General features: G+C 65.9%; 83 protein-coding genes, 1 pseudogene and 1 riboswitch. Of the genes and pseudogenes, 60 read left to right on the forward strand and 24 right to left on the reverse strand.

Annotation, left to right across the window (positions count from 1 at the left end):
• The 13 genes and pseudogenes from A9513_RS36260 to A9513_RS33380 form a co-directional block, all read left to right on the forward strand.
• A pseudogene (locus A9513_RS36260) lies at positions 1-467 on the forward strand (hypothetical protein); the annotation flags it as partial.
• A 226-nt stretch (positions 468-693) separates the two neighbouring features.
• Positions 694-2,700, forward strand: a complete 2,007-nt coding sequence (locus A9513_RS33320) for a type VI secretion system Vgr family protein (protein WP_065086580.1) — start codon at positions 694-696, stop codon at positions 2,698-2,700.
• Positions 2,701-2,712: 12 nt separating this feature from the next.
• Entirely contained in the window at positions 2,713-5,331 is a 2,619-nt protein-coding gene (locus tag A9513_RS33325) for a DUF2169 domain-containing protein (protein ID WP_024764705.1), read from the forward strand.
• On the forward strand, positions 5,328-6,440 hold the full coding sequence (locus A9513_RS33330; RefSeq protein ID WP_024764704.1) for a pentapeptide repeat-containing protein: 1,113 nt from the start codon (positions 5,328-5,330) through the stop codon (positions 6,438-6,440). Before A9513_RS33325 ends, A9513_RS33330 begins: the two co-directional genes overlap by 4 nt.
• A complete protein-coding gene (locus A9513_RS33335; RefSeq protein ID WP_081754018.1) occupies positions 6,437-7,063 on the forward strand; it encodes a DUF3540 domain-containing protein in 627 nt (208 codons plus the stop codon). Before A9513_RS33330 ends, A9513_RS33335 begins: the two co-directional genes overlap by 4 nt.
• A gap of 10 nt (positions 7,064-7,073) precedes the next feature.
• Positions 7,074-7,463, forward strand: coding sequence for a PAAR-like domain-containing protein (locus A9513_RS33340; protein WP_024764702.1), 390 nt, complete (start codon positions 7,074-7,076; stop codon positions 7,461-7,463).
• Positions 7,464-7,516: 53 nt separating this feature from the next.
• Complete coding sequence (tagH, locus tag A9513_RS35315; RefSeq protein WP_082032826.1) at positions 7,517-9,538, forward strand: type VI secretion system-associated FHA domain protein TagH; 2,022 nt, start codon at positions 7,517-7,519, stop codon at positions 9,536-9,538.
• A complete protein-coding gene (tssJ, locus tag A9513_RS33355) occupies positions 9,535-10,161 on the forward strand; it encodes a type VI secretion system lipoprotein TssJ (RefSeq protein WP_226045956.1) in 627 nt (208 codons plus the stop codon). The genes tagH and tssJ overlap by 4 nt, the downstream gene beginning before the upstream one ends.
• 14 nt (positions 10,162-10,175) lie before the next feature.
• The gene (tssK, locus tag A9513_RS33360) at positions 10,176-11,540 is read left to right on the forward strand and encodes a type VI secretion system baseplate subunit TssK (RefSeq protein WP_051445641.1); all 1,365 of its coding nucleotides are present in this window, start codon (positions 10,176-10,178) and stop codon (positions 11,538-11,540) included.
• A 52-nt stretch (positions 11,541-11,592) separates the two neighbouring features.
• Positions 11,593-12,858 (forward strand): type IVB secretion system protein IcmH/DotU, encoded by a 1,266-nt coding sequence (gene icmH, locus A9513_RS33365; RefSeq protein WP_065086581.1) that lies wholly within the window; start codon positions 11,593-11,595, stop codon positions 12,856-12,858.
• Positions 12,855-16,436, forward strand: coding sequence for a type VI secretion system membrane subunit TssM (gene tssM, locus A9513_RS33370; protein WP_065086582.1), 3,582 nt, complete (start codon positions 12,855-12,857; stop codon positions 16,434-16,436). The genes icmH and tssM overlap by 4 nt, the downstream gene beginning before the upstream one ends.
• Complete coding sequence (gene tagF / locus A9513_RS35320) at positions 16,433-17,053, forward strand: type VI secretion system-associated protein TagF (RefSeq protein ID WP_083196268.1); 621 nt, start codon at positions 16,433-16,435, stop codon at positions 17,051-17,053. Before tssM ends, tagF begins: the two co-directional genes overlap by 4 nt.
• A gap of 3 nt (positions 17,054-17,056) precedes the next feature.
• The gene (locus A9513_RS33380) at positions 17,057-18,211 is read left to right on the forward strand and encodes a serine/threonine-protein kinase (protein WP_065086584.1); all 1,155 of its coding nucleotides are present in this window, start codon (positions 17,057-17,059) and stop codon (positions 18,209-18,211) included.
• On the opposite strand, the gene A9513_RS33385 is transcribed toward A9513_RS33380, so the two are convergent.
• The 3 genes from A9513_RS33385 to A9513_RS33395 all read right to left on the reverse strand — a co-directional run bounded on the left by A9513_RS33385 (position 18,212) and on the right by A9513_RS33395 (position 20,038).
• Positions 18,212-18,802 (reverse strand): LON peptidase substrate-binding domain-containing protein, encoded by a 591-nt coding sequence (locus A9513_RS33385; protein ID WP_024764693.1) that lies wholly within the window; start codon positions 18,800-18,802, stop codon positions 18,212-18,214.
• A gap of 160 nt (positions 18,803-18,962) precedes the next feature.
• On the reverse strand, positions 18,963-19,676 hold the full coding sequence (locus A9513_RS33390; RefSeq protein WP_081754013.1) for an LrgB family protein: 714 nt from the start codon (positions 19,674-19,676) through the stop codon (positions 18,963-18,965).
• Positions 19,676-20,038 carry a CidA/LrgA family protein gene (locus A9513_RS33395; protein ID WP_024764691.1) on the reverse strand — a complete coding sequence of 121 codons (363 nt, stop codon included), beginning with the start codon at positions 20,036-20,038 and terminating at the stop codon, positions 19,676-19,678. Before A9513_RS33395 ends, A9513_RS33390 begins: the two co-directional genes overlap by 1 nt.
• A 168-nt stretch (positions 20,039-20,206) precedes the next feature.
• Here A9513_RS33395 and A9513_RS33400 point away from each other — a divergent pair, with 168 nt between their 5' ends.
• The 3 genes from A9513_RS33400 (at position 20,207) to A9513_RS33410 (ending at position 23,158) form a co-directional block, all read left to right on the forward strand.
• Complete coding sequence (locus tag A9513_RS33400) at positions 20,207-20,662, forward strand: MaoC family dehydratase (protein WP_017521697.1); 456 nt, start codon at positions 20,207-20,209, stop codon at positions 20,660-20,662.
• Positions 20,663-20,755: 93 nt separating this feature from the next.
• Complete coding sequence (locus A9513_RS33405; RefSeq protein ID WP_065086585.1) at positions 20,756-22,486, forward strand: C13 family peptidase; 1,731 nt, start codon at positions 20,756-20,758, stop codon at positions 22,484-22,486.
• A 30-nt stretch (positions 22,487-22,516) separates the two neighbouring features.
• On the forward strand, positions 22,517-23,158 hold the full coding sequence (locus A9513_RS33410) for an oxidoreductase (RefSeq protein WP_024764689.1): 642 nt from the start codon (positions 22,517-22,519) through the stop codon (positions 23,156-23,158).
• Positions 23,159-23,418: 260 nt separating this feature from the next.
• Here A9513_RS33410 and A9513_RS33415 read toward each other — a convergent pair whose 3' ends face one another.
• The 4 genes from A9513_RS33415 to A9513_RS33430 form a co-directional block, all read right to left on the reverse strand.
• Positions 23,419-23,706, reverse strand: coding sequence for a YceK/YidQ family lipoprotein (locus A9513_RS33415; protein ID WP_024764688.1), 288 nt, complete (start codon positions 23,704-23,706; stop codon positions 23,419-23,421).
• On the reverse strand, positions 23,696-24,325 hold the full coding sequence (ubiX, locus tag A9513_RS33420) for a flavin prenyltransferase UbiX (protein ID WP_024764687.1): 630 nt from the start codon (positions 24,323-24,325) through the stop codon (positions 23,696-23,698). The genes A9513_RS33415 and ubiX overlap by 11 nt, the downstream gene beginning before the upstream one ends.
• A gap of 2 nt (positions 24,326-24,327) precedes the next feature.
• Positions 24,328-25,680, reverse strand: coding sequence for a UDP-N-acetylmuramate:L-alanyl-gamma-D-glutamyl-meso-diaminopimelate ligase (gene mpl / locus A9513_RS33425; RefSeq protein WP_065086586.1), 1,353 nt, complete (start codon positions 25,678-25,680; stop codon positions 24,328-24,330).
• Between the two features lie 230 nt (positions 25,681-25,910).
• The gene (locus A9513_RS33430; protein ID WP_065086587.1) at positions 25,911-27,827 is read right to left on the reverse strand and encodes a sigma-54-dependent Fis family transcriptional regulator; all 1,917 of its coding nucleotides are present in this window, start codon (positions 27,825-27,827) and stop codon (positions 25,911-25,913) included.
• A gap of 323 nt (positions 27,828-28,150) precedes the next feature.
• Between A9513_RS33430 and A9513_RS33435 the strand changes: the two genes are divergently transcribed.
• Positions 28,151-29,671, forward strand: coding sequence for an aldehyde dehydrogenase family protein (locus A9513_RS33435; protein WP_065086588.1), 1,521 nt, complete (start codon positions 28,151-28,153; stop codon positions 29,669-29,671).
• 352 nt (positions 29,672-30,023) lie between these two features.
• On the opposite strand, the gene A9513_RS33440 is transcribed toward A9513_RS33435, so the two are convergent.
• Positions 30,024-31,076: an AraC family transcriptional regulator gene (locus tag A9513_RS33440; RefSeq protein WP_065086589.1), complete on the reverse strand. Its 1,053-nt coding sequence runs from the start codon at positions 31,074-31,076 to the stop codon at positions 30,024-30,026.
• A 360-nt stretch (positions 31,077-31,436) separates the two neighbouring features.
• Between A9513_RS33440 and eat the strand changes: the two genes are divergently transcribed.
• The 32 genes from eat (at position 31,437) to A9513_RS33600 (ending at position 62,066) form a co-directional block, all read left to right on the forward strand.
• A complete protein-coding gene (gene eat / locus A9513_RS33445) occupies positions 31,437-32,801 on the forward strand; it encodes an ethanolamine permease (protein WP_065086590.1) in 1,365 nt (454 codons plus the stop codon).
• 11 nt (positions 32,802-32,812) lie between these two features.
• A complete protein-coding gene (locus A9513_RS33450) occupies positions 32,813-34,207 on the forward strand; it encodes an ethanolamine ammonia-lyase subunit EutB (protein WP_065086591.1) in 1,395 nt (464 codons plus the stop codon).
• Between the two features lie 23 nt (positions 34,208-34,230).
• Positions 34,231-35,037, forward strand: a complete 807-nt coding sequence (eutC, locus tag A9513_RS33455) for an ethanolamine ammonia-lyase subunit EutC (protein ID WP_038803598.1) — start codon at positions 34,231-34,233, stop codon at positions 35,035-35,037.
• 171 nt (positions 35,038-35,208) lie between these two features.
• Positions 35,209-35,721, forward strand: coding sequence for a GspH/FimT family pseudopilin (locus A9513_RS33460; protein ID WP_065086592.1), 513 nt, complete (start codon positions 35,209-35,211; stop codon positions 35,719-35,721).
• Positions 35,718-36,311, forward strand: coding sequence for a type IV pilus modification protein PilV (gene pilV, locus A9513_RS33465; RefSeq protein WP_160297874.1), 594 nt, complete (start codon positions 35,718-35,720; stop codon positions 36,309-36,311). Before A9513_RS33460 ends, pilV begins: the two co-directional genes overlap by 4 nt.
• Positions 36,308-37,051 carry a PilW family protein gene (locus A9513_RS33470; RefSeq protein ID WP_065086593.1) on the forward strand — a complete coding sequence of 248 codons (744 nt, stop codon included), beginning with the start codon at positions 36,308-36,310 and terminating at the stop codon, positions 37,049-37,051. Before pilV ends, A9513_RS33470 begins: the two co-directional genes overlap by 4 nt.
• Positions 37,048-37,593 (forward strand): hypothetical protein, encoded by a 546-nt coding sequence (locus A9513_RS33475; protein ID WP_024764677.1) that lies wholly within the window; start codon positions 37,048-37,050, stop codon positions 37,591-37,593. Before A9513_RS33470 ends, A9513_RS33475 begins: the two co-directional genes overlap by 4 nt.
• Positions 37,580-40,663 (forward strand): pilus assembly protein, encoded by a 3,084-nt coding sequence (locus A9513_RS33480; RefSeq protein ID WP_065086594.1) that lies wholly within the window; start codon positions 37,580-37,582, stop codon positions 40,661-40,663. The genes A9513_RS33475 and A9513_RS33480 overlap by 14 nt, the downstream gene beginning before the upstream one ends.
• Positions 40,664-41,002, forward strand: coding sequence for a hypothetical protein (locus A9513_RS33485; protein ID WP_065086595.1), 339 nt, complete (start codon positions 40,664-40,666; stop codon positions 41,000-41,002).
• Positions 41,002-41,445 (forward strand): type IV pilin protein, encoded by a 444-nt coding sequence (locus tag A9513_RS33490; protein ID WP_304362958.1) that lies wholly within the window; start codon positions 41,002-41,004, stop codon positions 41,443-41,445. Before A9513_RS33485 ends, A9513_RS33490 begins: the two co-directional genes overlap by 1 nt.
• A gap of 122 nt (positions 41,446-41,567) precedes the next feature.
• Positions 41,568-42,032, forward strand: a complete 465-nt coding sequence (locus A9513_RS33495) for an N-acetyltransferase (RefSeq protein ID WP_024764674.1) — start codon at positions 41,568-41,570, stop codon at positions 42,030-42,032.
• A gap of 88 nt (positions 42,033-42,120) precedes the next feature.
• Positions 42,121-43,005, forward strand: a complete 885-nt coding sequence (locus A9513_RS33500; RefSeq protein ID WP_065086596.1) for an ABC transporter substrate-binding protein — start codon at positions 42,121-42,123, stop codon at positions 43,003-43,005.
• Between the two features lie 194 nt (positions 43,006-43,199).
• Entirely contained in the window at positions 43,200-43,859 is a 660-nt protein-coding gene (locus tag A9513_RS33505; protein ID WP_024764672.1) for a DedA family protein, read from the forward strand.
• Between the two features lie 7 nt (positions 43,860-43,866).
• Positions 43,867-44,685, forward strand: coding sequence for a zinc-dependent peptidase (locus tag A9513_RS33510; protein ID WP_054908336.1), 819 nt, complete (start codon positions 43,867-43,869; stop codon positions 44,683-44,685).
• 80 nt (positions 44,686-44,765) lie between these two features.
• On the forward strand, positions 44,766-45,296 hold the full coding sequence (ppa, locus tag A9513_RS33515; protein WP_017521720.1) for an inorganic diphosphatase: 531 nt from the start codon (positions 44,766-44,768) through the stop codon (positions 45,294-45,296).
• Between the two features lie 345 nt (positions 45,297-45,641).
• A complete protein-coding gene (locus A9513_RS33520) occupies positions 45,642-46,247 on the forward strand; it encodes an START domain-containing protein (protein WP_065086597.1) in 606 nt (201 codons plus the stop codon).
• Positions 46,248-46,373: 126 nt separating this feature from the next.
• A complete protein-coding gene (locus tag A9513_RS33525) occupies positions 46,374-46,619 on the forward strand; it encodes an exodeoxyribonuclease VII small subunit (protein WP_024764669.1) in 246 nt (81 codons plus the stop codon).
• Positions 46,616-47,503, forward strand: coding sequence for a (2E,6E)-farnesyl diphosphate synthase (gene ispA, locus A9513_RS33530; protein ID WP_024764668.1), 888 nt, complete (start codon positions 46,616-46,618; stop codon positions 47,501-47,503). Before A9513_RS33525 ends, ispA begins: the two co-directional genes overlap by 4 nt.
• Before the next feature lie 131 nt (positions 47,504-47,634).
• Complete coding sequence (locus A9513_RS33535; RefSeq protein ID WP_024764667.1) at positions 47,635-48,309, forward strand: GntR family transcriptional regulator; 675 nt, start codon at positions 47,635-47,637, stop codon at positions 48,307-48,309.
• A gap of 113 nt (positions 48,310-48,422) precedes the next feature.
• On the forward strand, positions 48,423-49,367 hold the full coding sequence (locus tag A9513_RS33540) for a 4-hydroxyproline epimerase (protein WP_024764666.1): 945 nt from the start codon (positions 48,423-48,425) through the stop codon (positions 49,365-49,367).
• Positions 49,364-50,476 (forward strand): FAD-binding oxidoreductase, encoded by a 1,113-nt coding sequence (locus A9513_RS33545; RefSeq protein WP_065086598.1) that lies wholly within the window; start codon positions 49,364-49,366, stop codon positions 50,474-50,476. The genes A9513_RS33540 and A9513_RS33545 overlap by 4 nt, the downstream gene beginning before the upstream one ends.
• Positions 50,469-50,705 carry a (2Fe-2S)-binding protein gene (locus A9513_RS33550; RefSeq protein WP_024764664.1) on the forward strand — a complete coding sequence of 79 codons (237 nt, stop codon included), beginning with the start codon at positions 50,469-50,471 and terminating at the stop codon, positions 50,703-50,705. Before A9513_RS33545 ends, A9513_RS33550 begins: the two co-directional genes overlap by 8 nt.
• Positions 50,702-51,949, forward strand: a complete 1,248-nt coding sequence (locus A9513_RS33555) for an FAD/NAD(P)-binding oxidoreductase (protein ID WP_065086599.1) — start codon at positions 50,702-50,704, stop codon at positions 51,947-51,949. The genes A9513_RS33550 and A9513_RS33555 overlap by 4 nt, the downstream gene beginning before the upstream one ends.
• Positions 51,950-52,134: 185 nt before the next feature.
• The gene (locus A9513_RS33560; protein WP_255302920.1) at positions 52,135-52,887 is read left to right on the forward strand and encodes an AraC family transcriptional regulator; all 753 of its coding nucleotides are present in this window, start codon (positions 52,135-52,137) and stop codon (positions 52,885-52,887) included.
• A 501-nt stretch (positions 52,888-53,388) separates the two neighbouring features.
• On the forward strand, positions 53,389-54,195 hold the full coding sequence (locus tag A9513_RS33565) for a transporter substrate-binding domain-containing protein (RefSeq protein ID WP_024764662.1): 807 nt from the start codon (positions 53,389-53,391) through the stop codon (positions 54,193-54,195).
• 70 nt (positions 54,196-54,265) lie between these two features.
• Entirely contained in the window at positions 54,266-55,984 is a 1,719-nt protein-coding gene (locus A9513_RS33570) for an aconitase X (RefSeq protein ID WP_065086601.1), read from the forward strand.
• Positions 55,984-56,649 carry an amino acid ABC transporter permease gene (locus A9513_RS33575; RefSeq protein WP_065086602.1) on the forward strand — a complete coding sequence of 222 codons (666 nt, stop codon included), beginning with the start codon at positions 55,984-55,986 and terminating at the stop codon, positions 56,647-56,649. The genes A9513_RS33570 and A9513_RS33575 overlap by 1 nt, the downstream gene beginning before the upstream one ends.
• A gap of 11 nt (positions 56,650-56,660) precedes the next feature.
• Complete coding sequence (locus tag A9513_RS33580; protein WP_065086603.1) at positions 56,661-57,311, forward strand: amino acid ABC transporter permease; 651 nt, start codon at positions 56,661-56,663, stop codon at positions 57,309-57,311.
• The gene (locus A9513_RS33585; protein WP_065086604.1) at positions 57,304-58,026 is read left to right on the forward strand and encodes an amino acid ABC transporter ATP-binding protein; all 723 of its coding nucleotides are present in this window, start codon (positions 57,304-57,306) and stop codon (positions 58,024-58,026) included. Before A9513_RS33580 ends, A9513_RS33585 begins: the two co-directional genes overlap by 8 nt.
• A gap of 170 nt (positions 58,027-58,196) precedes the next feature.
• Positions 58,197-59,228 (forward strand): proline racemase family protein, encoded by a 1,032-nt coding sequence (locus tag A9513_RS33590; RefSeq protein WP_065086605.1) that lies wholly within the window; start codon positions 58,197-58,199, stop codon positions 59,226-59,228.
• 114 nt (positions 59,229-59,342) lie between these two features.
• Positions 59,343-60,260: a dihydrodipicolinate synthase family protein gene (locus A9513_RS33595; RefSeq protein WP_024764657.1), complete on the forward strand. Its 918-nt coding sequence runs from the start codon at positions 59,343-59,345 to the stop codon at positions 60,258-60,260.
• Positions 60,261-60,488: 228 nt separating this feature from the next.
• Positions 60,489-62,066, forward strand: coding sequence for an aldehyde dehydrogenase (NADP(+)) (locus A9513_RS33600; RefSeq protein ID WP_065086606.1), 1,578 nt, complete (start codon positions 60,489-60,491; stop codon positions 62,064-62,066).
• Positions 62,067-62,168: 102 nt separating this feature from the next.
• Here A9513_RS33600 and A9513_RS33605 read toward each other — a convergent pair whose 3' ends face one another.
• Positions 62,169-63,173, reverse strand: a complete 1,005-nt coding sequence (locus A9513_RS33605) for an Ldh family oxidoreductase (protein ID WP_065086607.1) — start codon at positions 63,171-63,173, stop codon at positions 62,169-62,171.
• A gap of 244 nt (positions 63,174-63,417) precedes the next feature.
• On the opposite strand from A9513_RS33605, the gene dxs reads away from it, so the two are divergent.
• Positions 63,418-65,328, forward strand: coding sequence for a 1-deoxy-D-xylulose-5-phosphate synthase (dxs, locus tag A9513_RS33610; RefSeq protein ID WP_024764654.1), 1,911 nt, complete (start codon positions 63,418-63,420; stop codon positions 65,326-65,328).
• Positions 65,329-65,357: 29 nt separating this feature from the next.
• A riboswitch (cobalamin riboswitch) is annotated at positions 65,358-65,687 on the forward strand.
• A gap of 88 nt (positions 65,688-65,775) precedes the next feature.
• Positions 65,776-67,632, forward strand: coding sequence for a TonB-dependent receptor domain-containing protein (locus A9513_RS33615; RefSeq protein WP_065086608.1), 1,857 nt, complete (start codon positions 65,776-65,778; stop codon positions 67,630-67,632).
• Between the two features lie 257 nt (positions 67,633-67,889).
• On the opposite strand, the gene A9513_RS33620 is transcribed toward A9513_RS33615, so the two are convergent.
• Genes A9513_RS33620 through A9513_RS33635 form a run of 4 tightly spaced genes read right to left on the reverse strand, consistent with a single transcriptional unit; the run spans position 67,890 to position 71,536 of the window.
• Entirely contained in the window at positions 67,890-68,489 is a 600-nt protein-coding gene (locus A9513_RS33620) for an HAD family hydrolase (RefSeq protein WP_024764653.1), read from the reverse strand.
• 8 nt (positions 68,490-68,497) lie between these two features.
• The gene (tesB, locus tag A9513_RS33625) at positions 68,498-69,367 is read right to left on the reverse strand and encodes an acyl-CoA thioesterase II (RefSeq protein WP_037010855.1); all 870 of its coding nucleotides are present in this window, start codon (positions 69,365-69,367) and stop codon (positions 68,498-68,500) included.
• A 13-nt stretch (positions 69,368-69,380) separates the two neighbouring features.
• On the reverse strand, positions 69,381-70,997 hold the full coding sequence (locus tag A9513_RS33630; RefSeq protein WP_065086609.1) for a nitroreductase family protein: 1,617 nt from the start codon (positions 70,995-70,997) through the stop codon (positions 69,381-69,383).
• Entirely contained in the window at positions 70,994-71,536 is a 543-nt protein-coding gene (locus A9513_RS33635; protein ID WP_024764651.1) for a GNAT family N-acetyltransferase, read from the reverse strand. The genes A9513_RS33630 and A9513_RS33635 overlap by 4 nt, the downstream gene beginning before the upstream one ends.
• A 208-nt stretch (positions 71,537-71,744) precedes the next feature.
• Between A9513_RS33635 and A9513_RS33640 the strand changes: the two genes are divergently transcribed.
• A complete protein-coding gene (locus tag A9513_RS33640) occupies positions 71,745-72,950 on the forward strand; it encodes an MFS transporter (RefSeq protein WP_024764650.1) in 1,206 nt (401 codons plus the stop codon).
• Between the two features lie 65 nt (positions 72,951-73,015).
• Positions 73,016-73,939, forward strand: a complete 924-nt coding sequence (locus A9513_RS33645) for a histone deacetylase (RefSeq protein ID WP_037010858.1) — start codon at positions 73,016-73,018, stop codon at positions 73,937-73,939.
• Here A9513_RS33645 and A9513_RS33650 read toward each other — a convergent pair.
• A complete protein-coding gene (locus A9513_RS33650) occupies positions 73,924-74,424 on the reverse strand; it encodes a hypothetical protein (protein ID WP_051445639.1) in 501 nt (166 codons plus the stop codon). The genes A9513_RS33645 and A9513_RS33650 overlap by 16 nt on opposite strands.
• A gap of 335 nt (positions 74,425-74,759) precedes the next feature.
• On the opposite strand from A9513_RS33650, the gene A9513_RS33655 reads away from it, so the two are divergent.
• The 3 genes from A9513_RS33655 to A9513_RS33665 all read left to right on the forward strand — a co-directional run bounded on the left by A9513_RS33655 (position 74,760) and on the right by A9513_RS33665 (position 77,130).
• Positions 74,760-76,001, forward strand: coding sequence for a TIGR03862 family flavoprotein (locus tag A9513_RS33655; RefSeq protein WP_065086610.1), 1,242 nt, complete (start codon positions 74,760-74,762; stop codon positions 75,999-76,001).
• A gap of 60 nt (positions 76,002-76,061) precedes the next feature.
• Positions 76,062-76,667, forward strand: a complete 606-nt coding sequence (locus tag A9513_RS33660) for a GNAT family N-acetyltransferase (protein WP_065086611.1) — start codon at positions 76,062-76,064, stop codon at positions 76,665-76,667.
• A gap of 94 nt (positions 76,668-76,761) precedes the next feature.
• Positions 76,762-77,130 (forward strand): VOC family protein, encoded by a 369-nt coding sequence (locus tag A9513_RS33665; protein WP_065086612.1) that lies wholly within the window; start codon positions 76,762-76,764, stop codon positions 77,128-77,130.
• A gap of 115 nt (positions 77,131-77,245) precedes the next feature.
• Here A9513_RS33665 and A9513_RS33670 read toward each other — a convergent pair whose 3' ends face one another.
• The 9 genes from A9513_RS33670 to A9513_RS33710 all read right to left on the reverse strand — a co-directional run bounded on the left by A9513_RS33670 (position 77,246) and on the right by A9513_RS33710 (position 86,836).
• On the reverse strand, positions 77,246-78,718 hold the full coding sequence (locus tag A9513_RS33670) for an aldehyde dehydrogenase family protein (protein ID WP_065086613.1): 1,473 nt from the start codon (positions 78,716-78,718) through the stop codon (positions 77,246-77,248).
• Between the two features lie 25 nt (positions 78,719-78,743).
• Complete coding sequence (locus tag A9513_RS33675) at positions 78,744-79,562, reverse strand: ABC transporter permease (RefSeq protein ID WP_024764643.1); 819 nt, start codon at positions 79,560-79,562, stop codon at positions 78,744-78,746.
• Between the two features lies 1 nt (position 79,563).
• Complete coding sequence (locus A9513_RS33680; RefSeq protein ID WP_024764642.1) at positions 79,564-80,475, reverse strand: ABC transporter permease; 912 nt, start codon at positions 80,473-80,475, stop codon at positions 79,564-79,566.
• A gap of 95 nt (positions 80,476-80,570) precedes the next feature.
• A complete protein-coding gene (locus A9513_RS33685; protein WP_038803595.1) occupies positions 80,571-81,713 on the reverse strand; it encodes a PotD/PotF family extracellular solute-binding protein in 1,143 nt (380 codons plus the stop codon).
• Positions 81,714-81,763: 50 nt separating this feature from the next.
• A complete protein-coding gene (locus A9513_RS33690) occupies positions 81,764-82,879 on the reverse strand; it encodes an ABC transporter ATP-binding protein (RefSeq protein ID WP_065086614.1) in 1,116 nt (371 codons plus the stop codon).
• Between the two features lie 235 nt (positions 82,880-83,114).
• Positions 83,115-83,933, reverse strand: a complete 819-nt coding sequence (locus A9513_RS33695) for a LuxR C-terminal-related transcriptional regulator (RefSeq protein ID WP_024764640.1) — start codon at positions 83,931-83,933, stop codon at positions 83,115-83,117.
• Between the two features lie 169 nt (positions 83,934-84,102).
• Positions 84,103-85,485, reverse strand: a complete 1,383-nt coding sequence (locus A9513_RS33700; protein ID WP_065086615.1) for a DEAD/DEAH box helicase — start codon at positions 85,483-85,485, stop codon at positions 84,103-84,105.
• A 50-nt stretch (positions 85,486-85,535) separates the two neighbouring features.
• Positions 85,536-86,012 carry an NYN domain-containing protein gene (locus tag A9513_RS33705; RefSeq protein ID WP_024764639.1) on the reverse strand — a complete coding sequence of 159 codons (477 nt, stop codon included), beginning with the start codon at positions 86,010-86,012 and terminating at the stop codon, positions 85,536-85,538.
• Between the two features lie 80 nt (positions 86,013-86,092).
• Positions 86,093-86,836: a DUF2076 domain-containing protein gene (locus tag A9513_RS33710; protein WP_065086616.1), complete on the reverse strand. Its 744-nt coding sequence runs from the start codon at positions 86,834-86,836 to the stop codon at positions 86,093-86,095.
• Between the two features lie 159 nt (positions 86,837-86,995).
• Here A9513_RS33710 and A9513_RS33715 point away from each other — a divergent pair, with 159 nt between their 5' ends.
• Positions 86,996-87,646 carry a YciC family protein gene (locus A9513_RS33715; protein WP_038803593.1) on the forward strand — a complete coding sequence of 217 codons (651 nt, stop codon included), beginning with the start codon at positions 86,996-86,998 and terminating at the stop codon, positions 87,644-87,646.
• 88 nt (positions 87,647-87,734) lie between these two features.
• The gene (locus A9513_RS33720; protein WP_065086617.1) at positions 87,735-88,166 is read left to right on the forward strand and encodes a VOC family protein; all 432 of its coding nucleotides are present in this window, start codon (positions 87,735-87,737) and stop codon (positions 88,164-88,166) included.
• Between the two features lie 204 nt (positions 88,167-88,370).
• Here the strand turns inward: A9513_RS33720 and A9513_RS33725 are convergent, their stop codons facing one another.
• Positions 88,371-89,207 (reverse strand): SDR family oxidoreductase, encoded by an 837-nt coding sequence (locus tag A9513_RS33725; RefSeq protein ID WP_038803592.1) that lies wholly within the window; start codon positions 89,205-89,207, stop codon positions 88,371-88,373.
• 151 nt (positions 89,208-89,358) lie between these two features.
• Here A9513_RS33725 and A9513_RS33730 point away from each other — a divergent pair, with 151 nt between their 5' ends.
• Both A9513_RS33730 and A9513_RS33735 read left to right on the forward strand, forming a co-directional pair.
• Positions 89,359-90,441, forward strand: a complete 1,083-nt coding sequence (locus A9513_RS33730) for an endonuclease/exonuclease/phosphatase family protein (RefSeq protein ID WP_065086618.1) — start codon at positions 89,359-89,361, stop codon at positions 90,439-90,441.
• 104 nt (positions 90,442-90,545) lie between these two features.
• Positions 90,546-91,310 (forward strand): ABC transporter substrate-binding protein, encoded by a 765-nt coding sequence (locus A9513_RS33735; RefSeq protein WP_024764636.1) that lies wholly within the window; start codon positions 90,546-90,548, stop codon positions 91,308-91,310.
• The last annotated feature ends 214 nt before the right edge of the window (positions 91,311-91,524 follow it).

Consider the following 91,524-nt stretch of genomic DNA (forward strand, 5'->3'; position numbering starts at 1 on the left):
GCGGCGCCGAGCAGGTCAGGCTGCACGCCGAACGCAACCTCGACACCTCCGTGGAGAACGACGAGACCCATAAGGTCAACCGGAACCGCACCAAACACATATCAGGAAGCGAAACCAATACGGTCGACACCGACCAGAACAATACCGTCTTGGGCATCACCAATAACCAGAATGGCGTGGTGAACAGCATGACAGGCCTAAGCGTTTCTCTGACTGGCCTGGCATTCAGCGCAACCGGATCGCAAAACGCTGTTGTCGGCTCGTCGATCGCTCTCTACGGCTCATCAATCAACACCGCAGGCTCGTGGGTCGTCAGCGCGCCTTCTGCAATCACCACCACCGGGTCATCAATCGCTACCACAGGGTCATCGATCAGTACGGCCGGAGCATCAATCGCGACTACTGGAGCGTCGATTAGCACCGTCGGAGTTTCCATCTCTCACGTCGGCTATTCGGTGACCTGTTGAACCTCATGAAAAAGCTGCCCACACCACACCTGGCAAACCTCTCGGGTCGCGCTCAACAGCACAACTGTTGCTCCTTCCCGAGTCGGCTCGAACACCTCAGCCCGCAGATCTTGAACGCTACCGACCACTCCACCGACGTCGCCAACAACTTCCACCCTGGCCACCGAGCACCAGAGCCGTCATCCGCCATGGCCTCTATCGAACTGATCCCATCGGGGGTATCGACATGAATCGTATCGTCACGCTTCAAGGCACATTCAGCGACAGCGATGTGCGTTTCCGCTCTCTGCGCGGCAAGGAGTCGCTGTCCGCGCTCTATGAGTTCGAACTGGAAGTCCTGAGCGCCAACTACAGCCTGGACATCAAGCAGACCCTAGGCAAGCCGTTGAGCCTCTCCATCGCCCTGGACAAAGGCACCCCACGTCAACTCGCCGGACAGGTCAGCCGCATGGAGCTGATCGGGCGCGAAAGCAACACCTCTCGCGACTACGTCTATCGCCTCAGCGTACGTCCCTGGCTGTGGTTCCTGACCTGTACCTCGGACTGCAAGATCTTCCAGAAGAAGAGCGTGGTGGAGATCCTCGACGAGGTCTTCAGCGACTACGACTATCCCGTGGAGAAGCGCCTGACCTCGACCTACCGTCAGTGGGAGTATTGCGTCCAGTATCAGGAGACCGACTTCAACTTCGTCAGCCGCCTGATGGAACAAGAAGGCATCTACTACTTCTTCGAACACAACGAAGCCGGTGAAACCCTGGTGCTGGCCGACGACATCAGCACCCTGACACCAATGCCCGGATATGCCGAGCTGGCGTACCTGCCGCCCGATCGTCTGGTTAACACCAGCGAAGTCGGCGTCACCCACTGGCAGGTCAGCGAGGAGGTACGCCCGGGCAGCTACATGGTCGGCGACTACGACTTTTCCAAGCCCAAGGCCGACATGCGCCAGCTGCAGATCAATCCGCAGCAGCACAGCAACGACCAGTTCGAGATGTACGACTGGATGGGCGGCTTCATCGACCAGGCGCATGCCGAAAGCTACTCGCGCATTCGCCTCGAAGAGGCCCAGGCTCTGCGCGAGCAGACCCGCGCGCAGAGCCAACTGCCCGCCATCATGCCCGGCTTCACCTTTACCCTGGATGGCCACCCGCGCAACAGCGAAAACCGCGACTACCTGGTGGTGAGTGCCGACTACGACTTCCATGAAGCGGGTTATGCCTYCGGCAGCGAGGAGGCGCGCTACGACACCCGTTTCATCGTTCAGCCCACCACGCAACCCTACCGGGCGCCACGCCTCACACCCCTGCCGCTTACCCATGGCCCGCAGACTGCCAGGGTGGTAGGCCCGGCCGGCGAAGAAATCTGGACCGACCAGTACGGCCGGGTAAAGGTGCAGTTCCACTGGGACCGCTATGGCCAGAGCAACGAGAACAGCTCGTGCTGGGTGCGGGTGTCCAGCAGTTGGGCCGGCTCGAACTTCGGTGGCTTGCAGATCCCCCGTATCGGCCAGGAAGTCGTGGTGAACTTCATCAACGGCATGCCCGATCGTCCGCTGATCGTCGGCTGCGTCTACAACGCCGACCAGATGCCGCCCTTCAACCTGCCCGCGGCCAGCACCCAGAGCGGCATCGTCACCCGTTCCCTGCAGCAGGGCACGACGGAGAACGCCAGCATGCTGCGTTTCGACGACAAGCGCGGCGCCGAGCAGGTCAGGCTGCACGCCGAACGCAACCTCGACACCTCCGTGGAGAACGACGAGACCCATAAGGTCAACAAGCACCGCACCAAGCACGTCCAAGGCAACGAAGCCAGCACCATCGGCGGCCACCAGCATCGCGAGGTGCACGGCAACATCAACACCCGCTCCCACCAGTGCATCAACATGGAAGCGCTGAAGAAGCTGTGCATGGAAGCCTGCGAAGAGATGAACCAGACCAGCCCCAGCCTAAACGAGCTGCTCGGCCAACTATTCAGCATGGTCGGCGCGCACATAAGCCTGACCGGCGCAAGCATCGCACTGACCGGCGCGGAGCTCGAGTGCACCGGGCTCCACGCCGGAGCAACGCTGATGAGGCTGCACGGCACCGGCTGCCATATCGGCAATCACGGCGCCAAGATCCAAAACATCGGCGCCGGCATCAACACCTATGGCGCACTGATCAGCATTGCCGGCTTCGCGCTCAACAACTACTCGACCCAGGTGAAAACCTGCAAATACAAGGTGACTTGCTAAGGGGCCCACGTCATGAAACTGATCAAGCCACTGCGCATGAGCCTGCTGCATCAGGTCTATCGCCGAGATCGCCGCTATCACATGGGTATCGCCGCGCTGGCCCTGGTGCCTCTGCGGGGCCAGGCCTGCCTGCTCACCGAGATGGAACTGTGGAAGCTGGCAGAGGAGCAACTACCAGGTGTCACGCTTGACGCAGCGATTCCCAAAGCATGCCCGGAGTTCCTCGTCAGCGGCAATGCCTACGGACATTACTGTGCGTCGGGAAAGGCGGTGTGCGAGGTGGCAGTCAGTGTCGGCGGGCTCGAAAAGCGCCTTCGCGTCACTGGCAATCGGTACTGGAGCGGTAATGCTCCCACGGCAGCACAACCCTTCGAGGAGCTGTCACTCGACTGGGCGCAGACATACGGAGGTGCAGAGTTTGCTGAGAATCCGTTGGGCAAGGGTATCGCGCGCGCGGACGAAACCCAGCCTCTGCCCAATCTGGAGCCACTCGATCAGTGTCTGCGCACGCCTGACGAGCCGGGCGTGCCAATCAACCTGGGTATGGTCGACAGCAACTGGCCTCAGCGTTACCGGCTGGCCGACGACTACGACCAGCGCTGGCTGGAGGAGGACTACCCAGGATTCTCGCGAAACATCGACTGGCACTACTTCAACGGCGCGCAACCGGACCAATGGTTCGAAGGGCTCAACGAGTTCCCGGGCGGAGCACACTATCGGCTTCAGAACCTGCATCCAGAACATGCCGACCTGAGTGGTCATCTGCCGGCGGTGCGGGCTCGATGCTTCCTGCGTCGCAACATGCTGGACAACCGGAATACCGAGGAAGTGCCATTACGCCTGACCACCGTCTGGTTCATTCCCCACTGCGAACGGGCGATCCTGATCTTCAATGGAAGCGTTCCCTGTAGCAGCTTCGACGGCAATGATATCGCCTGCCTGCTACTGGCCGCCGATGATCTCGAAGCGCCGCGCGACATGGAGTATTTCCACGGAGTACTCGAACGACGCCTGGAGCCACAGTACAGCGTCGAAAACGCCCTGAACGATGCAGAGCTCATCCCTGCCCCACTGATTGGCTCGGGCCTCGAGGCATTCGCCCCGCAAAACTTACCCAGCAATGCGCTGATGGAGCGCCTGAACCTACGTGCCGCAGCCGAGCGCGAAAAGCTCATCGCCCACTTGGCAACGCTCCCAAAGACCGCCGCTACGCCAGTCGTGCAGCTACCCGAGCCCGTCGTACTGACGGCTACCGCACCTCCTGCGCCGGAGAACATCTCGACTTTCATCAAGGCCCACGAACAAATCCGCAAGGACGCCGAAACCAGGCTACAGACGGCGATAGACGACCTTCGTGTTCGAGAGGCCAAAGCAAAGGCACTCAACCCTCCGCAAATCGACGAAAGTGCCAAGCCCAACCCACGAAAACCCAGACAAGTGGTGGAGAAGCTACGTCAAGAGTTGCGCGATGAGCGCGCCAGCCAACGCATTCCAGCCGAACAGCGTCAGCAGATGGAGGCCGTCCTCGACAGCGGAGGCGCACAGCTGCAGAGCACTCTCACCCTCGCAGGCCATTTGCTGGACGCCCAGCCACAGCTCGACGCATTGACGTCGCAGAACCTGCGCCAGCTGATTCAAGACTACCTGCGACAAGGGTTGCCGCTGGCGGCGCTGGAGCTGGCCGGCGCCAATCTCGCCGGTATGGATCTACGCGGAGCCGACCTCTCCGGTGCGGACCTGGACTCGGCCAACCTGACCGCTTGCAACCTGGCGGCAGCCAATCTGCAAGGTACCTTGTTGACGCGAGCCAACCTGACGCATGCCAACCTCGAGGAGTGCAAGCTCGCCGATGCCAACCTGGGCCTGGCACAAGCCCGCCAAGCCTCGTTGCGCGGCGCGGACCTTAGCCGCGTTTGCCTGGAGCAGAGCAATCTGAGCGATTGCGATCTGAGCAAGACGACGCTGCGCGATGTGCGCTTGAAGGACGCCAAGCTCATCAACCTCAATCTTACCCAGGCCAAGGTCGAGAATCTTTTCCTGGAGGGGGCTGAGCTTGAGCAACTGTGCCTGCACCAGGCACAGATAGACAACCTGGCGTTCTATGGTTGTACGCTGCGCGATGTCGATTTCAGCCAGGCCCATATTCGAGGGCTGACGCTCATCGAGACCGATGCCAGCCACGGCATCAGTTTTCAGGCGGCGCAGATCAGGAAGTCCAGTTTCATCGGTGCCAGCAACCTTTCATTTGCGGATTTTTCGGCCTGCGAGATGGAGGAAGTCTGCCTGCGCAATACAAGGCTGGAAGGCGCCGACTTCACCTTCAGCCATTTGCGCCAGACCGATCTCAGCGATACCGACTTGCGTAGCAGCCGGCTGGACCATGCCGATCTGGATGGCAACCTGTTGATTCGCAGCGACCTTCGCGGCGCCAGCATACGCAACGCCAGTCTGGTATCGAGCATCCTCCAGGGCGCCTTGCTGGCAGAGGCCGATCTGTCCAACAGCAACCTGTTCCGCGCCGATTTTGGCGAAGTATTGCTGGACAGCACTACCCGGCTCGAGGGCTGCTATCAGGAGCGGATCAAATGGTTGCCCCGCCGCCTCCCGGACTTCGCTGAGGGGCAAGCATGAGCATCGCCGAATTCCGCCGGCGCCTGGAACACGGCGAAGAGCTTAGAAATCTGGACTGCAGCGGTCTACGCGAGGAGAACGCATCCTGGGCGGGACAAATGTTCGACAACGTCGCGCTGGAGAGTGCCTGGCTACCCGGTGCCAATCTGGCCGACTGTGTATTCATCAACTGCCAGTTGAGCCACGCCGAGCTGAGCGGCAGCGACCTCTCCCGCGCACACTTCATCGAGTGCTCGCTGAGCGCCGCCAGCCTTCGACGCACCCGTCTGGACGGTACCAGTTTTCTTAACTGCAACCTCAGCGAATGCCGCTTCGACGCTACTCACACGACCGAAAGCCGCTTTGTCGGAGGCACGCTGGAGAAAGCCAGCTTCGTCGCGGCCCAGATAGAGCAGACACTGTTCGACGCGCCACTGGCGCAAGCTGACTTCTCTGCGACCCAGATGCAGAGCACAGTCTTCCACGAGTTGGACCTCAAGCAGTTCAGGCTGGCCGGAGCACGCCTGCACAAGGCGGTATTCCTTGCCTGCGATCTACAGGGACAGGTACTGCGGAATCTGGACATCGAAGGTTGCCAGTTCGTCGACTGCCAGATGCAGAACATCGACTTGCAGAATGCCCAGTTGCGCCAATGCAACTTCAGCAACGCCACTCTGCAAGGTGCTCGACTGGATAGTGTCCAAGCTCCCCTGGCAATTTTCCTGCGAGCCGACCTGAGCGGGGCCTCGTGCACGCAAGCGGAGCTTTCCAGCTCACTGTGGGTGGAAGCGCAGCTCACCCAGGTCAATTTCGAAGACAGCAAACTCAATCAGGCAATTTTCCAACGCGCCCGAATCCACTCGAGCAGTTTCCGCCGTTGTCAATTGCATTACGCCGACTTCACCTACGCCAACCTGCAGAGCACCGATTTTCGCGACGCGCACTTTCAGCACAGCCAGTTCCACGCCGCCCAACTCGAGGACGTGCACTGGGGTAATCAGGCCGGAGTGTTGTTCGAGGATCCAGAACTCACCGCAGCCGAACGCTGGTCAGCCGAGAGCAAGCAGCAGAGCCGGGCTTTCCGTCAGGCATTACAACAGGTCCTTCCGGAGCAAGGAGACACACCATGAATACCTCGCGAACTCTTCTGAAAAAGCCGCTACCGCCTACTTACGAGCCTACCGGCCGGATCATCGAAACTGCCGGTGAACGTGGTTTTCTGGTCGCCCGTGGTCAATTACGGCAGATCTGTACCCAGGCATTCGGTTGCCTCGTGCGGCCCAACGCTGGTGATCGGGTGCTGCTCGCCGATGTCGACGGCGACACCTTCATCCTCAGCGTGCTCGAACGCCCTGGCACCGAGCGCCCCACATTGCGCCTGCCCTACGGCCTGGATATCGAAAGCGGCGCAAAAGTGCGCATCACCGGCACAGCAGTCGAGCTGGCACCGGAAACCCTGCGCCTGCGCGCTAGAGAACTGGATTGCCAGGCCGCCACCCTGACCTACAGCTGCGGTGAAGCCCGTGGTTTCATCGGCATCGGAAAGCTGGTCGGACGGACCCTCGAACTGCTCGCCGACAAGTGGGTACAGATCAGCAAGCAGAGTTTCCGCATCAGCGAACAGCTGGAATGCGTTCGCGCTGGCGAGTTGGACTGCGAAGCGACACAGAGCCTGCGCCTGCATGGCAAAAACACGCTGATCAGCGCCGACCAGTTGAGCAAGCTGGACGCACGTCAGATCCACATCGGATGAGGAGATCGCCATGTTCGCTAACTCTCAAGTAGGCGGTACCGATGTCGCCAGCCCGGACGTCTGCCTCACGCCACCACTGCCAGCAGCCATCGCCTACACCAACTCCGCAGCGGGCAATAGAGCGATTCCCAATGTTCAGAACGTACTGCTCTGCGGCGGCCCGGCGCACAACATGGGCACCGTCGTCCCCCAGACCAGCGGCGATGGTCCCGGTGTCGTCGGTGGTGTCGGCTCCGGCACCGTGATGTCGTCATCGCGCCATGTCACCGGCGCCAATACCGTCATCCTGCAAGGCATGCCGGTCACCCGAATGACCAGCACCTCCAAACAGAACTCCGGCAATGCCAGCGGTTCGCGCACCGAGCCAAGCCAGAGCAAGGTTGTGGTGCTTTCCGCGTGATCCCGCGACCCAGCAACTGCCATTGAGCCCGGCGCAGACGAAGTAACCGAACGATGAAACTCACCGTCACCGAATACGCCGGCGAGCCTCTAGCTCAGAGCCTATCGGCGCAGTTCCATGCCCCAGGCGGGATTGTCGGTCGCAGCACCGGGTGCCACCTCGTGTTGAGCGATCCCGACCGGCGCATTTCGCGTTTGCAGGCGGTAGTCAGTCATCGCCACGACTGCTGGTATCTGCGCAACACCAGCCCAACGACAGTGATCGAGGTCAATCAGCAACGCCTTGAGCTCAACCAGGAGTGCCAATTGCTGGGTGGCGAGCACCTGCGGATCGGCCCCTACCTACTACGCAGCGAGGCCAACAACGACATGCCGTTCCCTGATCGCCCCCATGCCGTGGAACCCACAAGTCTTAACCATCTCTTATCACCGCCCTCATCCGACGCGGCCAGTGAAACCAAAGAGCCTGACAGGACGAATCCATTTGCCGATCTGCTCGACACTGTCTCGTTACCGCCATCTCCTCAGGTAGATGTGTCGCCTTTCGATCTACGGAATCCAAGTGCTGCGAGCCTGGAGCGGCCGTGGGCCGCGCCGTCGCTCTTCGGTCAGATGCCAGAGCACGACAACTCTCTGCTCAGCACCCAGGCGTCGGTCTTTCCTGGCGAGCCACCTTCCGTCGTGCCGGATCCTCTTCGCGATTCTTCGCTCGATCCGTTGGCGCTGTTCGAACAGCCAGCACACCCCGTCGACTTGCTGGAGAACCTTGGGCCGTCCGTCCTCGCCAATTACGCGCAGACACCGACCGTGACATTCGAATCCCCGCGCGAGGTGTTCAACCAGGGCACGACCATGGACAGGGCCGATATCGGTCGGATCTCTCTGCGACTGGGCCAGGTTCCCGAGCCTAAGCCTATTAAACCGGACACCTCCCCCCCGCTGACAGAGCTCATAGATGCTCCGGCCAGCTACCCGCCAAGCGACGCGATAATGCCGGGATTCACCGACCTGCTGGACAACCCCGGAGCACTCCCTCTCGCCGAGCCACTGGAGCCCATCCCTTCTGCGCCGGTAAACGAGCTGCAGGTAAAGGCAATCACCCGCAGTGACATCGGCGAACTGTTCCATCGGGCTCAGACGGGACAGCTCTACACCTCCGGACCCGGCCGAGCCAGAGCGGCGACAATGCCGCCGGCATCACGCAGACCCCTCGACGAGCCAACAACCAGGACGCGCAGCACTCCTGCAGATCCGTCCGGGAGACTGCGGTTGCCCACGCATAGCGAACCCGCCCAGGCAGATCCGCAGGACGACGCCGGCAAGACCGAGTTCAGCGTGGTTGGCAGTAGGTCCCTGGTCGCACCGCAGCTGGCCCCACTCCAGGAGCCAAAGACTTCTCCAGACGACTCGTCCCCCGAAATGGCGCCGGCCCGGCAGGACGAGATGCAGTTGGAAGGTGCGCGCGCCATCGCAAGCTTCATGAAAGCTGCTGGCATAGAACAGGCCAAACCCTCGGCCATGCCACTGGAAGAGCGCATGGCGCAGCTGGGTCGACTGCTCAAACTGTTTACCGACGGCACCGTACGCCTGATGTCCTCCCGCACGCTGATCAAGCACGAAGTCCACGCAGAGCTCACTCGGGTCATGGAGTCGGCGAACAACCCATTCAAGATTCTGCCCTCGGGGCAAGCCGTACTGATTCAGATGTTCGGCCAGCACCTGCCCGGTTTCCTTCCACCTGAACAGGCAATCGATGAAGCGCTGGCCAATCTGCAGCACCACCAGTTGGGCGTTCTGGCGGGGACCCGCACAGCCTTGTTCGAGTTGATCAGTGAACTCAATCCAGAACGCAGCGAAATAAACAACGGTCCGCGCGGCCTGCTCGACCGGCTGCTTCCCTCTCGCATGGAGGCTCGCCGCTGGCGGCATTACCACGAACACTACCAGGCAGTGCTGGCCCAGTTGGAAAACGAAGATTTCTACCGCCTGTTTGGTGAAACCTTCCGCCGCGCCTATGAGGATGAGATTGATCGTTGCTCAACGGCCAACAGCCGCCAAACGGAGATATCGGTGTGAACCTCAGCCGTAGAGTCCTTTGCCCTGCAGTTTCCGGAAAAAGGCGATCCTCAAAGGGCCCCAAACTGTTTAGTTGCTGCTTGCTGGCCGGTTTGTCCACTGTCATCTCCGGCTGCTCGCTGTGGAGGAGTGACCAGCCCAGCCCTCCGTCTGCAGAGATGCTTAAGGACTTCCACTACACACTTTCGCTCAAGGCCGACGAGGACATCAATCGCGATGGATCCGGCCGGGCAATGCCCGTGCTGCTCAACATCTTCGAGCTGCGCAGCCCGGGAAACTTCGAGATGACCGACTACTTCGATCTGCGTAACAACGCTCAGATGCGCCTGGGCCAGGACCTGCTGCGTAGCGATCAACTGATGGTCTGGCCGGGTACCAGTGACCAGCGCAAGTACTCCAGCTCCTCGCCACCTGCATTGCTTGGAGTGGTCGCCGGATACCAGCAACTGGAGGGGCGCACATGGCGCGTCCTGATCCCCATTTCCTCCGCTGTGCCGGCCAAATCCGTCGAGAGCGACGACACGGCCACGGACAAGGCGCAATCGCCGGACCACGACATCAGTATTGACGTGGTGATCAGCCAGGACGGACTGCACGTCCTGACGCCCACCCAGCAGGAATGACTAAGGACAGACGCATGAGCAGATCCGATTCGTTATCCAGCGCTCAGGCTCATACCCTGGGCCCACTGTGGACCGAGGGCATGTACTTGCGCCCACAACACTTCCAGCAGTGGGAACGCTACATGGAGCACTATCTGGAGCGCCGTTGCCGCGGTCTCGGAGGAGCGTTCTGGGGCTTCCTCGAGCTGGAGCTGGATTCGCAGATGCTCGAGCTGGGCAAGGTGGCGCTCCATCGCGCCCGCGGGGTGATGCCCGACGGTACACCGTTCACCTTCAGCACCCCCGGCGACTGCCCGCAAGCGTTGGACTTCCCTCCTACCGCAAAGGGGGCCGAGGTAGTGCTCGGGTTGCCACTGCGACGCCCCGGCAGCGAAGAGGTGCTGTTCGAGGACATCGAAGGTTCGCCCGCTCGCTACTGCGCAGCGGAAGCCGAGATGGCTGACTCCAATGCGATTGCCCTGGGGCCGGCACAACTGCAACTGGCCCGCCCAAGATTTCGCCTGGCGCTGCGGGAGGATCTGAGCGACGCCTACCAGGCCATTGGCGTGGTGCGCGTAGCCGAGCGAGGTGCTGACCAGCGTCTGCGGCTGGATGAGAACTACATTCCACCGCTGCTGGATTGCATGGCACACAACACACTCAGCGGATTCGTCAAGGAAGTTCACAGCCTGCTTCAACAGCGCTCCCATGCTCTTGGCCAACGCCTCTCGCAGCCTGGGCGAGGCGGCGTGGGCGAAGTTGCCGACTTCATGCTGCTGGAGCTGGCGAACCGCTCCCTGGCCAGCACCTGGATGGCCCAACAGGAACTGCAACGTCACCCCGGCGAGCTATTCCACGACTGGCTGAAGCTGGCCTTCGACCTGGCCACGTTCACCGCTGCCAACCGCCAGCCGCCGCTATGGCCTCGCTATGTCCACGACGATCTTCAGCAGAGTTTCGAGCCGTTGATGAAGAACCTGCGCCAGGCCCTATCCACCGTACTGGAGCAAAGTGCCATCTCCATCGCCCTGCAGGATCGCGGACACGGTGTGCGGGTGGGTGCTATTCCCAGCCCGGACCTGCTGCGCGAGGCAGGCTTCATCCTCGCCGTACACGCCGAGCTGCCTGGTGAAGTGGTCCGCACGCGCTTCCCGGCGCAGGTCAAGCTCGGCACCGTGGATCGCATCCGCGACCTAGTGCAACTGCAATTGCCCGGCATCGGTGTTCACGCCCTGCCGTTGGTGCCCCGCCAGATTCCCTACAACGCCGGCTATCTCTACTTCGAGATCGAGAAGCGAGGCGAGATGTGGCAGCAGTTGCAGCGAACCGGCGTATTGGCCCTGCACCTCGCGGGGGAATTCCCCGGTCTTGAAATAGAACTCTGGGCCGTGCGCGGCTGATATCCAGGAGTAGTCCCATGCATTGCAATAGCACGGACAAGAGAGGCAGCGCATGGAGCTGAGCCTCTCGCGAAACCCATTCGGCAATCCAAACGAGCCCCGCATTACTGCCAGCCCCGAGCCACAGCATGGCAGCCAGGCCGCGCTGCAAGCCGAACTCAACCAGGGCACGGCAGGTAATGTCCTGCTCGCCGCCGCCAATCCGCTGCTCAACCTGGCGCCGCAGATCCGCACCCTGACGCAACACAAGGACCCCGATGCACTGCATCGGCATCTGGTAGAGGAAATTCGCCGTTTCGAACGCCAGGCGCAATTACTCAGGATTCCCAACGAGACGATCATCGCCGCGCGTTATTGCCTGTGCACGGTGCTCGACGAAGCGGCTGCGCTGACTCCCTGGGGAGGAGGTACCTGGGCCACCCGTAGCCTGCTGGTGACTTTCCACAATGAAGCCTGGGGCGGTGAAAAATTCTTCGTGCTGCTGTCGCGACTGGCAGCTTCGCCGCAACAGCACAGCAACCTGCTGGAGCTGCAGTACTACTGCCTGAGCCTGGGTTTTGAAGGCCAGTACCGCATCATGGAGAACGGCCGGAGTGCGCTCGAGCTACTCAAGCAACGGCTGCTGGCAATACTCAGCGGCAAAGGAGGAGCAGGCGACCTGCTATCGCCCCACTGGCGCAGTGAGGTGGAGAACACTGGCAGCCTTCGCCAATCTATTCCGTTCTGGGTCTACGCCTCGCTAGGCGTGTTACTTCTCGCACTGTTCTTCAGCGGCCTGCTGCTGGCACTACAGGGCCCGGTCGATCGCCTGGCGCTAGCCATCGGCGGAGTGCGTCTGGCGAAGCTGGACTTCAATATGCCCAGTGTCACTCCGCTGGCCGACTTTCTCGCTCCGGAAATTTCCCAGCACCTTTTGTCGGTGCGCGAGGAGAACGACCGCAGCGTCATCGTGATCCGAGGCAACGGCGTCTTTGCCTCGGGCGCCAGTCAGGTAAAACCCTCCTATCTGTCGGTGATCAAGCGCATCGGCATGGCCCTGCAGAGCCGCAAAGGGCGCGTGGAGGTGCTCGGTTACACCGACAACCAGCCGATCCGCATCAACCTCGGTCTCCGCTCCAACCTCGAACTTTCCGCCACTCGCGCCTCGGCTGTACGCGATCTGCTGAGCGAAGACCTCGGGGCGAACCGCGTCGGCTTCAAAGGCATGGGTGAAGACCATCCCCTCACCAGCAACGACACCGCCGAAGGCCGAGCGCTCAATCGTCGAGTCGAAATTGTTCTGTACAAGCCGGGAACATCCCAGGAGAGAACCCGATGAGCCGGTGGTTCCGTTGGTTGTGGAGCCCACTGACGTGGGCCCTGCTGGGGCTGATCGCCCTGTCCTTGCTGATCTGGCTGGTAGGTCCGGAAGTGGCTATCGGCCGTCATCGACCACTGTACAGCGAGACTTCGCGGATCGCCCTGATCAGCCTGCTGTTCGCGTTGTACCTCCTGCTCTTCGGATGGCGACGTCTCCGTACGGCGTACACCAATAGCCAACTGCTCGAACATCTGCGCAGACGCAACAAGAACGGCAGCCTCGCTGATGCACAGCTGGCGGAGCGCTTCGACGCCGCCATCGAAACCCTCAAGCAGGCACGCTTTGACAAGGGTGGCTTGAGCGGTTCGCTGCAGCGCCTGTCGCGTCAGTATCTCTACCAGTTGCCTTGGTACATTTTCGTCGGTGCACCCGGCTCCGGTAAAACCACCGCACTGCTCAACTCCGACCTTGAGTTTCCGCTTGCCGGCAGCCTCGGCAAGGCTGCCGTCGAAGGCGTCGGAGGCACCCGTCAATGCGACTGGTGGTTCACCAATGAAGCGGTGCTGATCGATACCGCCGGCCGCTACAGCACCCAGGACAGCGACCAGGCCGTCGACAGCGCCGAGTGGAACAGCTTCCTCGGCTTGCTGAAGAAGTACCGGCCACGGCAACCCATCAATGGTGTCATCCTCACCTTGTCGGTCGCCGACCTGCTCGACAGCAGTGCCCAGGAACAGGCGCGCCACGCCCGCGAGCTGCGCAAGCGCTTGCAGGAGTTGAACCGGCAACTGGGGATTACCTTCCCTGTCTACGTGCTGGTCACCAAGCTTGACCTGTTGGCAGGCTTCAACCAGTACTTCGCATCGCTCAGCCGCCAGGAGCGCAGCCAGGTCTGGGGCTTCACCCTGCCCTTGGCGGAGCAAAGCGGCAGAAACCCGGACCTCGCCGGCCAGCTGACCCGGGAGTACGGCCTGCTGTACCACCAGTTGCGCCTCGCCACACCGGCGCGACTGGCAGAAAGCCGTATCCTCGAAGACAACGCCAGGGCCTATTTGCTTCCGCAGGAGTTTGCTGTCCTCGAAGAACCCCTACGGCGCTTCCTGCTGGAAGTGTTCAACACCTCGAAGTTCGAATTCCCGGTCTTGCTGCGCGGCCTGTATTTCAGCAGCGGTACCCAGGAAGGCACGGTGTTCGACCGGGTGATGGGCGCGATCAAGCGCAATCTCGGTCTGCCGGACATCCCGCAAACCTCGCAAAGCACTGAAGGGGGGGGGCGTGGGTTCTTCCTCAAGGATCTGATGCAGAGCGTGATCTTTCGCGAGACCAGCCTGGCTGGCCGCAACCTGGTCTGGGATCGCCGTCGCCGCTGGCTCCGGAGTGGGGCTGGCTTAGCGTTGGTCCTGTTGCTGGCCCTGGGTGGTTGGGCGCTCTGGAACGCCTATGAGCTGAACCGCAACTACCTCGTCGAAGTCAGCGAAAAACTGCCGCAACTGCAGCTGAACGGCCAGACCATCCAGAGCGAGGCAGGAGATATTCTGCAGGTACTCCCCTGGCTCGACAGCCTGGACGTACTGCCAAGCAGCGCGCGCTTCGATGTTCTCGACCCGCCTTGGCGCTATCGCCTGGGGCTATACCAGGGGCGAACCGTTCAGCAGAGCGCCAATCTGCTCTACCAGCACGGCCTGCGCGATATGCTGTTGCCGCAGGTCGCCAACTATATCCAGCAGCGCCTGCGGCGTGACGCTCTGAACAACAACTACACCTATGAAGCGCTGAAGGCTTACCTGATGCTCTACGAGCCAACGCATTACGACGGTGCGTTCCTGCGCGACTGGCTGTACATCAACCTCAAACATGAATTGCCCGACGGCTTCACCGAAGCCGAAGGCGAGCGCCTTGAACATCACCTGCAAAGCCTGCTGGAGCACGGCCCAGTGCGCTCGCCCTACCCGATCGACGACGACCTGGTCGCGCGCACCCGACTGGAGCTGGCGCGCCTGCCCCTGGTGCAGCGCGCCTACCAGCGCGTGCGCTATCAGTTGCTGCTGGACGAACCCGCCAACGCCTTCACCATTGCCTCGGCAGCAGGACCAGAGGCGGTCCAGTCGTTGCGCCGCAAAAGCGGCTTGCCATTGACTGACGGCATTCCCACGCTGTTCACCTATGTCGGTTATCACCAGTTGTTCATGCCGAATGCCCTGACGCTGCTGGTACAGTTGCAGAGCGATGATGCCTGGGTGCTGAACCTGCCGCTGCAGGCGAACGAACTACTGCCTGGCAACCAGGCAGGCCTGTTCCGCCAGGTCCAGGTGCTCTACCTCAATGAGTACGTGCAGGTTTGGGACAGCTACCTGAACGATCTCACTCTGGTACCGCTCGGCTCGCTGATTCAGGCAGCACAAGTCTCGCGTGCACTGTCAGCAGCAGACTCACCGCTGGAGCGTTTCATCCGCGCGGCAGCGCAGGAAACCACCTTGCTGCGGCCGCTGGACAAGCACACCAAAACCCTCGTCGCGCGAGCTGACAGCAGCCTTGCCAGTACCCGCTCGCGCCTGCAACGACTGGTTGGCACACTCGACCCGGACGACAAGCCAAAGGCCCAGGCCAAACCGGAAGCCCCCGAGCACATCGTCGACGACCACTTCCTGCCTCTGCGCCTGATGACCCAGCAAACGGCGCCAGGACAAGTCGGACCGCTGCAGAACCTGCAGCAGTTACTCAATGAACTGTACGTCTACTTGACCGCGACCGAGTCAGCCTTGCGAACCGGCAATCCACCGCCAGCCTCCGACATCCTCAGCAAGCTGCAGGCTGACGCCGGACGTTCGCCGCTCAACATTGGCGAGATGCTCGGCTCCTTGTCCGAGGTCACCCAGAAGCAAACCAAAGCAGTCGAGCGCAACAAGCTGCAACGCGACATGGGTGGGTCGATAGGAGTGTTCTGTCGGCGCGCAGTGCAAGGGCGCTATCCCTTCCGAGCCAACGCAGCACAGGAGGTAGCGGTCGGCGACTTCTCCCGCCTGTTCGCTCCCAATGGTCTGTTCGACAGTTTCTTCCAGAGCAACCTCGCCAGCAAAGTGAACATGGCCACTTCGCCGTGGAGCTTCAACCCAGGGTTCTCCGGGCAGGCTGGCGACCTGCGCGCCTTCGAGCGCGCGAGCATGCTGCGCTCGGTATTTTTTGCCAGCGGCAACAATCTGTCGATCGACCTGCGCGTGCGCGTTCTAAGCATGGACCCGGAAATATCACGGCTGAGTTTCGATGCTGGCGGAAGGACCCTGGAATACATGCACGGCCCACAACTCCCGCTAAGCGTGAGTTGGCCAACCCCACAAGGAAACGACCACGTACAGCTCAGCATCGATACTCGCGATGGCCATAGCGCGAACCTGACCAGACAAGGTCTGTGGGCACTGCACCGGCTATTCGATGTGGCCCGCATAACCCCCGGCAGTTCGCCCGACGTATTCGTCGCACACTACACCCTCGACGGCCACGATCTGGCCCTGGAAGTACGCACCAGCAGTATTGACAATCCGTTCAAGCTTGCCGCCTTGCGTGACTTCCGTTGCCCGGGCCTGAGCGCCACTCTATGAACGATCTACGGCAGCCCCCTGGCTGGTATGGCAAGCTGCCCGGCACGGGAGACTTCGCTTCCCGTCGCCTGAGCCCGGAAGTGGTCCGCTGGTGGGCCAACTGGTTGCAACGCAGCCTGCAATCTCAGAACGAGCGCTACGCTGGCTGGCAACAACGCTACGTACGAGCACCGCTGTGGAACTTCATAGTCCCAGGCTCGACGGAGCTCCCCGGATTGCAGTTGGGCTGCATTGCCCCGAGTTGCGACCGGGTCGGGCGCTACTACCCGCTGTGTCTGCTGCTGCCAATAGACACCACGGGCATTATCGAGCCCGAGGTGCTGCGCAGCGCAACCCAGGAGCTGACCTATCTGGGCTACCGCATCCTCGAGGGCATTCGTCGAAGCTTCTCGCCGGAAGCCCTTGACCAGGTCCTGGCCGAGGCCTGCCCTCTCGATCCCCTGCCTTATCCTCCCTTCTGGCCCGAACTCGCCCTTTACGCGAACAGCGCCGAGACGAGCAGCTACTGGTGGACCAACCCTGCTTCCGGCGGCCCGATGCGTCGCCATGTCCACCATGGGCCGCTAAACAACCTGCTGTTCAATCACCTGTTCGACGGCCGTTACGGCGAAAGCTGATCCATGCATGCCTCAGGCTCGCGACTCCACGGGCAGGCCCTGCCAGTCGGCTATCGGCTGGACGGCTTCGACATCCTCGGGACTATCGGTCACGGTGGCTTCGGCAACGTCTATGCCGCTGTCGAACTCGCCTCGCGCCGGACGGTAGCGATCAAGGAATACCTGCCCCGCCAGCACGTAGTACGCGGCAGCCATGGGCAGCTCTGCCCGCAAACGGCGGCAGCCGGGGAGTGCTTCCGGATAGGTTTGCAGCTTTTCCTGGACGATGCGCGCGTTCTCGCTGACCTGCGGCACCCAGCACTGTTACCTGTCGAACGCGTGTGGCAACAAAACGGCACCGCCTACTTCAGCATGCCCTGCTACGCCGGAGTGACCCTGCAACAACTTGCCGAAGACCCCAAGCGTCAGCTGGACGCTACGTGGCTAGAACCTACCCTGGGTCGCCTACTGGGAGCCCTGGAGTCGCTCCACCGCCGGGGCTACCAGCACCGGGACATTTCCCCGGACAACATCATCCTCGATACCAAGGGTCTGCCAGTGCTGCTCGACTTTAGCGGCGCTCGGCAGCACAGGGAAAGGACCACCGGCCCTGGCGCACTACCGACCAAGCCTGGCTACTCCCCACTCGAGCAGTATGTCGGGGAGGGCCATGACCACGGAGCCTGGAGCGATCTGTATGCCCTGGGTGCAGTCATGTATTGCCTGATCGCCCGCAGGACACCTCCGTCGTCACTGGCGCGCAGTGTGCAGGACACATTGGTCCCTCTCAGTTCAATGGGGCTGGCGGCGTACTCGGCTCGCACTCTTGCCGCGATAGATCGGGTGCTGTCCCTGCACCGGCAGGATCGTCCGCAATCGGTGGCCGAGTTCGCCGCCGATCTGGCCTTGAAACGGCGGGGCGATATTTACCTGCCTGGCACTGCCAGCCAGCGCTCCGCAGGGTCCGTAGGCTCTTCCCCGTTGCAACTCGACATCGGACATGAGCGACACCTCTGGACGCTTCCAGCCGCCACATTGCTGGCGGCGCTTGCCCTCTTCTGCTGCCTGGGGCTGGCCCTCGACGCCACGAAGCCACACCGCTCGCTTGTCATTAAAAATCGCCTGGCCGATCAGGCGAAAGCACTTCCTGTTCTGCAGGCTGCACAAGAACTGAAATGACTACGCGACGAAATCGCCCTGGAGTTGTTCCAGCAATACCTGGATCCGCGCCAGGCGCACGGTGGGATCGTTCATCTCCAGCAGCACCTGCTTCTGGTCTCGCTCGAAGGGCAGCAGATAGGCGAGCTGGCAGGCCAGTTCCTGCTGGCCATTGACCTCGCCACCCATCTCCAGCGCCGACACCATGGGGTGCATGGACAGCGCTTCGAGCAGCGCGGCGAGATCGTCGTGTTCCTTGGTCAGCGGCTGGTTCGGCTGCTCGTCCAGCCACTCCACCTCAGCCACCGTCAGCTGGTCCGTCTGCACGTTGGCGGAGAGCACGCGGAAGCGCCGGCCCCCCTCAACACGGATGCCCAGCAAGCCGTTGGACTGCTGCTTCCAGTCCTTGATATGCGCTTCGCAGCCGACCAGGCTGTAGCGCTCCGGTGCATCGCCGACTTCCTCGCCCTCGACGATGGCCACCACGCCGAATCCGCCGTTCTGCTTCATGCAGCGGCCGATCATGTCCAGGTAGCGCGCCTCGAAGATCTGCAGGTCGAGGCGGCAGCCGGGGAACAGCACGGTATTGAGGGGGAAGAGCGGAAAACTCATGGGTACTCCCATTTTCGATCAGAGCCTGTTTACGATCGTGCGAGCTAGAGCCGTAGTAGGCGGCAAGCGCCTGAAGAGCGGAGTTTACTGCTGTAAATGAGCATCTGAGGGCGTTTGCCAACGCCCTACAGCCGACGCGCAGCAGATCGTCAACAGGCTCTCAGGCGATCAGCGCTACCGCCAACGGTAGCAGCACAGCGGTGGCCACGCCCATCAGGCTCATCGCCAGGGCGGCGAAGGCGCCGCATTCCTCGCCCTCCTGCAAGGCGCGGGAGGTGCCCACGGCATGGGCGGTCATGCCCAGCGCCATGCCTTGCGCAGCCGGATGGTGGACGCCGAAGCGGCGCAGCAGTTCCGGGCCGAGGATGGCGCCGAGCACGCCGGTAATCAGCACGAACACCGCCGCCAGCGCCGCCACGCCGCCGATCTGGCTGGCCACCAGCATGGCGATGGGCGAAGTCACCGACTTGGGCGCCAGGCTCATCAGCAATTCGTGGTCGACGCCGAACAGCCAGCCCAGGCCGATACCCAGCGCGGTGGCGAACAGGCCGCCGACCAGCAGGGTAATCAGCGTCGGCCAGAACAGTTGGCGGATGCGCTTGAGGTTGAGGAACAGCGGCACGGCGAGGGCGACGGTCGCGGGGCCGAGGAGGATGGTCAGCACCTTGGCACTGTTGCTGTACTCGCTGTAGTCGATGCCGCACGCCAGCAGCACCGCGATAACGATCAGCATCGACACCAGCACCGGCTGCAGGAATACCCAGCGTGTACGCTCATAGGCGGCCAGCGCCAACTGATAAGCGCCCAGGGTGACGCCAACGCAGAACAGCGGATGGTGGATAACGGAGTCCACCGCGCCTTGCCAGTCGAACATCAGGCGTTCTCCTTCTGCTTGCGCTGGCGGTCGATGAGCTTCTGCATCAGCCAGCCGGCGAACACGAAGGACACCAGCAGCGACAACGCCAGTGCGCCGGCGATCGCCCAGAAGTCCGCGGCGATCTGCTTCGCGTAGGCCATAACACCGACCGCCGCCGGCACCAGCAACAGCGGCAGGTAGCGCAGCAGCGAGGCAGCCGCCTCGTTGACCGGCTTGCTCACCTCGCCGTTCCACACCAGGAAGGCGAACAGCAGCACCAGCCCAATGATCGGGCCGGGGATCATGTGCAGGATGAGAGCATTCAGGCCCGTGCCGAGCAGTTGGAACAGCACCAGCCAGGTCAGGCCGCGTAGCAACATCAGAAAGATCTCCAGCGCAATATGCCGACATTATGCCCGCCCAGCGCCCGCTATGGCGCGGCATTCGCCCAAAGCATGAATGCTTGACCGCTCCTGGGCGCCATGCTGATCTACAGGCGGATTTCACGTAGGCCGTACTAGAAGAACAACGCATTCCCCGGAGGAAACATGGCATTCGTACCCGTAAGCGCACTGAAGGACTACATCGGCAAGGACCTGGGCCATTCGCAGTGGATCACCATCGATCAACAGCGCATCAACCAGTTCGCCGAGTGCACCGAGGACCACCAGTTCATCCACGTCGACCCGGAAAAGGCGAAGAAGACGCCCTTCGGCGGCACCATCGCCCACGGCTTCCTGTCGCTGTCGCTGATCCCGAAACTCTGCGAGGGCCTGCTGGTCCTGCCGGAAAACCCGAAGATGGTGGTCAACTACGGCCTGGACAGCGTGCGTTTCATCCAGCCGGTACCGGTGGATTCGCGCGTGCGCCTGCAGGTGACCATCACCGACATCACCGAGAAGAACCCCGGCCAGTGGTTGATCAAGGCGCGCTGCACCCTGGAGATCGAAGGCCTGCCCAAGCCGGCCTACATCGCCGAATCCCTGAGCCTGTGCTTCGTCTGACGGCCCGCTCGCAGCGATGAGAAAAAAGCCCGCGACCGCGGGCTTTTTTGCGTCACACTGCCAGTGCGCCCCTCCGCCGATGCGAGCCTCCCGATGCCACGCCACCTCCTTCCCCTGAGCCTCGTCCTGTTCCTCGCTGCCTGCGGCGAGGGCGAACCACTGACGCCACCGGACGCCCGCCTGCCCGACGGCGCGCGCTACCGCGGCGAGCTGGTGAACGGTCAACTGCAGGGGCCGGGGCGGCTCGATTACAGCAACGGCGCCTGGTACGAGGGCGGCTTCGACAAGGGCCTGCAGAGCGGCCAGGGCAAATGGAACGACGGCAACGGTACAAGCTACGAAGGTGAGTTCCGCAACGGAATATTCGAAGGGCGCGGCCGCCTGCAATATGCCGACGGCAGCGTCTACGAAGGCCAGTTCAAGCGCGGCGAGTTCGACGGCGAAGGCCGCCTTGCGCAGGGCGGCACTACCTATAGCGGCGGTTTCCGCAAGGGTCGCTACGAAGGCCTGGGCAGCCTCGAACAGCCCGACGGCACCCGCCACCAGGGCACCTTCGCCAAGGGCGAGGCCAACGGCGAAGGCGCCCGTCGGGATAGCCTGGGCAACCAGTACAGCGGCACTTTCAGGAACGGCGTGCTGGAGGGCAAGGGCATCTTCCGCGACGACGCGGGCGACCAGTACAGCGGCGAGTTCCGCAACGACCAGTTCGAGGGGACCGGGCGCTTCCAGAATGCCGACGGCGATGTCTGGTTCGGCCGCTTCAAGGCTGGCGCGCTGAGCGGGCCGGGCGAGTTCATCGGCACCGACGGCAGCCGCTACCAGGGCGAGTTCCGCTTCTGGCGCTTCGACGGCAAGGGCACGCTGACGCGCTCCGATGGCCAGGTCTACAGCGGCGGCTTCGCCCGCGGCGAATACTCGGGCGAAGGCACCCTCACCCGCAGCGACGGCAGTCTGCAGAAAGGCGTCTGGAATGCCGGGCAACTGCGCCAGGATGCCACCGGTAAGCGGCTGCCCAATCCACTGGAAGTCGGCTTGCTGGAACAGGGCGCGTTGCTGGAGAAGGAACTGGCCGCCATCCCGCCATCCACTCCGGCGATCGAGCTCTATGGCGTCAGCCTCGGCGGCGACGGCAAGCAGAGCGTGTTCCTGCGCGAGGCCGACTACGTCGCCAACCTGCTCGGCGAACGCTTCGGCGCGCGCGGCGTGGTGCGCCTGGTGAACCATCGCGACCACCTCGCCGACCGCCCCATGGCCACCCGAGAAACCCTGGCCCGCACGCTGCGCACCATCGCCGAACGCAGCGGCCCGGAAGACCTGGTGTTCATCTACCTGACCAGCCATGGCTCCCATGACCACCAGTTGGTGCTGGACATGCCGGAGCTCAAGCTCGACGACCTGCCGGCCAGCGAACTGGCCAGCCTGCTCGCCCCGCTCAAGGACCGCGACAAGGTGCTGGTGATTTCCGCCTGCTACAGCGGTGGCTTCATCCCCGCGCTCAAGGACGACAAGACCCTGATCATGACCGCCGCACGCAGCGACCGGGTGTCCTTCGGCTGCTCCGAGGAGGCCGACTTCACCTACTTCGGCGACGCGCTCTTTGCCAAGGCCCTCCGGCAGACCGACGACCTCAAGCAAGCCTTCACGCTGGCCAGCGCTACCGTGGCCAAGCGCGAGAAGGAGGAAGAGTTCGAACCATCGGAGCCGCAACTCTGGGCGCCGAAGGCGGTCATTACTCGCTGGCAGGCCCTGCGCGCGCAGCAGTCGCACGGAGAGCTGGCGCTCGGCAATACCGATGCGCAGGCAAAACGACAGGGTGGCAACTAAGCTGGAAAGTGTGTCAGAGGGGAAACACAGATGTACTCGAAACCGACGAATATCCTGCTAGCGGGCGCCACCGGCCTGACCGGTGAACATCTGCTCGACCGCATGCTCAACGAGCCCACGGTCAAGCGCGTCATCGCTCCGGCCCGAAGGAAGCTGGCGGAGCACCCACGCCTGGAAAACCCCATCGGCCCGCTGGCCGAGCTCATCCCGCACCTGGTCCAGCCGGTGGACACGGTGTTCTGCTGCCTGGGCACCACGCTCAAGGAAGCCGGCTCCGAGGAGGCCTTCCGCAGTGTCGACTTCGACCTGCCGCTGGCCCTGGGCGAGCGTGGCCTGGCACTCGGCGCGCGGCACTATATCGTGGTCAGCGCACTGGGCGCGGACAGCAAGTCGTCGATCTTCTACAGCCGGGTCAAGGGCGAGTTGGAGGATGCCCTGCGCCAGCAAGGCTGGCCGCAGCTGACCATCGCACGGCCATCGCTGCTACTGGGTCAGCGTGAGGAAATCCGCCTCGCCGAACTGCTCGCCGCGCCCTTCTCGCGCATCCTGCCGGGCAAGCTGCACGGCATCGAAGCCATCGCCCTGGCCCGCGCGCTCTGGCGCCTGGCGCTGGAAACCGGCAAGGGTAGCCGCGTCGTCGAATCGGACGAGTTGCGCAAGCTGGGCAAGTGACCTTCCTGGCCGGTAGGGCAATGGTCTTCTTCTGGAAAAACGATGCCCAGGCCTTCCCCTCACCCCAACCCTCTCCCAATGGGAGAGGGAGCAGTCCTCCGCGACAAGTAACGGCCACAGTTCTCCTGATGTTTCAGGGAGCGATGCGCTGCCCGGACAGCACCGATCAGTCCCCTCTCCCTTTTGGAGAGGGTTAGGGTGAGGGCCGGCCACCGCACCAAACCCCGTTCGCGAGCAAGCTCGCTCCTACAGGATCGGGCTCAGTTCCCGCCCCATACCTGCAGGCCAACCCCCAGTTCCGCGGCGATCGACAGAGGCAGCAGCAAGGTGTCGAGCAGCGCGCTGCCGGGCAGGTCGAGGCCGGGATAGGCCGGCGCGTCGGTGCCGAAATGATCCTTCGGGCAGCAGCCGCCATTCAGCGAATACCAGTCCAGCCGGGTGCCGGCGTAGATCAGCGGATCGCCGGGGCGGCTGTCGTTGAGGGTCTTCACGGTGGCGCAACCGCCCAGTTGCAGCAGCAGCAGGGCGGCGAGGAGCTTATTCGTCACTGACAAGATGGTGTTCGCCCCAGCGCGGCAGCATGTCCTGGGGGATGCCCAGTTGATTGAGGATGCGCGCGACGACGAAGTCGATCAGGTCGTCCACCGTCTGCGGCTGGTGATAGAAGCCCGGAGCGGCCGGCAGGATCACCGCGCCCATATTGGACAGCTTGAGCATGTTCTCCAGGTGGATGCTGGAGAACGGTGCCTCGCGCGGCACCAGGATCAGCTGGCGACGCTCCTTCAGTGCCACGTCGGCGGCGCGTTCGATCAGGTTGTTGCAGGCGCCGGTGGCGATGGCCGAGAGCGTCCCCGTCGAGCAGGGTACCACCACCATCGCGCTGGGCGCGCCGGAGCCGGAAGCCACTGGAGCCATCCAGTCTTCCTTGCCGTACACGCGGATCTGCCCAGGGGCGGCGCCGGTGTACTCGCTGAGAAAGGCCTGTATCGCCTGCGGCTTGCTCGGCAGGGTCACGTCGGTCTCGGTGGCCACCACCAGTTGCGCGGCCTTGGAGATGAGGAAGTGCACCTCGCGGTCTTCCTGCACCAGGCAGTCGAGCAGGCGCAGGCCGTACTGGGCACCGGAGGCGCCGGTCATGGCAAGAGTGACGCGTTCGGCTCCCCCCATGCTCAGCCCTCCAGCGCCTGGGCCAGCTTGCCGTGCAGGCCGCCGAAGCCGCCGTTGCTCATGACCACCACCTGGGTGCCCGGCGTGGCGATGGCCTTCACGCCCTCGATGATGGCCTCCAGCGAATCGCACACTTGCGTGGGCACGGTGGAGCCGGCCACGGTGGCGGCCAGGTCCCAGCCGAGGTTCGGCGGGGCGTACCAGAACACGTTGTCGGCCTGCACCACGGACTCCGGCAGGCCGTCGCGGTGGGCGCCGAGCTTCATGGAGTTGGAGCGCGGCTCGACCACGGCAATGACCTTGGCATCACCGACGCGCTTGCGCAGGCCATCGAGGGTGGTGGCGATGGCGGTCGGGTGGTGGGCGAAGTCGTCGTAGATAGTCACGCCGTTGACCTCGGCGACCTTCTCCATGCGCCGCTTGACGCTCTTGAAGGCCGACAGCGCAGCACAGCCCAGCTCCGGCACCACACCGACATGACGGGCCGCCGCGAGGCAGGCCAGCGCGTTGGCGACGTTATGCTGGCCAGTCAGTTCCCAGTCCACGGTGCCCTGGGGTTTGCCGTCGAACAGGACTTCGAAGTGCGAGCCGTCTTCGCTGAGCAGGCGCGCCTGCCACTGGCCGCCTTCGCCGGTGGTCTGCACCGGCGTCCAGCAACCCATGTCGATCACCCGCTTGAGCGCGGTTTCGGAGGTGGGATGGATCACCAGTCCTTCACCGGGAATGGTCCGCAACAGGTGGTGGAACTGCCGCTCGATGGCGGCGAGGTCGGGGAAGATGTCCGCGTGGTCGAATTCCAGGTTGTTCAGGATCGCCGTGCGCGGGTGGTAGTGGACGAACTTCGAGCGCTTGTCGAAGAAGGCGCTGTCGTACTCGTCGGCCTCGACCACGAAGAACGGCGTGCCGCCCAGGCGCGCGGAGACGCCGAAGTTCTGCGGCACACCGCCGATCAGGAAGCCCGGGCTCATGCCCGCATGTTCCAGCACCCAGGCCAGCATGCTGCTGGTGGTGGTCTTGCCGTGAGTGCCGGCGGCGGCCAGGACCCAGCGGCCCTGCAGCACGTGGTCGGCCAGCCACTGCGGGCCGGAGACGTAGGGCAGGCCCTTGTTCAGCACGTATTCCACGGCGGGGTTGCCGCGCGACAGCGCGTTGCCGACCACCACCAGGTCCGGAGCCGGCTCCAGGTGCGCGGGGTCGTAGCCCTGCATCAGCTCGATGCCCTGGGCTTGCAGCTGGGTGCTCATGGGCGGGTAGACGTTGGCGTCGGAACCGGTCACGCGGTGGCCCAGCTCCTTGGCCAGGACGGCCAGCGAGCCCATGAAGGTGCCGCAGATGCCGAGGATGTGGATATGCATGCAGACTCCTGCAATCAAGCCTTTCCAGGCGCTTCGAATGGGCGGCAGAGTAGCACAGCGCGCCCCCGCGCGGCCCGCCGCCGGGGCATCAGACGACGAGGTGGGGAGGCGGTTCCCGGTGAGCAGCGAAAGCCGTCACAGGCGAGGACCGCAGGATGGGTGGAGCGAAGCGATACCCATGCTGTTTCGGCCGCGCTGCCTTGATGGGTATCGCTGCGCTTCACGCCATCCTACGAAAGAGTTCTCCGGTTCAGGCCGTGGCGATTGAGCTTGCGGTACAGCGTGTTACGGCTGATGCCCAACTGCTGCGCGGCGCGGCTGACGTGCCAGCGCTGCGCTTCCAGCACTGCCAGCAGTGCGTCGCGCTCGGCGGCGCCGAGGGTGTCGCCGCCCTCCTCGCTCACCGGTACCACAACAGGAACGGGAGCCGAAGTACGTCGCAGGTCCGGCGGCAAGTCGGTCATATGGATGCGTCCGCCCTCGCACAGCGCACAGAGCGTGCGCAGCACGTTGCGCAGCTGGCGCACGTTGCCCGGCCAGGGGAAATCGAGCAGGTGCCGGCGCACGTCGTCGTCCAGTCGCACCGAGCGGCCCTTGCTCTCCTCGGCCAGCAGGTGATCGAGCAACGCACCACGGTCTTCGCGCTCGCGCAGCGGCGGCAATGCGACGACCAAACCATTGAGGCGATAGTAGAGGTCTTCACGGAACTGCCCGGCGGCCACCAGCGCTTCCAGGTCACGGTGGCTGGCGCTGATCAGGCGGATGTCGACGTCCAGCGGCTCGCCGCCGATGGGCACTACCTGGCGCTCCTCCAGCACGCGCAGCAGGCGCGTCTGCAACGCCAGCGGCATGTCACCGATCTCGTCGAGGAACAGCGTGCCGCCGTCGGCCTGCTGCAACTTGCCGCGCATGCCTTCCTTGCGCGCGCCGGTGAAGCTGCCGCCGCGGTAGCCGAACAGCTCGCTCTCGATCAGGGTCTCGGGGATCGCCGCGCAGTTCAGCGCGACGAAAGCCTTGCCGGCACGTTCGCCACCCAGGTGCACGGCGCGGGCGAAAGCTTCCTTGCCGGTGCCGGTCTCGCCCTGCAGTAACAGCGGCACGTCGTGGGCGTAGACCTTCAGCGCCCGGCGGAAATCATGGGCCAGTTGCGGATCGTCGATGCACAGCCCTTTCGCCAGCGGCGCACGCGGCAGCACCGGCGCGGCGGCGATGGGGCGCCGGCCGCGCAGCAGCGCATAGAGAGTGCGCCCGGCGTGGGTGCGCAACGGCCAACTGGCATTGGGCTGCGGGTCGGCGCGGCTGAACAGGTCGTCCAGCCGACAATCGAAGAAGTGTTCCAGCGAGCGGCCGATCAGGCTGTCCCGGCGGCTGCCGAGCAGGTTGATCGCGCTCTGGTTCGCCGCGCGGATTCGCCCGTCAGCGCCGAAAGCCAGCAGGCCTTCGCTGAACAGGCCGAGGCCGTCCGGCTGCAGGTGGAAGCGCAGCAGCCACTGGTCCTCGAAATGCCGCAGGAAGTAGCAGCTCTCGATGGCCTTGGCCGACAGGTTGACCAGCGCCATGGTGTGGAACTGGCTCTGCCGCGACACGTCGCGGCGCGCGGAGGACACGTCGAGCACCGCCAGCAGCTCGCCCTGCGGGTCGAACACCGGGCTGGCCGAGCAGGTCAGCCCGGTGTGGCGGCTGCGGAAATGTTCGTCCTGGTGAATGGTCAGCGCCTGACGCTCTACCAGGCAGGTCCCGATACCGTTGGTGCCCTCGCGCGCTTCGCTCCAGTCGGCGCCGAGCCACAGCCCGGCCTGCTCGAACGTGCGGCGCTCGGCGGCTTCGCTCACGCAATTGAGAATGACGCCACGGGAATCGGTGAGCAGCACCGCATGGCCGGCGCCGGAGAGCTGCTGGTGCAGGCTGTTCATCTCGCCGCTGGCGATTTCCAGCACCTGGCGATGGTGCTCGCGGACTTCGAGCATGCGCGCATGTTCCAGCACCGTCGGCGCCATGGGTTGCGCCGGGTCGAGGTGGTACTGCTCCAGGCAGCGCATCCAGGAGCGGGCGATCGATGGGTCCGCACCGGGCGCTCCGGCGCGGGCCTTGCCCTCGGCCACGGTCATGACCTGGCGGGCGTGGCGGCTCAAATCGTTGGCGCGCATTCTTGTTGTTCTCCGCTTGGGGGACGGGGAGGCAGCCCCGGATTCCAGCGACTGTTTGTCAGACAATTCGGCGGAACGCAGAACAGCATCCCCCACGCGTCAAACCAATGCAACGCCTGTCCGACCGTCAGGTCACGACTGTCACGAATACGGGACAAAGTGTCACCCTGCCGTGTGCCAGGGGCGTTACAGGGCGATTTCCGGCGCCCGGCTCGATTCGCCGCAACCCAAGCGGCGCGGGGCTTTCACTGGCATGGCCCGGCCCTTGCTCTACGCTTGATCAACGTCCTCCCCAACAAGCACAAGACCCAGGAGATCCGACCATGCGTTATGCCCATCCCGGTAGCGAAGGCGCCATCGTTTCGTTCAAGGCGCGCTACGGCAACTACATCGGCGGCGAATTCGTCCCGCCGGTGAAGGGTCAGTACTTCACCAACACCTCGCCGGTGAATGGCCAGCCCATCGCCGAATTCCCCCGCTCCACCGCCGAGGATATCGACAAGGCGCTGGACGCCGCCCATGCCGCCGCCGACGCCTGGGGCCGCACCTCGGTGCAGGACCGCTCGCTGGTGTTGCTGAAGATCGCCGACCGCATCGAACAGAACCTGGAACTGCTGGCTGTCACCGAGACCTGGGACAACGGCAAGCCGGTGCGCGAAACCCTGAACGCCGACATCCCGCTGGCCGCCGACCACTTCCGCTACTWCGCCGGCTGCATCCGCGCGCAGGAAGGCRGCGCCGCCGAGATCAACGASARCACCGTCGCSTACCACATCCAYGAACCGCTGGGCGTGGTCGGGCAGATCATCCCGTGGAACTTCCCGCTGCTGATGGCCGCGTGGAAGCTCGCCCCGGCGCTGGCCGCCGGCAACTGCATCGTGCTCAAGCCGGCCGAGCAGACCCCGCTGGGCATCTGCGTGCTGATGGAGCTGATCGGCGACCTGCTGCCCAAGGGCGTGCTCAACGTCGTCCAGGGCTTCGGCAAGGAGGCTGGTGAAGCGCTGGCCACCAGCAAGCGCATCGCCAAGATCGCCTTCACCGGCTCGACCCCGGTGGGCTCGCACATCCTCAAGTGCGCCGCCGAGAACATCATTCCGTCCACCGTGGAGTTGGGCGGCAAGAGCCCCAACATCTACTTCGAAGACATCATGCAGGCCGAGCCGACCTTCATCGAGAAGGCTGCCGAGGGCCTGGTGCTGGCCTTCTTCAACCAGGGCGAGGTGTGCACCTGCCCGTCCCGCGCACTGGTGCAGGAATCCATCTACCCGCAGTTCATGGACGTGGTGATGAAGAAAGTGAAGGCGATCAAGCGCGGCGACCCGCTGGACACCGACACCATGGTCGGCGCCCAGGCCTCGCAGCAGCAGTACGAGAAGATTCTCTCCTACCTCGACATCGCCCAGCAGGAAGGCGCACAGATCCTGGTCGGCGGCTCGGTCGAGAAGCTCGATGGCAACCTGTCCACCGGCTATTACATCCAGCCGACGCTGCTCAAGGGCAGCAACAAGATGCGCGTGTTCCAGGAAGAAATCTTCGGGCCGGTGGTGGGCGTCACCACCTTCAAGGACGAAGCCGAAGCACTGGCCATCGCCAACGACACCGAGTACGGCCTCGGCGCCGGCGTCTGGACCCGCGACATCAACCGCGCCTACCGCATGGGTCGTGGCATCAAGGCTGGCCGCGTATGGACCAACTGCTACCACCTGTACCCGGCGCACGCCGCCTTCGGTGGCTACAAGAAATCCGGCGTGGGCCGCGAGACCCACAAGATGATGCTCGACCACTACCAGCAGACCAAGAACCTGCTGGTCAGCTACGACATCAACCCGCTGGGCTTCTTCTGATTGCGCGCTGCTGATTGACCCCGCCCGGCTCGCCGGGCGGTCTCCCCCGAATCGATCTTTGCGCGGCTTTCGAGCCGCGCTTTTTTATTCCTGAGGGAAATCTGTGGCTGATCATCGCAGACGGTGCCCGCTCCAGAGCAGGATGCTGAACCTGCAAGAACAACGATCTCCTTCTGGTTAGTCCGAGTGAACACCTCCCCCTCACCCCAACCCTCTCCCTCAGGGAGAGGGGGCAGCTCGAGTCGACTGACGCTATGGTTTCATCCTGCTCCGAACGGTCCCCTCTCCCCCTGGGAGAGGGTTAGGGTGAGGGTAATCCCGAGCGCAGATTTCACCTCTAGAGCGGGGAATATCAGCCCACATCACTCCGCCACTGCCGAGGACTCACGCCGAACCAGCGGCGAAAGGCGCGGGAGAAGGCACTGGTCTCGGAATAACCCAGCAACGGAGCCAACTCGGAAATCGGTCGCTGCGGCTGACGAAGGTAATGCAGTGCCAATTCGCGGCGGGTGTTTTCCACCAGTTGGCTGAAGCTCAGCCCAGCCTCGCGCAGGCGGCGCTGCAGGCCGGCGCTGGTGAGTTCCAGTTGCTCGGCGATCAGTTCCAGCGAAGGCTCGCCATCGGCCAGCGCCAGGCGAATCTGCGTGCTGGCGTCCTCGACCAGGTTGGGCGCGCCACTTTGTTCGCCCAGACGACGAATCACGTCCTGCACCAGGAACAACAAGTTGGCATCGCGCTCGGGCATCTGCTGGCCGTAAAGATCGCGCTTGGGAATCAGCATCGAGTTGCAGCCGCGCTGGAACAGCACCGGCGCGTCGAACACCCGGCCATGTTCCTGCCAACCCTCCGGCCGCGCGTGCTCAAAGCTCACCGCACGGGGCGCCCACTCGGGGCCGAGCGCATGGCGCATCAGATTCAGCGCCATGCCCAGGGTCAGCTCGGCGTCCTGGCGGCGGTCGAGGATCGCGCCGTGGCGGACCTGGTAGTCGAAGCGGTAGCACTCACCGCAATCCACCAGGCGGATCAGGGTGTCGTGCTGGTGATAGGGAAAGGCGGCGGCGAAGTTCTTCAGCGCGTCTTCCAGCGTCTCGGAACACAGCCCGACGTAGCCCAGCAGGCCCAGTTCGCGCGGGCGGAACTGCTCGCCGTAGCGCAGCCCGAAGTTGTCACAGCCCGACTGTCGCGCGGCTTCTTCCAGCACCTGGCAATAGTTGGTCAGCGCCAGGCTCAGGGTGGGATGCAGCAGGCGTTCCGGGTCAATGCCGGCGCGGCCGAAGACACGGTCGATATCACCGCCCTGGTCGCCGATGAAACGACCCAGGCCGCTGGCGGCAGCAGACAGCACGCCGATATTGCTGGCCAGGGGCAGGCTAAGGCCGGACGGAGAAAACAGAGGCTGGCTCATGTCGGTTACCGATCTTGTTTTGAGACGCGCAAGGCACATGTCTCCCGGAAAGTAGGGAACGAATAAACAAAGCAATTCCCGTGCCTCGCCATGCATTACCGATCAGCCGGACACGGCGCCACGCCTGGCCTGCAGCTGCCACCGCAGAGGGCAGATGCGAGGAATTGGGCACCAGAAACGGGCACCGGGCGCCGTGTGGGGCAATGGGTAACAGCCAGTTGACCCTGCGCGGCGAAAGCCGATTCCAGCGGTCAAGTCTTGCGCGGCAGTGCGCCACTACCATCGAGGCTCAGGTATCCGTCCACGCCCCTGCGGCCCGCCATCTGCGGCCTACCCCTTGCGGAGAGAGGAACAACAACAATGAGCGCATCACAACTCAAACCAACGCTGGGCACCCTGCACCTCTGGGGGCTCGCCGTGGGCCTGGTGATCTCCGGCGAGTACTTCGGCTGGAGCTACGGCTGGGCCGCCGCCGGCACCCTGGGCTTCCTCGTCACCACGCTGATGGTCGCGGTGATGTACACCTGCTTCATCTTCAGCTACACCGAGCTGACCACCGCCATCCCCCACGCTGGCGGGCCGTTCGCCTACAGCCTGCGGGCGTTCGGCAAGACCGGCGGAATGATCGCCGGCATCGCCACCCTGATCGAATTCGTCTTCGCCCCGCCGGCCATCGCCATGGCCATCGGCGCCTACCTCAACGTGCAGTTCCCCGGCCTCGATCCGAAGTGGGCCGCGACCGGCGCCTACGTGATCTTCATGACCCTGAACATCCTCGGCGTGAGCATCGCCGCCACCTTCGAACTGGTGGTGACAGTGCTGGCAGTGGCCGAGCTGCTGGTGTTCATGGGCGTGGTGGCGCCGGGCTTCAGCTTCAGCAACTTCGTGCTCAACGGCTGGGCCGGCTCGGACGTGTTCGGCGCCCCGGCCATGGCCGGCATCTTCGCCGCCATCCCGTTCGCCATCTGGTTCTTCCTCGCCATCGAGGGCGCGGCCATGGCTGCCGAAGAGGCGAAAGACCCGAAACGCACCATCCCGCGCGCCTACATCGCCGGCATCCTGACCCTGGTGACGCTGGCCATCGGCGTGATGATCTTCGCCGGCGGCGTGGGCGACTGGCGCGCCCTATCGAACATCAACGACCCGCTGCCGCAGGCGATGAAGGCTGTGGTCGGCAACAACTCCACCTGGATGCACATGCTGGTGTGGATCGGCCTGTTCGGCCTGGTGGCGAGCTTCCACGGCATCATCCTCGGTTACTCGCGGCAGTTCTTCGCCCTGGCTCGCGCGGGCTTCCTGCCACGTAGTCTGGCCAAACTCTCGCGCTTCCAGACCCCGCACCGCGCCATCCTCGCTGGCGGTGTCGTGGGTATCGCAGCGATCTTCAGCGACAGCCTGATCAGCCTGCAGGGCATGACCCTGACCGCGGCGATGATCACCATGAGYGTGTTCGGCGCCATCGTCATGTACATCATGAGCATGYTCAGCCTGTTCAAGCTGCGCCGCAGCGAGCCGGACCTGGAGCGCAGCTTCCGCGCGCCGGGCTACCCGGTGGTCCCGGCCATCGCCCTGGTGCTGGCGCTGGTCTGCCTGGCCGCGATGCTATGGTTCAATAGCGTCATCGCCTCAGTGTTCCTGGTGCTGATGATCGGCGGCTGCTCCTGCTGCAGCATCGTCATCAGCCTCAACCGCGGCACCGAAGCATCCTTCGCCAGCCAGGGCTGAGAGAGGTCAGCATGTCCGGATTCGCCCACAGCATCGGTGGCCAGACCTGGCGCTTCGACAGCCTGCGCGAGGTGATGGCCAAGGCCAGCCCGGCGCGCTCCGGCGACCGCCTCGCCGGGGTCGCCGCCGGCAGCGACGCCGAGCGCGTGGCCGCGCAGATGGCGCTGGCCGATATCCCGCTCAAGTACTTCCTCGACGAGGCGCTGATCCCCTACGAGAGCGACGAGGTCACCCGGCTGATCATCGACAGCCATGATCGCGAAGCCTTCGCCCCGGTCAGCCACCTCACGGTCGGCGGCCTGCGCGACTGGCTGCTCGGCGATGCCGCCGACGAAACCAGCCTGCGCGCCCTGGCGCCGGGGCTGACGCCGGAAATGGCAGCCGCGGTATCGAAGATCATGCGCGTGCAGGATCTGGTACTGGTGGCGCAGAAAATCCGCGTGGTCACCCGTTTCCGCAACACCATGGGGCTGCGCGGGCGCATGTCGACGCGGCTGCAACCCAATCACCCCACGGATGACCCGGCGGGCATCGCCGCCAGCGTGCTCGACGGCCTGCTCTACGGCAACGGCGATGCCATGCTCGGCATCAACCCGGCCACCGACAGCCTGCAGTCGATCTGCACGCTGCTGGAGATGCTCGACGCGATCATCCAGCGCTACGAGATTCCCACCCAGTCCTGCGTGCTCACCCACGTCACCAGTTCCATCGAGGCGATCAACCGTGGCGCGCCGCTGGACCTGGTGTTCCAGTCCATCGCCGGTACCGAAGCGGCCAACGCCAGCTTCGGCGTGAGCCTGTCGATCCTCCAGGAAGGCTACGAGGCCGGGCTGTCGCAGAAGCGCGGCACCCTGGGCGACAACCTGATGTACTTCGAGACCGGCCAGGGCAGCGCGCTGTCGGCCAACGCCCACCACGGCGTCGACCAGCAGACCTGCGAGACCCGCGCCTACGCGGTGGCGCGGCACTTCAAGCCGTTCCTGGTGAACACCGTGGTCGGCTTCATCGGCCCGGAGTACCTGTACAACGGCAAGCAGATCATCCGCGCGGGCCTGGAAGACCACTTCTGCGCCAAGCTGCTCGGCGTGCCCATGGGCTGCGACATCTGCTACACCAACCACGCCGAGGCCGACCAGGACGACATGGATATGCTCCTGACCCTGCTGGGCGTGGCCGGGATCAACTTCATCATGGGCATCCCCGGTTCCGACGATGTGATGCTCAACTACCAGACCACCTCCTTCCACGACGCGCTCTACGCGCGCCAGACGCTGGGCCTGCGGCCGGCGCCGGAGTTCGAGGCGTGGCTTGCGCGCATGGAAATCCTCCGCCAGCAGGACGGCCGCGTGCACATGGCCAGCCAGCTTCCCGGCGCCTTCCGCCATGCGCTCGCGCAACTGTCCTGAGGACATCGCTTGAGGAGTCTTCGATGAGCGACAGCTTCACCCCCAACCCCTGGCAGGAGTTGCGCCGCCTGACTTCCGCGCGCATCGCCCTGGGCCGCGCCGGCACCAGCCTGCCGACCAGTGCGCAGCTGGATTTCCAGTTCGCCCATGCCCAGGCGCGCGACGCCGTGCACCTGCCGTTCGACCGCGACGGGCTCGCCGCGCAACTGTCTGAACGCGGTCGCGAGACGTTGCTGCTGCACAGCGCCGCCGCCGACCGCGACACCTATCTGCAACGCCCCGATCTCGGCCGCCGCCTGAACGAAGATTCGGCAGCGATCCTGCGCCGCCATGCCGAGCGCCATCCACAAGGCTACGACCTCGCCGTGGTGATCGCCGACGGGCTTTCCTCGCTGGCCGTGCAGCGCCACAGCCTACCCTTCCTCGAACGCATGGAAGAACAGGCGCGCAATGAAGGCTGGAGCCTGTCGCCGGTCGCCCTGGTACAACAGGGCCGGGTCGCCGTCGCCGATGAAGTGGCCGAGTTGCTGCGGGCGAAGATGGTGGTGATCCTGATCGGCGAGCGCCCCGGCCTGTCTTCACCGGACAGCCTCGGCCTGTACTTCACCTGGGCGCCGAAGGTCGGCCTGAACGACGCCTACCGCAACTGCATCTCCAACGTGCGCCTGGAGGGTTTGAGCTACGGCCTGGCCACGCACCGCCTGCTCTACCTGATGCGCGAGGCGTGCCGCCGGCAGCTGTCGGGAGTGAACCTGAAGGACGAGGCGCAGCTACCTGCGCTGGAAGGAGACGACGGGCCGTCACGGGGTAATTTCCTGCTCGGTGGCTGAGCAGGAAGGCCCTGCCGTGAACGCGACCACATGCCGCGCAGGTGATCGCCGTCTTTAAGAATCGTCTTAAATCGCCCCTCCCGCTCATCGCGATAAAAACCTCGCCATCAAGGACCGTGCACTGGCACGGAAGGCTGCGCCGCCCGGCGCACCCCAGTCGATGGCGAGAACATGGATTCACCCCGTAGCGCTACCTTCACCCGGCTTGCGAGCCAACGCGGCATCACCCTGGTCGAGACCCTGGTGACCATCGCGATCCTGGCGATCCTGCTGGGTATCGCAGTGCCCTCCTTCGACCTGCTGATCAACCGCAACCGCGCCCAGAGCGGCGGCAAGCAACTGATCGGCCTGCTGCAATATGCCCGCGCGCAGGCGCAGATCAGCCACCAGGAAATCAGTGTCACACCGCAGGCATCCGGTGACTGGGCTTCGATGCTGGTGGTGTCCCAGCGGCGTGGCGGCGACCTGGCTGGCAGCCAGGCCATCGAACTGCGCCGCACCCAGCTGGACGACTCGGCCAAGGTGCAGGTCCAGACCAGCACCAGCGCCGCAAGGGTAGTCTTCGACGGCAACGGTATCGCCGAATCCGGCCTCGACTACCCGCTGGTCTTCACCCTCGTGTCCGGCAGCTACAGCAGCCAGGTCTGCCTGCAACGCAGCGGAGCGGCATGGGTATGCGAATGAGGCCGATGCCCAGCGAGCGGGGCTTCTACCTGATCGAGGTCATGGTCGCGGTGATGCTCACCAGCGTTGGGCTGCTGGGCATGCTGGCCCTGCAGGCGCGCAGCATCAGCTACGCCCACGACAGCCAGCAGCGGCAGAACGCGATCCTTCTGGCCGCCGATCTCGCCCGCAGCATGCAGGCCAACCGCGAGGGGCTGGTCCGTGAGGGCAAGCTCAGGGACGATGCGGCATTCCTGGTGGCCAAGGGCAGCGCGTTCCCCAGCCTGGGCAGCGGTGCGTCCTGCGTCACCAGCGGGCTCGGCGCGAGCGACAGGATCCGTCGCGAGCTGGCCTGCTGGACGGCGCAGGTGCAGCGCCGACTCGTCACCGACGACGAACTGCTCAAGGACTCCACCTTCATCTGCGCCACCCGCGACGGTAAATCCTGCGCCAGCGGTTCGAAACAGCCCCTGCTGCTGATCCAGCTGGCCTGGCACAGCCGCAACTGCCGCAACGGCAGCCCGACCGTTGCCGAGGACGCCGACTCCGCCTGCCTGAGTGCGGACGCTGACGGTGGCGTCGAGCGCTATCGACTGAGTTTCCAGCCATGAACGCCAGCACACAGAAAGGCCTGTCACTGATCGAGCTCATGGTCGCGCTGGCGCTCGGCACCCTGGTGCTGTTCACCGTGCTGCAGATCTACCTGTCGGGCAGCGACCACGCTGCCTTCAACAATGCCCAGCAACAGAACCAAAGCCGCGCGCGCTTCCTCCTCGACCTGCTGCAGAACGAGGCCGGGCATGCCGGTTACGTCGCCTGGCAACGCCATGCCGTGGCCCAGGACGCCACGCAATTCGACTTCATCCTCGACCGCGACGGCCCCTTCCCTTCGCTGACCGACAGCCGTACCGGCTGCAGCTTTGGCGCTGGCAAGGTCAGTTCCGTCGACGCCAACGGCAAGGGCCTGTGTCTGCGCTACCAGCGTTCGCAGCGGGTCGACGCACAGTTCCAGCAGGACTGCAGTGGCGGCGCCCTTTACAGCGATACCGACAGCGGCACGCCGCTGGTACTGGTAAGCCACCTGTACTTCTCGAACGGCGAGCTGCGCTGCAAGACCAACAACAGCGCTTCCGCCGGCGAGGCGGTGCTCGCCACGGGCATCCACGACCTGCGTTTCCTCGCCGCCTCGGTCAACCAGGTCCGCGTCGGCCTGGTGCTGACTTCGACCCGCCCGCTGCTGCCGGAGAACTGCACCTATCCCGACCCGCTCGGCGACCAGCAGAAGGACACCGGTACGCGCGGGCTGTGCGGCGCCTTCGCGCAGACGCTCTACCTGAGGAACCAGCCATGACCCGGCAACGCGGCCAGACCCTGCTGATCGCCCTGATCCTGCTGCTCGGCCTGAGCATCCTGACCCTGGGCAATCTGCGCAACGGCCTGCTACTGGACAACAGCCTCGCCGACGCCCGCGACTATCAGGCGGCGCTGGGCGGCGCCACCTCGGCCATCAACGAGGCGCTGTACCGCAGTCGACATAGCCCGAGCATGGCGGTGGGCACCGTCGACGACTGCATCGATACCGCGCAGGACCAGCAGCAGGTGCTGCTCTGCGACCGTCTCTGGCTGAACCCTTCCGACCCGGCCAGCAGCGCCCTCATCACGAAAGCGCGCACCTACCGCGGCAACGACCTCGCCAGTCCGGGCGAGCTGGATGAACTCAGCCGCGCGCCACGCTGGTATGTGGCCGCCCAGTGCGAAAGCCGCTCCTCCAGCGCCATGGCCGACTGCCTGGCCGGCAGCGGCACCCTGCTGCTGCAGGTGAACGCCCTTGCCACCGGCATCACCGACCAGGCCCAGGTACGCCTGCAGGAGTACGCCCGTGTGCAACGCTGAAACCCTCCTGCGTGGCGCACTGCTGGGAGCCGCTGTGCTCGCCGGCGGCAACGCTGCGGCCGCCACGCCGAGCCAGGCACCGCTGTTCCTGGTCGAGGGCGTCTCGCCGAACCTGATCGTCACCCTCGACGACTCCGGCAGCATGACCAGCGCCTACACGCCCGACGGCATGAGTTCCTACACCATCGCCAACCGCTCCGCGTCGTACAACCCGATGTACTACAACCCGGCGATCACCTACGAAGCGCCGTGGAAGGTCACCTTCAGCGGTGGGCGCCTCATCAGCGAGCGCTACACCACCCAGTTCGACAAGGCGTACTACGACGGCTTCCTCACCCTCCAGACCGGGACGTTGGACCTGAACAGGTACACCGGCAACGGCTACGGGCAGAACTCGATCCAGGCTGTCAACACCACCGACAGCTACAAGCAATACGCCCACTACTACCAGTTCGACGCCGCCTGTCCGCATGCCCGCAACGTTGCCACCAATGCGCTCAGCGCCGTACAGAACTGCGCAACCGGCTACTCGTACACCAATGCAAACGCCTGCACCAAGAGCTGCTTCGCGCCTCGCTGGGTCACGACGGCAGAGGAAAAACAGAACTACGCCAACTGGTTTTCCTTCTACCGTACTCGCCAGCTCGCGACGCGCACCGCCGCCAACCTGGCATTGTTCGAGCTGCCCGATCATATCCGCGTGACCTGGCAGGGGCTGAACAGCTGCTACAACACCAACTTCAACCTGTCCTCCACAACCTGCGGCAACCAGACCCTGGCGGCCTTCGCCGACCAGCACAAGGCTGACTTCTTCACCTTCACCAGCCGCCTGGTCGCCAGTGGCGGTACCCCGCTGGGCGCCGCGCAGAACCGGGTCAACAGCTACCTCTCCAGCACGTCCGCGTACAACCCCTATGCTCGCGCGCCGGGCGCCACGCGCGACGTGAAGACCGAGTACGCCTGCCGCCCCACCTACCACCTGCTGATGACCGATGGCTTCGGTGACGGCTCCGGTGGCAACAATGCCGACGGCACCACGCGCACCCTGCCCGACGGAAAGGCCTTCGCCGCCAGCGCGCCTTTCTACGACAAGTGGTCCAATACCCTGGCCGACAACATCTTCCTCGGTTGGGCGACCGATGCGCGCGCCGACCTGGAGAACAAGGTCCCGCCGCGCTACCGCGACGGCAACGACTACTGGAATCCGAAGAACGATCCGGCCACCTGGCAGCACGTCACCACCTACACCGTGGGATTGGGCCTCGGCCCGACACTGAAGTACCTGCAGTGGGGAGGTGACACCTACTCGGGTTCCTACCCGCAACTGCTCGATGGCAGCAAGAGCTGGCCCAACCCCAGCGGCAGCACGGTGCTGGACGGCATGACGGTAACCGCCAACGAAGGCAAGGTGGCGGCGCTCTGGCATGGTGCGCTGAACGCCCGTGGCGAGTTCTTCAGCGCCGACTCCACCAGCGAACTGGTACAGGCCTTCCAGGCCATCGTCAGCAGCATTTCCACCAACCAGCTGGCGGTCGCCGCGGCAGGCGCCAGCTCGACCTCGCTGAGCACCGACACCTACCTCTACCGCGCCAGCTACCAGCCCAACGACTGGAGCGGCGACATCCTGCAATACCGCCTCGATGCCGACGGCAACGCCCAGGCCAATACCGCGCTGTCCTTCCGCAACCAGCTCGACCAGCGCTCGCCTGGGAGCCGCAACCTCTACTTCAACTCACGCCCCGACCGTCCAAGTGGGAGCCTCCAGGCCTTCGCCTGGGACAATCTCGCGACCTCACAGCAGGACCTGCTCGACAAGGCGCCCGGCACCCAGACTCGCGACCATCTCGGCCAGCGTCGCCTTGCCTGGCTGCGTGGCGACCGCAGTGACGAAGACGCCACGTTCCGTGCGCGCAACCATCTGCTCGGCGACATCATCTACTCCTCGCCGGTCGTAGTCGGCGCCCCCTCCAGCGTCACCTACTACCTGGAGAAAGCCGCCCGCACCACGGGCTACGAAACCTTCCGTCAGGACCACGCGGACCGCGAACGGCGCATTTACGTCGGTGCCAACGACGGCATGCTGCATGCCTTCGACGAAACGGGCCGGGAACGCTGGGCCTTCATCCCTGCCGCCGTGGTCGACAAGCTCAACTACCTGCCGGCGAAAAACTACGCGGGGCGCTCGGAGGAGGAGAACACCAACAACCTGCACCGCTTCTTCGTCGACGGCACTGCCGTCACCCAGGATGTCTATTTCGACGGTGCCTGGCGCACTGTCCTGGTGATGGCGCCGGGACGCGGCGGGCGCGGGCTGTTCGCCCTGGACATCACCGATCCGGACTCGCCCGCGCTGCTCTGGGAGCACACCGCCCGCGCAACCAGCCGCGACGGCAAGACCATCGACTTCGGCTACCTGCTGGAGCGCCCGGTCATCACCTCCTTCGATGGCGAGCCCTACATCCTCACTGGCAATGGCTACGACGCGGGCAAGGGCTATTCGCTGTCGATCCGCCTGGCCGACGGCCGGATCGACGCCGCCAGCCACGCCACCGGCGGCGACGGTGACGTCGCCAGCACGGTCGCCTGGACCCAGGCCGCCAGCCCCGGGGAACTCGCCCAGCGCTATTACGGCAGCCTTCAGGGCAACCTGTATCGCCAAGGCGGCATCGATGCCAAGGCAAGCCTGCTGGCCAGCCTCGCCAGCGCACGGGGCCAGGCCGTGAGCGCGGCACCGGAAGTCACCCAGCATCCGCGCGGCGGGCAACTGGTGCTGGCCGGCACGGGCAAGTACTTCGAAGGCAGCGACAAGGAAGGCCCGGCCACCGCGCAATCGCTCTATGGGTTCTGGGACCAGACCGACTACCTCGCCCACGTCGATGGCGCCGGCGATCCCGCCACCCTGACCAGACTGGGCGACCTGCAGAAGCAGACGCTCACCGAGGAAACCGTCAGCCACAGCGGCGGCAGCACCCTGGTCCGGCAACTGAGCAGCGCCAGCGTGAGCTGGGACAGCAGCGGCAAGCGTGGCGTCGGCATCCGAGGCTGGTACTTCGATCTGGCCGACAGCTAGATGATCCTCGACCAGCCCTTCATGCTCGGCGACGTTCTTTTCGTCACCGTCAGCAAGCCCAACGCCGACCCCTGCAGTGCCGGGATCACCTACTGGCTGCTCGCCGTCAACCCGAAGACCGGCGGGGCGCTGAACTTCAACGTCTTCGACCTGGCAGGCGACGGCTCCTTCAGTGAACGCGCCAGCGGCATCCAGATCGAAGGCCCGGTGACACGCATCGGCGGCAACCTCTATACCCCCGACGGCAGCCGCCTGCCCGTGCAGCTCTTCGACCCGGTCAACCAGGGCCGCTTCAACTGGCAGATCCTGAATTTCAACCTGCCCACGGGGTACCCCTGATGTCCATCCGTATGCCCGCGAGCCAGGTGCAAGGCTTCACGCTGATCGAGCTGATGGTAGTGGTCTGCATCCTCGCGCTGCTGGCCGGCATCGCCATCCCCAGCTATCGCCAGTATGTCCTGCGCGCCAATCGCAGCGAGGCCCAGACACTGCTGCGCGACGCTGCTGCGCAGCAGGAGCGCTACCTGGCGCAATACAGCAAGTACACCGATGCCGCGACCCGGCTGGCATTCGGTTACCCGCTGGTCGATGGCAAACGCCTGTCGCCGCACCAGCTTTATGAACTGCAGGCCGAGTTCATCGGCGGCAACACCCGCAGCTACCGCCTGACCGCCCTGCGCCGGGGCGCCCAGGCCGGCGACAGCGAATGCGGCGACTTCACCCTCGACCACCAGGGCCAGCGCGGCACCAGCGCCGGCAGCGTGGATAGCTGCTGGCGCTGATCAAACGCTCGCTTGGATTGCGCTTTCCACAAATTCTGGTGCAGCATCGGACCAATGGCTATTCGCTGGCATAGCCCCTGCATTGCCATACCAGCCCACCCACCTCCCGCCGAGGCCCGCTTATGCGCATCGTGCAAGCCACGCTCGACCACCTCGATCTGCTCGCTCCGTTGTTCGTCAAATATCGCGAGTTCTACGGGATGCTCCCCTACCCCGAGTCCTCGCGGAAATTCCTCGAGAAGCGCCTGCGCCGCAAGGAATCGGTGATCTACCTGGCCCTGCCGGACGACGACGACAACAAGCTGCTGGGCTTCTGCCAGCTCTACCCGAGCTTCTCCTCGCTCTCGCTCAAGCGCGTGTGGATCCTCAACGACATCTACGTCGCCGAAGAAGCCCGCCGCCAACTGGTCGCCGACCACCTGCTGCAGACCGCCCGACAGATGGCCCGCGAGACCCAGGCCGTGCGCATGCGCGTGTCCACCAGCGTCAACAACGAAGTGGCGCAGAAAGTCTACGAGTCCATCGGCTTCCGCGAGGACAGCGAGTTCAAGAACTACATCCTGCCGATCAGCGACGACCTCAACTGAGGCACGCAACGGCCCGCTGGCGGCGGCGGGCCGGGCACACTAAAGTGCCATCATCGGAATTGCCGCGGCCTCCGCATGAAGGGATCCCATGCGTATTTCCCTGCTCGTCCTGCGCACCGCCTGCTTCTGCCTGGGCCTTGCGGGCGCCATCGCCCAGGCCCAGACGTTGCGTGTCGCCACCCTGGAATGGGCGCCCTACGTCGGTAGCGACCTGCCGGGCAACGGGCTGGCCAGCCGCATCCTCAACGAAGCCCTGGCGCTCAATGGCGACAAGGCCGAACTGGTGTTCCTGCCCTGGCAGCGGGCGCTCAACGAAACCCGCGAGGGCCGCTTCGACGCGCTGATGCCGGCGTACCTGTCGCCCGACCGCCGCCAGGATTTCTACACCTCGATGCCGCTGCTGGACTCCCAGCTCGGCTTCTTCCGCCGTCGCGACCGCGCCCTGCCGATCAACCCCCGCGACCTCGACACCCTGCGCCCCTACCGCATCGGCGTGGTGCGCGGCTACGTCAACCAGGAGCGCTTCGACAGCGCCGACTTCCTCAACAAGGACGTGGTCAGCAGCGACTGGCAGAACCTGGAAAAACTCCTGCGCGGGCGCATCGACCTGGCCGTGGTGGACCGCTACACCGGCTACCAGTTGCTCAGCCAGAACGCCCCGGCGCTGCGCGAGCAGCTGGAGTTCGTCGACCCGCCGCTGGAGGTCAAGCCGCTCTACGTGCTGGTGCCGAAGAAGCGCGCCGAAGGCGAAGCCCTCGCCGCCAGCCTCGACCGCGGCCTGCGCACCCTGCGCCGCAGCGGGCGCCTGCAGCAGCTGATTGCCGAGGCACGCCTGGAAACCGCGATGAACACCCGTGAAGTCGCCGCACACCCGCTGGCCGAACAACTGCCAGCCGCCGGCGAGCAGCACGGTGCGGCATCGGCACCCAAGGTGGCGCCCGCCCTGTTGAGCTGGCAGGCGAGCCTGCTCTGACGCAGCGTCCAGCGCTTCTGCGGTATTTGTCACAAGGCGTTGCCGGGCTTGCAGCGACAGGATTTTCACGCAGAAGCTGTAATATCCTCCCGCGGCTCTCCGTCGCAGGATTCGACGGAGAGCGCCCCCGGCAGTCAGGTCGCGCCTTATAATGGTCGGCCCGGCCGTTCACCTCGTTGTCAAACAGGCTTCTCATGGAATTCAACCCGATCGACCTGATTCTCCACCTCGACAGCTACCTGTCGCTGGCGGTAGCCAACTATGGCACCTGGATCTACGCCATCCTCTTCCTGGTGATCTTCTGCGAGACCGGCCTGGTGGTGACGCCCTTCCTGCCGGGCGACTCGCTGCTCTTCATCGCCGGTGCCATCTGCGCCGCCGGCGGCATGGACCCCTGGCTGCTCGGCGGCCTGCTGCTGCTCGCGGCGATCAGCGGCGACAGTACCAACTACGTGATCGGCCGAACCCTGGGCAAGCGCCTGTTCAGCAACCCGAACTCGAAGGTCTTCCGCCGCGACTACCTGGACCAGACCCACGCCTTCTACGAGCGCCACGGCGGCAAGACCGTGACCCTGGCGCGCTTCCTGCCCATCGTGCGCACCTTCGCGCCCTTCGTCGCCGGCATGGCCTACATGCCCTACGCGCGCTTCCTGTTCTTCAGCGTGGCCGGCAGCATCGCCTGGGTCGGCGGCCTGGTGACCCTGGGCTACTTCTTCGGCAACGTGCCCTTCATCAAGCAGAACCTCTCGGTGATGATCATCGCCATCATCGCCTTCTCCCTAGTACCCATGCTGATCGGCTTCATCCGCCACAAGATGCGCCCATCGGCCAAGGCCCAACCAGGCGAGCACTGATCCGCCCATGTGGTCGTTCAGCGCCTGGCGCCGCCGGCGCTTCCTCGCCCGCTATCCGCTCGACGCCCAGCTCTGGGAGCAGGTGCGGCGGCAGCTGCCGATCCTCGACGGCCTGAGCGAAGAGGAACTGCGCCGGCTCGGCGAGCGGGCGCTGCTGTTCCTGCGCGACAAGCGCCTCTCGCCGCTGCCCGGCATCGAACTGGACGACTACCGCCGCCTGCTGCTCGCCACCCAGGCCGAGCTGCCGCTGCTGCACCTGCCGGACCTGAACTGGTACAGCGGCTTCCATGAGCTGGTGCTCTACCCCGACGACTTCGTCAGCCCGCAGAAACACCGCGACCCCGCTGGCGTCATGCACGAATTCGACGACGAGCGCGCCGGCGAAACCTCCCTGCAAGGCCCGGTGATCCTTGCCTGGCCCGGCGTGGAGAGCGGCGGTGGCTGGGACGCCTACAACCTGGTGATCCACGAGCTGGCGCACAAGCTCGATATGCTCAACGGCGACGCCAACGGCCTGCCGCCACTGCACCGCGACATGCGCGTCACCGACTGGGCTGCCGCCATGCAGGCCGCCTACGACGACATGAACCGCCAGCTCGACCGCGATCCGCAGGCGCACACCGCCATCGACCCTTACGCGGCCGAGAATCCTGCCGAGTTCTTCGCCGTCACCAGCGAGTACTTCTTTACCGCTCCGGACCTCCTTCAGGCGGCCTATCCCAAAGTCTATGAGCAGCTTTCGCTGTTCTACCGGCAAGATCCGCTCTCGCGCCTGCACCGGCTGCAAGCCGAGCACCCCGAATATCAGGAAACTCGGGCGCACTAGGCGATGTCTGTGGCTTGGACACGGCAATCTGCCTATAATCCGCCGCACTTTTTCGGCCCGACCACTATCTGGAGTCGTCCATGAGCTACAGCAGCATCCCGGCTGGCAAAGACCTGCCGAACGACATTTACGTCGCCATCGAGATCCCGGCCAACCACGCGCCGATCAAGTACGAGATCGACAAGGACACCGACTGCCTGTTCGTCGACCGTTTCATGGCCACCCCGATGTTCTACCCGGCCAACTACGGCTTCATCCCGAACACCCTGGCCGACGACGGTGACCCCCTGGACGTGCTGGTCGTGACCCCGTATCCGGTCGCTCCGGGCTCCGTGATCCGCGCCCGTCCGGTTGGCGTGCTGAACATGAGCGACGAAGCCGGCGGCGACGCCAAGCTGATCGCCGTACCGCACGACAAGCTGACCGTCCTGTACAAGGACGTGAAGGAATACACCGACCTGCCGGCCCTGCTGCTGGAGCAGATCAAGCACTTCTTCGAGAACTACAAGGATCTCGAGAAGGGCAAGTGGGTGAAGGTCGAAGGCTGGGGCGACGCCGCCCAGGCCCACGACTACATCACCAAGGCCGTCGCCGCCTTCCAGGCCAAGTGATGGTCGCGGGGTAGCCCCCGCCGCGAAGAAGCCCCGCCACTGCGGGGCTTTTTTGTGACCGGGATTAGGCTTTTCGTCCCGACTTTGCTACCATGCGCGCCCCGCACGCAGTCCCCTGCGTTGCCACAGAATCAAGGCGGCCCGCCCTACCAGAAGTAAGGTTGGACCACCCCCTGAAAGCCGGCCACAAGCCGGCTTTTTTAATGCCTGCGAAAAAGCCTCAGCCCATGTCAGACCGCTCGCCAGCCAATGCGCCGCTGTCACCAGGCAGGCATAAGATCAAGCTATCCCCTCGCCGGTTGCACCGCCATGACACGCCTCTCGCCACTTCACGTTGCCTTGCTCATGGCAGCGCCACTGCTGACATGCAACCCGGCCTGGGCGCAGGCGCAAGACTGGAAACTGGCGAGGAACGAAGATGGTGTGCAGGTTTACCTTCGCGACGTGCCCGGCTCCCGCTACAAGAGTTTTCGCGGGGTGACCCTGGTGAAATCCGACGTCGCCACCCTCGGCCACCTGCAGGAGAACCTGCGCGTCTCCTGCGCCTGGCTCTACGCCTGCGCGCAGATGCGCCTGCTCAAGTACACTGACGAGGCGATCTGGGTCTACCTCGACACCAAGCTCCCGTGGCCCGCCGCCCCGCGCGACCTGGTGCTGAAGGTGAGCACCGAGGAAACCGCGGACGGCGGCATGATTCGCCACCTGCAGGCTGCGCCGGACTATCTTCCTCCGGTGAAGGACCGCATACGCGTACCCAATGTTTCCGGCACCTGGCAGATGGTCCCCAAGGGCCCGAAGCTCACCGAAGTCACCTACGAAATGCGCGGCGAACCCGGCGGCAGCGTGCCGTCCTGGCTGGCGAATCAGTTCGTGGTCGATGCTCCATTCGAGTCGCTGCGCATGCTCAGGGTGGTGGCGGAGCATCAGGGCGTCCGCGACGGCGGCTATTAGAAACCGGTCCGAAAGCGCCGCCGGCAACGGTTGTGCAGTCGCCGGCGGCCTGACCGAAGATTTGCCCGCAAAGCCCGTCTCTGCTAGTGTCGCGAGGTTTCCGAATACCCCCGCCGAGATGTCCGCATGGCCCGCAAGAAAGCTTCCCTCGACTTCGAACAGTCCCTCGCCGAGCTGCAAACGCTGGTGGAGCGCCTGGAAAGCGGCGAGTTGTCGCTGGAGGACTCGCTGGGGGCCTTCGAGCAGGGCATCCGCCTGACGCGCGACTGCCAGGCGGCGCTGACCCAGGCGGAGCAGAAGGTGCAGATCCTGCTGGAACGCGATGGCGAACTGAGCGAAGCGCCCTTCGATCCGGAAGGCGAAGACGCATGATCGCCGGGTACCAGGCGCGCTGTACGGCGCGTGTCGACGCTGCGCTGGAAAAACTCTTCGTCGCCCCCCGTGAAGAACTCACCCGCATCTACGCCGCCATGCGCTACAGCGTGGTCAACGGTGGCAAGCGCGTGCGCCCGCTGTTGGCCTACGCGGCCTGCGAAGCACTGGGCGGCGACGCCGAGCGGGCGGACGGCGCTGCTTGCGCAGTGGAGCTGATCCACGCCTATTCCCTGGTGCACGACGATCTGCCGGCGATGGACGACGACGACCTGCGTCGCGGCCAGCCGACCACCCACATTGCCTACGACGAGGCCTGCGCGATTCTCGCCGGTGACGGCCTGCAGGCACTGGCATTCGAGGTGATCGGTAACGCACAGCTCAATCCGCAGGATGCCCAGACCCGCTTGGACATGCTGACGATCCTCGCCCGCGCCGCCGGTTCGGCCGGGATGGTTGGCGGGCAGGCGATCGACCTGGAGTCCGTGGGCCGCAAGATCGACCAGGCCGCACTGGAAACCATGCACCGGCACAAGACCGGCGCGCTGATCGAGGCCAGCGTGCAGCTCGGCGCCCTCGCCAGCGGCCGCGCCAACACCGATGCGCTGCAAGCCCTGCGCCGCTACGCCGAGGCGGTGGGCCTGGCGTTCCAGGTGCAGGACGACATCCTCGACGTGGAAAGCGACACCGCCACCCTCGGCAAGACCCAGGGCAAGGACCAGGCCCACCACAAGCCGACCTACCCCGCGCTGCTCGGCCTCGACGAAGCGAAGGCCTACGCCCTCGCCCTGCGCGACCAGGCGCTGGCGGCGCTGGAAGGCTTTGGCGATAGCGCCGAACCGCTGCGCGCCCTCGCCCGCTATATCGTCGAACGCCGTAACTGATTCCCCGGCACGCGCATTGCGTGTGCAAATCCCGTGATTCATCCATTGCGATGACCGCTCGCCGATGCTTCACTGCATTACAGGGATTTCGTATACCATATCCGACAACAGCCACCTGACCGGACTGCATCGTGCCGCTACGCAACGCCCCCAACCTGGGTATCGTCCCCTCCGCCTCGGAGACCATCGCCAAGCACCTGCGCGAGGCGATCATTTCCGGCCAGATGGCAGAGCACGAGCCGATCCGCCAGGACGATATCGCGCAGATCTTCAACGTCAGCAAGATTCCCGTGCGCGAGGCGCTCAAGCGCCTGGAGGCCGAGGGGCTGGTGGAGTTCCAGCGCAACAAGGGGGCGCTGGTGACGAAGATATCCGAACCGGAACTGGCGCAGATGTTCGAGGTACGGGTCGTTCTCGAAGCCCAGGCGATCCGCCTGGCGGTGCCGAACATGACCGCCGAGACCTTCGAGCGCGCCGAGCGCATCTGTGCCGAGTTCGTCGGCGAGGACGATGTCGGCCGCTGGGCGGAACTGAACTGGGAGCTGCATGCCTGTCTCTATGAACCGGCGCAGCGGCCCTACCTGGTTGGCCTGATCCGCTCCATCCATGACAAGCTCGAACGCTACCTGCGCATGCAGATGAGCCTGTCCTCCGGCAAGGATCGCGCGGATCACGAGCACCACGACATCCTCGACGCCTGCCGCGCCGGCGATGGCGAGCTGGCCGCGCGCCTGCTGGAAGAACACATCAACGGTGTCTGCCGCACGCTCTACGAGCACCTGCCGAATCGGCCGACACCGAGCTGATCGAAAAGACCCGCTGTGCCGATTTCATCATCGGCCCGGCGGAAAACCCTCAAGCTCCCATCCCCGCTCCGCGCCACCCTAGGGTCAACCACAAGACCACCTCAGGGGGCAGCATGAAACGCATCCAGGTTCTCGATTCCCACACCGGCGGCGAACCCACGCGCCTGGTGCTCGACGGCTTTCCCGATCTGGGCAAGGGCAGCATGGCCGAACGCCGTGCGCTGCTGGCCAGGGAGCACGACAGCTGGCGCGCCGCGACCGTGCTGGAGCCGCGCGGCAGCGATGTGCTGGTCGGCGCACTGCTCTGCGAGCCGGTGGACCCGAGCGCCTGCGCCGGGGTGATCTTCTTCAACAACACCGGTTACCTGGGCATGTGCGGCCACGGCACCATCGGCCTGGTCGTCTCGCTGGCGCACCTGGGGCGTATCGGCCCCGGCACGCACAAGATCGAGACGCCGGTGGGCACCGTCGAAGCAACCCTGCACGACGACCGCTCGGTGAGCGTGCGCAACGTCCCTTCCTATCGCTACCGCAAGCAGGTGCCGGTGCAAGTGCCCGGCCATGGCCTAGTGCACGGCGACATCGCCTGGGGCGGCAACTGGTTCTTCCTGATCGCCGATCACGGCCTGCGCGTCGCCGGCGACAACCTGGACGAACTGACTGCCTACACCGTCGCCGTGCAGAAGGCGCTGGAAGACCAGGGCATCCGCGGCGAAGACGGTGGCCTGATCGATCACATCGAGCTGTTCGCCGACGATCCCGATGCGGACAGCCGCAACTACGTGCTCTGCCCCGGCAAGGCCTACGACCGCTCGCCCTGCGGCACCGGCACCAGCGCCAAGCTGGCGTGCCTGGCCGCTGACGGCAAGCTCGCCGCCGGCGACGCCTGGCGCCAGGCCAGCGTGATCGGCAGCCAGTTCGAGGGCCGCTTCGAGTGGGTCGGTGAGCCTGCCGAGGGGCGCATCATCCCGACCATCCGCGGGCGCGCCAACATCAGCGCGGAAGCCACCCTGCTGCTGGAAGAAGACGACCCGTTCGCCTGGGGCATCCGTTCGTGAGCGATGCGGACATCATCGTCATCGGCGCCGGCATCGTCGGCGCCGCCTGCGCCCACGCCCTCGCCCGCCGCGGCCTGGACGTGCTGGTGCTGGATGCGCGCCTGCCCGGCGCCACCGCCGTCGGCATGGGCCACCTGCTGGTGCTCGACGACAATGCCGCCGAACTGGCGCTGAGCAACTACTCGCTGCAGCGCTGGCGCGAGTGGGGCCACGACATGCCCGCCGAATGCGCGTACCGCAGCAACGGCACGATGTGGCTGGCGGCCAATGACGAAGAGATGGCCGAAGCCGAACGCAAGTTCGCCGTGCTGCGCGAGCACGGCATCGCCGCAAGACTGCTGAACAGCGCGGAGCTGCAGCAGGAAGAACCCGAGCTGCGCAGCGACCTGCACGGCGGGCTGGAGATCACCGGTGACGGCATTCTCTACGCGCCGCGCGCCGCCGCGTGGCTGCTGGAGTCGGCGCTGAAACCGATCCGCCAGCGCCAGGCCAAGGTGGTGGAAATCGACGAACCCCGCGTGCGCCTGGACGACGGCCAGTGGCTGAGCGCCAAGGCCATCGTCCTGGCCAATGGCATCCAGGCCACGCAGCTCTGCGCCGACCTGCCCATCGAGCCGAAAAAAGGTCATCTGCTGATCACCGACCGCTACCCCGGCAAGGTGCGCCGCACGCTGGTGGAGCTGGGCTACGTGACCAGCGCGCACAACGCCAGTGGCCCATCGGTGGCCTGCAACATCCAGCCGCGCCCGACCGGCCAGTTGTTCATCGGCGCCTCGCGGCAGTTCGGCACCACCGACCCGCAGGTGGAAGGCTGGATGCTGGCGAAGATGCTGCGCCGCGCTGTGGACTACATGCCCGGCCTGGCCAACCTCAACGTGATCCGCAGCTGGGCCGGCTTCCGCGCCGCCAGCCCGGACGGCATGCCGCTGGTGGGCGAACATCCGCAGCGCCCCGGCCTGTGGCTCGCTGTCGGCCACGAAGGCCTGGGCGTAACCACAGCGCCGGGCACCGCCGACCTGCTCGCCGCGCAGCTGTGCGGCGAACCGTTGCCGCTGCCGGCCGAACCCTATTCCCCGCGCCGCTTCCTCGGAGCCACCACCCATGCCTGACCTGACTCTTGACGGCCGCCCACTGCGTGTCGTCGCCGGCACCACGGTGGCCGCCGCGCTTGCCCTGGGCGGCGACGGCACCACACGCACCTCGGTCAGCGGCCAGCGCCGTGCGCCGCTATGCGGCATGGGCATCTGCCAGGAGTGCCGGGTCATCATCGACGGCCAGCGCCGCCTGGCCTGCCAGACCCTGTGCCGCGAGGGCATGCAGGTGGAGACGCGCCCATGAGCGAGTCCGTCGATATCCTCATCATCGGTGCCGGGCCGGCGGGCCTGTCCGCCGCTCTCGCCGCCGCCCCCAGCGGCGCGAGCACCGTCATCCTCGACGACAACCCGCTGCCTGGCGGGCAGATCTGGCGCGACGGGCCCAATGCGCACCTGCCGCGCGCCGCTCTGCAGCTGCGCGAAAAAGTCGCCGCCTGCGCCAACATCAGGATTCACAGCGCCACCCGCGTGGTGGCCCTGGCCGGCGAACGCGGCCTGCTGCTGGAAGACTTCCAACGTGGCTGGCGGCTGGATTACCGCAAGCTGATCCTCTGCACCGGTGCCCGCGAACTGCTGCTGCCCTTCCCCGGCTGGACGCTGCCCGGCGTCACCGGTGCAGGCGGACTGCAGGCACTGGTGAAAGGCGGCGCACCGGTGGACGGCCAGCGCGTAGTGATCGCCGGCAGCGGCCCGCTGCTGCTCGCCAGCGCCGCGACCGCCCGCGCCAACGGCGCGAAGATCCAGCGCATCGCCGAACAGGCCTCTTGGTCTGCGTTGACCAGCTTCGCCCTGAAGCTGCCACGCTGGCCGAACAAGCTGTTGCAGTCCGTCGGCCTGTACGACCCGGCCTACCGTGCCGACAGCCATATCGTCGCCGCACTGGGGACAGATCACCTGGAAGGCGTGCGAATCAGCCAGGGTGGCAAGCTGAAGGAAATCGAATGCGACCGACTAGGCTGCGGCTTCGGTCTAATCCCCAACGTGCAGCTCGGCCAGGCACTGGGCTGCGCGGTGGACGACGGGGCAATCCGCGTCGACGCCTGGCAGGCGAGCAGCCGCGATGGCATCTACGCCGCGGGCGAATGCACCGGCTTCGGCGGCTCGGAGAAGGCCCTGGTGGAGGGCAGCATCGCCGGCCACGCCGCCGTGGGTGAACACGACCGCGCCCGTGGGCTCTGGCCGCAGCGCCAGCGCTGGCAGGGCTTCGCCGACGCACTGAAAAAGGACTTTGCCCTCGACCCGCGCCTGAACCAGCTCGCCCAACCGGACACCCTGGTCTGCCGCTGCGAAGACGTGCCCTACTCGGCACTGGCGGGCAAACCGGACTGGACCGCCGCCAAGCTCGCCAGCCGCTGCGGCATGGGCGCCTGCCAAGGCCGTGTGTGCGGTGCGGCAGCCAAACAGCTGTTCGGCTGGCAACCGCCGGCGCCGCGTCCTCCCTTCAGCCCGACGCGGGTGGAAACCTTGCTGCAGCTCGCCGAAGACTGAGCTCCAACCGGATCACTCGTAGGGCGGATAAAGCGGCACGCTTTATCCGCCACGCCCACCTGCGTACGTGGCGGCCGGCGGATAACGCCCGAGGCGTTATTCGCCCTACGAGTTGACAGCGTCCCGCCATCTCGCCACCTTGCAGCGTACCTTCCGCCATGTTCCGACAGCCGACTCGCCTCCCGATGCACGACCTGATTCCCCAGGGCGCCCGCGACCTGGATAGCCTGCTGCAGACCCTTGCGCAGATTTCCCTGCTGCTCGATGCCATGCCCGGCGTGGTGTTCTTCATCAAGGACACCGCGGCGCGCTACGTGCTGGTCAACCAGACCCTGGCGCGGCGCTGCGGTGTGAAGGATGCCCGCGAGCTGCTCGGGCGCACCGCCGAGGAGGTCTTCCCGTCGCGCTTCGGCCCGATCTACACCGAGCAGGATCGCCGCGTACTGGAAACCGGCGGCCAGCTCAGCGATCAGCTGGAGCTGCACCTCTACCCCGGCCGGCTGCCAGGCTGGTGCCTGACCCACAAGCTGGCGCTGCGCGATGCGCAAGGCGCCGTGATCGGCATGGCGGGAATTTCCAGCGACCTGCAGGCGGCGCAATCCACGCATCCCGCTTACCAGCGCCTGGCGGCAGTGGACGCCTATATCCGCGAACACTTCGACAAGCCGATCAACCTTGCCGAGCTGACCGAGCTGGCCGGCCTCTCCGTCGCCCAGCTGGAGCGCCACTGCAAGCGCATCTTCCAGCTCACGCCACGGCAGATGATCCACAAGGCGCGCCTGGGTGCCGCCACGCGCCTGCTCGGCGAGGACCTGCCGATCACCGAGATCGCCCTGCGTTGCGGCTACACAGACCACAGCGCCTTCAGCCGGCAGTTCCGCGCACTGACCGGGCTGTCGCCGACGCAATATCGCGAGTCGCAGGTCGCTCCCAACTGACGAAACCTGCAGTGCCCCATGCGCGCGATCGCTGGCATGGGCTGAGGGGCTCCTCCTCTACAAGTGCCCCCTCACCCTAACCCTCTCCCGCAAGCGGGAGAGGGGACCGTCCTGAGCAGCATGAGACCCCAGCGTCAGCCGGCACGATCGCCCCCTCTCCCTCAGGAGCGGGGCGCGTAGCCAGGGCTGGGGAGAGGGGAAAGCAGGCACGAACTTTCCCGTAGAAGACAGTTGCTCCCACAAGGGACATCAACGCGCACAGCTTCCCGAGTGCTCCCATACGGGGCAGCGAAACACGCTCCTGCTTCATTTGGTAACAGCGCTCGGAACGCACCTACAGCCAATTCGAAGCACCCTGTAGCCCTGATCCCACCAATAGCAGGCCTCGCGACCGATCGGTCATGCCCGGGCCATTTCTGGCACATGCCTTGCTCTAAGAAATATCGTATACGAAATCCATAATACAAAATCGCTGCACAACACTGACTCAGAGAGGCCCCCATGAAATTCTCCCGAATTGCGCTAGCCCTCACCGCTGTGTTTCTCGTCGGCCAGGCCCAGGCTGACAAGCTCGACGACATCATTGAATCCGGCAAGCTGCGCTGCGCCGTCACCCTGGACTTCCCGCCGATGGGTTCGCGCGATGCGCAGAACAACCCGGTCGGCTTCGACGTGGACTACTGCAACGACCTGGCGAAAGTCCTCGGTGTTACCGCCGAAGTCGTCGAGACGCCCTTCCCGGATCGTATCCCCGCGCTGGTATCCGGCCGCGCCGACGTGATCGTCGCTTCCACCTCCGACACCCTGGAGCGCGCCAAGACGGTCGCCATGACCATCCCCTACTTCGCCTTCCAGATGGTGGTGCTGACCCGCGAGGACACCGGCATCACCCAGTACGAGGACATCAAGGACCGCCCGGTGGGCAACACCAGCGGTACCTATGAAGCCATCGCTCTGGAGAAGGACGTGAAGAAATGGGGCGGCAAGGGCTCCTTCCGCGCCTACCAGAGCCAGAACGACACCATCCTCGCCGTCGCTCAGGGTCACATCGACGCCACCGTGGTGACCAACACCGTCGCCGCCTCCACCCTGAAATCCGGCAAGTACAAGGGCCTGAAGGTCGTCGGCAACGCGCCCTACGTGATCGACTACGTGTCGCTGGCCGCCGCGCGCAACGAGTACGGCCTGATCCACTACCTCAACCTCTTCGTCAACCAGCAGGTCCGCACCGGCCGTTACGCCGAGCTGTACGAGAAGTGGGTCGGCGGCACCCCGGTCGACCTCACCGTTCCCCACGTGTACTACTGACGGCGGGCGCAACATGTCTTCGATTCAGGCTTCAAGGGTGCGGGACTTACGCCTAACAGGGCGGGTCCTGATGGGGGGTAGCGCCGAAGGGGCGCTACTCCATGCCGACACCGGGCTGAGCTTCTGGGGAGGCGTCGAGCCTTTCACGGGCGAGGTCATCGACCGCCACCATCCGCTCTCCGGCAGCTTCCTGCCCGGGCGGGTGCTGGCGATTCCCAGCGGACGCGGCTCCTGTACCGGCAGCAGCGTGATGCTGGAAATACTGCTCAACGGCCATGCGCCGGCAGCCCTGCTGCTGGCCGAGCCGGACGAGATCCTCACCCTCGGCGTGCTGGTGGCGCAGGCGTTGTTCGGCCGCTCCATACCGGTGCTGTGCCTGGGCCACGAGGCTTTCGAGCAGTTGTCCACGGGCGGCTGGGCCCGTATCGAAGACGGACAGGTAACACTCACCGCCGAGCGCCCTGCCGATAGCTGGCAGGGCGTGATGGCCAGCGATGCCGGCCCCTTGCCGGAAGGCCTGGCGCTCACCGCCGGCGACCATGAACTGCTCGACGGCCAGCACGGCAAGGCCGCCCAGGCCGCCATGCAGATCGTCCTGCGCATGGCCGCGCTGCAAGGCGCGAAGGACCTGCTGGACATCGCCCAGGCGCACATCGACGGCTGCATCTATACCGGCCCCGCCAGCCTGCGCTTCGCCCGCCAACTGGCGGACTGGGGCGGCAAGGTGAAGGTGCCGACCACCCTGAATTCCATCTCCGTGGACCACCGCCGCTGGCGCGAGCTGGGCGTCGACAAGGCCTTCGGCGAGCCCGCCGCCGCGCTGGGCGATGCCTACATGGAGATGGGCGCGCAGATGAGCTACACCTGCGCGCCCTACCTGCTGGACAGCAAGCCGAGCCTCGGCGAACAGGTCGTGTGGGCCGAGTCCAACGCCGTGGTATACGCCAACAGCGTGCTCGGCGCGCGGACCCTGAAATACCCGGATTACCTCGATATCTGCATCGCCCTCACCGGCCGCGCGCCCAACGTCGGCAGCCACCGCGACGAGGGTCGGCTGGCGACCCTGCGGATCGACGTCGAGCTGCCGGCCGACCACGACGAATCGATCTTCCCGCTGCTCGGCTATCACATCGGCGAGCTGTGCGGCACGCGCATCCCGGTGGTCGACGGCCTGCAGCCGCTGGCGCCGGACAGCGATGCGCTGAAAGCCTTCGGCGCAGCCTTCGCCACCACCTCCGCCGCACCGATGTTCCACATCGCCGGCGTTACGCCGGAAGCGCCGGACGTCACCACCGCACTGGGCGGCAAAGCCCCGCTGCAACACCTGCGCGTCACGCCGGCGGATCTGATCGCCTCCTGGCGCGAGCTGGACCACGCGGCAGAACCCAGCGTGCAACTGGTGTCGCTGGGCAACCCGCACTTCTCCGCCAGCGAGTGTGCCGAGCTGGCCAGGCTGGTCGCCGGGCGCCGCAAGCATCCGGGCGTCGCGCTGGTCGTCGCCCTCGGCCGCGACGTGCAGGAAAAGGCCCGCGCCGCCGGCGACGTGAAGGTGCTGGAAGACTTCGGCGCGCAACTGCTCAACGACACCTGCTGGTGCATGATCGGCGAGCCGGTGATTCCGCCGTCCTGCACCACGCTGATCACCAATTCGGCGAAATACGCCCACTACGGTCCGGGCCTGGCCGGGCGCCAGGTGCATTTCGGCAGCCTTGCCGCCTGCGTCGAGGCAGCCTGCAGCGGGCGCGGTGACGGTGGCGTCCCGAGCTGGCTGAGCGAGGGGGTGCGCTGATGTTCAACTACAGCTTCCACTGGCGCTCCGCCTTCAAGGCCCTGCCGGACATGCTCGGCGGCGCCTGGGTAACCCTGGAAACCGCCGCGCTGTCGATGATCCTCGGCGTGCTCATCGCGCTGCTGCTCACCGTCATGCGGCAGATGAAGAATCCGTGGCTGAAAGGCTTCGCCGACACCTGGGTATCGATCGCGCGCAACACCCCGTCGCTGTTCCAGATCTACATCCTGTACTTCGGCCTGGGCTCCTTCGGCCTGCACGTCAGCTCCTGGGTGGCGCTGCTGGCGGGGATCACCTTCAACAACGCCGGCTACCTCGCGGAGAACTTCCGCGGCGGCCTCAAGGCCGTGCCGGACACCCAGATGCGCGCCGCGCGCTCGCTGGGCATGAGCGCCTTCCAGGCGTACCGGATGATCATCGTTCCGCAGCTGCTGCGCATCGTCTATTACCCGCTGACGAACCAGATGGTCTGGGCGGTGCTGATGACCTCGCTGGGCGTGGTCGTGGGCCTGAACAACGACCTCACCGGCGTGACCCAGGACTTCAACGTGCGCACCTTCCGCACCTTCGAGTACTTCGCCCTGGCCGCGGTGCTCTATTACCTCATCGCCAAGGTCATCGTGGTGGTCGCCCGCCTGCTGAGCTGGCGACTGTTCCGCTACTAGGAGAAGCACGCATGTTTTCCACGAGCTTCACCGTCAATGACCTGATGTTCCTGCTGCAAGGGGCCTGGGTCACCGTCAAGCTGACCGTCGGCGCCATGTTCATCGGCACCCTCGCTGGCGTCGTGCTGGGCTGGCTGCGCGCCACCCTGCCGCGCGCCACGATGCCGGTCGGCTGGTTCCTCGACATCTTCCGCAGCGTGCCGCTGCTGATCCAGTTCGTGCTGTTCAACTCGCTGAAAAGCATCGTCGGCCTGAACTGGAGCGCCTTCACCGTCGGCTGCCTGGTGCTGGGCGTGTACGCGGCGGCGTTCTGCACCGAGATCATCCGCAGCGGCATCCTCGCCGTCGGCCCGAACATCCGCCGCGCCAGCCGCTCGCTGGGCCTCAGCTACTGGCAGGACCTGCGCTACATCGTGCTGCCGCTGGCCGCGCGGGTGGCCTTCCCCGGCTGGCTGAACCTGGTGCTGGGGGTGATGAAGGACACCGCGCTGGTCATGTGGATCGGCATCGTCGAACTGCTCCGCGCCTCACAGACCATCGTGACGCGCATCCAGGAACCCCTGCTGGTGCTGTGCATCGCCGGGGTCATCTATTACCTCATGAGTTGGGTCGTGGCGCGCCTCGGCGCCCGGCTGGAACAAAGGTGGCAGGAAAATGATTGAAATCGACAACGTGCACAAAGCCTACGGCGATCTGGAAGTGGTCAGGGGCGTCAGCCTGACCGTGAAGAAGGGCGAGGTGGTCTCGATCATCGGCGGCTCGGGTTCGGGCAAGTCCACCCTGCTGATGTGCATCAACGGCCTGGAGCCGATCCAGCGCGGCAAGATCCGCGTCGACGGCATCGAGGTCCACGCCAAGACCACCGACCTGAACAAGCTGCGGCAGAAGATCGGCATCGTCTTCCAGCAGTGGAACGCCTTCCCGCACCTCACCGTGCTGGAAAACGTCATGCTCGCCCCGCGCAAGGTGCTCGGCCTGTCCAAGGAAGAGGCCGAGGCGATGGCGGTGAAGCAGCTCAAGCACGTGGGCCTGGGCGACAAGCTCAAGGTGTTCCCGCAGAAGCTCTCGGGCGGGCAGCAGCAGCGCATGGCAATCGCCCGCGCGCTGGCCATGTCGCCGGACTACATGCTGTTCGACGAAGCCACCTCGGCACTCGACCCGCAACTGGTGGGCGAGGTGCTCGACACCATGCGCCTGCTCGCCGAAGAGGGCATGACCATGGTGCTGGTGACCCACGAGATTCGCTTCGCCCGCGATGTGTCCGACCGCGTGGCGTTCTTCCGCGAGGGGCTGGTACATGAGATCGGCACGCCGGAGCAGGTGATCGGCAATCCGCAGCGGGCGGAGACGGCGGAGTTCCTCCGCTCGGTGAACTGACAAGAGCCCCTCACCCTGACCCTGGCTGCGCGCCCCGCTCCTCAAGCGGGAGAGGGGACTGATCGGTGCAGGATGAAACCACAGCATCAGCCGGCACGGCCTGCCCCCTCTCCCTCTGGGAGAGGGCTGGGGTGAGGGAGGCCGGGCTCCACAACGTAGGGAGAAAGACAATGCGTTCGAGCAAGATCATCCACGTCGTCAGCTGCCACGCCGAAGGCGAGGTCGGCGACGTCATCGTCGGTGGCGTCGCCCCGCCGCCGGGCGACACCGTGTGGGCACAGTCGCGCTTCATCGCCAGCGACAACACCCTGCGCAACTTCGTCCTCAACGAACCGCGCGGCGGCGTGTTCCGTCACGTGAACCTGCTGGTCCCGCCGAAGGACCCGCGGGCGCAGATGGCCTGGATCATCATGGAGCCGGCGGACGTGCCGCCCATGTCCGGCTCCAACTCGCTGTGCGTCAGCACCGTGCTGCTGGACAGCGGCATCCTGCCGATGCAGGAACCGCAGACGCGCCTGACCCTGGAAGCGCCGGGCGGCCTGATCGAAGCCGTGGCCGACTGCAAGGACGGCAAGGTGCAGCGCGTGGAAGTGCGCAACCTGCCCTCCTTCGCCGACCAGCTCGATGCCTGGATCGAAGTGGAAGGCCTCGGTTCGCTGCAGGTGGATACCGCCTACGGCGGCGACAGCTTCGTACTGGCCGACGCGCACGCGCTGGGCTTCACCCTGCACGCCTCGGAGGCCGCCGACCTGGTTGCCACCGGCCTGAAGATCACCCAGGCGGCAAACCAGCAACTGGGCTTCAAGCACCCGGAAAACCACGACTGGGCGCACATCTCCTTCTGCCAGCTGACCGCGCCGGTGGAGCGCATCGACGGCGTGCTGCACGGCCGTAACGCCGTGGTCATCCGCCCCGGCAAGATCGACCGCTCACCCTGCGGCACCGGCTGCTCGGCACGCATGGCGGTGCTGCATGCCAAGGGCCAGTTGAAGGATGGCGAGCGCTTCGTCGGCCATTCGATCATCGATTCCAAGTTCCACTGCCGCATCGACGGCCTCACCAGCGTCGGCGGCAAACCGGCGATCCACCCGTGCATTTCCGGCCGCGCCTGGATCACCGGCACCCACCAGCACCTGCTCGACCCGAGCGATCCCTGGCCCGAAGGCTATCGGCTCTCGGATACCTGGCCGAACGGCTACTGATTTCCCCCTAACCGATTCCACCCCTGATTCGCCGCGTAGCGGCACCCGACGACGAAATGCTGCGGGATTTCCTTCAGACGTTTCGTATACGAAATACGACAATTGGAGAGCAACATGAGCAAGAAGGTCAATTGGAGTGGCGTGTTCCCCGCGGTGACCACTCAGTTCAACGATGATTTCTCGGTCAACCTGGAAGCCACCCACAAGGTGATCTCCAACCTGGTGCGCGACGGCGTCTCCGGCCTGGTGGTGTGCGGCAGCGTCGGTGAGAACACCTCGCTGACCATCGAGGAGAAGATGGCCGTCACCGAAGTCGCCAAGGACGCCTCCGGCGGCCGCGTGCCGGTGATCTGCGGCATCGCCGAGTTCACCAGCCACGGTGCCTCGCAGGTGGCCAAGGCGGTGCAGAAGGTCGGCGTCGACGGCATCATGGTGATGCCCGCGCTGGTCTACTCCTCCAAGCCCCATGAGACCGCCGCGCACTTCCGCAGCGTGGCCACCAGCACCGACCTGCCGGTGATGGTCTACAACAACCCGCCGATCTACAAGAACGACGTCACCCCGGACATCCTCATCTCCCTGGCCGACTGCGAGAACATCGTCTGCTTCAAGGACAGCTCCGGCGACACCCGCCGCTTCATCGACGTGCGCAACGAAGTGGGCAACCGCTTCATCCTGTTCGCCGGGCTCGACGACGTGGTGCTGGAAAGCATCGCGGTGGGCGCCGAGGGCTGGATTTCCGGCATGTCCAACGTCTTCCCGCAGGAAGGCGAAACGATCTTCCGCCTGTGCAAGGCCGGTCGTTACGAAGAGGCCATGCCGATCTACGAATGGCTGATGCCGATCCTCCACCTCGACGCCCGCCCGGACCTGGTGCAGTGCATCAAGCTCTGCGAAGAAATCGCCGGCCGCGGCACCGCCCTCACCCGCCCGCCGCGCCTGGCGCTGCAAGGCGCGGACCGCGAGCACGTGGAGACGATCATGGCCAAGGCACTGGCGAATCGGCCGAAGCTGCCGGATGTCGGACTCTGAGTGGAGATTGAACCACCCTCACCCTAACCCTCTCCCAAGGGGAGAGGGGACCGTGCGTACCCGCTAGAACTCCCGTGTTCGCAGGTACGCTCACGGTTTCCGAGCACCGTGCCAGCCGGCCAACTCCAGCGTCACCGGTCGCACGATCTGCCCCCTCTCCCTCCGGGTGAGGGCTGGGGTGAGGGGCTTTCGTTCCTCGCCTGCACTTTTCCACCAGAGAGCCCGCCCATGACCGCCCAGAACTTCATCGCCGGCCAACGCATCGGCACCGGCAGCATCCGCCTGCAGAGCCTTGACGCCAGCACCGGCGAAGCACTACCGCGCGAATTCCTCCAGGCCACCGAGGCCGAAGTCGACGCCGCCGCCCGCGCCGCCGAAGCCGCCTTCCCGGCCTACAACGCGCTGCCGGCGGAGCGCCGCGCGCAGTTCCTCGACGCCATCGCCAGCGAACTGGAAGCCCTCGGCGACGACTTCATCGCCACCGTCTGCCGCGAGACGGCCCTGCCCGCCGCGCGCATCCAGGGCGAGCGTGGCCGCACCGCCAACCAGATGCGCCTGTTCGCCAGGGTGCTGCGCCGTGGCGACTTCCTCGGCGCACGCATCGACCGCGCACTGCCCGAACGCCAGCCGCTGCCCCGCCCGGACCTGCGCCAGTACCGTACCGGCGTCGGCCCGGTAGCCGTTTTCGGCGCCAGCAACTTTCCGCTGGCCTTCTCCACCGCCGGTGGCGACACCGCTGCCGCGCTGGCCGCCGGCTGCCCGGTCGTGGTGAAAGCCCACAGCGGCCACATGGCGACCGCCGAACTCGTCGGCGAAGCCATCGTCCGCGCAGCCGAATCCACCGGCATGCCCGCTGGCGTGTTCAACATGATCTACGGCGCCGGCGTCGGCGAACCGCTGGTGAAGCACCCGGCGATCCAGGCGGTCGGCTTCACCGGTTCGCTCAAGGGCGGTCGCGCACTGTGCGACCTGTCCGCCGCACGCCCCCAGCCGATCCCGGTATTCGCCGAGATGAGCAGCATCAACCCGGTGCTGGTCCTGCCCGCCGCCCTGGACGCACGCGGCGAGAAAATCGCCCGCGAGCTGGTCGATTCCGTGGTGATGGGTTGCGGCCAGTTCTGCACCAACCCCGGCCTGGTGATCGGTATCGCTTCGCCGGCCTTCAGCCTGTTCGTCGCCAACCTGATCGCCGAGATCGGCCAGCGCCCGGCGCAGACCATGCTCAACGCCGGCACTCTGAAAAGCTACGAGAAGGGCATCGCCAAGCTGCTCACCCACCCCGGCCTGCGCCACCTCTCCGGGCACCCGCAGGAGGGCCGGCAGGCGTTCCCGCAACTGTTCCAGGCCAAGGCCAGCCTGCTGCTGGAAGGTGAAGAACTGCTGCAGGAAGAAGTCTTCGGCCCGACCACCCTCGTCGTCGAAGTGGCCGATGAAGCCGAGCTGCGCCGCGCGCTGGATGGCCTGCACGGCCAGCTCACCGCCACGCTGATCGCCGAACCGGACGACCTCGCACGCTTCGCCGCCCTGGTGCCGGTGCTGGAGCGCAAGGCCGGTCGCCTGCTGATCAACGGCTATCCGACCGGCGTGGAAGTCTGCGACGCGATGGTCCATGGCGGGCCATATCCAGCGACCTCCGACGCGCGCGGCACATCCGTCGGCAGCCTCGCCATCGACCGCTTCCTGCGCCCGGTGTGCTACCAGAACTACCCGGATGCGCTGCTGCCAGACGCATTGAAGGACGCCAACCCGCTGGGCATCGCGCGGCTGGTGGATGGCGAGACGACACGCAACGCCGTGACTCGCTGAGGGTTCGTCGGCGCGGGAGTGAACTGTCGGCCAGTCCCGCACCGATGCTCAGCCCCGGCCTTGCGCCGGGGCTTTTTTATGCGCGCCTACAGGGAAGTGCCGTTACTCCAGCAGCTTGCGCAAGTCGGCATACAGCGAATCGCTGATCTCTACGCCCTCTTTCAGGCTGCGTTCGCGCGCTGCAAAGCGCCGCTGCGACGGCAGGCGCGCGCCCATGTCGACGATGGACTCGAACAGCGTCTCGGCCCGCGCCAGGTGCTGCGGCGCTTCGGCGCCGAGGAAGCGCGCCGGGTCGATGGCGATCAGCAATTCGCCGTGGTACGGCGAGGACTTCGTCCCTTCGTCGAACACCGTGGACTCGGCACTGGTCAGGTCGCCGATCAGCGGGCCGGCGATCAGCTCGACCATGGTCGCCAGCGCCGAGCCCTTGTGCCCGCCAAAGGTGAGCATGGCGCCGTCGAGCACGGCGATTGCGTCAGTGCTGGGGTTGCCCTGCGCATCGATCCCCCAGCCCAGCGGAATCGACTTGCCCTCGCGCTCGTGCAGCTGGATTTCCCCCCGTGCCACGACGGTGGTGGCGAAGTCGAAGACATAGGGGTTCTGCCCGGCGCGCGGCCAGCCGAAGGCGATGGGATTGGTGCCGAACAATGGCCTCTTCCCGCCGGCCGGCGCCACGTAAGCCTGGGCCGGCGTAACGGCCAGGGCCACGAGGCCGTGGGCGACGATCCGCTCGATCTCCACCCACAGCGCCGAAAAGTGCACGCAGTGGTTCACCGCCATCGCGGCGATACCCTGGCTGCGCGCCTTCTCCACCAGTTTCGGCAGCCCCAGATCGAAGGCGCACTGCGAGAAGCCACCCTTGGCATCCACCCGCACCAGCGCCGGGGCCGGTTCCGACAGCTCTGGCACAGCTTCCAGCGAGACCTTGCCGGCGCGCGCCGTATGGATGCAACCGAGCAGGCGCCAAACACCGTGGGACGTGCAGCCATCACGCTCGCCGGCCAGTACAGTCTCGGTCACGCCCTGCACATGGGGCTCGCTGAAGCCATGGCGACGCAGGATCGCCTCGGACAATTCGCGCAGTTCTTCCAGACTCAGTCGGGTCACGCCATCCTCCTCGATTGCTACAAAAGGCTGCGGCAAACCGCCGCCGGTCGGTCATCGTGCCTACAGTGGCGCCTGGCGCCGGGGCTGGCTTGCCTGCAATCGGCAGGGGCGACGACGATTTCGGCACAGCCGGCGGCCGAATCCCGACCATCCGGTCGTCCGAAGGATTGGCCCCACGTTGCTTGGGCCAATCCGGAGCTTCGGGTAAACTTCCGCATCTTTGCCTCTCATAACGATCAGCCTGATGCCCACGACGTTCCACGAGATTCCCCGCGAGCGCCCTGCCACGCCTCTGCTCGACCGCGCCAGCACGCCGGTCGAGCTGCGCCGGCTGGGGGAAGCGGAGCTGCTGACCCTCGCTGACGAACTGCGCCAGTACCTGCTGTACAGCGTCGGCCAGACCGGCGGCCATTTCGGCGCTGGCCTGGGCGTCATCGAGCTGACGGTCGCCCTGCACTACGTCTTCGACACCCCGGACGACCGCCTGGTGTGGGACGTCGGCCACCAGGCCTACCCGCACAAGATCCTCACCGGTCGCCGCGAGCGCATGGGCAGCCTGCGCCAGAAGGACGGCCTGGCCGCCTTCCCGCGCCGCTCGGAGAGCGAGTACGACACCTTCGGCGTCGGCCACTCCAGCACCTCCATCAGCGCCGCCTTAGGCATGGCCATCGCCGCGCGCATGCAGGGCTCCAACCGCAAGTCGGTGGCGGTGATCGGTGACGGCGCGCTGACCGCCGGCATGGCCTTCGAGGCGCTCAACCACGCGTCGGAAGTGAAGGCCGACATGCTGGTGATCCTCAACGACAACGACATGTCGATCTCCAACAATGTCGGCGGCCTGTCCAACTACCTGGCCAAGATCCTCTCCAGCCGCACCTACAGCAGCATGCGCGAAGGCAGCAAGAAGGTACTCTCGCGCCTGCCCGGTGCCTGGGAGATCGCCCGCCGCACCGAGGAATATGCCAAGGGCATGCTGGTCCCCGGCACGCTCTTCGAGGAGCTGGGCTGGAACTACATCGGCCCCATCGACGGCCACGACCTGCCGACCCTGATCGCCACCCTGCGCAACATGCGCGACCTCAAGGGCCCGCAGTTCCTCCACGTGGTGACCAAGAAGGGCAAGGGCTTCGGCCCGGCCGAGATCGACCCGATCGGCTACCACGCCATCACCAAGCTCGAACCCGAGGGCGCCCCCGCCCACGCCGTGCCGAAGAAGGCCGGCGGGCCGAAGTACTCCAGCGTGTTCGGCCAGTGGCTGTGCGACATGGCTGCCCAGGACCCGCGCCTGGTCGGCATCACCCCGGCGATGAAGGAAGGCTCCGACCTGGTGGCCTTCGCCGACAAGTTCCCGGATCGCTACTTCGACGTCGCCATCGCCGAACAGCACGCCGTGACCCTGGCGGCCGGCATGGCCTGCGACGGCGCCAAGCCGGTGGTGGCGATCTACTCCACCTTCCTGCAGCGCGGCTACGACCAGCTGATCCACGACGTCGCGGTGCAGAACCTCGACGTGCTGTTCGCCATCGACCGTGCCGGCCTGGTGGGCGAAGACGGCCCGACCCACGCCGGCAGCTTCGACCTCTCCTACCTGCGCTGCATCCCCGGCATGCTGGTGATGACCCCCAGCGACGAGAACGAACTGCGCAAGCTGCTCACCACCGGCCATCACTTCGAAGGCCCGGCGGCGGTACGCTACCCGCGCGGCACCGGCCCGAACGCCGCCATCGAAGCCGAGCTGGCTCCGGTGGAAATCGGCAAGGGCGTGGTGCGCCGTGAAGGCAAGGCCGGCAAGGTCGCCTTCCTGGTATTCGGCGTGCAACTGGCCGAGGCACTGAAAGTCGCCGAGCAGTTCGACGCCACGGTCGCCGACATGCGCTTCGTCAAGCCGCTGGACGAGGAACTGGTGCGCCAGCTGGCCGCCAGCCACGAGCTGCTGGTGACCATCGAGGAGAACTCGGTGATGGGTGGCGCCGGCGCCGCCGTCAGCGAATTCCTCGCCCGCGAGAATATCCAGCAGCCGATCCTGCACCTGGGCCTGCCGGACTACTATGTCGAGCATGCCAAGCCTGCGCAGATGCTGGCGGAGTGCGGTCTGGACGCCGCCGGCATCGAAGCCGCGGTACGTGCGCGCCTGCACGTCCTCGGCGACCGCTGAGCACATCCCTCGTCCTGAGTATTGCCAGCCACGGGCGCACCTACTAAGGTGCGCCCGTTTTCGTTCGAGGTAACGGGAAGCAGGTGAAAGACCTGCGCTGCCCCCGCAACGGTAACCGACACGTTCCCGAACCGGATCCTGATCTCGCGAGCTAGAGCAGAACAAGGCGAAAGCAGAAGTGGAAGCGGAGTTTGCTACAGCAAATGAGCATTTAGCTTCTGCTTTCAACGCCGTTATGCCGACGCGCAGCAGATCAGGGCCGGTTCGATTCGTAGCATCGCCATGGCCACTGCAGATTGTGGGAAGGCGGCGATGTGACGTCGGCAGCCCGGAGACCGCCCTCGACACGCCCCGACAGGTGTTGCGGAGGGCCGCACCGTCAAGTGCGGCCTGCCGCCCTTGCCACGCCCTCCTCGAAAGTCATCCGCCCGCTTTTGAGGACGCTCCATGAAACTGACCCGACTCGCCCTGGCCACCAGCCTGCTGCCCGGCCTGGCCTTCGCCGCCGACGACATCTACCGGCTCTCCGACCAGGTGATCACCTCCGCGCGCCAGGCCCAGCCGCGCGCCGAAGCCACCTCGGCCAACAGCGTGTTCACCCGCGCCGACATCGAGCGCCTGCAGGTACGCAGCGTCCCTGACCTGCTCGCCCGTGTGCCCGGCGTGCAGATGGGTAGCTCCGGTGGCGTGGTCTCCTACTCCGTGCGCGGCACCAGCACCGCGCAGACCCTGGTGCTGGTGGACGGCCAGCGCATCGCCTCGGCCAGCAGCGGCATTGCCCGCCTGGACTACCTGAGCATCGACAGCATCGAGCGCGTCGAAGTGACCCGTGGCCCGCGTTCCGCGCTGTACGGCGCCGACGCCATCGGCGGCGTCATCCAGATCTTCACCCGCCGCGGCGAAGCCGGCCTGCACCCGGAAGTGCGCCTGGCCGCCGGCAGCCACGGCACCTTCGAGCGCAGCCTGAGCCTCTCCGGCGGCGACGAGCAGACCCGCTACAATCTCGGCGGCAGCCTGGACGAAAGCCAGGGCTGGGACCGCACCAGCGACAACGTCGGCGCCGACAACGACCACGACGCCCAGCGCAACAAGGCCGTGCACCTGAACCTGGACCATCGCTTCAGCGAGGACTGGAAGGCCGGCCTGAACCTCAACGACCAGCGCGGCAAAAACGAATACGACGACGCCTACAACTTCGAGCCGGGCTCGCCCCGCGACGAATTCCGCGTCAGCAGCTACAGCGCCTACCTCGACGGCCAGATCACCAGCATGTGGAACAGCCGCCTGGAGCTGGGCCGCAGCTTCGACCGCAACAAGGCCGTGGGCGCGGCCGACAGCTGGAACAACGGCACGCTGGAAACCACCCGCCACTCGGCGAGCTGGATCAACCGCCTGCAACTGGACGAGGCCAATCAGCTGGCCCTGGGCGCCGACTGGTACGAGGACAAGGTCGACGGCAGCACCGACTTCGCCGAGGACCAGCGCAGCAACCGCGCCTTCTTCGCCCAGCACAGCTTCAAGGGCGACGACTTCGGCACCGAGCTGGGCATCCGCCACGACAACAACCAGGCCTACGGCAGCCAGAACAGCTGGAACGCCGCTTTCAGCCTGCCGGTCGGCAACAACCAGACCTGGATCGCCAGCTACGGCGAAGGCTTCCGCGCACCGACTTTCAGCGACCTCTACTACCCCGGCGCGAGCAACCCGGACCTGAAGGCCGAGACCTCGAAGACCTACGAGCTGCAATGGCGCGGCGACTTTTCCGGCACGCACCTGGAAGCCGCGCTGTACCGCACCGAGGTCGACGACCTGATCGCCTGGGACAGCACCAGCAACCAGCCGGAGAACATCAACAAGGCACGCATCAATGGCTTCGAGGCCAGCGTTACCCGCGAAGTACTGGGCTGGCAGGCCGCTCTCGGCCTGAGCCTGATCGACCCGCGCGACCGCGACACCGGCCACACCCTGCCCTACCGCGCGCGCCGCACCCTGAGCCTGGACCTGGATCGCCAGTTCGGCGCCTTTGGCGTCGGCAGCACCTGGCGCGCGGTCAGCCAGCGCTACGACGACGCGGCCAACACCCGCGAACTCTCCGGCTACGGCGTTCTCGACCTGCGCACCAGCTGGCTGGCCAGCGACGAAGTCCGCTTCGACCTGAAGCTGGATAACGCCCTGGACCGCGACTACACCCTGGGCGACTACCTGCGCCCCACCAGCCCGAGTGACTTCATGGGCGAAGCCCGCCCCTACCGCGAACCAGGCCGTACCGCACTGCTGGCGGTGACCTGGACGCCGGAGCTGTAAGAAAAGCGGCCTGGCGGCCCCTCACCCTAACCCTCTCCCGGAGGGAGAGGGAACTGACCTGGCGTCCGGCGAACGCCGTGCCCCCGGCAACGCCGAACGGCCCCCTCTCGCTTTGGGAGAGGGCTGGGGTGAGGGGAGGAGCCCCAGCACCGATGCCAATCAGGCCACCATAGGAGCGGATTCATCCGCGATGCCCAATCGCGCACGGGCAAACATCCACGGCGGCCCGGTGCAGGAGCCCGCTCGCAAGCAGCGGATTAAACCAGTACCCCCGCCATCCGCCCCAGTTCCGCGCAATCCTGCGCATGCCAGTCGGTCAGCTCGGGCCAGGGATTCTCAGCAAGATTCACCAGCGCACTGTGTGCCCCAGCCGCACGCGCGCAGTCGAGGTCGAAGCGGTAGTCGCCGACCATCAGCATGGTCTGCGGCGCCACGTCCCAGCGCGCGGCCAGACGCAGCAGGCCATCCGGGCTCGGCTTGGGGTCGGCCTCGCCGCGACCGAGAACGTCCTCGGTCAGGAAGCAGTCACCAATACCGATGGCCGCCAGCGTGATCAACGCCAGCTCGTGGGCATTGCGCGTCAGGATGCCCAGGCGGTAACCCGCAGCATGCAGCGCACGCACCAGATCCACCGCGCCCGGCGCCGCTTTGGACGCCACCGCCAGCTCGCGCTCGTGCTCCAGCAGCCAGGCGTGCTTGGCCGCCGCCTCATCTTCCGGCAGCGCGGCCAGGTGGGTGAGGATGTCGTGCTCCTGGGGAATCCCCAGGGCCCGCTTGATCGCCGGGAAGTCGTGCACGGCCAGGGTCAGGGTGCCGTCCATGTCGAACACCCAGTGGCGAATCTCTCCCAGCGGCAGGGCGAGCGTCATGCCCAGTCCTCGCGGCGACGGATCAGGCCTTCCTGGGTCGAGGAAGCGACCAGTTGGCCTTCACGGTTGAAGATACTGCCGCGCACAAAGCCGCGGCCATTGCCGGCCCAGGGGCTGTCGATGGCGTAGAGCAGCCACTCGTCCGCGCGCAGGTCGCGGTGGAACCACACGGAATGGTCGATGGTGGCGACCTGCATGTCCTTCTGCCACACCGAGCGGCCATGGGGCAGCAGCGAGGTGGTGAGGAAGCCGAAGTCCGAGGCGTAGGCGAGGATGTACTTGTGCAGCGCCGGGATGTCCGGCAGCTTGCCGTCGGCGCGCAGCCAGAGGTACTTGATCGGCTCGCCGACCTCCGGGTCGTACGGGTCGTTCTCGGTCACCGGGCGGATTTCGATGGGCTTGGGATAGAGCAGCTTGTCGCGAATGCGCTCGGGGAACTGCGCGGCGCTGCGCTTCTTGAGTTCCTGATCGGTCGGCAGGTTCTCCGGGCCGACCACGTCGGGCATGCTGATCTGGTGCTCGAAGCCTTCCTCGTCGGTCTGGAACGAGGTGCTCAGGGCGAAGATCGGCTGGCCCTTCTGGATCGCGGTGACGCGGCGGGTGCTGAAGGTGCCGCCGTCGCGCACGCGGTCGACCTGGTAGACGACCGGCTTGCTGGCGTCGCCCGGACGCAGGAAGTAGCCGTGCATCGAGTGCACGTGGCGCTCCGGGTCGACGGTCTGGCTGGCCGCCGACAGCGCCTGGCCGAGTACCTGCCCGCCGTAGAGCTGGCGGAACCCGAGGTCCTGGCTCGTGCCGCGGAACAGGTTCTCTTCGATCTGTTCCAGGCTCAGCAGAGCCACCAGGTTGTCCAGGATCTGGGTCATGCGCGTTGTTTCCTCAATTGCGGTCTTGCTGAAGTGGGAGTCGGCGTGGCGACGGATAGGCGGGAAGGCTGGTGAGCCGTTCATCCCAGACCGCGCGGCCAATGGTGAAATGATAGAGGCTGACCGGGCAGTCCGGACCCCCTTCCAGCAGTTGGTGTACTGCCGGATCGAAATAGCAGCCGATGCCGGTGCCCGACAGGCCCGCCGCTTCGGCTTCCAGGTAGAGCAGTTGGCCGATCTGCCCGGCTTCCCAGTACAGGCGCGGATAAGTCCAGGCGCCCTCGGTCAGCGCGGTGTCGAGGTCGGCGAGCATGGCGAAGGCGACGCAACCGTCGCTGGCGATGTCCTGCCCACAGGACAGGAACGCCGACAGCCCGCGTGCATCACCGGACAACAGGCGGTACAGCGGCACACCGCTCTCCTCGACCGGCTGCCACAGGTAGTCCTCGCGCAACCCTCCCGCCTCGCGACCACTGCGGCCCAGCCAGTACAGGCCCGGCTCCAGGCCCTGGACGCGGTGGACGAACAGCAGCAGGTCGACACGCGCCGGCTCGCCGGTGCAGGCGAACGGCACGGGCGAGCGCTCCGGCATCAACCGCTGCAGCCAGGCATACAGCAGTTCGGCGCGAATGCCGCTGCGGCCATCCATGGACTGCGCGCTGCGCCGACGATGCAGGATCGGGCGCAACGGCAGGCCGGGGTTATCCACAGCGGGATCGGCATTCGCGGCGCTCCATTGGCCGGCGGGCAACGCGGGCGCGCGGCACAAATGGTGCACGCGCTCCAGCTCCGGCCAGTGGCGATAGTCGCGGGACAGGCGATTCGGCGTGCCGTCCAGCGGCAACTCGGCAAGGCCCTTGAGCAGGGAGTCGGGCAATGGGAATTCGGCCGGCTGCGCCGGGCCGATCCATAGCAGTGCGTCGGCGAACTCATGCTCGCTGAAGCCTTCGCGGTCGAGACCGATCAGCGCATCCAGCCGTGATTCGGCAATGCCGCGCAACAGCCGCACCTCCCAACCCTGGATCGCCGCGGCGATGCCCAGGCAGGCCAGCGCGTGGCCCAGGTCATGATTGCAGTAGCGGTAGGCGCGCTCGCCGTACTTCCAGGCCTCGCGCCAGGGAATGCTCGCCAGCGCCAGCAGGAAACCACCCGCCGGCAGCGCATCGTTCAAGGGTTCGGCCAGCGGCGCGGGCAGCTCGGCGCGCACCTCCAGCACGTGTTCGTCGGCGCTGTAGTGCACCAGCAGCGCAGCGTTATCCACAGCGCCGGAGGGCAGCAGCAGATAGGCTTCGGTCGGGTGCAGATTGCCGCTGGACGGATTGACCCGCAGCGCCCAGCGGTTGCCGCCGGCCTCCTTCCACGCCGAGATCGCCAGGCTGTCGTAGAGCAGCTGCGAAACGCTGGCAAGGCTCAGTGGCGCCGGTGGGCCGATGGGGCCGGCGAAGGCGTCGTCATACCCCGGCGACTCTTCCTGCGGCCGGTGCAGCAGTTCGACACAGCGCGCCCCCGCGTAGCGGCGGAAGGCGGCCGGCTGGGTCGCCCAGTCGAGCTGGCCGGGGCCGGGGGCGAAGCGCTCCGGACGATGGCTGCTCAGTTCGTGGTAGGCGCGCACGCCGTCTTCCGGCTTCATGGGCGGCGAATCCGGTACAACACATGGGGGCGCAAGGCGTGGCCTTCCGGCAGGCGCGGGTGCTCGAAGTCGCCGGCTTCATCGCGAATCATCCCCAGGCGCTGCATCAAGCCCTGGGACGGCAGGTTGGCCGGCACGGTGAAGGCCACCACTTCCTCCAGCTGCAACTGCTCGAAAGCGAAATCCAGCGCGGCGCGGGCCGCTTCCAAGGCATAGCCCTGGCGCCAGTGGGCGACGTTGAAGCGCCAGCCGATCTCCACTGCGGGCGTGAAGACGGCCTCGAAGGACACCCGCGCCAGCCCGAGCACGCCGATGAACGCGCCATCCTCGCGGCGCTCGACTATCCACTGGCCGAAGCCATGCTCGTCGAAATGCTGGAGGATGCGCGCGGCCAGCAGGTCGCTCTCCTCGCGGCTCATGCAGGCGGGGAAGTGGCGCATCACCTGTGCGTCGGCGTTCAACGCGGCGAAGGGCGCAAGGTCCTCGGTGCGCCAGGGCCGCAGCAGCAGGCGCTCGGTAGTCAGGCTCGGGATATCCATGGTCGGCATCACGCGTCGGCAAAGGTGACCATGATACCCGCCCACGGACCTGTAGGCGGCAATCCGTCAGACCAGGCGCAATCGATTCAGCAACGAGCGCCATCATCTGGTATTTTTCTCCAACCTTCGCTGTCGGTCACTGCCTTGACCGTGCTCTCGCAGACAGCCGCGCTGCCACGGCGCACCTCAAGAAGACCAAGGAAACCCCATGACGACCTCCACCACCGGACTGCAACGCAGTACGGCCCTGGTGCTTTTCGCCCTTGCCGTCGGCGGCTTCGCCATCGGCACCACCGAATTCGCCACCATGAGCCTGCTGCCCTACTTCGCCCCGGCGCTGGGCATCGATGCCCCCACCGCCGGCCACGTGATCAGCGCCTACGCCCTGGGCGTGGTGGTCGGCGCGCCACTGCTGGCGGTGCTCGGCGCGCGCCTGCCGCGGCGTACCCTGCTGGTGCTGCTGATGGCGCTGTTCGCCGTCGGCAACGGCCTCAGCGCCCTGGCGCCGACCTACCACTGGATGCTGCTGTTCCGCTTCATCAGCGGCCTGCCCCACGGCGCCTACTTCGGCATTGCCGCGCTGGTCGCTGCCTCCGTGGTGCCGCCGCACCGGCGCACGGTGGCAGTCGGGCGGATGTTCCTCGGCCTCACCGTCGCCACCATCATCGGCGTGCCGCTGGCCAACTGGCTGAGCCAGGCCGTGGGCTGGCGCTGGAGCTTCGCCCTGGTCGCGGCACTGGGCGTGCTGACCATGATCTGCGTGCGCCTGCTCGCGCCCTACGCGCCCGCCGAGCCGGACTCCAGCCCGCTGCGCGAGCTGGGCGCGCTCAAGCGCGGCCAGGTCTGGCTGACCCTGGGTATCGGCGCCATCGGCTTCGGCGGCCTGTTCGCGGTGTACACCTACCTGGCCGACATCCTTGGCGCCGTCACCCACGTCTCGCCGAGCATCGTGCCGCTGGTGATGGCGGTGTTCGGCATCGGCATGACCCTGGGCAACCTGTTCATCCCGGTACTCGCCGACCGCGCCGTGATGCCCACCGCCGGTGGCCTGCTGGTGTGGAGTGCGGTGGTGCTGGCGATCTTCCCGTTCACCGCCGGGAACATCTGGACCATCTCCATCTGCGTGTTCTTCGTCGGCTTCGGCGGCGCCCTGGGCACCGTGCTGCAGACCCGCCTGATGGACGTCGCCGAAGACGCCCAGGGCCTGGCCGCGGCGCTGAACCACTCGGCGTTCAACTTCGCCAACGCGCTGGGCCCGTACCTCGGCGGCCTGGCCCTGGCGGCCGGCTACGGCTGGACCTCGCCGGGCTGGGTCGGCAGCCTGCTGGCCATCGGCGGCTTCGTGCTGTGGTCGGTCTCGGTGGTCACCAGCCGAAGCGCGCAACGCAGCACCGCGCTCTCCAACGAAGGCTGATCCAGAAGGGCCGGCGCCATGCCGGCCCTTTCGTCCGTGCACGAGCTCGGCGTACCCTTGTCGCCATGCCGCTGCCCCTGGTCTACCACGACGACTACAGTCCGCCCTTCCCGGACAACCACCGCTTCCCCATGGAGAAGTTCCGCCTGCTGCGCGACCACCTGGTGGACAGCGCCCTGGTGAGCGACGCCGAGCTGCTGCGTCCGGAACTCTGCCCTGTGGATATCCTCGCCCTGGCCCACGACCGCGATTACATCGAGCGCTATTGCAGCGGCGAGATGAGCCGCGAAGAACTGCGCCGCCTCGGCCTGCCCTGGAGCGAAGCGCTGGCCCGGCGCACCGTGCGTGCGGTCGGCGGCTCGCTGCTGACGGCCGAACTGGCGCTCGAACATGGGCTGGCCTGTCATCTGGCCGGCGGCACCCACCACGCGCACCACGACCACGCCTCGGGCTTCTGCATCTTCAACGATCTTGCCGTGATCAGCCTCTACCTGCTGGAAAGCGGCAAGGCCAACCGCGTGCTGATCTTCGACTGCGACGTGCACCAGGGCGATGGCACTGCACGCATCCTGGAGAACGTGCCGGACGCGGTGACCGTGTCATTGCACTGCGAAAAGAATTTCCCCGCGCGCAAGGCGCAGAGCGACTGGGACATTCCCCTGCCGCTGCACCTGGGCGATGCGGACTACCTGAAGGTGGTGGAGGAAGCGCTGGACTACCTGCTGCCGCTGTACCAGCCGGACATCGTGCTCTACGACGCCGGCGTGGACGTGCACAAGGACGATGCCCTGGGCTATCTGCAGCTGACCGATGCGGGATTGGCAGCGCGGGACGAGCATGTCATCCGCCGCTGCCTGGCCAGCGATATTCCGGTGATCGGCGTGATCGGCGGGGGCTACGACAAGGACCGCCGCGCGCTGGCCCGGCGCCATGGCATCCTGCACCACAGCGCGGCGCGGGTAGCGCGCGAGCTTCAGTTGGCCCGGTAGCGCGAGTTGTTGGTGTCCATGCGCGAGGGCAGGCGCTGCTGCTCCCAACGCGCCAGCTCTTGGGCCGAGAAGCCCAGCAGCGCGCTGGCGCGCAGGCGGCAATCCTCACCGTAGTGCTTCTCGCAGAAACGCATCACCTGTTCGGGTACATGGTGCTGCAGCAGTTCCTGGGCGCGCAGCGGCCCCGCGAACTGCAGGTAGCGCGGCAACAGGCGGCTCCAGTTGGTGAACACGTAGAGGTTGTGCAATGCGACCTGTATCGACAGCAACTCGAGCACACGCTGCTCGAACTTCACTTTCGAACCCTGCAGGTTTTTATTCAGGCGCACCACCATATGGGCCACCGCCTCGTTGAGCAGAGTGCGAATTTCCTCGCTGGGGAGCGCGCGAATAACGATGTCGAGGCCATTCACGCGCACGCGGGTGTCACTGCCCTCCACCCAAAGGTGAGCCTCATGAGAGCGAAGGTAATCACGAACTTTCATCGAGCATCGGACCAAGGTTGCAAGAGGCCCGCATGCTGACGGATTCACAAAAGCGCCAACATCGGCGGAATCTCGATCCGCTGTCAGAATTATCGTAACCCCTACCCTCTGGGGATAAGGGCGCGCTGTACGATACTGACCACCTCCTTGGAATATGCCGCGGCCAACGTTTTCCACCATGGCTGTGGAACGGCCTGTGGATAACCTGCGGGAAAGCGCTCGACGCCCTCGCCTGCGCAGGCTCCGGGAAAACTGGGCAAAAAATGAGCAACCGGCGCGCAGTGCTGCTGCGCTAGAATTGCGCCTTTTCCCGCACTCTCCGCCTGGCCTTCTGCATGACCGATTCCCGCCCGCTCGCCTCCCGTACCGCCATCGTCATCGGCGGCGGCCCCACTGGCCTGATGGCGGCCGAAGTCCTGGCCGGCGCCGGGGTGAAGGTGGACCTGTTCGACGCCATGCCCTCGGTCGGACGCAAATTCCTGCTGGCCGGCGTGGGCGGTATGAACATCACCCATTCCGAGCCCCGCGAGCCGTTCCTGTCGCGCTACGGAAAGCGTGCGCAAACCCTGGCGCCGCTGATCGACGCCTTCGACAACCAGGCGCTGTGCGCGTGGATCCATGGCCTGGGCATCGAGACCTTCGTCGGCACCTCCGGCCGCGTATTCCCCACCGACATGAAGGCCGCACCATTGCTGCGGGCCTGGCTCAAGCGCCTGCGCGAAGCCGGCGTGGTCATCCACACCCGCCACCGCTGGCTGGGCTGGAACGTCAACGGCGCGCTGCTGATCGAAGGGCCGGAAGGCCAACGCAGCGTGACGGCCGATGCCACCGTACTCGCCCTCGGCGGCGGCAGCTGGCAGCGCCTGGGCTCGGACGGTGCCTGGGTACCGCTGCTGGCCGAGCGCGCTGTGGATATCTCGCCGCTGCGCCCGGCCAACTGCGGTTTCGAGGTGGCTGGCTGGAGCGAATTCTTCCGCGACAAGTTCGCTGGCGCACCGGTCAAGCCGGTGGCCCTCTCGCTGCCCGGCGGCACGCCGCGCCAGGGCGAGTTCGTGGTCACCGCCGGCGGCATCGAGGGCAGCCTGGTCTATGCCCTGTCTTCCGCTATCCGCGAGCGCATCGAGCAGTCCGGCAGCGCCACGGTGCACCTGGACCTGCTGCCCAGCCGCAGCCTGGAACAGGTCGCCAAGGCCGTGGCGCAGCCGCGCGGCTCCAAGTCCATGGCCAACCATCTGCGCGGCCGCCTGGGGCTGGACGGCGTGCGTGCCGGGCTGTTGCGCGAGTTGTCCACAGCCGCCGACTATGCCGACCCGCAACGCCTCGCCGCCCTGATCAAGGCGCTGCCGCTGACCGTGGTGCGCACCCGCCCGCTGGACGAAGCCATCAGCAGCGCCGGTGGCGTGACCTTTGAGGCGCTGGACGACTGCCTGATGCTCAAGGCGCTGCCGGGCGTGTTCTGTGCCGGCGAAATGCTCGACTGGGAAGCGCCCACCGGCGGCTACCTGCTTACCGCCTGCTTTGCCAGCGGCCGCGCGGCCGGGCTTGGCGCACTGCACTGGCTCGAAGCACAAGGCTGAGCGCTGCACTTTATGGAACCATGGTGCTAGATTCTCGACTCCCACCCAGGAGTCGCCTGCATGCCGCTGACCTTCCGCCGCGCCCGCCCCGATGATGTCGACGCCGCCGTCCCGCTGATCTACAGCTCCGGCCCCGACGCCTTCGACTATGCCTTCGCCCGCCCCGGCCGCAATAGCGCGCAGGACTTCCTGCGCTACGCCTTCGTCCAGGGCGGCGGGCAGTTCGGCTGGCGCCAGCACTGGGTCGGCGAACAGGACGGTAAAGTCGTTACCGCCGGCACGGTGTTCGGCGGCGAGGTGACGCTGGGCTACATGCTTGCGGCCACGCGGCAGATTCTCGGCTATTTCGGCCTGGCCGCGCCCGGCGTCATCCGCCGCGGCCTGCAACTGGAAAAGATCATCTGCCCGCCGCCGCGCAGGACGCTGTACCTCGCGCACCTGGGCGTCACGCCGGACCTTCGTGGCGAGGGCCTGGGCAGCCAGCTGATCGAGCACTTCCTGCAGATCGGCCGCAGCAATGGCCTGCCCATGGCGGCGCTGGACGTCTCGGTAGCCAATCCCAAGGCACAGGCGCTCTATGAACGTTTCGGCTTCGAGGTGCAGGTGGAGCGCGTCTCGACGCTGCCGGGCGTCTCCAGCCATCGCTACATGCAGCGCAAGCTCTGAGTTAGACTCGCAGCCAGCCGCCCGCCAGAGGCGGCCCGGCCCATAGAAAACACCGTCGAGAAGCCTGCTCACGCATGAACCAGGAAGGTTGCCCATGAGCACTGCCAGCGTTGAACTGAAAGTCTTCGTCCCCGCCCGCGATTTCGCACTCTCCCAGCAGTTCTACAAGGACCTGGGCTTCAACTCGCCGTGGAGCTCCGAGGAGCTCGCCTACTTCCACCATGGCGACCATTGCGCCTTCCTGCTGCAGAACTACTACGTCAAGGAATTCGCCGAGAACCTGATGCTGCACCTGCTGGTGGAGGACGCCGACGCCTGGTACGCCAAGGTGCGCGACGCCGGCCTCGCCGAGCGCTACGGCGTGCGCCTTGGCGCGCCGGAAGACCAGCCGTGGAAGATGCGCGACTTCACCCTGCACGACCCGAGCGGCGTGCTCTGGCGGATCGGGCACAACCTCGATTGAGTGCCGGATTCACACCGTCCCCTCTCCCTGAAGGGAGAGGGGCGAAGCCCGGCCGAAACACCCGAATGACCGAGAGTATCCATTCGCGAGCAAGCTCGCTCCAACAGTGATGCCCCTACTTCAGGTACCAGCCCCAGGGCTGGTCGGAGATGTACTCGGTCACCTGCTTCACCTCCAGGTAGTTCTCCAGCCCCCACACGCCCAGCTCGCGGCCGATGCCGCTGTGCTTCATGCCACCCCAGGGCGCCTGGGTGAAGGTGGGTTGCGAGCAGTTGACCCAGACGATCCCCGCACGCAGCCCGTCCGCCACCCGCGCGGCGCGCTGCGGATCGCCGGACATCACCGCGCCGGCCAGGCCGAAGCGGCTGTCGTTGGCCAGGCGCAGGGCCTCGGCCTCGGTCTTGAAGCGCTTCACGCAGAGCACCGGGCCGAAGATTTCCTCGCGCCAGATCAGCGCGTCCTCGGCCGGTTCGTCGAAGATCGCAGGCTCCATGAACCAGCCCTGCTCCAGCCCCGCGGGACGCTTGCCGCCGGTAAGCAGGCGGGCACCGCCGGCGCGGCCCTTGTCGACGAAACCGAGCACCTTCTCGTGCTGCCCCTGGCTGACCAGCGGGCCGAGCAGCACGCCCGGCTCCATGCCGTTGCCGATGCTGATGGCGCGGGTCGCTTCCACCAGACGCTCGATCAGGCGCGGGGCGATGCCCTCCTGCACCAGCAGGCGCGAGGTGGCGCTGCACACCTGGCCCTGGTTCCAGAAGATGCCGAACAGGATCCACTCCACCGCCGCCTCGACATCGCTGTCATCGAAGACGATGAAGGCCGACTTGCCGCCCAGCTCCAGGCTGACGTTCTTGATGTCCTGGGCCGCCGCCGACATGATCCGCGAGCCGGTCGGCACGCTGCCGGTGAAGGCCAGCTTGTCCACGCCCGGATGCTGGCTCAGCGGCCCGCCGGCCTCCGCGCCCAGCCCCGGCAGCACATTCAGCACGCCGGCCGGCAAGCCGATGGCGTCCGCCGCGGCGGCCAGTTCCAGGGCGCTCAGCGGCGTCAGCTCGGACGGCTTGAGCACACAGGTGGCGCCCGCCGCCAACGCCGGCGCGACCTTCCATGCCGCCATCAGCAGCGGGTAGTTCCAGGGGATGATCTGCCCGGCCACGCCCACCGGTTCCTGGCGGATGCGGCAGCGAAAGCGTTCGTCGGGCAGCGCCAGAATCTGGTCCTGGCGCTCGTCCAGCTCCCGCGCCAGCTCGGCGTAGTAGCGGAAGCAGCCGATGGCGTCGGCCACATCCCACTGCGCCTCGGGCAGCGGCTTGCCGTTGTCGCGCACTTCCAGTTCAGCCAGCGAATCCTGGTTGCGTGCGAGCCCCTCGGCCAGCGCTTCAAGCCATTCGGCACGCTCGCTGCCGCGGCTCTGTCCCCAGCCGCGGTTGAACGCTGTACGCGCCGCGCGCACCGCGTGGTCGACGTCTTCCTCGGTGGCCGCCGGCACTTCATGCAGCGGCTGGCCGGTGGCGGGGTCGTAGCTGGTGAAGCGGCCGCCCAGGTCCGGCCTGACCCACTGCCCGTTGATGTAGAGCTGGTCGCGCATCCTCGAGTCTCCTTGAAGTCGGCCCTCAGGCGGCCTGAACGCCGGTGCGGCGGTTCTGCAGGTAGCGGGAGGTGAACAGCAGCGCCAGCGAGGCGCAGATGATCACCGTGGAGATGGCGTTGATCTCCGGCGTGATACCGCGGCGGATCGACGAGAAGATGTAGATCGGCAGCGTGGTTTCCGAGCCGGCGACGAAGAAGGCGATGATGAAGTCGTCGAAGCTGAAGGTGAACGCCAGCAGGAAGCCGGCGAGGATTGCCGGGGCGATCTGCGGCAAGGTCACGCGCCAGAAGGTGTCCAGCGGCGGCGCGTAGAGATCGGCGGAGGCTTCCAGCAGCGACTTGTCCATCGCCTCGACGCGGGTGCGGACGATCACCATCACCAGCGCCATGGTGAACAGCGAGTGCGCTGCCACCACGGTGCCGAAGCCCATGTTGAGTTTTGGCAGGCCGATATCCAGCAGCGCCAGCAGCGGATTCACCACGTCGAACAGGGTGATGAAGGCAATCAGCGTGGCGATGCCGATGACGATGCCCGGCACGATGATCGCGCAGTAGGTCAGCGCGTCGAACAGCAGGCGCACGCGCTTGCCGACCCGCTGCAGGCCGAACACCGCGAGGGTGCCGAACAGCGTGGCGATCAGCGCCGAGCAGAAGGCGATCAGCGCGCTGTTGCCCAGGGCTTCCATGATGAACGGGTTGCCGAAGGCGCGACCGAACCACTGCACCGAGCAGCACTGGAAGCTCAGCCCGCTGCGCCCGGCGTTGAAGGCGAAGAGCATGATCAGCGCGATGGGCGCATAGAGGAACAGGTAGACCGAGGTGGAGTAACTGCGCAGCCACATGTCAGAGCACCCCGTCGTTGCGTGAGCCGCCGTAGCGCGCCACGAGTTTCAGGTAGACGCCGATGATCACCAGCATCATCGCCACCAGGGTCATTGCCACCGCGCTGCCGAACGGCCAGTTGCGCGATTGCAGGAACAGGTCGACCAGCGCGTTGCCGACAAAGAACACCTTGCCGCCGCCAAGGATCGCCGGGATCAGGAACTCGCCCATGAGCAGGATGAATACCAGCATCACCCCGGTGATCACCCCCGGCGCGGAGAGCGGCAGGGTCACCCGGCGGAAGGTCTCGAAGGCGCTGGCGCCGAGGTCGCCGGAGGCTTCCAGCAGGCGTTTGTCGAGCTTCTCCAGGGTCACGTAGATGGGGAACACCATCAGCGGCAGGTAGCCGTAGACGATGCCGATCAGCACCGCGTAGGGCGTGTTGATCAGCCGCACGTCGGCAATGCCGAAGCTCTCCAGCAGCGCGGGAATGCCGCGACCGCTGAGGATGAAGATCCAGGCATAGGTGCGGATCAGGAAGCTGGTCCAGAACGGCACGATGACCAGCGTGAGCAGCAGCGACTTGTTGCGTCGCACCTTCACCGCCAGGAAGTAAGCCAGCGGGTAGGCCGCCAGCAGGCAGGCCAGGGTGCCCAGCGGCGCCAGGGTCAGGGTGTTCCAGAAGGCCTGGGCGCGGGAACCGAGGTTCAGGTAGTTCTCCAGCGTCAGCCCGCCGCCATAACCACCCACGGCGCTGCGTTCGCCGAAGCTGAAGACCAGGATGATCACCAGCGGCATCAGCAGCAGTAGCAGGAACCACAGAGTGGACGGCAGGAGCAGCAGGAGCGTGACGCGCCGGCCGAGGCTTTTCGCGCGCGAAACCGCGGGCGTCGCCTGGGTCTGCGGCAACGGGGCGCTGACAGCGATGTTCATGTTCGATTCCCTACGCATGGAGCGGACCTTCGCGGCAGGGCGAATAACGCACCAGCGTTATCCGCCGCATTCCGCATAAACGCTGAAGCTGCCGATCAGGCGGCCTTGAACCGCGCCATCAGCTCGGCGCGCGCCGGGCTGGTAAGGGTCGCCGCGGCGCCGAACTCCAGCGGCGACAGACGCTCGGCCGCCGGGTACATGATCGGGTCGTCGAGCATTTCCTTGGAGAGCAGCGCGTCGACGCGTTTGTCGCCGCTCGGGTAGCCGTGGGAGAGCACCTCCAGCTTGTTGTGCGGCGGGTCGAGCAGATAGTTGATGAAGGCGTAGGCGGCATCCTTGTGCTCGGCGCTCTTGGGGATGGCGAAGAAGTCGCTCCAGATCTCGCCGCCCTCCTTGCCCAGCACGAAGGTCATGTCCGGGTTGTCGCGGTGCAGTTGGGAAGCATCGCCGGTCCAGGCCATGGCCATCCAGGCATCGCCGTTGCGCAGCGAGGGCTGGATGTCGGAGTTGATCGCGAACAGGTGCGGCTTGGCCTGGATCAGCAGCTTCTCGGCCTCAGCCAGCTCCTTCGGGTCCAGCGAGTTGAAGCTGTAGCCGTAGTACTTGAGCGCGTTGCCGATGGCGGTGAGCTGGTAGTCGTGGACGATGGTGCGGCCCGAGGCGCTGGTCAGGGTGAGGTCCCAGAACTGTTTCCAGGAATCCGGGCTGCCCTTCACGCGGCTGGCGTCGTAGACGATACCGGTGGTACCCCAGTTCTTCGGCACCGCGTAGACCTTGCCGTCCACCGTGCCCTGGGCCATGAAGCGTTCCTCGAAGGCCTTGGGGTCGAAGTTGGGGATGCGCGAGAGGTCCAGCGGCTCGATCAGCCCGAGCTGCACGTAGGTACTGATGGTGTAGTTGGTCGGCACGAAGACGTCCCAGCCGCTGCCGCCGGCCTGCAGCTTGGCGAGCATCTCCTCGTTGGAGCCGAACACGTTCATCTGTACGCGGGCGCCAGTGGCCTTGGCGAAGGCGTCGAAGTTCTCCTGGCTGTGGTAGTTCGGCCAGGTGGCCAGGGCCAGACGGTCGCCGATATTGCTGCCCTCGGCCGCGTAGGCCTTGCCGGTCAGCAGACCGGGAGTGTTGGCGGCGACCACCGCCATCGCCAGGCCGAGGCCGGTCTTGCCGAGGAAATCGCGCCGCGTGATGGAGCCGTTTTCCCAGCTGCGCATCGTCTTGATGAAGTTCTTCTTGTCCATCGTCACTCCCCGCCTGTCTGCTGATTTTTCTGGTTAGGATTGGATCGTTTTCAGAGCGCCATGGCCAAGCCGCTGGCCTGGTTCCAGCCGACCTGCACCGGCGCGCCGTGCTCGAAGGCTTCCGCCTCGCCGCCGGCCTTGCGCGGCACGCGCACGCAAACAATGCCGAAGGCGTCGGTGCGCACGCGGTATTCGGTGAGGTTGCCCAGGTAGATGCGGTCTTCGACGCGGCCCTTCAGGCGCACTTCGCGCTGCAGCTCCGAATCGGCGGCGGCGATGCCGACCAGTTCGGGGCGCACGGCGATGCAGCCTTCGGCCTGGGGCGAGAGCGAGGGACCGGTGGGTGTCGGCGGGCTGCTCAGTTCCAGCCCGGCCGGCGTGCCCAGCACCACACGGCCGGAATCGAGGCGGCGGACGGTGCCGGCGAACAGGTTGGACTCGCCGATAAAGTCCGCCACGTAGCGGCTCGCCGGGGTCTCGTAGAGCGCCTCGGGGGTGGCGGTCTGGATGATCAGGCCGTCCTTCATGATGCTGATGCTGTCGCTCATCGACAGCGCTTCTTCCTGGTCGTGGGTGACCAGCACGAAGGTGATGCCGACCTCGCGCTGCAGGCGCAGCAGTTCCGACTGCATCTCCTTGCGCAGCTTGCGGTCCAGCGCCGCCAGCGGCTCGTCGAGCAGCAGCACGGTGGGCTTGTTCACCAGCGCGCGGGCCAGCGCCACGCGCTGCTGCTGGCCGCCGGAAAGCTCGTGGGGCTTGCGTGTGCCGAAGCCGGACAGACGCACCATCTCCAGCGCCTCGTCAGCCATGCGACGCTGCTGCGCGCGGTCCGGGCGCGGCGTGCGATAGCGCAGGCCGTAGGCGATGTTCTCGGCCACCGTCAGGTGCGGGAACAGCGCGTAGTGCTGGAACACCATGTTCACCGCACGCTGGTGCGCCGGCACCCCTGCCACCGCCTGGCCGGCCAGCAGGACCTCGCCTTCGCTGGGCTGCTCGAAGCCGGCGATCATCCGCAGGGTGGTCGTCTTGCCGCAGCCGGAGCTGCCGAGGAAGGAATGGAAAGCGCCGCGCTTGACCTTGAAGCTCAGCCCGTTGACCGCCGGCACGCTGCCATAGCGCTTGACCACGTTACGGAACTCGATATCGACATCCTGACCGCTTTCCATCACCGCGCTCCCACCTTGTTCTTGTTGGTGGTCACGCTAGCAATGGGGCTTTCGGGGTGTATATATCCCTCGGGGGATAGATGGCGGGATTGGTTCTCTCGGCGCGCGATCGCGGGACAGAAATCCCCTGCAGGACCGAGGGGGCGCCCGGCCCTTGCTCGCGAATCGCCCAGCGCCGGAGTTATCGGGGAGCCCGTTCGCGAGCAAGCTCGCTCCTACAAAAGAGCTACCCGGTTCAGCCGGCTGCGCGCATCCCACCCGCCACATCGCGTCCGGCCAACTCGCGGATGAACAGCCCGAGCAGCTCCGACTGGCTGCCGATGCCGAGCTTGGCGTAGATGTTCTTGCGGTGGATCTTCACCGTGCCTGGGCTGATATCCAGCTGCTCCGCTACCGAGGCGCTGGAGTGGCCGCGCAGCAGCAGCTGGACGATCTCCTGCTCGCGGGGCGTGAGCAGCTGGGCGCCGAACTGGTCGAAGGCCTCGCGGATCTGGTAGTCCAGGTCCTGCGCCGGACGCGGCTGCGCGCGGCGCAGTTCCCAGGCTTCGCGCACCACCTGCTCGACCACCGGCCGCGCACATTCGAGCAGCTGCATCTCGTCGCGGCTGTAGGCGGGGCTCGAGGTCTTGCGCATCAGCGAGAGCACGGCGGTGGCGCCGTCGGCCAGGTCGACGAAGAAGGCGATCTCCTCGGTCAGGCCGGTCTGCTGGTAGTAGGTCTGGTAGTACTCGCCCACGTAGAAGTGGTCCGGCGCGAACTGCCGCAGGCGCCACAGCCCCGGCGCCTGGTGGCGGGTGCAGGCGAGGTAGAAGGGATCGAGCAGGTAGGGGCCGACTTGGTAGTCCTCGACGTAGACGTGGCGGATGTCGGCCGGGAAGGTGTCGAACAGGTCCAGTGGGCGGTGGTTGCCTTCGTAGACGAAGAGCACGAAGTTATCCACCGCACAGACCTGTTGCAGCCATTGGCTGAGGCCGAGCAGGCGCGGACGACCGGCGGCCAGCGGGAGCAGATGGGCGACTCCGCCGGTCCAGGCTTTGAGTTCCTTGTGGCGCATGGGCTGTCGTTCTTGTTGTGTGCGCGATGGGCACACTATAGGCGTTCGGGATTCCACACGGAAATGCAGCTTTTGCGCCACACCCCACAAGACCCCGCCACGCCTGGGGAAAGCCCCGACTCAGCCCTCGGCGGCGCACCGTGATGAAGCAGGCGCGCGCCTTAACGGCTCAGGGGCGGCGACCGCCCTTGCCGGCCGGCTTTCCAGAAGAGAGTTTTCCAGAAGACGGCTTGCCACCTGCCGGTTTGCCGCCAAGGCCGAACCCCGGCGCCTTGCGCACCGCCTTGACCTGCGGCTTGTCGTCCAGCAGCGAGCCCAGGTGGACCTTGCCCGGTTTGCCTTCGAGCACCTTGGATTGCTTGGGCTTCTTCGGTTTTTTGGTTATCTGGCCGCCGGGGGCGGTGACGGGCACCCGGTGTTCCGCCTCGAAGCCATCTTCTTCCTGGCGCTGCAGGGTCTGGCCGATCAGCGTCTCGATGGCCGCCAGCTGCTGCACTTCGTCGGCGCAGACCAGCGAGATCGCCTGCCCGCTGGCGCCGGCGCGACCGGTACGGCCGATGCGGTGCACGTAGTCTTCGGGGACGATGGGCAGGTCGAAGTTGACTACCAGCGGCATTTCCTCGATATCCAGGCCGCGGGCAGCAACGTCGGTGGCAATCAGGAAGTCCACTTCGCCGGCCTTGAACCGCGCCAGCGCGCGCAGGCGCGATGGCTGCGGCTTGTCGCCGTGGATCGAGTCGGCGCGGATGCCTGCTTTCTGCAACAGGCCAACCAGTTCATCGACGCCCTTGCGGGTCTTGGCGAACACCAAGGCCTGGCGCCAACCCTGCTCCCGCATCAGGTGCAGGAACAGCTCGGCCTTGCGCTTCTTGTCGACGGTGACCAGGTGCTGCTTCACCGTCTTCGCCGCCGTGTTGCGCGGCGCCACGTCGATGGTCAGCGGGTCGCGCAGCAGCTCGCGGGCCATCTGGCGGATGGCGTCGGAGAAGGTTGCGGAAAACAGCAGGGTCTGCCGGCGCCTGGGTAGCGCGGCGAAGACCTCGTCCAGCTCGCGGGCAAAGCCCAGGTCGAGCATGCGGTCGGCTTCGTCCAGCACCAGCGCCTGCAGCTGGGTGAATTTCAGGGCGTTCTGCCGGTACAGGTCGAGCAGGCGACCAGGCGTGGCCACCAGTACGTCGACGCCCTTGCGCAGCTTCATCATCTGCGGGTTGATGCTGACCCCGCCGTAAGCCACGGCAGTGCGCAGCGGCACATGCTGGCCGTAAGCGCGGAAACTCTCGTGGACCTGCTCGGCCAGCTCGCGGGTCGGCACCAGCACCAGCGCGCCGATCGAGTTGGCCGCCACCTGGTGACCTTCCTGCAGGAGCTTCTGCAGCAACGGCAGTGCGAAACCGGCGGTCTTGCCGGTACCGGTCTGCGCGGCGGCAAGCAGGTCTCGGCCCTTGAGCACGGCCGGAATGGCCTGGGCCTGCACTGCCGTCGGGTTCTGGTAGCCGAGCCCGTCGAGGGCGCGCAGGAGGGGATCGATCAGGCCGAGGTTGGCGAAGGTCATGGAGCGCTCGCAATACGAATTCGGAATGGGCGGCATTGTAGCCGCAAGGCTCAGGAGCGCAGCAGCAGCGCGCCTTCGATGGGCACATAGCGGCTGGCCGCGCGGATCAGCGCCTGGGCGGTGAGGCCCGGCACGCCGTAAGCGGTGGCATCGGTGCCGCCGGCGCGGACGCGGTCCAGGAGCAGGTCGAAGTCACCGTCGCCGGAAGCCAGCACGACTTCGTCCACATTCGGCGCGGCGTCGAGGATATCGATGGTGATGCCCACGTCCCAGTCGCCCTTGGCCGAGCCGTCGGCGCGCTGGATGTAGGGCTTGAGCTTCACGGTGAAGCCGAGCTTGCGCAGGATCTGCTGGAACTGCTGCTGCTTCGCGTCACCCCGGTCGATGGCATAGGCGTAGGCCTGGACGATGTTGCCCTGGGCGCTCAGCTCGGCCCATAGGGCGGCGTAGTTGAAGTGGCAGCCGTAGGCCTGACGCACGGTGTAGTAGAGGTTCTGCACGTCGGCGAACAGGGCGATGGTCTTCAACGGTGACTCCGGGACTCGAACAGCGGGGGCGCATTATCGGCACAGCGGCGCGCCCCCGCCAGTCCCGGTGGGCGGGCGGCTCAGCTGAACATGTCGCCGTCGTCGCCGAAGAAGCCGGAGTCGTCGCCGAAGCTGCCACCGTCGTCGTAGTTGGCGTCACTGAAGTTGCTGTCGGCATAGCGGTCGCCGCCGCCAAAGGAGTCGTCCGTCCGCGAGTCGTCGAAGCTGGAAGGTTCCGGCTGCACCGGCTGCTCCTGGATCACTTCGACGATTTCCTGCGGCTGGTTGTGGTGGAACATGCTGGTCAGCAGGTCCGCCACCATCACCCCGCCGGCCACGCCCGCGGCGGTCTGCAGCGCACCGCGCATGAAGCCACCGCCCTGCGGTGCGGCTTGCGCCGGCTGTGCGGGGCGGAAGTCGTTGGGATTGCCGGCCGCAGGATTGTTGGCGTACGCCGCATTGCCGCCGGGCTGGGAGAAACGCGTCTGGCCCCAGCCGTCCGGGCGCTGCTGCGGTTGCGCCGGGCGCTGCTCCTGGCTCTGGCCGCCGCCGAACAGCCCGGCGAGGAAGCCGCCGCTGCTCGGGCGCTGCTCCTGAGCCCTGGCCTGCTGCGCTTCGAGTTCCTTGACGCGCTGGTCCAGGCGTTTGATCGCCGCTTCCTGGATCAGCATCGCCTGGGCCATGTAGTAGGGCGCGGCCGGCTGCTGCACCAGGTGCCTGTTGATCTGTGCCTCGGCGTCGGCGTCACGGGGCGCGGTCTGCGACTCGGCGTCACGCAGGCGGGTGAACAGACCATCGATCAGGGATTGCTCTTCGGAATTCATGACAGGCCTCGAGTGAGCGGGTGAATCAAAACGGATCGCTGAAGCGAAACATTGGATCGGGTCGGAAAAAAACAAGTTCCGGTCACAGAATTCTTGCGCCTTCTATCTGAGGGTTTGCTTAAGTTAGAGTCGAAGCCCTCGGACAGTATCGGGTTACTGATGAATCCCCTTTCCATCCTCCGCGACACCTGGTTCTTCTTCTCCCGTCATCTGGGCACCCTGGTGCCGCTGTGCCTGCCGTGGATCGTCATCGAGACGCTGGTGCAGCAGCAAATCAACGTCGCCGCCGGCTCGCAGAACATCGCGCCCTGGGGCATGGCCGCGGGCCTGGTGTTCTACCCGATCTACACCGCCAGCCTGATCCTCTACATGATCGACGCGGGCGAAGGTATCGAGCGCAGCGTGCGCGAACTGTGGAGCGCAGCGTTGCGCCTGTGGCCAGCTTTCGCCCTGCTCTCGGCGATCACCTCGCTGCTGATCGTGATCGGCCTGTACCTGATGGTGCTGCCGGGCATCTTCGTGATGATCAAGCTGGCCTTCGCCGAATTCCTCCTGGTGCAGCGCGGCCGCGCGCCCATCGACGCGATGCGCGAGAGCTTCAGCCTGACCACCGGGCATTTCTTCCTGCTGCTGATCACCTCCCTGGCCATCCTCGCGCCGGTGTGGATCGCCGAAGGCTGGATCACCGAGGCCGGCCAGGACGCGCCGGTACTCAGCGTCGCGCTGCACTCGCTGAGCGGGTTCTTCCAGCTGCTGCTGACGGTGGCCGCCTACCGCATCTTCATCCTGCTTGGCCGCGAGGCCGCCTGAGCGGCAGCAAGTCGCAACAAATCCCCCGGCACGTCGAGCGCCGGGGTTCTACGCTGGAGTCTCCTTTCCCCGAGTATGGAGACTCGCCGTGAGCGACTTCCCGCCCAGCTGCCTCTCGCACATTTCCATCGGCACCAACGACTACCCGCGCGCCAAGGCGTTTTACGACGCCGTGCTGCCCACCCTGGGCTGCCAACAGATCATGGAGCACCCTGGCGCGGTGGCCTACGGCCGCGCCTTCCCGGAGTTCTGGCTGCAGACGCCCATCGACGGGCGCCCCGCCAGCGTCGGCAACGGCACGCACTTCGGCTTCATGGCCAATTCCCGCGAGGAAGTGGACGCGTTCTATCGCGCCGCGATAGCCGCCGGCGCCACCGACGAGGGCGCCCCCGGCCCGCGCCCGCTCTATGGCGATCCGTACTACGGCTGCTTCATCCGCGACCTGGACGGGCACAAGATCGAGGCGTCGTTCTGGGACATGGCGCTGGCAGGCGGTGGTTTCGACACGCACTCGCATTGATCTGAACCGATCTTCGTCAAGGGCATTTCCGGCTGGCCGCTGTGTTCATCGTTCTGCCCAATGGTCCCCTCTCCCGCTTGCGGGGGAGGGTTAGGGAGGGGACGGGCTCATGCCCGGCAATGCAGTTCCACGGGGAGTGCCCTCTCCCCAACCCTGGCTGCGCGCCCCGCTCCGAAGGGAGAGGGAGCAAGCGCCCCCGGACATTCAGTTTCCCGGCCTGAGCCCCGACATCTTCGGTACCAGCAGCTTCTCGAACAGCCGCGGGAAGAAGCGCGCCAGCAGCCTCGCCCGCCAGTTGACGTTGGACAGCACCAGCAACCGCCGGCGGCGCAATGCGCCCTGGTAGATCGCCTCGGCCACGTCGCGCGGCGAGGCGACCTCCGCGCCCAGCACCAGCGCCGGCTGGCGGATAACCGAGCCGTCGCCCACCAGCGCGTTCTTGCGCAGGTCGGTGGCAGTGAAGCCGGGGCATGCCAGGGTGATTGCCACACCGGTGCCGTCCAGCTCCATGCGCAACGTGTCGAACAGGCCGTGCAGCGCATGCTTGCTGGCGTTGTAGGCGCTGCGGTAGAGCAGCGGCGCGAAGCCGGTCAACGAACTGAGCACGACGATCTGCCCATGCCGCGCCAGCAGGCTGGGCAAGGCCGCCTGGGTGCAGTGCAGCGCGCCGTAGAAATTCACCGCCATCACCCGGCGGAAGACTGCCAGCTCGGTCTCGATGAACAGGCTGCGGTGGGTGATGCCGGCGTTGTTCACCAGCACGTCGATGCCGCCGAAGCGCTCGACCGCCAGTGCCACCGAGCGCTGCACCGCCTCGGCATCGGCGATGTCGCAGCGCAGGCCAAGGGCCTCGACGTTCAGGTGTTCGCGCAGGTGCTGCACCAGGCTGTCCAGCGCCGCCTGGTCAAGGTCGAGGATCACCGGATGGGCCCCGGCCCGGGCGAAGCGCAGCACCAGGGCGCGGCCGATGCCGGAGCAGCCGCCGCTGACCAGCACCACCTTGCGTCGGTAGACGGGATGGGAGAAGAGCTTGCTCGACATGGCAGCCTCCCGGAGCGCGCGGGTGCGAAACAGCATCCTGCGAACTACGTCTCACAAGGTTTCAGGATTATTCCCACACTAAACACAGAGATGAAATACGAAGTCACAGCCACTATCCTCTGGTCCCAACAAGCATAGCCCCTGGTTACCCATGAGCCTCTCGCTTCGCCGTCGCGCCCTGTTCCTGCTGTTCATCGTCCTGCTGCTCGCCCTCTCCGCCGCCGCCTGGCTGCTGGCCTGGCACCCCGCCGAGCGCGAAAGCGTCGCCGCCCAGTGCCGCGCGCCCGCGCCGCAACTGCAGCCGGGCCAGGCACTGAAGGTGATGACCTGGAACGTCCAGTACCTGGCCGGCAAGCGCTACATCTTCTGGGACGACCTGCCCGACACCACTGGCCCGGACGACAGCCCCAGCCCCGAAGACATCGCCTACAGCCTCGACGAGGTGGTACGGGTGATCCGCGACGAGGCTCCGGACATCGTCCTGCTGCAGGAAGTGGACGACGGCGCCGCCGCCACCGGCAAGCAGGACCAGCAGGCGCTGATCGGCGACCGCCTGGCCGACCTTTATCCCTGCTCCAGCGCCGCCTTCGACTGGAAGGCACGCTTCGATCCCAATCCCCATGTGTTCGGTAGCGCCGGGCGCAAGCTGGTGACCTTCAGCCGCTTCCAGATCGCCAGCAGCGAGCGCATCGCCCTGCCGCAGCGTTCATCCATCCCGCTGCTGCATCTGTTCGCCCCGCAACCGGCGCTGTTGCAGAGCGACCTGCCGATCCGCGGTGGCGGCCAGCTCAGCGTGATCAACACGCGCCTGGAACGCCCCAACGGCGACGACACCCCGCAGCGCCAGGTGGAAGCCGTCGAGGCCCAGCTGAACTCCCTGCAGGCCGCGGGCCGCCCCTGGCTGCTGGGTGGCGATCTCGGCCTGCTGCCGCTTGGCCAGTATCCCTACCTGCCGGAAGTGCTGCGCGCGCCCTATCGCGCCAACAGTGAACTGAACCTGCTGGCAGCGCGCTTCCCGGTGATCCCGGCGGTGGAAGAGTCCAGTGGCGCCGACCAGGAGAACTGGTACACGCATTTCCCCAACGATCCGCGCGTGCACAAACCCGACCGCACCCTCGACTACCTGTTCCACAGCCCCAGCCTGAATCGTCTGGAGGCCGGCGTACGCGCCCACGACACCCTGCGCATCTCCAATCACCTGCCGCTTTCCGCACGTTTCCTGCTGCCCCACTGAGCGCTTCGGCATAACGCCGCCGGTGGACGCTGGACAAGTGCGAGGCGGCAGTCGCATGCTCGGCCCGCTTCGAACAAAAACGATAACGAGCACCCAGGCCATCCATGCATTTGCGCCGTCTTGCCGGGCTGATCCTCGCCCTCCTCTGCCTCAACGCCCTGGCCGTCGACCGGCCCACGCTGGCCGACCGCCTGCCGCATCCAGTGCCGGCGCTGACGGTGGGCTACTACGAGTTCCCGCCCTACACCTATACCGCCCCGGATGGCAGCACCCGCGGCAGCGGTGCCGAAATGGTCCGGCGCATCCTGCTCAAGGCCGGCTACCGCGCCGACTTCCGCCCGCTGCCCAGCGCCCGCCTGTACCTGGGCCTGCAGGACGGCAGCGTGCAGCTCTGGGCCGGCGCACCCGGCAAGCAGGAACTGGCGGGCAGCACGCTGGAGTGCGAGCGAGTGCTGGGCCACGTCGAGCTGAACCTCTACCGCCTGCCCTCGCGGCCCTCGCCCGAAGTGCCCGGCGGCCTGACCGGCAGCCGGGTCATCCTCATCAGCGGCTACAGCTACTGGCGACCGATCACCGACCTGCTCGCCGACCCGGCGCTGAAGCTGGAGCTGCACCGCACCAGCACCCACACCGCGGCGCTGCAGATGCTCGAACGCGGTCGCGGCGACTACCTGATCGACTACCAGACGCCGGTAGAGCAGGCGCGCCGGGAGCTCAACATGGCGCCACTGGCCTTCGACAACCTGTACAGCGTGCCGACCAAGCTGATCGTCTCGCGCCACGCGCCCGACGCCGAAGGGCTGCGCGCACAGCTGGACCATGCCTACGACGAATTGCAGGCGGCAGGTTACGAGATGAAATTGCCCTGACCGGGAAGACCGCTATCGCGTAGGTCCGCAGACACAAGCGGACTCCGTCCGCGATCGGCTCCGCTTCGCACAGAAACATCGCGGATGAATCCGCTCCTACCCGACAGTCCTGTACTCGGATCAGCCCTCACCCTCTCCCAGAGGGAGAGGGGACCGTTCGGTGCAGGATGAAACCTTGGTGCCCGCCGGCACGGGCGGCTCCCTCTCCCTCTGG

The organism is Pseudomonas sp. AU12215 (genome assembly GCF_001675465.2).
Classification (GTDB): Bacteria; Pseudomonadota; Gammaproteobacteria; order Pseudomonadales; family Pseudomonadaceae; genus Pseudomonas; species Pseudomonas nitroreducens.

Bases quoted from the DNA above. Each gene is read 5' to 3' on its own strand.
- A9513_RS33555 (WP_065086599.1), top strand. From the start codon at position 50,702: ATGAGCGAGTCCGTCGATATCCTCATCATCGGTGCCGGGCCGGCGGGC.
- dxs (WP_024764654.1), top strand. From the start codon at position 63,418: ATGCCCACGACGTTCCACGAGATTCCCCGCGAGCGCCCTGCCACGCCT.
- A9513_RS33635 (WP_024764651.1), bottom strand. From the start codon at position 71,536: ATGGATATCCCGAGCCTGACTACCGAGCGCCTGCTGCTGCGGCCCTGG.
- tssM (WP_065086582.1), top strand. From the start codon at position 12,855: ATGAGCCGGTGGTTCCGTTGGTTGTGGAGCCCACTGACGTGGGCCCTG.
- A9513_RS33675 (WP_024764643.1), bottom strand. From the start codon at position 79,562: ATGTGGCTGCGCAGTTACTCCACCTCGGTCTACCTGTTCCTCTATGCG.
- eutC (WP_038803598.1), top strand. From the start codon at position 34,231: ATGAGCGACAGCTTCACCCCCAACCCCTGGCAGGAGTTGCGCCGCCTG.
- A9513_RS33450 (WP_065086591.1), top strand. From the start codon at position 32,813: ATGTCCGGATTCGCCCACAGCATCGGTGGCCAGACCTGGCGCTTCGAC.
- A9513_RS33585 (WP_065086604.1), top strand. From the start codon at position 57,304: ATGATTGAAATCGACAACGTGCACAAAGCCTACGGCGATCTGGAAGTG.
- A9513_RS33735 (WP_024764636.1), top strand. From the start codon at position 90,546: ATGCATTTGCGCCGTCTTGCCGGGCTGATCCTCGCCCTCCTCTGCCTC.
- A9513_RS33405 (WP_065086585.1), top strand. From the start codon at position 20,756: ATGCCACGCCACCTCCTTCCCCTGAGCCTCGTCCTGTTCCTCGCTGCC.
- A9513_RS33540 (WP_024764666.1), top strand. From the start codon at position 48,423: ATGAAACGCATCCAGGTTCTCGATTCCCACACCGGCGGCGAACCCACG.
- ubiX (WP_024764687.1), bottom strand. From the start codon at position 24,325: ATGGGGGGAGCCGAACGCGTCACTCTTGCCATGACCGGCGCCTCCGGT.
- A9513_RS33505 (WP_024764672.1), top strand. From the start codon at position 43,200: ATGGAATTCAACCCGATCGACCTGATTCTCCACCTCGACAGCTACCTG.
- A9513_RS33570 (WP_065086601.1), top strand. From the start codon at position 54,266: ATGGGGGGTAGCGCCGAAGGGGCGCTACTCCATGCCGACACCGGGCTG.
- A9513_RS33470 (WP_065086593.1), top strand. From the start codon at position 36,308: ATGAACGCCAGCACACAGAAAGGCCTGTCACTGATCGAGCTCATGGTC.
- A9513_RS33725 (WP_038803592.1), bottom strand. From the start codon at position 89,207: ATGTCGAGCAAGCTCTTCTCCCATCCCGTCTACCGACGCAAGGTGGTG.
- icmH (WP_065086581.1), top strand. From the start codon at position 11,593: ATGGAGCTGAGCCTCTCGCGAAACCCATTCGGCAATCCAAACGAGCCC.
- A9513_RS33575 (WP_065086602.1), top strand. From the start codon at position 55,984: ATGTTCAACTACAGCTTCCACTGGCGCTCCGCCTTCAAGGCCCTGCCG.
- A9513_RS33485 (WP_065086595.1), top strand. From the start codon at position 40,664: ATGATCCTCGACCAGCCCTTCATGCTCGGCGACGTTCTTTTCGTCACC.
- A9513_RS33525 (WP_024764669.1), top strand. From the start codon at position 46,374: ATGGCCCGCAAGAAAGCTTCCCTCGACTTCGAACAGTCCCTCGCCGAG.
- A9513_RS33650 (WP_051445639.1), bottom strand. From the start codon at position 74,424: ATGAAAGTTCGTGATTACCTTCGCTCTCATGAGGCTCACCTTTGGGTG.
- A9513_RS33510 (WP_054908336.1), top strand. From the start codon at position 43,867: ATGTGGTCGTTCAGCGCCTGGCGCCGCCGGCGCTTCCTCGCCCGCTAT.
- A9513_RS33600 (WP_065086606.1), top strand. From the start codon at position 60,489: ATGACCGCCCAGAACTTCATCGCCGGCCAACGCATCGGCACCGGCAGC.
- A9513_RS33695 (WP_024764640.1), bottom strand. From the start codon at position 83,933: ATGCGCCACAAGGAACTCAAAGCCTGGACCGGCGGAGTCGCCCATCTG.
- A9513_RS33670 (WP_065086613.1), bottom strand. From the start codon at position 78,718: ATGCGCGACCAGCTCTACATCAACGGGCAGTGGGTCAGGCCGGACCTG.
- A9513_RS33640 (WP_024764650.1), top strand. From the start codon at position 71,745: ATGACGACCTCCACCACCGGACTGCAACGCAGTACGGCCCTGGTGCTT.
- A9513_RS33655 (WP_065086610.1), top strand. From the start codon at position 74,760: ATGACCGATTCCCGCCCGCTCGCCTCCCGTACCGCCATCGTCATCGGC.
- A9513_RS33330 (WP_024764704.1), top strand. From the start codon at position 5,328: ATGAGCATCGCCGAATTCCGCCGGCGCCTGGAACACGGCGAAGAGCTT.
- ppa (WP_017521720.1), top strand. From the start codon at position 44,766: ATGAGCTACAGCAGCATCCCGGCTGGCAAAGACCTGCCGAACGACATT.
- A9513_RS33665 (WP_065086612.1), top strand. From the start codon at position 76,762: ATGAGCACTGCCAGCGTTGAACTGAAAGTCTTCGTCCCCGCCCGCGAT.
- A9513_RS33475 (WP_024764677.1), top strand. From the start codon at position 37,048: ATGACCCGGCAACGCGGCCAGACCCTGCTGATCGCCCTGATCCTGCTG.
- A9513_RS33340 (WP_024764702.1), top strand. From the start codon at position 7,074: ATGTTCGCTAACTCTCAAGTAGGCGGTACCGATGTCGCCAGCCCGGAC.
- A9513_RS33700 (WP_065086615.1), bottom strand. From the start codon at position 85,485: ATGACCTTCGCCAACCTCGGCCTGATCGATCCCCTCCTGCGCGCCCTC.
- pilV (WP_160297874.1), top strand. From the start codon at position 35,718: ATGAGGCCGATGCCCAGCGAGCGGGGCTTCTACCTGATCGAGGTCATG.
- A9513_RS33690 (WP_065086614.1), bottom strand. From the start codon at position 82,879: ATGGAAAGCGGTCAGGATGTCGATATCGAGTTCCGTAACGTGGTCAAG.
- A9513_RS33710 (WP_065086616.1), bottom strand. From the start codon at position 86,836: ATGAATTCCGAAGAGCAATCCCTGATCGATGGTCTGTTCACCCGCCTG.
- A9513_RS33595 (WP_024764657.1), top strand. From the start codon at position 59,343: ATGAGCAAGAAGGTCAATTGGAGTGGCGTGTTCCCCGCGGTGACCACT.
- ispA (WP_024764668.1), top strand. From the start codon at position 46,616: ATGATCGCCGGGTACCAGGCGCGCTGTACGGCGCGTGTCGACGCTGCG.
- A9513_RS33490 (WP_304362958.1), top strand. From the start codon at position 41,002: ATGTCCATCCGTATGCCCGCGAGCCAGGTGCAAGGCTTCACGCTGATC.
- A9513_RS33395 (WP_024764691.1), bottom strand. From the start codon at position 20,038: ATGTTGCTACGCGGCCTGACCTGGCTGGTGCTGTTCCAACTGCTCGGC.
- A9513_RS33645 (WP_037010858.1), top strand. From the start codon at position 73,016: ATGCCGCTGCCCCTGGTCTACCACGACGACTACAGTCCGCCCTTCCCG.
- A9513_RS33615 (WP_065086608.1), top strand. From the start codon at position 65,776: ATGAAACTGACCCGACTCGCCCTGGCCACCAGCCTGCTGCCCGGCCTG.
- A9513_RS33385 (WP_024764693.1), bottom strand. From the start codon at position 18,802: ATGAGTTTTCCGCTCTTCCCCCTCAATACCGTGCTGTTCCCCGGCTGC.
- A9513_RS33590 (WP_065086605.1), top strand. From the start codon at position 58,197: ATGCGTTCGAGCAAGATCATCCACGTCGTCAGCTGCCACGCCGAAGGC.
- tagF (WP_083196268.1), top strand. From the start codon at position 16,433: ATGAACGATCTACGGCAGCCCCCTGGCTGGTATGGCAAGCTGCCCGGC.
- tesB (WP_037010855.1), bottom strand. From the start codon at position 69,367: ATGACCCAGATCCTGGACAACCTGGTGGCTCTGCTGAGCCTGGAACAG.
- A9513_RS33495 (WP_024764674.1), top strand. From the start codon at position 41,568: ATGCGCATCGTGCAAGCCACGCTCGACCACCTCGATCTGCTCGCTCCG.
- mpl (WP_065086586.1), bottom strand. From the start codon at position 25,680: ATGCATATCCACATCCTCGGCATCTGCGGCACCTTCATGGGCTCGCTG.
- A9513_RS33565 (WP_024764662.1), top strand. From the start codon at position 53,389: ATGAAATTCTCCCGAATTGCGCTAGCCCTCACCGCTGTGTTTCTCGTC.
- A9513_RS33430 (WP_065086587.1), bottom strand. From the start codon at position 27,827: ATGCGCGCCAACGATTTGAGCCGCCACGCCCGCCAGGTCATGACCGTG.
- A9513_RS33325 (WP_024764705.1), top strand. From the start codon at position 2,713: ATGAAACTGATCAAGCCACTGCGCATGAGCCTGCTGCATCAGGTCTAT.
- A9513_RS33730 (WP_065086618.1), top strand. From the start codon at position 89,359: ATGAGCCTCTCGCTTCGCCGTCGCGCCCTGTTCCTGCTGTTCATCGTC.
- A9513_RS33390 (WP_081754013.1), bottom strand. From the start codon at position 19,676: ATGTTCGACTGGCAAGGCGCGGTGGACTCCGTTATCCACCATCCGCTG.
- A9513_RS33440 (WP_065086589.1), bottom strand. From the start codon at position 31,076: ATGAGCCAGCCTCTGTTTTCTCCGTCCGGCCTTAGCCTGCCCCTGGCC.
- A9513_RS33660 (WP_065086611.1), top strand. From the start codon at position 76,062: ATGCCGCTGACCTTCCGCCGCGCCCGCCCCGATGATGTCGACGCCGCC.
- A9513_RS33460 (WP_065086592.1), top strand. From the start codon at position 35,209: ATGGATTCACCCCGTAGCGCTACCTTCACCCGGCTTGCGAGCCAACGC.
- tssK (WP_051445641.1), top strand. From the start codon at position 10,176: ATGAGCAGATCCGATTCGTTATCCAGCGCTCAGGCTCATACCCTGGGC.
- A9513_RS33520 (WP_065086597.1), top strand. From the start codon at position 45,642: ATGGCAGCGCCACTGCTGACATGCAACCCGGCCTGGGCGCAGGCGCAA.
- A9513_RS33500 (WP_065086596.1), top strand. From the start codon at position 42,121: ATGCGTATTTCCCTGCTCGTCCTGCGCACCGCCTGCTTCTGCCTGGGC.
- A9513_RS33580 (WP_065086603.1), top strand. From the start codon at position 56,661: ATGTTTTCCACGAGCTTCACCGTCAATGACCTGATGTTCCTGCTGCAA.
- A9513_RS33680 (WP_024764642.1), bottom strand. From the start codon at position 80,475: ATGAACATCGCTGTCAGCGCCCCGTTGCCGCAGACCCAGGCGACGCCC.
- A9513_RS33560 (WP_255302920.1), top strand. From the start codon at position 52,135: ATGCACGACCTGATTCCCCAGGGCGCCCGCGACCTGGATAGCCTGCTG.
- A9513_RS33410 (WP_024764689.1), top strand. From the start codon at position 22,517: ATGTACTCGAAACCGACGAATATCCTGCTAGCGGGCGCCACCGGCCTG.
- A9513_RS33380 (WP_065086584.1), top strand. From the start codon at position 17,057: ATGCATGCCTCAGGCTCGCGACTCCACGGGCAGGCCCTGCCAGTCGGC.
- A9513_RS33685 (WP_038803595.1), bottom strand. From the start codon at position 81,713: ATGGACAAGAAGAACTTCATCAAGACGATGCGCAGCTGGGAAAACGGC.
- A9513_RS33715 (WP_038803593.1), top strand. From the start codon at position 86,996: ATGAATCCCCTTTCCATCCTCCGCGACACCTGGTTCTTCTTCTCCCGT.
- A9513_RS33630 (WP_065086609.1), bottom strand. From the start codon at position 70,997: ATGAAGCCGGAAGACGGCGTGCGCGCCTACCACGAACTGAGCAGCCAT.
- A9513_RS33335 (WP_081754018.1), top strand. From the start codon at position 6,437: ATGAATACCTCGCGAACTCTTCTGAAAAAGCCGCTACCGCCTACTTAC.
- A9513_RS33550 (WP_024764664.1), top strand. From the start codon at position 50,469: ATGCCTGACCTGACTCTTGACGGCCGCCCACTGCGTGTCGTCGCCGGC.
- tagH (WP_082032826.1), top strand. From the start codon at position 7,517: ATGAAACTCACCGTCACCGAATACGCCGGCGAGCCTCTAGCTCAGAGC.
- A9513_RS33400 (WP_017521697.1), top strand. From the start codon at position 20,207: ATGGCATTCGTACCCGTAAGCGCACTGAAGGACTACATCGGCAAGGAC.